The following is a 115,343-nucleotide window of genomic DNA, read 5'->3' on the forward strand; positions in this document are numbered from 1 at the left end:
GCGAAGAAATCGCTGCTGTAGCCAATCGCTTAACAGCCAAGAAGACTTTCAACCTCGCTACTGCTCAAGAAATCCTAGCTGACTTACGAAAACAGGACAAGTAAAAAGGCCATTGATGGCCTTTTTTGTATGACTTTATGCTATTTATTGAATCTGTTCATGAGCTTCTTTTAGCCGACCGTAGAGTAGATAGGGTACACTCTTTAATTCTTGCAAGTTTCGGCAGGACAGGGCGCACATGATGAGGCGCAGATCTGATTTCCAGCCCTCTACAATATCAATAACCTCTTCCACAGAGTGATTTTCCACCAAGTCCAGCATGGCACGAGAGAGGCCAACCGACTTGGCTCCTAAGACCAGAGCTTTGATTATGTCTAAAGGATGGCGGACACCTCCACTAGCCAAGAGTTCAACCTCATCGCGAAGTGGTTGAAGAGCTAGCAGGCTTTGCAGAGTAGATTGTCCCCAATCATTGAGGTAGTCACGATTGCCACCCCGCTGATTTTCAATATAAGCAAAGCTAGTGCCGCCCCGGCCGGAAATATCAAAAGTCTGAATCCCCAAGGAGCGCGCTTCTTCGACAGTAGAGCGATCCATGCCAAAGCCAACTTCTTTAAGAATTAGGGGAATATCCAGTCGCTGACTATAATCAGTCAAGTGCTGGCGCCAAGAGCGAAACTCCCGCTCGCCCTCTGGCATCAGCAATTCCTGCATGAGATTGACATGGACCTGCAAAAAGAGGGGATGCAAATCAGCTACTGCCTGCTGGGCGGCTTGATAAGGCTTGTCCAAGCCGATATTGGTAGCCAGCAATAAATTAGGCCGACCAGTCGCCACCTGATAGGAAGGATCAGAAGGATTCTTCAAGGCCGCGCTGTAAGAGCCAGTCACAAAAAGAAGGCCACAACTTTCAGCTACTTGAGCCAACTTTTCATTAATCTGACCGCCTTTGTGGCTGCCGCCAGTCATGGCATTGATGTAAAAAGGAAACTCCCAGTCACGGCCTGCAAAGTGAGTAGATAGGTCAATCTCTGCCAAATCATACTTGGGCAGAGAACGGTGAACCAATTCCATTTCATCAAAACTGTTGTAACCCGGACGCTGCTCTAAAGCGTATTTGATATGGTCGTCCTTACGATTCTGGCTCATCATGACCCATCCTTTCTCTGTATAATAGCTCAATGCCAGCTTCTTGCCAGGCTTGAATTAGTTGCTTGCTAGATGCGGCATCAAAGCTGAGAGCAATCCCGCAGTCACCACCGCCGGCACCACTGCTCTTAGCCACACAGTTCAGTCCCTCTGCCGCTTCTTTTAAGACTTTCAGCCTGTCTGTATAAATAACCGGACTGAGTGTTTCTAATAGCTGACTAGCCTTTTCCAAACTGGACTGAATAACGGGCTGCTCTCCTGCTAATAAAGCTCTCTCCAAAGCATCAACCTGCGTCCTACTGCCTGTCAAAAAGGACTCTGAAATAGCTGACTTGACCTGATTGACCAAGTCCTTAGAGATAGCCGGCTGCTTGGTCCAACCAACTAGAAAATCCATGGCTAAGCAAGGCTTAATACTGCGAATTTCAAAACCCCAATCCTCTGCTAGTAATTGCTGTAAATCAACTTTGTCCATACGCTTGCGGACCAGCTCTCTATCAAAAGATCGGTAGTAAATCAGGTCTTCATAAGCAATGCAGGCTAGATCTCCCATGGAACCATTGTCCCCGCGCTTGAGGAGAACGTAAGAAGCCAGCTTAAAGAGTAGCTCTGGCTCTAAGTCCAGCTCATAAAGGGCTGCCATGGCCTTGATGGTCAGAATAACAACACTACCGCTGGAGCCAATCCCGAACTTCTTGCCTTTTCTCTCCATCTTGCCACTAATCTTTAGAGAAAAAGGCTGAAGTTGGAAGCCTAAGATCAATAAATAAGTGTTCATAACTCCTATCGTCTCCTGAATCAAGGCATAATCAGGATCTGGCTCTAGGTTAGAGCTGTGTTCAAACATATCTGATGTCAAGTGATAGTCAGGCGCTGTCTGGATTTCTCCCGTCATATAGATTGGGATGGCCTTGATAATGGCTGGCTGACCGGCCGTCAGCACTGCATATTCACCCGCCAGATAGAGCTTGCCGCAGGTTTGGACTCTTGCACTAGCCTTCATCTGACAAGTCCTTTGTTTTGGAGACGATAAGCCGGTAGTCCTTCTCAAAAATAGCCACCAGATGGTCTAGGTCTTCCTCCAAGCAGAGCACCTTGACATTTGGTCCCGCGTCCATGGTAAAGTAGCAACGCTCGCCCTGCTCCCGCAGCTTTCTGACAGCATCCATAGCTTGGTAAGACTCCTCTGTCAGATAAGAAAAGGGCGGATAAGCTTTCTCTGTCGTGGCATGCATCCGAAGAGCATTTTCTTCCGTCAGCTGGCCCACCTTGACAAAATCATTGTCCCGTAAATAACCCAGCATAGCCTGATAATCCAAGGCAGACTGGGTAATCCAATCTGGGAAAATCGTGGAAGTTTTAGCACAGAGCTCCATACCGTCGCGGCTGGAAATGGGCTTTTTCTCATCGTGCAGAACCAACATAATCATGGCTAGCTTCAAATCCGTCTTGACTGGATAAATGACCCCACTGTCCTTATCCCAGGCCGCTAGCGGACCAAAGAAAGACCGAGCAGAGGACCCTGAAGCAAACTTGGCCAACTGAGCCAGCTCTTGCGTCTGATAGCCCGTCTGAAAATAAGCATTGCAGGCCTTGACTAGAGCAGATAGACCGCTAGAGCTGGAAGACAGCCCTGCTGCAGTTGGCATATTATTGCTGGTATCAACGCGGACAAAACCATCTTCTGGAGAGCGGAAACGGTCAATAATCTTACTGATTTTGGCATGTTCTGCCGGGCTTTGCAGCTGACCGTCAATATAAAACTCATCTCCAGTCGCTGAATCCGGCAAAGGACTCAGCTGCGTCTCGGTATACATATTTTCCAGTGTCAGCGAGATACTGCTGGTAGACGGAATCATCTTTTCTGCATCTTTCTTCCCCCAATATTTGACAATTGCAATATTGGCATAGGATTTGACACTTACAGGCTTTCGATCCATGTGTTAATGGCCCCTTTCTCTCTCAGTAAGGCGGCTAAGGCCTCCGCCTGATTTTTTTCTCCTACAAGAGCAATGACACAGCCACCCAGACCGCCGCCACTCATTTTAGCACCCAAAGCTCCATTTTCAAGAGCTACCGCTACCAACTCATCCGCTTTCTGGCAAGACACTCCTAGCTTGTCTAACTTCTCATGAGCCTTGGTCATAGCTTGCCCCATTGTCATCAGGTCCTTGATAGAAATAGCCTTCTCAAGGATTTTCGTTAAATTCCCCAATTCCTGCAGCAAAGGCAAAGCCTTTTGACCCTGACTTTCTACAGCACGGATGGCTTCGCGGGTATGACCGTGAATACCAGTATCTGCAATGACTAAAAAGGCATCCAGATTTAGCTCAATCTCGCTGAAACCGAAATTGCGGATGAACTTAATAGCTACATCGCTAAGGCAGGTCTTGGCATCAAGCCCGCTGGGATTCATATGGGCAATCATCTCAGCCCGATTGGCTAGAATCTCCAGTGTCTGGTCATCCAGCTCTTCCTCAAAGTAGTCAAAGACCGCCCGAATAGCTGCAATACTAACCGCGGCTGAAGACCCCATTCCCCTCTTCTCAGGGACCATGGACTCCACCTGACAGCGAATCTTAGCCCCTTGCCGACCGAGATGTTCTAGACAGGCAAAAACAGCCATAGACAGCGTATCCTCAGCATAGAGGGTCCAGGCCCGCTCAGACGGAAAGACCTGACAGGTCACTTCAATGCGATTAAGAGGCAGGGAAATGGCCGGATAGCCGTAGACCACCGAATGCTCTCCCATTAAAATAATTTTACTATGTGCCTTGCCGACACCGATTTCTTTTGTCATATTCTTCTCTTGTCTGTAGATTCTCTCTATCTTATTTTAATATACTTTGGCAAAAAAAGCGATTTTTATTGAGAGAAAATCACTGGGGCTAAAGACCGATATTTATATAGGCAGACACGATAAAACTCCGGGGCTTGCAGCCGGAGTCTTTTAAAGTTCTCTTCTTATCAGGTCCATCAGCTGGTTACGGTCTAAGATCCATTGAGCCCGCTCGTCTTTTTCATAGGTCCGGTTGGATAGGAAAATAGCCGCCTTTTGCTCCTTACGATTATACATGATAAAGGTTCCTGTGTAGCCAGTGTGATCCAGCCAGCTGCCCTCCAGATTCCAAGCTAGACTGCGTCTTTTGCCAGGCTCTTTGGAAAAATTCTGGGTCAGATTGGCCGCAAAGTCATCCTGCAGATAATGTTCCAGAAATATTTCCAAATCCCTGAGACTTGAAAATAAGCCAGCACTACCAGAATGGATGCCTAGAACACGCGCCTTGGGATCATGAACCTGACCATCCTTGACACCGCGAACGGTCGGCACAGCTCCTGGAACTGGCCCAAAACCTGTCTCAGTCAAACCCCAAGGCTGGAAAATCTGACTTTGAAAAATCTGATCCAAGGCCTGACCGAAGATCTCTTCCAGCATAAAACCCAAGAGCAGAAAATTCACATCCGTATAGCGAAAGGTCTTATCTTCAAGCACTGTCAAATGATTGAGTGCTTCTTTCAACTTGGGAGCTGTCAGCTGTTCACGATTAGGAATAAAGGGATCTAGTCCTGATGTGTGGGTCAAGAGCTGACGCAAGGTCACATCTTCTTGATGAAAGGCCGGATAATAATGCTGTAAGGGCAAATCCAGTTCCAGCTTGCCCTGCTCATACAAAAAGGCTGCCAGAGTACCAACTCCGACCACCTTGCTGACGCTAGCCAGGTCATAGACCAAACCCGCTTGAGTGGCCTTTCCTTCTTGCGGATCAGCTAGACCAAAGTAGAATTCCTGCCACTGGCCAGCTTGATACAAGGCCAGACTAGCACCGGGATAGATACCGTCTTTTAGCTGTTCTTTGATTTTACTGATGATGTTTTCTAGAGTCATGCTTCAAACCACAATTCAATCTTACTAAAATCCTGACTCAGCAGGAACTTATCTGACTTAGGTACAAAGACCTCGTGTCCTTCAAAGATAGGACGCAGCGCAGCGGTTTCTAAACGATTGACTTGAGCTTTGAGCATAGTCAAGTCCCAAGTTAGGGCATTGTCTGCCTGCAAGTCTTGTCCCTCTGCTTCTGCAAAGGTCAGGAAATCCAGCGCATTTTCAATCTTGCTGTAAAATTCTTGGGCTGCATTGGCATCAGGCACACGAATTTCTACTGTCTCTATCTCAAATTGACTAAGACCGATGAAGTCCTCTTGCTTTTCAAATTCAGGCGCCTCCGCCACTTCTTGAAGATTTGTTCTATTCTCTTCTGCATGCAGGAGAACTAGGTCACCCTCTGGTGACAGAGCTTCAAAAGCATAGCCTTTCTCTCCTTGATACAGCTTAGTCCAAGCAGGCTTTTGGGCCAATAGAGACTCGATTTCTTTAGCATCTGCAACCTTGACAACGATTCTGGCTAATTTTTTAGGACCTTTTACTCGCCGCGACCGCATACTGGGTGATTCTTCCAACTGCAGTTTCTCTGTCTTAGTCTGATCACCCAAGGACAGAAAAGCAGCTTCCTCTAAAAGGGCCTTCATGCCCAGCTGATTTACGAAAAATTCTTGATTTAAATGACGATTATTGATCTTTAATACAGGGATAATTCTAATAATATGATTCGCGCTCATAATTCCTCCAAACCATTTTATTGTAATGGATTTTCATCTTTTTGACAAGAAATTATGCGCAAATAAACAATTTTTAAAACAAGAAGGCCTTGGATTTATTGGTAAACGGTCTGAGCAATGCCCCTTAGAGACAGTGAAATAAATATAAAATTGCCAAACTTGCATCTGCATCTTTACCTTCTCTGTCGTTCGAAAAAAGAGTTGAGGAAATCCCCCCAACTCTGATTTTATGTGCTTATCCGTAGATTGTTTTAAACAAGAGAACCGCTGTGATACCTGCAAGAATCGGTGCCACAACTGGAACCCAAGAATACCACCATTTTGAATCACCCTTGTGTTTGCCCAAAACAGATTCTGGCAGGATGAAGTGGAGGATACGAGGTCCGAGGTCACGAGCTGGGTTCAGTCCTGGTCCAGTAGGGCCTCCCAGTGAGGTTACCAAAGCCATTACCAAGAAACCAAGTGCCAAGTGAGCGACTGCTGATGAAGCATTGGTTGCTTGAGCAAAGGTATTATGCACCGCCTTATCCAAATCAGCTTCTGCTATTTTTTGACCAACTTGAGCCGCTTGTAAAGCTTGTTGCTGAACATTTGACTCAATAATTGATTTTAGCTCTGCACCAAAATGAAGTTTTGTCAAGCCTAGAGCAGCAAAGAAAAGAACAAAAGAACCAACAAATTCATTGATAAAACCATTGAACAAGGCTGCTTTGCGTGATTCAGGTGTGCCATGGTCTAAGCTAGAGATGGTAGAGAAAGTACCTAAGATATTGTTAGGATTTTCAGTTTTCAGATAGTAAGGACGGTGGGTCGCAACGACCAAGGCCTGTCCGAAGATAGCTCCCAAAATCTGCGCTGCAATGTATGGCGCAACCTGTGCCCAAGGGAAATAACCGCTGACAGCCAGTCCCAAAGTAAAGGCAGGGTTGATATGGTTACCGGACACATTACCAAACATCAAAGCTGGAATCATAACCCCCATGCCGTATCCGACAGCGATGACTAACCAACCGCTCTGATGTCCCTTAGTTCCTTTTAATTCAACGTTGGCAACAGCTCCGTTCCCCAAGACAATGAGGATAGCTGTTCCTAAAAATTCTGTGGCGTATTTAACGACCCATTCGAAATCCATTTAGTGATACTCCTTAAATATTTTTTAGACAAAGTCTATTTTATCAAGTATAATGGATAATGTAAAGGTCATTTTTTATAAAAATAAGAAAAAGAGGGAAGAATATGCGTTTTAATCAGTATAGTTATGCAAAAACGAAACGGGAAAATATGTTGATAGAATTAGCTGAATTAGGCTTTTTTTATGACAGCAATCGCTCTGATAAGGAAAATCTTGAAGATTTTCTCCGCACCAGCTTTTTCACTTATAAAAATACAGATTATCCCTTGAAATCCTGGGCTGCTGACAGCCAAACAGACCTGCTGAGCTTTTTCCAGTCTGACAGAGAACTGACGGCGTCTGTTTTTTACACTGTGGCCTTTCAGCTGCTTGAGTTCTCGCCCTTTATTGATTTTACAGATGTTGAGGCCTTTCGCAAAGAAACGGGCTTTCCCATTACATTTGGAGACTTGTTGGAAAATCTCTACCAGCTGCTCAACACTCGGACAAAAAATGGTAACCTCTTAGTTGATAAGCTAGTCAGCGAGGGGTTGATTCCTGAGGACAATACCCACCACTACTTCAACGGTAAGAGCCTGGCAACCTTTTCCAGCCACGACGCCATCCGAGAGGTGGTTTACGTAGAATCACGCGTGGATACTGATCAAGACGGTCGTCCGGACCTCATCAAGGTCAGCATTATCCGTCCTCGTTACCAAGGGAAAATTCCGGCCGTCATGACTGCCTCTCCTTATCATCAAGGAACCAACGACCCCGCCAGCAACAAGTCGCTTCACGATATGAATGTGGACTTAGCAAAAAAAGAACCCCATCAAATCACAGTACAAGATCCTGAGCTTAAATTGCTCCAACTGGATTCACCGGCTCCTGCCCAAGAAGTCTCTGAAGCCGAGGAAAAATTAGGTCATATCGGCACCTACACGCTCAATGATTACTTGCTGCCCCGTGGCTTTGCCAATCTCTATGTGTCTGGCGTAGGAACTAAAGACTCTGAAGGACTGATGACCAGCGGCGACTATCAGCAGATCGAAGCCTATAAGAACGTTATCGATTGGCTAAACGGCCGCTGCAGAGCCTTCACCGACCACACACGCCAGCGGGAAATCAAGGCTAGTTGGTCCAACGGAAAAGTGGCTACGACCGGTATCTCCTATCTAGGCACTATGTCCAACGGGCTGGCTACGACTGGCGTAGACGGATTGGAAGTCATCATCGCCGAAGCTGGGATTTCTTCTTGGTACAACTACTACCGCGAAAACGGCCTTGTCACAAGCCCTGGCGGCTATCCAGGAGAGGATTTTGAATCCCTGACCGAACTGACCTACTCCCGCAATCTGAGAGCTGGTGACTACCTGCGCAACAACGAGGCTTATCAGAGAAGCCTAGAGCAGCAGCGCAAAGACCTAGACCGGCAAACCGGAGATTACAATCAATTTTGGCATGACCGCAACTACCTGCTCCATGCAGATAAGGTCAAGGCTGAAGTCGTCTTCACCCATGGCTCTCAAGACTGGAATGTCAAGCCTCTCCATGTCTATAATATGTTTCGGGCCTTACCGCCCCACATCAAAAAGCATCTTTTCTTCCATAACGGTGCCCATGTTTACATGAACAACTGGCAGTCCATCGACTTCCGTGAGTCTATCAATGCTCTGCTGAGCAAAAAACTGCTGGGATATGAATCAAACTTCGAACTGCCAGCAGTCATCTGGCAGGACAACAGCCAAGCTCAAAACTGGCTGACCTTGGAAGACTTCGGTGGACAAGAGCAGAAACTTCATTTCCAACTAGGCCAAGACTGCCAATCTATCAAAAATCAATACCCAGAAGAAGACTATAATCGCTTTGCTAAAAATTACCAAAGCTTTAAGACTGAGCTTTTTGAAGGTAAGGTCAACCAGATTACTCTGGACTGGACCTTGGAAAAGGACCTCTTTCTCAACGGAGCGACCCAGCTCAATCTTCGCCTCAAATCCAGCACCGATAAGGGATTGATTTCTGCTCAATTGCTGGACTTCGGACTAGCTAAGCGACACACACCAATTCCTACGCCTATTGAACCTAGAGTCATGGACAACGGCCGCTACTATATGCTGGACAATCTGGTTGAACTGCCCTTTGCCGAAACGCCCCATCGCGTCATCACCAAAGGTTTTCTCAATTTGCAAAATCGAACCAATCTACTGAGCGTCGAAGAAGTCACTCCTGACCAATGGCTAGAATTTTCCTTTGAACTGCAACCAACCATCTATAAGATGAAAAAAGGCGACCAACTGCGCCTCGTCCTCTACACTACAGACTTTGAGCATACCGTTCGTGATAAGACTGACTATGAGCTGACGGTAGATTTGGAGAAGTCTAGTCTGGATTTGCCGACTATGACATCACATTAATAAAAGAAAAAGGCGCTGAAATTCAGCGCTTCAGATTGAAGACAAAGTCCTAAGAACAGAAGTTTCTAAGGGCTTTTCTCTTATTGTAGATTGAGATATTCCTCTGCATATTTTTTATAATCTGGCTTTTCCTTGCGGTTCATAGCAAAGAGCATACTGCCTGTGAGATAGTCATCGTCTGAGTCAGGAATTAGCATAATAGCAATGTTTTTATCTTTCTCAGGAAAGACGATAGAAAATGTTCCGCCATTATCTTTCCGAGTCAGGCCGTAATAACTCACTCCATTCTTAAAACCAACTGCATTTTGAGTATACTCATACTCTTCTTCGTTGACAATAATGGTCTTGTCTTTTATTTCAATGGTCTTTTGTTCACCGCTAGCATCCTGTACATTCCATTTTCCCTGAATTTTGGGACTGCCACTGCAGCCAATTAGGATGAAGAGGGATGAGAGCACTACTAACAGCAAAGCTTTTATCTTCTTGTTTTTCAAGTTTTCTTCTCCTTGGTATATAGATTCATGACCATTCTACTATAAAGGCTAAATTTTTGTCAAACCTCTTAGAAATCTTCTTCTTGCCACTTTTCCAAAAAATGATATAATTTGAAGAGTGAAGATTACCAAGGGCTTAGCCCTTGCGAGAGAAAGGAAAGAAAATCTTATGATGAACATGCAAAGCATGATGAAGCAAGCACAAAAGCTTCAAAAACAAATGGAAAAAGGACAGGCAGAACTAGCTGCAACAGAATTTACCGGCAAATCAGCTCAAGACTTAGTCGTTGCTAAACTGACAGGCGATAAAAAAGTAGTCAGCATTGACTTCAATCCAGCCGTTGTGGATCCTGAAGATTTGGAAACTCTGTCAGAAATGACTGCGCAGGCCCTGAATCACGCGCTGGCTCAGATTGATGAGGCCACTCAGAAGAAAATGGGCGCTTTTGCAGGTAAATTGCCATTTTAAGCAAGGTAAATAATCTCTCAACTTAACTAAACATAAGTTAAGAGATATTCGAACCAGCAAAAAGGACTGAGAATTCTCAGTCTTTTTTTGATTTATAGTCGTTTCCTCACCAGTCCACTACACAAAATTAAGTAAATCCGCTGCCTTACTCATCAAAAGTAGGGCATAATCGGGATTGTTTTGCAGTTCCTTGATAGAGCTCTGCACCAGCTCCAAATCGTCGGTAATCATGCCGTCAACACCCAAGCGGAAGGATTTGCCAATGCTGTCTGCATCATTGATGGTCCAGTCATAGAGTTGCTTATCCGTCGTCCAAAGCTTATCGACAAAGTTTTCATCGAGGGTCGAGTACTCCATCGTATAGCCAGAAGCCTGTGTCCGTGGGAAAATAGTATTGTAGGGCAGGATAAAGAAGGTCGGTATGCTCTCATCATACTGGACTGTCTTGTCAATAACCTGATAATCCAAAGACTGAATCTGATGGCCATAAACCTTGATGTTGGCTCCGTATTGGCTAAGGAAACGGTCCATCATATCGTCTGAGTCCAAGCTGCTGGTCTTGATTTCTATCAAGAGTCTCTGGCCCATCTGATTGGCTCGTTTGAGATAAGCATCAAAACTGGAAATTTTGGCAGTGTGTCCATTTTCTGAAATATCTAAAGCCGTCAGCTCTTGCAGAGTCAGCTCTTGCGGTCTGGCATCGACGCCGGCCAAGGCTTTTAGATTGGCATCGTGCATCATGACAAACTGGCCATCCTTGGTCTCCTGTACATCCATTTCGATATAATCTGGCTTGAGCAGGGCGGTTTTCTCTAGCGACTCAACCGTATTCTGGACACCATTTCCCTGCGAAACGCCACGATGCGAGATGGTCAGAGGGACGTTTTCCAAGGGCAGATTGAGATAGACAAATCCTTCAAGGGCAAAGACAGAACTAGTGACCAAAAGGATAAACCAGCGCATGAGAGGCAAGCCTTTCCTGTAGCGATACTCAGACAGTCTGCTGTCTGTCAGAAAAGCCACAAACTTAATCAGAAAGTAGGCTACCATGAAGTAATAAGCCAGCTTGATGAGGCAGTAATTGACAACCGCTGCTGTCAAGGCTATCTGATTGGACTGGCCATCCGCATACTGCTGCAACACTAAAATCGGAATGCTGCTTAAAAGAAAGAAGAGAAAGCTCTTGGCCAGTATCCAAAAGAGCTGCCAAGTATAGCGAATCAAGTGCCCCTTGGTCTTCTCCAAACTATACCGAATCGCGTCTCGTAGGCGGAAATGCTCAAAAAAGAGCTTGGGCAGGGCAAACATTAGTCGGACAGCTATCAAAAAAAGCAGAAAACCTAAAGCATAGATTGATAATTTCATCCATAAGGCCGTCTTGAGATAGGTCACGATAAATTCTGGAATCAGAATTTTATTTAAGTAGTAGATTTTGAGAATTTGCCGCAGAAAGGGAAAGATAAAGCCCATATACAGTGCAATAAAGAGGACCTTGCTGGGTCGGGCGTAGCGAATCAGCGAGCCGCTGTCTTTGAAACTTTTCTTAATAAACTGAAAGGCGCTGCGTTCTTCCTCGTCCAGAAGATTGCGGAGCCCCATAAATATCAGTCCAATCTGAAAATAAGCGATAAAGAGATTGGCCGCAAAAAGCGCTAGAAAGGCTAAGCCAACCCAGACATTTGAAGTCAGAACCTTTAGGGCATTCGTATAAGATAAGAAGAGGTATCCTGTCTGCTTGAGCAGAGTCTCTGCTACAAAGGAGTTGAAAGGCACCCAGGCCAGCTCCATGAGCATAAAGACTGTGAAAAAGAGCAACAGAATTTTATCAAGATTACGATAGAGACGTAAAAGTCCCAGTCTTTGTGATTTCATTTTCCTCCTTTATTTGTGAACGATACAAAACTTGCTAAAAAGCGATTCTTATTTAAAACAAGGTTGAGACAGATGTCCCAACCTTATTTTTATTTTCCAAATAAACGTGCCCAGAAGCCCTTGCTTTCCTGCTCCTGCACCTTTTCCTTGGCTTCATCCAACTCCAACAGCAAGGTTTCACGCTCATTCATAGCCTTAGCTGTCAGCTGCTGCTGCTGGTCCAGCTGCTTGTCCTTTTCAGCAATCTGGACATCCTTGATGCGCAACTGCTCATCTTTCTTAGCCAGCTGGCTATCCTTGGCTTTAAGCTGTTCATAGAGACGCACAATCTCAGCATTTTTTTCGTCCACCAAGATTTCCATCAGCTCGCGTTGCTTCACATCTTCGCTAACAGGTTCATCTTCAAAAATAGTTTTCTTATAAATCTCTTCCAGCTTAATCAAGCCGCTGCGGGTCACCACCGTGACTCCTTTTTCATTCTTTTCCGTATCTTCTGGCGGCAGTGCCTTGACACGATTGTTAATCGCCTGGCGGCTAACTCCAAGAATCTCGGCTAACTCGCTGACTGTCTTTTCAATTGCCATAATTTCCTCAAAAACTTTTTCTAGTTTGTAGATACCTAAATCTTATCATATCAAGCCTTAACTGTCAAATTTCACAATATTTTTTGAGCCTGACTCCTATCTTTTCACCCCCTTTTTGTGATACAATGAGACAGATTAAGTGACTTAAAAACGAATAAGATACCACAGCCAAAATAAACAGGTAAGCAATGGCTAACTCCTAGATAATAGTAGCTGATAAAAAACTCAACATAGTCTTAGCCAAACTTATCTCTGAAAGGAAATCACAAATGAAGCATTTCGACACAATCATCATCGGAGGAGGACCGGCTGGCATGATGGCTGCCATTTCCAGTTCTTTCTACGGACAGAAGACCCTGCTCCTTGAGAAAAATAAACGATTGGGCAAGAAACTAGCTGGTACAGGTGGTGGCCGCTGCAATGTGACCAATAATGGAAACCTAGATGACCTCATGGCCGGTATTCCTGGCAACGGGCGCTTTCTTTACAGTGTCTTTTCTCAGTTTGATAACCATGATATCATCAACTTTTTTACAGAGAACGGCGTCAAACTCAAGGTTGAAGACCACGGACGTGTTTTCCCTGCGACAGACAAGTCCCGCACCATCATCGAAGCTTTGGAAAAGAAAATTGCAGAGCTGGGTGGCACTGTCATCACCAATACCGAAATCGTCTCCGTCAAAAAAACTGATGAGCTTTTCACCGTCAGATCCAGCGACCAGACTTGGACCTGCCAGAAATTGATTGTGACGACTGGTGGTAAGTCCTACCCTTCAACAGGCTCGACAGGCTTTGGTCACGATATTGCCCGACACTTCAAGCACACGGTGACTGACCTGGAAGCTGCTGAAAGTCCTCTTCTGACTGACTTTCCTCACAAAGCGCTTCAGGGGATTTCGCTGGACGATGTGACCCTCAGCTATGGCAAGCATGTCATCACCCACGACTTGCTCTTTACCCACTTTGGCCTATCAGGTCCGGCAGCTCTGCGCTTGTCTAGCTTTATCAAGGGTGGAGAAACCATCTTTCTGGATGTCCTTCCTCAGATGAGTCAGCAGGATCTGGCGGACTTTTTAGAAGATCATCGGGAAAAATCTCTGAAGAACTGCCTGAAAATCCTCCTGCCCGAGCGAATGGCAGACTTTTTTGCCCAGCCCTTTCCTGAGAAAGTCAAACAACTCAATCTCAGTGAAAAAGAAGCCCTCATCAAACAAATCAAAGAACTGCCCATCCCTGTCACTGGCAAAATGTCCCTGGCCAAGTCCTTTGTAACCAAGGGCGGCGTCAGCCTCAAAGAAATCAATCCCAAAACTCTAGAAAGCAAACTCGTTCCCGGCCTCCACTTTGCTGGAGAGGTCCTAGACATCAATGCCCACACGGGCGGCTTCAACATCACATCTGCCCTCTGCACCGGCTGGGTGGCAGGAAGCTTGCATTATGAGTGATGACTCATATTTATCCATTCAGGTCAAACAAAAGGAATAAGCAAATGAATCGACTAGAAAATGTAGAATTCGTCAACATGTGCATGATTTATGACGGAGAAAAAGTTCTCGTACAAGAACGAGTCAAGTCTGACTGGCCCGGCATCACTTTTCCTGGCGGGCATGTAGAGCGCGGAGAATCTTTTACCGATGCAGTTATCAGAGAAATCAAAGAAGAAACTGGATTAACCATATTCAATCCTCAACTTTGTGGCATAAAGAATTGGTATGATGATAAAGATTTTCGTTATGTCGTCCTGCTCTACAAGACAAAGCACTATTCCGGTGTGCTGCAATCCTCAGACGAAGGAAAGGTCTGGTGGGAAGATTTTAAAAATCTGTCCCATTTAAAGCTGGCAACAAGTGACATGTCTGATATGCTGCGTATTTTTTTAGAAGACGATTTAAGTGAATTCTTTTACTATAAAGACGGTGATGACTGGCTTTATGACTTGAAGTAGAAATAAATAGGCTAGGAAATTCCTAGCCTATTTATTTCGCATTTGTCCGAACATAAGCAGCAATCACATCTGCTGTGTACTGGGCAGTTCCTGATCCAAATTGATCGATATTCTTCTTGAATTCTGGATTGTGGACATAGCCCTGACCGATTTGGGCAAAGACTTGCAGTGAGCAGTCAAAACCGTAAGTGCGAATGGCTTGTAAGAGACGCGCTGCCTGCTCTTGATTTTCTGCTGCTTCAATCGGCAAGCCTTGTTGCATATTCTCTGCCAGACTTTGAAAAACTTGATTGAAGGCTGCGGCAGATTCTTCTTCCCGTCCATTTTGACGAGCCAATGCTTCTGACATGACTTCTTGACCGTATTCTTCGACAGCACCTTGATGGTATTTGTGATTGTCTTCGTAGGTAAAACCTGCGAATTTTTCTTTCATTGTCATCTTTCTTTCTCCCTTTTCATCTTGGATGGTTTTTTGCAAGGTGGAAATCAAGGTATCCAAGCGGTCTCTTTCCTGCTGCAAATACTCTAACTGCCTAATCAGATGAGGCAATAAGGCCTGATCATCCTGAGTCAGCAGCTCTGCTATTTTCTCCAAAGAAAAACCCAGATACTTATAGTAAAGGATAACCTGCAACCGCTCTAAATCATCTTGGCTGTATGTCCGATAGCCATTTTCTGATTTGGCGGGTACTAAAAGTCCGATTTTGTCGTAATGATGCAGGGTTTTGACAGAGACTCCCGAAAGCTGCGCAGCTTCTTTGATATGGTACATGATAGACCTCCTTACCACTATAGTATAAGCCCTGACCTAAGGTCAGGGTCAAGCTTTTTTAGAAATTTTTTTAACCGCCTTAGAGTTTCCAAAGCGGCTAGTATTTATTTGCGAGAAACCATAGCAATAAAGCCCAGTTTTTCTTGATTCTTTTGGAACATCTTAAACATCTTCATAAACTGGCCGTAGTTTTCTTTTTTAAGGGCATTGAAGCAGATTTTCAGTGTGCCGCCCAGTCCTTCGTCATAAATCATACCTCGAAGACTCAACAAAGTCATTTCGCCGACAAAGGTGTCTACACGGTCAAAAGCATGAGAACGTGCCAGCTGAATCCAAGAACCTTCTGTCAGAGGCCCCACATTGACATTAATCGCACGAGATAGCTCTTCCCGGACATTCTCATCTCTTTGTTTGAGCATAACATCGTGGGTAAGGAGCACTCCGCCTGGCTTCAGCACCCGGTAGTACTCATTCATACATTTGGCTTTTCCCTTCTCCGTCTGCATGGTCAGCATGGCTTCATTGATAACAATATCAAAAGAATTGTCATCATAAGGCAGCTTCATGGCATTAGCCTGCTCAAATGTGACGAGCTCACCAACACCAGCCTTATCGCTGGCAAGTTTAGCTTGATTCAGCGCAGCCTTATCCAAATCAACCGCATTAATCTGGCAGCCATATGTTTTAGCCAGCTCGATTGTTGTGGTCCCCATATTGCAGGCAACCTCTAGAACTTTCTTATCGCTGGAAAACTGCCCCTGCTCAATCAGCCAGTCGGTTGCCAGCTTACCACCGGGACGAAGCCGTTTCTTTCCTAATTTTGCTAAAAATTTATGACCTGCTTCTGCCATTTCCGAACCTCCATAATTTTGATTGGTTCCATTATAGCATAAAATATTATATTTTCAGATAATTCTTGGAATTTAGCAAAAAAAAGACCGAGTCGACCGATTCAATCTGTCTTGTATCTTCTTTACAAGCCAAGAAATCCCGCCAGATAGCGCAGCAAGGCCACCAAGACTACACCAAATACAACAGTTGTAATTAAGTTCTTATACTTAAAAGCCACATAGCTAGTCGGAAAAACGGCCATTAAATCCAGCCATTTAAAGCTCGGCAACTGACTTATTTTAGCATTGGTGACACTGGATAAAATAAGGGCAAAGATAATGGAAACTGGCAGATATTTGAGGAAACGCTCTACCATGAGCGGAAGCCCCTTGTATTTGACTAGGATAAAGGACAAAACCCGCGGAATCCAAGTGACCAGGGCTGACAAAAGAATAGCTAGCAAAATATATTTACTTATCATCCAAAAGCACCCCCACTGTACAGCCTAGCAAGGTTGCAAAAAGCACCACCAGCGAATTTTGAAGCAGCATAGTTAGGACTAAGTAGGCAAGGCCCACCACGCCCAAGACGAAAAAGAGCTTCTTTATCTTGACCCGTCGCAGCATGATTGTAAACTGAGAAGAGAAAATGCCAATAAACATGGCGACTAGGGCAAAGTCCAGGCCGAAGCTCTCAGGATTGGGCAGAAGGGCACCGAGGGCAGTTCCCAAAATAGACCCCAAAATCCAAGCAGTATAACTCATGAAATTGTTACCCATCATCCAGCTAGCAGCGATTTCCTCTATATGTGCCCGCTCTCCCATCAAGACTCCATAAGATTCATCCGTCAAAAAAGAGCCAATGACAATATTCTGCATCAAGCTAGACTTACGAAAAAGAGTTGATGCATGCAGACAGAGCAAAAGATGCCGGATATTAATAAGAAAAACAGTCAGTGCGATGGCCAAGACCGGCGCCTGCTGGGCAAATAAACCAATCATGGCAAACTGGGCACTGCCTGCATAAACCAGAATACTCATCAGTCCCATCTCCAAGGGATTCATATAGGGCGCCGCCATGATGCCGCAGGCTAGACCAATCCCAATATAGCCCAGAGCCGTTGGCACCGCCGCTTGTGCCCCTTGTTTAAATGTCTGTCCTCGCATTCTTCTCCTTTACTCCATGGTTTCAAAAGCCAGACTTGGCTTAGCATTGAGGTCCAAACTGGCAAAATTCTCCTTGTTCCATTCACTGACACTAGCATAAGCAATCATACCAGCATTGTCACCGCAGAGGCGAAGAGGCGGAATAATCACCTTCACATCCTGAATCTCAGCTGCCAAGCGTTCTCTCAGGCCTTGATTAGCCGCAACACCGCCCGCCACGACTAGAGTCTTGACTGGATATTTTTCCAGGGCTTTTTTAGTCTTGGCCATGAGAATATCCATGACCGCTGCCTGAAAGCTTGCTGACAAGTCTTGATTAGACAAGACCTCTCCTTTTTGCTGGGCATTGTGATGCAAGTTGATAAAGGCCGACTTGAGACCGGAAAAAGAAAATTCCAGATTGTCTTCCTTAATCATGGCCCGCGGAAAATCATAAATATCCTGTCCCTCATGAGCCAGCTGATCAATCTCCCGGCCTGCTGGATAGGTCAGCCCCATGACTCGACCGACCTTATCATAGGCTTCACCGACCGCATCATCGCGAGTTTCCCCCACAATCTTATAGTCACCAGCCTGACTAACATAGACCAGCTCGGTATGGCCGCCACTGACCAAGAGAGCCAGCAAGGGAAACTCTAAAGGCTCCACGCTCTGTGCTGCCATCAGGTGTCCAGCCATGTGATTGACCGGAATCAAGGGAATATCATGAGCCCAAGCAAAAGACTTGGCTGCTGCCAAGCCGACCAAAAGCGCCCCAACCAGACCAGGACCATAGGTGACGGCCACCGCTGTGACCTGCTCCTCGCTAATCCCTGCTTCTGCCAAGGCCTCCTCAATGCAAACCGTAATGACCTCCACATGGTGGCGACTGGCAACTTCTGGTACCACTCCGCCAAAACGCTTGTGGCTCTCAATCTGGCTGGCAATGACATTGCTCAAAAGCTCCGTCTCATTCTTCAGAACCGCCACACTGGTCTCGTCACAAGACGTCTCAAAAGCTAAAATATATCTATCTTTCATGGATCTCTCTTTTCATGATAATCGCATCTTCCACCGGCGCATGGTAGTAGGACCTCCGCCGCGCGATTTCTTCAAATTTTTCTTTTTCGTAAAATAGCAGAGCTGGCCTGTTCGACTCTCTCACTTCGAGGAATATTTCCTTGTCGGCAGGCAAAAAGTCAAACAAGGCTGTCGCGATTTTCTGCCCCTGATAGTTAGGCAATACAGCAATCTGCAGAACTTCTGCTTCAAAGTCTGTATCCTGCCAGACTAAAAAGCCGACAAGCTGACTCCCATCTTCTGCCAGCGCACATCTATTCACATTCGAGAGCAGGACCTCTTCCAATTGACCCACAGTCCAAGGGCTGACCTCATAGACAGCAAGTAAGAGCTGTTCCAGCTCTTCTGCCAGAACTGCCGCGTCCACATCCGAGTTAGCGCTCCATTTTCTCATCTCAATCATAGGCGCTGAATGTAAGAATCACTGGATTCCTGATGGGTCTTGAGCCAATTTTCCTCAGCCTCTACCCGTTTGAGGTAGTTAGGAACAAAGTCATGAATGGACTGGGCTGGCAGGTCTAGACCGAGACGACCAACAGCTGCTGCGTCTGGTAAGGTCGGCTGAATGGCAGCCTGAGGAAGAGCCGCTTCAATCTGCTCCACAAAAGCTGTCGTTTCTCCGACAAAGGTGACCGGCTGGTTAGCAGCGACAGCTATTTCCAAAACCTCTGCCAAAGGTAGATGAGCTTCTGGCCGTACAGCCTGACCAGACTGGTAAAAGCCAGCATAGACATTATTGCGGCGGGCATCCATGACAGGAATGACCAAGCCTTCCGCCTGCTCTGGGACTAAAGCCAGCAGACTAGACACACCGACCAGCTCAATCTTGAGGGTATGAGCCAGAGTCTTGGCTGTCGCCACCGCAATTCTCAGACCTGTGTAGCTGCCCGGACCCTGAGCAACTACGATACGATCCAAATCCGTCGGCTTCATGTCCAGACTATTCATCAGAAAATCAATAGCCGGCATCAGGGTAATGCTGTGGTTTTTCTTTATATTTAAAGTCATCTGCGCCAGCAAGGTCTCGTCCTCTAAAATCGCGAGCGTCAGCGCCTTACTTGACGTATCAAAAGCTGCAATCTTCATGCTTATCCTCTATTTTTCCTCTTGCCGCCAAAGTGAGCGGCGTTTTAATTTGTCTTCGTAGAAACTATCTACCAAAAATTCCTCTAAAATCTGGCTAAAAGCCTCCAAATTAGGCACTTGCTGCGCCAAGTGTTTTCCAAAAATCGCTTCTTGCTCAGCAATCTTGGGCAGCAAATCCGCTCCAGCAGCAGTCAAGCTCAAGCGAGAACTGCGCTTGTCCTTGCTAGAAATTTCCTTCTTGACCAAGCCTTTTTTAATCAAAGCCTGCACCAAGCGACTAGGGCTTTTTTCCTCACAAATCAGGGATTCCCCCAAGCCCTTGAGAGACAGCGGAGCATGTTCGCCCAAAACGAGCAAGACCTCGCTTTGATTGGGCGTAATTCCCAAAGGCTCTAGCAACTTCCCATATTCTCTCGTCGCTAAGCTCTCTGCACTTCTAAACAAATAGCCAAATCGAATTCCTTCTGCTACCACGCTGCTCTCCTTTCAAAAATCACTTCTATACTATTTTACACTAGATTAGGTAAATTGTTGACAATTTTAGTTAAAAAATATAAAATCTTAAATAGATGATATATCATCTATTTGCAAAAGGAGGAAAAACGGATGACCCCAAACCCTACAAATCAAAAACCAGCTAGAACAATGACCCACGCTTTTGTGACTGGTGCGACCGGTCTTTTAGGAAATAATCTCGTGCGTGCTCTGCTAAAAGAAAACATTCAAGTGACCGCTCTCGTTCGCTCCGAGGAAAAAGCGCGCAAACAATTTGCCGACCTGCCTATCCAGATTGTCAAGGGGGATATTTTAGAGCCCGAAAGCTATCGTGACTATCTAGCAGGCTGCGACAGCCTCTTTCATACCGCTGCTTTTTTCCGCGATAATTATAAAGGCGGCAAGCACTGGCAGGAGCTCTACGACACTAATATTATAGGCACAAATAACCTCCTAGAAGCTGCTTACGAGGCTGGTATCCGCCAATTTGTCCATACTTCCTCCTGTGTCGTACTGGAAGGTGAGGCCAATCAGCTAATCGATGAAAGCATGTCTCGCTCAAAAGATACTCCTTTTGATTACTATCGCAGCAAGATTTTGAGTGAAGAGGCCGTTCGTGATTTCTTGGACAAGCATTCAGATGTTTTCGGTTGCTTTATCTTGCCGAGTGTAATGTTGGGTCCTAGAGACCTTGGTCCGACCTCCAGTGGGCAGCTGATTATCAATTTTGTAGAGCAAAAACTTCCAGGTATCTTAAAGGCTAGCTATAATATGGTGGATGCTAGAGATGTAGCAGATATTCATCTCCGCGCCATGAAATACGGACGCTCAAAGGAGCGCTATCTGGCAGTTGGACGGCAAGTGACCATGACAGAATTGTACCAAATACTGGAAAAAATCACTGGCGTTCCCGCCCCCAAGCGCAAGATCTCCCCTCTTTTCGTCAAAATCTATGCCCAAGCAAGTGAGCTCTACCACCGGCTCACCAAAAAACCAATTTTGGTTACCAATGAGCTCGCTCATCTCATGGCCGAAGAATATCTCAAAAGTAATTTTAGCTTTGCCAAAACCGAGAGCGAGCTAGGCGGACAGCATCGCCCTCTCGAAGAAAGCTTAGCTGACGTGGTAGATTGGTACCGCAAGCACGGCTATTTCGCCAAATAAGCAGCCCTCAAAATCAAGTGACCAAATGTTCAGCGCTTGATTTTTCTTTTTGTCAAGCCGCTTTGGCTGAAAAACCGTCTCTGAAATTCACCGTCCCGACTTGCTTCCTAAGCTCATTCTATGGTATAATTACAATAATAATTAAACATCAGGTCAATTTCATTACTCTTACTTTTCCATAAGATACAAGGCTAAAACAGCATTTTAGCCTCTTCATTTGAGTAAGCCCTATCAGAAGTCACAGCAATCGCTCACTTTCCATTTATCATTTTTAATTTATCATGTGAAGAAATGCGCTAACGCCTGCCTTCTTTTATTTTTTAGACCTTATCACAGAAAGGAATCTTATGATTTACAAAGTTTTTTATCAGGAAACAAAAGAGCGCAGCCCGCGCCGTGAAAAGACACGCGCCCTCTATTTGGATATTCAAGCTGACAGCGAGTTGGAAGGTCGCATTCAGGCTCGTAAGCTCATCGAAGAAAATACCCCTTACAATATTGAATTTATCGAGCTCTTGTCTGACAAACACCTCGAATACGAAAAAGAGTCAGGCACTTTTGAATTGACGGAGTTCTAACCCATGGCATATACCTTAAAACCCAAAGAAGTTGGCGTTTTTGCGATTGGTGGGTTAGGCGAAATCGGTAAAAACACCTACGGGATTGAATACCAAAATGAAATTATCATCGTAGACGCCGGCATCAAGTTCCCAGAAGACGACCTGCTAGGAATTGACTATGTCATTCCTGACTACTCTTATATCGTGGAAAATATTGACCGCGTAAAAGCTGTCCTCATCACCCACGGGCACGAGGACCATATCGGCGGTATTCCTTTCTTGCTCAAGCAAGCCAATGTTCCTATCTATGCTGGTCCTTTGGCTCTTGCTCTCATTCGCGGCAAGCTAGAAGAGCATGGTCTATTGCGCGATGCCAAGCTCTATGAAATCAATCAAAACACAGAACTGCAGTTCAAGCATCTGAAAGCTACTTTCTTCCGGACAACCCACTCTATTCCAGAGCCTTTGGGAATTGTCATCCATACGCCGCAAGGTAAGATTGTCTGTACCGGTGACTTCAAGTTTGACTTTACACCAGTCGGAGAGCCGGCCGACCTGCACCGTATGGCCGCTCTGGGCGAAGAAGGCGTTCTCTGTCTCCTATCTGACTCGACCAATGCTGAAGTTCCGACCTTTACCAATTCCGAAAAAGTGGTCGGGCAGTCTATCATGAAGATTATCGAAGGCATCCACGGACGGATTATTTTCGCCTCCTTTGCTTCAAACATCTTCCGACTCCAGCAGGCAGCAGATGCTGCTGTTAAGACCGGTCGTAAGATTGCGGTCTTTGGCCGCTCCATGGAAAAGGCTATTGTCAACGGGATTGAGCTGGGCTATATCAAGGTTCCCAAAGATACCTTCATCGAGCCAAATGAACTCAAGGACTATCCAGCTGGCGAAGTGCTGATTATGTGTACCGGAAGTCAGGGTGAGCCGATGGCAGCCCTGTCCCGGATTGCCAATGGTACCCACCGTCAGGTTCAGCTGCAGCCAGGAGATACAGTCATCTTCTCATCTAGCCCTATCCCTGGTAATACGACCAGCGTTAACAAGCTGATTAACATCATTTCCGAGGCTGGTGTAGAAGTGATTCACGGTAAGATTAACAACATCCACACCTCTGGACACGGTGGCCAGCAAGAGCAGAAACTCATGCTTCGCTTGATCAAGCCTAAATATTTCATGCCAGTCCATGGTGAATGCCGTATGCAAAAAGTCCATGCAGGTCTAGCCGTTGATACTGGAGTACCAAAAGACAATATCTTCATCATGAGCAATGGTGATGTGCTGGCTCTGACAGCTGACTCAGCTCGTATTGCCGGCAGCTTCAACGCTCAGGATATTTATGTTGATGGGAACCGCATTGGTGAAATCGGAGCTGCAGTCCTGCGCGACCGTAAAGACCTGTCAGAGGACGGCGTTGTCCTGGCTGTCGCGACGGTTGATTTTGAGTCCAAGATGATTTTAGCCGGTCCAGATATTCTCAGCCGTGGCTTTATCTACATGCGCGAATCAGGTGACCTCATTCGCCAAAGCCAGCGCATCCTCTTCAATGCCATTCGCATTGCACTCAAGAATAAAGATGCCAGCGTCCAATCTGTCAGCGGCGCTATCGTCAACGCCTTGCGTCCTTTCCTCTACGAAAGCACCGAGCGCGAACCGATTATCATTCCGATGGTGCTTACACCAGACGAAGACAACTAAAAAATAAGCTTTGCTAAATCTAGCAAAGCTTATTTTTCTGCTTTATTTTTTGTTCGCGAAGCATGCTTGATAATCCAAACGCAACTCGGACTCAATTCTTCCTTTTGCCAAGCTTGAATGATACACTCAAACTTTTCAGGATCTTCTTTGTATAAATCATTCAGATTATTAGCGACACTTTTTTGGATTGATTTATCCGCATCATCCTTTAGATTCCTTAAAATAGCGGTAAACTCATCAAAATAATCTAAGACCACAGTCTGCTTCTTAGCCCAAGGCAGTCGGATACGCATACACTCGCTGGCTAATCTGCGGACGCGCATATTCTCATCTCGGCTCCACTCTAGCAGTAAATCCATCGTAGCTTTAGGATAATTAGCCAGCAAGGGCCGCATGGAAAATTCTCCAGTAAATCGCTTGGTTAATTCCTTGCTGAAGGCTGCACTCAGCTCGAATTCCTGACTTCCGTAAAGTTCTACGTATTTGCCAATCGGCCACAACCAGTACCCTTCTGAGAACATACCCAAGCCGCCCTCTAACTCCGGACCAAGTATCTGCTCAAAAACCTTCAGAGAATCAGCATAAGAAAGCGGCAAGCATTCTTTGATACTCCTTGCCAGCAACTCTTGACGCTGAGTAAATTCCAAAGCCTCTAATTCGCTTTCAACTAGAGACATAAAATGCTGAGCATCAAATTTATCTGTTACTGTTTGCAAGCGACGGCCCAAATCCTCCGCATAAACCAAATCATAATAATCTTTAACCTTTTTCGCCATAATTTCTAAATCCCCTTAACAGACTTCTCACTGCTTTTCTAACTTCTGCTTCTTCCTCTTTCTCAGCTAGAAAAAGAGACAACTCATTCAAGGCACCTGAAATCATATGAGCCGCCATATCCAGATCAATAGAGATAAGTCTTCCTTCTTTAGATAAAATGTCTAATTGCTCTCTCAAATGAAAGAAAGAATTAGCCTCGTCCTGACGACGCCACTCTTTCCACTCAACGACATTGGGACCATCAAGCAGGAGAATACGTTTATTTTCCGTCAAGGTCGCAAAACGAACAAAAGCAACACAGCCTTCCACCAACTGCTCCCAAGAATCCTGTGCTTCCAGGGCGTTTTTTTCTACATAAGCCCCCAGTTCGGACTGAATTTGTGCTAGTACGGCGGTAAATAAAGTCTTCTTATTCCCGAAATGGTGATAAAGTGCACCTCTTGTCATTCCCAACTCATCTACAATTTCTTCCAAGGAAGTTTCTGAAAAACCCTTTAAAGAAAAATGTTTCCGGGCGATAGCTAATATTTTCTTGCTTGTCTCTAAGGAAGCCTGCTGTTTTTTATTCATCTTCACTCTCCAAATAATTTGCCGCAAACTCAGCACTAGGTGGAATGACTTGAATGACATCAACCAAAACAGAACCCGGCGCTTTCACAATGAAATGGCGCTGACCAAAATCTTCACTCTTAATGGGAAGAAGGAACTCCATTTCTTCTTGCTGACGCAATTCTTCATAAAGACAATCCACATTGTCAACTTCGATATTGATGATCAGGCCACTCGCCTTAGTCTGGTAGGCTTGTGGCACTGTCCCATGCTTACTATCAATAAAAGCAAGCTCAAAACCACTCTCGATATTCTTTAAACTAATATACCAATCTGAATGGAAGGTTTCCTGAAATTGGAAATGGTCAACGAAAAATTGTGCCGCTTGATTAAGGTCTTCACTCATTAAAACCGGATATAAACTGGTAATCATTTGTTCTCCTTTTCTTAAACTTTATTTTAACATACATACTGAATGTATGCAAATAAACATTAAAAAACAGAAGCCAAATTGACTTCCATCTATTGAGACTAGCTCAGCTCAATCGCTTGATAAAATGATACTTGGTAATGCCCTTTTGCGGGACATCTGTTAGACTGGCATAGATTTCATAGCCTTGCTTGATGTAAAAATCTCTGGCCTGATAAGATTTAGTGGACAAGGTAATACTAGTAGCTCCAACTTCTGCAGCCTTTTCTTCTAATTCTGCCAGCAGACTGGCTCCCAAACCTTTTTTCTGATGTTCTTTATCCACCACCAAAGCCTTGATATGAATGTTTCCCAGCACCTGTTGGGCATGGAGCAAGGCAATCAACCGGCCATCTTCCTCCCGCCTTAGATAATAATCTTGAGGTTCAAGTTTTTTAAGCATACCTGAACCAAAACTAGCCTCATATTGCTCATCAAAAACCCGCTTTATAAAATCATGAAATTTTTCCATCTTTCTCCTCCTCCACGAAAAAGCAGGGGATATACCAATCCTCCTGCTCTATGCTTAGTATAAATCTAGATAATTATCTACTTCCCATTGGGAGACAAAGGTTGCATAGCTAGCCCACTCGATGCGCTTGGCTTCTAAAAAGCTCGTATAGATATGCTCGCCAAGTGCTGCTTTAACGACTTCATCCTCTGTTAAGGCCTTCAAGGCATTGTGAAGAGTTGATGGCAGGTCTGTAATTCCTGCTTCCTTACGCTCCTCTGGAGTCATGATATAGATGTTTTCTTCGATTGGTGCTGGAGCTTCGATTTTATTCTCAACACCATGCAGGCCAACTTCCAAGAGAACAGCCATAGCAATATATGGATTGGCCATCGGATCAACGGAGCGCAACTCCAAGCGAGTACCCATACCACGAGAAGCCGGCACGCGCACCAACGGTGAACGATTGCGTCCTGCCCAAGCGATATAAACTGGTGCTTCATAGCCAGGAACCAGACGTTTGTATGAGTTAACCGTTGGGTTCATGATAGCTGTATAGTTATAGGCATGGTTAATCAATCCACCCAAGAAATGGTAGGCTGTTTCTGACAGCTGCATACCCTTTGGATCTTCTGGATCGAAGAAGGCATTATTTCCGTCTTGATCAAAGAGAGACATGTTACAGTGCATACCAGATCCCGCAATGCCAAACTTAGGCTTAGCCATAAAGGTTGCATACAGACCATGCTTACGAGCAATGGTCTTGACAACCAGCTTGAAAATCTGAATCTTATCACAAGCACGAAGCACTTCGTCATACTTAAAGTCAATCTCGTGCTGGCCGACCGCTACCTCATGGTGACTAGCTTCTACTTCAAAGCCCATCTTGGTCAGGACATTGACGATTTCCCGACGAGTATTATCTGCCAAGTCTGTCGGCGCCAAGTCAAAATAACCACCCTTGTCATTTACTTCCAGCGTCGGGTCCCCATTTTCATCCAGCTTAAAGAGGAAAAACTCTGGCTCTGGTCCGAGGTTAAAGGATTTGAAGCCCAGCTCTTCCATATGCTTGAGGGCGCGCTTGAGGTTGCTGCGAGGATCCCCTAGGAACGGTACATGATCTGTCGTATAAACATCACAAATCAGACCCGCTACACTGCCATTTTCATCTCCCCAGGGAAAGACTGTCCAAGTATCCAGATCAGGATAAAGATACATATCTGATTCATTGATACGGACAAAACCTTCAATGGAAGAACCATCAAACATGGCTTTATTGGATAAGACTTTGTCAAGCTGTTCATCCGTGGCAGGAATTTCTACATTCTTCATAGTTCCTAAAATATCAGAGAACATAAGACGAATAAAGGTGACATTTTTCTCTTTTACTTCGCGACGGATATCAGCTGCTGTAATAGACATTAAATTTCTCCTTGTAATTCAAACAAAATAGCTATGGTCGACGCATCTGACCAAAGGTTGGCAGAGAAGAAGCAAAACGGCCTTGCTGCAAGATGTCATGATGCAAAGCACGGCGGACATCTTTTTCACTAATGGTCTTGTGGGACTTGGCTTCACGCTCAGCATATTTCCTCTTAATTGCAGCGATATTATAACCTTCCGAAATATAATCTTTAATTTCTAAAAGGCGGTCCATATCATTCAAAGAATACATCCGACGGTTGCCCTCATTCCGAGCAGGGGTAATCAGATTCTGGTCTTCATAATAACGGATCTGACGGGCAGATAGGTCCGTCAGTTTCATAACACTGCCGATGGGAAAGACTGCCATGTTTCGGCGAAACTCTTTTTCCTTCATTCAAATTCCTCTCTACGCACTATTATAGGACGAAATAAATCTTATGTCAAGAAATAATGTCAGATTTTCTTACACGGATTTTATTTTTTCTTTTCAAAGATGGTTCGCAGCCGATCTATATCAGAATTTACCAGAATTGCAACAAAGACTCCCATAAAGGTTTCAAAGATTCTGGCAAAGACATACAAGATGGTATCTTCCGGCCGAATAGACAGGGTAATAATCAGCATAGCAGATACTCCGCCAATGACTCCCGCCTTGTTGTTCATAGCAACATTGGTCATGATTGTCAGCATAGTACAGACCGGTACCAAAAGGAGGGTGACCCAATACTGCTCCTTAAAGACACTATTGGCAATGAAAAATAGCAGAGCGTAAAAACCACCGATGCTGTTTCCTAAGATTCGCGATGTCCCGAAGTGGACACTCTTATCAAAATCCTCCCGAAGACTAAAGACTGCCGTCAAAGCACCGATTTGCAGGCCTTTCCAACCAAAAAGCCCAAAGAGCAATAGGATGATGAAGACAGCCAGACCGGTTTTAAAGGTACGCATGCCCAGACGAAATTTCGATTTATCAAACTTGTACTTATTGAAATAACTCATTAGTCTCCTTCCAGGAAATCCTCCCTCTCTTCATTTTAACATATTTCGTCTCAAAAAAACTCTTTCTGCTCAGGACTTTTCCCACACAAAGAAAAAGCCCTATCAGCTACCGCATCAAGAGCTATCGACTATTTAAAAGCTGAGACATTATCTGTCCCAGCCGCATTTTATTTTCTTTAGTTTGGATAAATGTAGGTAACTCCACCCATAAATTCATTCGGGTTAAAGTAGCCACGATAGTTGTTGATCTGCTTTTGGCGATTGTAGTTGGCTTCCAAGACTTGGATAGAGCTATCACTTTGAACATCTGTCACATAAGCAACATGTCCATATTCACCGCCATCCCAAACTGCAATAGCACCTGGTACTGGAACATTTCCTGTTGCATAACCCTGAGCACCAGCATTAATTGCCCAAGTATTAGCATTGCCCCACCAGTTACTTGCCCAAGGCGCCATTTCTTTCACACCCCATGTACATTGGCCGATTGGGTAAGAATTGCCATAGTCAGTTGGCGTATTTAAGACAACATCTTCAGTATCAGATACCAAAGCAGCATCACTTGTCGCTTCATAAGCTGGAGCGCTGTAAGGATTGTATGTCTGAGCCACAGCAGTGCCATTTACTTGCAACACATCTCCTGGGTTAATCGTATCAAAAATTGTCTTTCCATTATTGGCAGCAAGTTCGTAAGGATTCATTCCATTGGCGCTAGCAATGGCAAAAAAAGAGTCCCCATGCTGGACAACATAAGAATCTGCATTGACAGCTTGAGCGCCGATTGTCGCCAAAAAAGCTGTAGAAGTTAAACCAAGAGTTGCTTTAGCAAATGCTTTTTTCATAAATGTTTTTCTCCGTATAATTTGATGATAAAAAAATCATACCTCATTTACATGTCAGTTTTTTTAGAGTTATATTTTTGTCATGTTACAAATGATTTAGACTTTTGCTACATGAGATTTTCCAGTATTTTTAAAGATAAAAAGGCTAGGGATTCCCTAGCCTCATCTATTATCAGTCTTCTTTACGTCTCAATTTTCCTAGACCTAAAGCACCCATAATGGCTGCTAAACCTAGATATGGCAGATAGACTGTATCTTTTGCTCCCGTTTCTGGCAGAAGAGAAACAGGAATCTTTTTAGCTGCTGGAGTTTGATTAGCTCTTCTTGGATCGTTTACATCTGAAACAAGCAGATGCTGTGCCTTAGGAGTGACTGTTGTAACTGTATTTGAAGCATAGACCACACGATTGACGGTATTGATGTAGGTATTTTCAAAAGTACCCGCAGCAATCCGCTTCATCTGTAGATAGGTTTCAGCCTGAAAAGCTGAATCCAGAGAAATAGTCTCTAAAAATTCTTCCTTGAACCGAATAGAAATCAAGCCTTTCTCAGAATCAATATTCGCAACTGTATACTCAGTCAAGTCTGTACCAGCCTTTATCACCTTACCATCTTTGAGCGTGATGTCTACTTTGGCAAAGGTTTTGTAAGCACCCGTGTACTCATCTCCTCGTTGGTCATAATCATCCACAAAGCTATAGTCTGTCAAAACTTCAGAGTGGTTAGCAGGGATCAAGCCTCCGATGAGACGATAGTTAAAATGCCGTCCCAAAGTCAGTTCCTTGCCATCCAAGTTTTCTGCATTTGTTGGATCAAGACTCAATGTAATATCTTTTTCAGGACTGATTTTAGGAACATTGTTGACGACTAAGTCTGTCGCATAACCATTTCCAAAGTCAATTTGATAAGCCCGGTTCTCGAATTTACCGCCTGTGCGACCCATTCCTTCTTTGACTGCCATAGGGCTTGTTATCGTCAAAGACTTACCTGTTACGACATATTGGTCATAAAAGGCTTGGGCATCGTCTGCTGCAAAGAGTTGGAAAGAACCTTTAACAGTGATATTCACCTTTTGAAGGAGGTCTCGAACTGCTGCAGGTGCTGTTTCAAGGCTCTCGTAGTGGGTCACTGTCACACCTGCCACAGCCTTGCCATCTGCATCTACTAGCTTGACTAATTCCGGACGAAGTTCAAGTGCTTCTTCCGGATAGTCATCTACATAGTAGAAACCTTTTTGAATCGTGCTCTTAGATGACTTGTCACCCTTATACTGATCCAAATCCCAAGTCAGCTCGTAGTAATTGGTCGAACCAGCCAAGACTTCCTTACCATCAATCACCAATCCTGCCTTGTTTTTATTGACCTTGGTTGGTTTGATGTAATTATTGCTTGGATTGTCTGAATCATCAGGCTTGCCTGGTGTAGTCACGCGTACTACGTTTGAGCGGACACCATAGGCATCATTGACTGTCAGGGTGAAATTATTAGTATAGGTTGCGCCATCGTTGAGCACTCGGCCAACCACTGTCGGAAAGAGCGTAGCAACTTCTTTGGTCCTATCAGCGTTATAAGCAGCTAGCGTTGCTGCAGTTGCCTTGAATGTCACTGCGTGACTAGCCTTGTCATAGCTGACGTCAAAACCTGCGCTAGCAGCTTTTGTTGCTGCTAAGTCAACTTCATAACCACTTGGCAACGGATCAGTAATGACAAATGAAGTCGTCTCACTGCGTCCAGCTGGAAGAGCTTCTGTCTTTAGAGCAAACTGAACGACGGACTGCTTAGCCACCAGAGTCTTATCAATATTGGTGCCTTGGTCATTTTGAATCTCTTTATTAATCTGCGGTTGAGATTGCAAGAGATGATAATGATAATGCACAGTCGGAGCTACGGGCGCTGCTGGCTCTTTTTGATAAACAGGCTCTGCTGGTAAGGTTGGCAGCGGGCTATAAGTTGGTTCTACCGGCTTATTAGGCTCCGGTGTATCTGGTGTAGGAGTTGGCGCTGCCGGCTCCTTCTCATAAGTCGGTGCTGCCGGAGGTGTTGGCTCCTTTTCATAGGTCGGTTCTACCACTGCTGGCCGGACAGCTTTTTCTACTTCATAGCTTGGCTCAGAAGGCTTACTAGGCTCTGGGGTATCCGGTGTACGCGTCGGTGGCGTCGGTTCTTTTTCATAAGTCGGTGCTGCCGGAGGTGTTGGAAGAGCCTTCGGTGTTGGTGCAGTTGGAGCTGGATCCAAAGGCTTAAGCGCTTCTTCACTTGGCACTGCAGGAGCTGTAGGAGCTACGGGCGCTTCCGGTTCTTCTACTGTGATGATTGGCAGATCAGTCGCTCGGATATCACCATTAATCGCAAACCAAATATTTGGTTTCTTAGGAGCTAGTTTGTCAGCCCTACGTGGATCAGTTGCTGCTGGCTGGCCTAACACTTCAGAAGACGAAATTGTTCCAATCGTCATGCTGTTGGTAGTGCCAGAAATTTCTACCGCCCCTGCTCCATACCATGAATTCGGAGCATCTGTAGTATCCCAGCCAGGCACACCGCGGCGTGTATACATTGTAAAACGAGAACCGCCCTCTCCTTCTCGGAAGTTTTCAGACTCGGTCGCATAGATTTGACCGTTCTTTTCACCAATAGATGAACCCGAAATCTTGTTGAAAGTTCCGGTATAATCTTTGGCCATTTCGATAGAATTAGCTTCACGGTTGAGGGAAGCCACGGACATCAAAGCCTGATCAAAATTAATAGGTTGGCCTTTATCATCATAAAAGACAAATTCCGTCTTCACAAAGAGAGAGGTTGCATCTTCAAAATTTCCTGTATAAGCTGAAGCAAAAACTCCCATTGTCGGGTCTTTAAAAATACCTAACCAGGCCTTATCATTGCGGAATTGAGAGCTTGGATCAAGGGTATAAGTATAGACAATTTTAGAAACTTTTTTCCCTCGATAATAAGTCCCCTGGAGATTTGTATAGGTTGCTGTAGCAGACTCACCGCGACGCAACAAGACAGAAGACCATTCAGTTGGCCCTTTACCACTTGTTACGTTAGAACTATAGTCTGCATACTTACCAACCGTACCAAAGCTTTCCTGCTGATTGGTCTGATAGTTAGCATTTTGAATATCTGTTACTTTGAAGTTGTCCAACTGGAAGAGTTTCTTAGAAAACTCTGCAGTGTTCTTTACAGCGGCTTCCATGCCAGCATAGCTGACGAACTCACCATTTGTAGTCAGTGACAGATCAGCATTAGGTTCTGATTTGAAAACCAGACTTTGCGCAATTGGACGGCTCAAATGCCCGTCTTCAGTCTTCTTTGTTTCTGCGAGAGCCAGACCAGCCTTAATCTTGGCCTGTTCAGCATCATATTTAGCCTTATCTTGCTGATACTTGGCTAATTTTGTGTTATAGACAGCCAAATCAGCATTATACTGGGCCAACTGAGCTTGATAGTTTGCTTGGGCTTGAGCATTACGCTTCTTGATTTCTTCATTTTCAGCTGCTATAGTGGCATTCTTAGCTTGATTCTCTGCTAGCTTTTGCTCATATTCTTTTTGAGCTGCTGCATTTTCAGCTTCAATTTGAGTCTTTTTAGATTCATAAGCTGCTAAATCTGCTTCATATTGAGCTTTTTTATCTTGATTTTCCTTTTGGATACGGGCTAATTCTGCCTGATAATTTGCCTGAGCCGCTTGATATGCCGCTTCATTATCAGCATTGGTTTTTCGGACAGTTGCTAAATCTGTTTGATATTGGGCAAGTGCTGCCTCGTAGGCCGCTTTTGCAGCCGCATTCCTCTGTTTAATAGCTTCATTATCAGCAGCAATCTTAGCATTAGCAGCTTCAGTGTCAGCCAAAGCTTTTTCATACCGGGCCTTAGCTGCCGCATTCGCCTTTTGAACACGGTCCAGCTCACTAGCATAAGCCGCCAGAGCCGTATCATAATTAGCCTTTGTTTCTGCATTCAGTTTTTGAACACGGGCTAATTCTGCATCATAGGCCGCTTTTGCAGCTTGGTAAGCAGCCGCATTATCTGCGTTGGTCTTTTGAATCGTTGCTAAATCTGTTTTGTATTTACTTAGGGCAGCTTCATAATCTGCTTTCAACTGAGCATTTTCTGCTGTGATCCGAGCTACTTCTGCTTGATGAGCAGCCAAATCTTTAGCGTATTGCTCCGTTATCGCTTTGTTTTCTGCTGTAATCCGAGCTACTTCCGCCTCGTAGGTTGATACTTTTTCTTTGTACTCCTTGACCTTGGCGTCAATCTCGGTTACTTGCGCTTCATAATCTGCTGCAATCTCCGCTTTTTTGTCTGCAGTTTCTTGAGCAGTCTGAGCGACTCCTTTGTCAACAGCTGGGTCTTTGACCACTGTCAGTCCAGCTTCTTGAGCCTTTTTAACGCTTTCATCTAAACCAGCTGTTGGAACAGTCACTGTCACACCGCCATCTGCCTGACCTTCTCGCGCCTGACTCTCTTTAGATGCCTGACTGGCTGGTCCTTGAGCTTGAGGTAGATTGGTCGCTGCATTCCAGTGCCCACCATTTCAGTATTGACAGGACCATTGGTATCAGATACTACTTCATCTGCTCTTGCTTGTATCGTTGACGTTAAAAAAGCCGCACCTAGAACAGCACCGCATAAAGTTTTAACAGCCTTGTTTTTCCGAAAACCAAAAACTTCTTTTTTCTTCATTTTTCTCCTCCCTCTGCTAACTTTTACAGTCTGCAGTTTTCTAATGCCCTCAGAAAATCAAAAAGTAATGGAAACCACCAATCAGAAGTTTCTTTCTCATTTTGACCCTCTTTAAGCATCAGAATAAATATATATATCTTAATCCTAACAAGTTTTTCTCAGTTTTGCAAGCATTTTATGCTCGTTTTATTTACCTTTATGCAGATTTAGACATCCAAGGAAAAACGTATTTTTTATTGTAGGACTTTTCCCTACAGCTGGACAATGAGAATACAAGAAAAAGACCAGCTTACGCTAGTCTTTCCTTATTACAGTTTTGTACTTGTTATCTACAAAATCAAAGTTTCTAAGCTTACTGCTTATTTCTCAGTCAGTGCTGCAAGTCCTGGTAATACCTTACCTTCAAGGAGTTCCATTGATGCACCACCACCAGTAGAAATCCATGAGAACTTGTCTGCACGGCCAAGGTTGATGGCTGCGGCAGCTGAGTCACCACCACCGATGATTGATTTTACGCCAGGTTGCTTCACGATAGCGTCCATAACACCGATTGTGCCAGCTTGGAAGTCTGGGTTTTCAAATACACCCATAGGGCCATTCCAGACAACAGTTTTCGCACCAGTCAAGGCTTCATCAAATTTAGCGATAGATTTAGGACCGATATCCAAACCAAGGAAGCCTGGATCCACTGCTTCACCTTCAGTGTCTTTCACTTCAGTGTAGTCAGCAAATGCGTTTGCTTCTTTAGAGTCAACTGGCAAGATCAATTTTCCGTTTGCTTTTTCAAGAAGAGCTTTCGCAACATCCAATTTATCTTCTTCTACAAGTGAGTTACCGATTTCGATACCTTGTGCTTTGTAGAATGTGTAAGTCATACCACCACCGATAAGGACTTTATCAGCTTTTTCAAGCAAGTTTTCGATAACACCGATCTTGTCAGATACTTTTGAACCACCAAGAATAGCTACGAATGGACGTTCTGGAGTTTCAACTGCTTCTTGGATGTAGGCAATTTCATTTTCAAGAAGGAAGCCAGCAACAGCTTTTTCAACGTTTGCAGAGATACCGACGTTAGATGCGTGTGCACGGTGAGCTGTACCAAATGCATCATTTACAAAGATACCATCTCCAAGAGATGCCCAGTATTTACCAAGTTCAGGATCGTTTTTAGATTCTTTCTTGCCGTCAACATCTTCAAAACGAGTGTTTTCGACCAAAAGAACTTGTCCATCTTCAAGAGCATTAATAGCTGCTTCCAATTCAGCACCACGAGTAACACCTGGGAAAACAACATCTTGACCCAGTTTAGCAGCCAAGTCTGCAGCTACTGGTGCAAGTGATTTACCTTCTTTGTCCGCTTCTTCTTTGACACGTCCAAGGTGAGAGAAGAGAATTGCGCGACCGCCTTGCTCAATGATGTATTTAATAGTTGGAAGTGCAGCAGTGATACGGTTGTCATTCGTAATCACTCCGTCTTTCAATGGTACGTTAAAGTCTACCCGAACGAGGACTTTTTTACCTTTCAAATCAACGTCTTTAACAGTAAGTTTTGCCATGTTACAAAAACTCCTTTTCATATTTTATACGCAACTATTATATCATATTTTCCAAAAGTTTTCTTGATATAAGGAAAATTTTCACAAAAAAGAAGTGCCACGCACTTCTTTCTCTCGAACTTTGGAATTAGAGAATGGGAAGAAGGGCTCTGAACTCATTCAGACAATAGTTAAAGCTGGATTTTTCTCTAGATTTGACAACTCAAAAAGCCAGTAAAACTACTGACTTTAACTCTTCTCATTACTAAATCGCAAAAGCCTGTCCTACTGCATAAGTGACCGCCATGGTTAGAAGACCGATCACAAGATTTCGAAGCATAGCATTTTTGAGCGGTGCTTTGCCCAATCTAGCGCTGGTGTAACCTGTTCCCAAAAGGGCCAAGGCCACGATTAGAACGGTTGCCCAGATACGGACGCTGGCAGGAAGCAGGATAATGGTAATCATAGGAAAAAGTGCACCAACAGCAAAGGCTAAAAAGCTTGATACGGCAGCATGCCAGGGATTAGTGAACTCCTCAATCTCGATTCCATATTTTTCCTGTACCAAAGCCTCCAACGGATCTTGGAGAAAAGCTCGGTTGGTCATGAGTTGAGCAGAAGTCTCACACTCGCCATTTTGAACATAGGCAGCATAGAGAGACTGCCTAGCGATATCCGGATTTTTCTCTAAAAGCTCCCGCTCTCTGGCAACAGCAGCTTCCTCTGTATCCTTTTGAGTAGAAACTGATACATACTCTCCGCCAGCCATAGAAAAGGCGCCCGCAAAGACTGCCGCCAAACCAGACAGAAAGATAATCCAGACATCGTCCGTCGCACTAGCTACCCCGATAACCACACCTGCAATGGAAATAATACCATCATTAGCTCCTAAAACACCAGCCCGCAAGATATTCAGCCGACCACTAAAGTTCGTATCAATTTTATGTTCTTCCACTATTTAAATTTTCTCTTTCCTTTTATTTATAATGATTATAAATAAAACCTAGAACTAATACAAGAGAAAATCGAAAAATGAGAAAAGTTCTACTATTTAAGAGAAAGAAAGGCATTGAAAAAAGAGCCGTTTTAAACGACTCCTTTCTTTATCATCACTATAATGCTGTAACAAACTAATTATTTCACCACGATATTAACCAGTTTATTCGGCACACTAATCACTTTGACGATTTCTTTGCCAGCGATTTCGGACTTGATTTTTTCATCTGCCAGAGCGATTTCCTGCAGTTCCTCACGGCTCAAGTCCTTAGCTACGACTAGCTTAGCACGAACTTTACCCTTGATTTGAACTACGATTTCGACCTCTGCTTCGACCAGTTTGCTTTCGTCATAAGTTGGCCAAGCTACATAGGAAATGCTCTCGCCAGTTTGAGCGACTGCCTGCCAGAGTTCTTCAGCCAAGTGCGGTGCAAAAGGTGCCAGCAATTGGATAAAGCCTTTGGCATATTCGACATAGAGCTTTTCTTCCTTGTTGGCTGCATTGACAAAAATCATGAGCTGGGCAATGGCTGTGTTAAACTTGAGCTCCTCAATCTGCTCTGTGACAGACTTGACTGTTTCATGGTAGACCTTGTCCAAAGCTCCGCTATTTTCAGAGACCAGCTCCTTAGAGTTAAGGAGACGATAAACCCGATCCAGGAACTTGCGACTGCCTTCCAGACCTTCCTCGCTCCAAGCGATAGATGCATCCAGCGGTCCCATGAACATTTCATACACACGAAGCGTATCGGCACCGTATTGCTCCACTACATCATCTGGATTTACTACATTCTTCAGAGACTTAGACATCTTAGCAGGCGCCTGCTCCAGCTCTTCTCCCGTTTCGATGTTGAAGAATGAACCATCACGTTTTTCCACCTTGTCAGTCGCCACAAGTGCTCCACGGTGATCACGGTAGCTAGTCCCCAGAATCATCCCTTGGTTAAAGAGTTTTTGGAAAGGCTCTTTGGTCGGAACCACTCCAAGATCATAGAGGAATTTGTGCCAGAAGCGAGCGTAGAGAAGATGGAGCACAGCGTGCTCTGCGCCACCGATATAAATATCAACTGGCAGCCAAGCCTTGAGCAGCTCTTCGTCTGCTAATTTCTCATTGTTGTGTGGGTCAATGTAACGCAGGTAATACCAGCTGGAACCAGCCCATTGAGGCATAGTGTTGGTTTCACGGCGTCCTTTGACACCATCTTCCCGAGTAACTTCCAGCCAGTCAGTCAGATTGGCCAGAGGGCTTTCACCGGTACCAGAAGGACGGATATCCTTGGTTACAGGCAAGACTAGCGGCAGTTCATTTTCAGGGACAGCTGTTGAAGTCCCATCTTCCCAATGAATGATTGGAATCGGCTCACCCCAGTAGCGTTGACGACTAAAGAGCCAGTCGCGCAGGCGATAGGTGACTTTTTCATTTCCGACACCTTCCGCTTCCAGCCAAGCAACCATCTTTTCAATAGCGGCAGCCTTGTCCAAGCCATCTAAGAAGCCAGAGTTAATATGCGGACCGTCTTCTGTGTAAGCAGCGTCAGCAACATTGCCACCCTCTAGAACAGGAATAATCTCCAGGTTAAACTGCTTAGCAAACTCCCAGTCGCGCTCGTCGTGGGCAGGAACAGCCATGATGGCTCCTGTTCCGTAGCTTGCAAGCACATAGTCGGCAATCCAGATGGGGATTTCCTTGCCATTGACAGGATTAATGGCATAAGCTCCTGTCCAGACACCAGTCTTATCCTTAGCCAAATCAGTACGAGCGAGGTCGGATTTGAGGCTGGCTGCGTGTTTGTAGTCTGCTACTGCTTGGGCTTGCTCGGCACTTGTAATGGCATCAACGAGAGCATGCTCTGGAGCCAAAACAGCATAGGTCGCTCCAAAAAGGGTGTCCGGACGAGTCGTAAAGACGGTGAAGTCCTTGTCTGTGTCCTTAATCTTGAAGGTTACATTGGCACCGGTTGACTTGCCGATCCAGTTGCGCTGCATATCCTTGATAGACTCAGGCCAATCCAGCTCCTCCAAGTCATTGAGCAAACGTTCTGCATAGGCTGTGATTTTCAGCATCCACTGACGCATAGGCTTGCGGACAACTGGATAGCCACCGCGCTCAGATGTGCCATCTGGCAGAACTTCCTCATTGGCAATAGCCGTTCCCAGTTCTTCAACCCAGTTTACTGGCACTTCTGCTTCATAAGCTAGGCCTTTTTCGTAAAGCTTTGTGAAAATCCACTGGGTCCACTTGTAGTAATTAGGGTCAGTTGTATTGATTTCTCGGTCCCAGTCATAGGAGAAGCCAAGAGCGTTGATTTGACGCTTAAAGTTGGCAATGTTTTCCGCTGTAAAGTCAGCTGGGTCATTGCCTGTATCCATGGCATATTGCTCAGCCGGCAGACCAAAGGCATCCCAGCCCATAGGATGCAGGACATTATAGCCCTGAGCCCGCTTATAGCGGCTGAGGATATCTGTCGCCGTGTAGCCCTCCGGATGCCCTACATGGAGTCCCGCTCCTGATGGATAAGGAAACATGTCCAGCGCATAAAAGTTAGGCTTGTCCTTGTCCGTACCTGTCTTAAATGTATGGTGCTCTGCCCAATATTTCTGCCACTTGGGTTCGATTTCTTTGTGATTATAATAAGCCATTCTTTTCTCCATTTTTTGTACTGTTTCTATTATACCATTTTCAAGGGATTTTGAAAGACGGAATTTCATGACTGCCAGACACATCAGCCAAAGGATCTCTCCACCAAAAAACAAGCCACCCTGTCAGTCCTACAGTTGAAAGGTAGCTTGTTTTGTATCTTACTTTTATTTATCCAAATCCCTGACATATTGGTCGACTGCTAGGATGGCACCTGCAATGTCAGAAGCTGAAATCTCAAATGGCATCTGATGAATGGTTTCGCCCTCAATCGTCGCTTGCTGACCAACTTTGAGCAAATCTTCATAGCTGGCATTTTCCAAATGCATTTCTTTCAGAGTTGTCGGCATACCAATCTTTTGATAGAAGCGAATATATTTTTCCAATTCTTCTTTAGGTCTGTTTTCTAAGAAGAGCTGGGTCAAGGTTCCATAGGCAACTTTTTCGCCGTGGGTCAGGTGATGAATATCGCCTGTGAGAGCTGTAAAGCCGTTGTGGATAGCATGGGCTGCTGCTAAACCTCCGCTCTCAAAGCCGACGCCGCTGAGAAGGGTATTGGCTTCAATGATATTTTCCAGAGCTGGAGTTACAACTTTTGCTTCGCAAGCTGCAATAGCCTGCAGGCCATCTGAAAACAGTGTTTCTTCACACTTCTTCGCAATTGCCACACCAGCTAGACTCTGTCTTTGTCCCAACATGGTAGTGCCATTTTTCTGCTGGACAGCACGCGCTTCTACCCAAGTCGCTAAACCATCTGCAATCCCAGAAGCCAAAAGCCGTTTTGGCGCTCCAGCAATCACTTTCGTATCCACCAAGACAAGTTCTGGGTTTTTACTATAGAAAATGTATTTTTCAAAGGCGCCATCTTCTGTATAGATAACAGAAAGTGCTGAAGTTGGGGCATCCGTAGAGGCAATGGTTGGCGCAATGACTACGGGACGACCTAGTATGTCTGCAATCGCCTTCGCACTGTCAATCGTTTTTCCACCGCCTAGACCAATAACCAAGTCTGCTCCGTCTTTTTCAGCCAGAGCAACGACCCGATCAATTTCAGCATCTGAAGCTTCTCCGTTAAAAGCGACATGCAGCACATGAAAACCATAACGAGTAAGGTAGTCATTGAATTTTTCCCCAACAATCTGGTAAACCACATCATCACAAAGCAAGACTGGATGGCTTCCTAATTGAAGAATCTGTTTTGCATTTTCAAACAGAGCGTTTTCTCCCTGAATATAACGAGACGGACTTGCAAAAATTCTCATAGAACACCTCTTTCATTTATTCATAAATAGAGCATTAAATATGCCTTTTAAATGTATTCCTGATTGTGAATTGCTGACCAGTCAGCAGCAAAGTCATCCACTGCCTTAGAGATAGACGGCATGGCAAAGGCTGCTGCAAAGATATCTGGTCCTGCTGTAATGGCTTGGGCCCCATCAGCAAAAGCACGATTGATTTGTCCAACATTCTTAAAGGAAGCTGCCAATATTTTGCTGGCGGAATGATCCCGCTCAATCGCCTGAGCCAACTGGCTGATGACAGCATCTGAATCAATATTGAGATTTTCCATGCGGTTATAGTAAGGAGCAAGGTAATCAGCCCCCGCTTCAATAGCTAATAGCCCTTGAAAGGTTGTATAAATGGCTGTCGCTGTAATCTTGTAACCTTCTGGTTTAAGAGTTTTGATAGCTGCCAGCCCAGCCGGTGTGACCGGAACTTTAATGTAGACAGCATCGTCGCATTTTTTTCGAATTTCAGTAGCATCTTTCAAGATTCCCTCATAATCCTTGGCAACAACCTGCACATGGATAGATGGACCTTCTCCTATGATTTCCCGAACAGCGCGAATCCGTTCGAAGAAATCTATTTTCCCTTCTTTTTTTGCGATGGTCGGATTAGAAGTCACTCCCGCCAAGGGGAGGACTTCCGACCATTTTTTTATCTCCTCTAAATTTAAGGTATCAAGCATGAATTCCATAAATTGGACCTCTTTTACAACGTGTGCTCCGTACGTCCGATAATATCATCTTGCGTCGCCTTGGAAAGCACATTGAAGAAAGCAGAGTAGCCTGCAACGCGAACAATCAAATCGCGGTGTTTTTCAGGATGCTTCTGAGCATCAATCAAGGTTTCCCGAGAAACGACATTGTATTGGATATGATAGCCATGCAGACGGTTAAAGAATGTACGAAGCAAGGCAATTAGTTTCACTTTATCTTCTTCCTTAGACAGGGTCTGAGGATTCACTTTTTGATTGAGCAGAACGCCTCCTACGATTTCATCTGTCGGCAATTTAGAAACAGATTTCAATACAGAGGTCGGTCCGTTCTTGTCCATATTGTGGGATGGAGAGCAGCCTTCAGCGAGCGGTGTTCCAGCATTGCGGCCATCTGGTGTCGCCAAGGTACCGCGACCTTGACCGACATTGGCTGAAATAGAAGATGTTCCAGAGTAGCGGATACCGCCAATTGGACCGCGGCCATAGCGGGTATTTGGATATTTAGCGATTTCATCCACATAAATATCGTAAGCATCTGTCACTAGCTTATCTGCGTAATCATCATCATTACCATATTTTGGTGCATCATGAATCAGCATCTCTTGAATTTCTTTACCACGCTCACCTGCATAGTCCGTTTCAAGTGCATGCCAGAGTTCAGCCGGAGTCAACCTGCCTTCTTCAAAGACTAGCTTCTTGACGGCCGCTAATGAGTCTGATAGATTGGCAATACCGACTTGAAGGCCAGAAATATAGTCATAGACAGCTCCGCCCTCTTTCAAATGCTTACCGCGCCCGATACAGTCATCTGTCAAAGCTGAGCAGAGGATATCCGGCACTTCTCTCTCAAGAGACAGATCAATAGAATTTTCCACGATGACACTCATGCGGGTCAAATGACGCAAGGTCTTGTCCCAAGCCGTTTGCAGCTCAGCAAAGCTCTTCATATCTTTAAAATGACCGAAGCTTGGCGCAAAGCGCTTGCCAGATGCTGGATCAATACCATCGTTCATAGTAATCAGGAGCACCTTAGGGAAGTTCATGTAGCTCATACCTGTACAACGGTAGCCCCATTTACCAGGCACAGCTGTTTCCACACAGCCGATAGCACTGTAGTCGTAAGCATCTTCTTCTAAAACGCCTTTTGCGATAAAGGACGGAATGATGATTTCATCATTATTGAAGGCTGGCATACCGAAACCAAGCTTCATGACTTCGATACACTCATTCATAAAGCGAGCATCCAAGCCTGCATGATAACGAACGGTCAGATTCGGCTGAGGAAGATGAGTTTGAGCTACAGATTTCAACACAAGGTAGGAAAGTGGGTTGACTGCATCTCTCTTATCTCTCGTTTGGCCACCGATTGTCACATTTTGATAAAGGGGACTGCCCGCAGATGAGAATGTGTGGGCCTGACTGCGCACTTTATTAATGGTAATCGTTTTAATCCAGAGATTGGTTAAGCGTTCCACAATACTAGCCTCTGTCTCACGTCCAGCTTCCAAATCTGCCTTAACATAAGGATACATGTACTGGTCAAAGCGTCCATAAGAGAGTGAATGTCCGTTGGACTCGATCTGAAGAATACACTGGATAAACCAAACAGACTGAACAGCTTCAGCAAAGGTTGATGCTGGCTCGTACGGCACTTTAGAACAAATTCTAGCGATTTCTAAGAGCTCTTGACGGCGCTTAGGCTCTGCTTTTTCTGCCAGCTGATTGGCCAAGGCCACAAAACGCTCTGCATAAGCTTTCACAGCATCCACAACGATGAAAATGGAATCATAGAAGTGGTATTTGTCAATACTAGCCGGATCGGTCAAATCCAAAGCTTCCTTAGCTGCGCGGGCTTTTTCTTCAAAACCTTTCAGCCCATAGGCCAAGAGTTTTTGATAGTTGACCGCCAAGTGGGCGTCCCCAGAGTTCATCTTTCCTTCCATACCAAAGAAGCCAGTTTCCATATAAACCTGAACTTCCTCTGGAAGTAAAGCTCCAGCTCTCGCACGGAGGTTATTGTTTTCCCAGAAAGGAGCGATGCTGCGGAGCTGCTCTTTGGTTTCCTCTGTGATGTAGAAGACGTCTCCGTCCCGCTTCTCAAAAAGATCTAGTTCATTGAGTACAAACTCTAAAGTATACTCTGGAAAAATAGGCGCATCTTTATTAGATGAAGCCTGATTACCGACAATCATCGTTTCATCTTCGATATAGAGCGTCATATTTTCCAAAATCTCTTTGAGCATGTAAGCACGTTTCAACACATTTGGTTTTTCCTTATGCTTATCATAGGCCTTAGTAGCTAGGACAGCACGCTCTGCGTCAATATAGGGCTTTTTATTTAAAACATCTTCCCGATATTTATTCATCCGCTCTGTTAAGCTGCCAAAATAGTCTGTTTTTATTGTTGTTCTTTCTACTTCTTTTACTTGGATCATTTGGTCACGGCCTTTCTTATGAAATTTAATTTATTTCTTTCGTAACTATTGTAACATGCAAAATCTTAGAATTCAATCATTTATAGGCGATTACTGAATTAAAGATTTTTTGCACATTTGTGCCATCTGAGCCAAGAAACTTTTGTGTTTTTATCCATCAAAATCAGATTATTCTTCATTCTTCATTTTTCAATTCGTTATTGTAGGCAATCTTATCCTGAAACTTCACAAATGGGAAATAGACAAAGGCGGACATGGCTAAGATGACAATTTGAATGACTGCCCCTTGCCAGCCAGCGACCATAAAGCCAGAAATGATAGCCGGCGTACTCCAAGGCAAAGTCACACCTGCGAATGGTTGCATAAAGCCAACCGCAATCGCCATGTAGACAATCAAAGCGGCCAGAACTGGAACCAAAACGAAGGGCAGGAACATGACCGGATTCATCACAATCGGAAAACCAAAGACAACTGGCTCATTGACATTAAAGATTGCCGGGAAAGCTGCAACTTTCCCCAGAGCCTTATACTGCTTAGACTTGGCAGCAAAGAGCATGGCCACGACCACTCCGAAAGTAATACCGGAGCCCGACAAGATAAGAAAACTATCCAAAAATTGCTGGGTCACAATATGAGCACCTTGACTGACAGACAGCTTATCTGCAGCAAGCAGGGCCTTATTAGCATCCAGATTTGACAGCAGCAAGGCTGTTACGACACCATTGACAACAGACTGGCCGTGGACACCGAACCACCACAGGAAAGAAATGAAGAAAGCAATACCGATAGCTCCATACAGAGAGCCCGTCAGACCTTGCAGAGGCACCTGAATGACATCGTAAATCATCTCAATAAAGGTACCGCCACCAGTCGCTATCTTGGCAATAATATAAACAAGCATTGACAGCAAGAAAATAACGAAAGCCGGAATCATGGCTTCAAACTGCTTGGCAATCGCTTGAGGAACCTGCTCTGGCATTTTGATGACAATATGCTTTTGAATGAAAATCGTATAGATACTGCCAACTGCCAGACCAATCAGAATGGCCCCAATGATTCCTTGACCTCCAAACCAGACCTTGGCAATCGCATCTGCAATCGCTTCACCCTTTTCTGGTATGTAGGAGGATTTCAAAAGGATAAAGAAAGAAGAAAGAGACAGCACTCCTGCCGGCAGAGGCTCTACACCGCTGTTCTTGGCATAAGAATAGCCGATTGAAAAACAAGAAATCAGCCCCATAATGGCAAAGGTTCCTGAATAAACCTGCATGAACGGTTCTGTCCAGTCAGCCCCAAACATACCAGCAATGGCTTGATTTAGACCTTCAAACGGCAATTGCCCTACAATCAAGAATAGACTTCCCACAACTGTAAGAGGCAAAATTGCCAACATACCGTCTTTTAAGGCGATAATCCCGCGCATATTGACAAACTTCATAATCGGCGCAATGATTTTTTGAGTATCCACTTTAGACATAACGAAGCTCCTTGATTTTAATGTTTATCCAACAAACTCAAAGCGAGATTTAACACTTTTTCGCCATCTAGCATACCGTAATCAGCCATCGGAATAACTGCAATCGGAGTATGGCAACTGTCGCAAATAGCTTTAGACTTGTCCAGAGTATAAGCTACCTGCGGGCCCAATAAAGCGACATCCAAATCCGCTGCATAATCAGCCAGCTTAGCCTGAGAGTAGGCTTCGATCTCAGCTTCCAGCCCTTTTTCAGCTGCAGCTATCTTCATGTTGTTGACCAACATTCCTGTTGAAAAACCTGCCGCGCAAAACAAACCAATCTTAACCATCTTTTCATCCTCCTGATGATTCATTTTTCCCTTGTAATTCTCTTCTCAAGTCGATGATTTCCTTGATGAGATTAATCTCTGTAATGCTGGTCATCAAATGATCTTGAGAATGGACAAACAGCGCTGTGATCTCTGTTTTCGTTCCTCCAGCTTCCTGAGCTAGGAACTTGGTCTGCAAGTTATGGGCCTCTAACAGCGCCTTATCTGCAAGCTCAATCTGCTCATCGCATTCTGAAAACTTACCATCTTTAGCTAGTGATAAAGCTTGATAAATATGCTGCTTAGCATCACCGGCGTCTAAGATAAGGCCCATGATAATTTGATCTGCTACAATCATTTCCATATGTTACAACCGCTCCTATCTTTATGATTAACAAAAACCTGTTCTTTTGTTTGAAAGTAATTTATTTTTGTTTGTAACTAGAATGTATCACCTTTATCTCAGTCCGTCAATACATTATAGAACAAATTAGCTTATTTAAATTTTTTCGCACATTTGTGCAAAAAAATAAAAACTCCCCCCATAAAGGACAATTCTGTACAGCTTTATGCAACTGCGAATCAAAGGCACTCTATTAGATAAGAACGATAAGCAGATTCGGCACAAAAAAAGAAGCAGCAGCTATTCGCTTCTACTTCCTCATATATGCTATTTTAAGAAACCGAAACTTATCTTTTTAAATGGCTTTCTCAATTTCCTTTGCTATTTTACTTTTCCGCAATTTCCTCTGGAGAATGTATTTCAATAAAACAGCAGGATTCAGACTGTAGGATAATTGTAATTTAAAATAATTCATCCACTCGATGACAGCAAAAAACAAAATTGCTACTGGGATTATAAATGTGGGAAATCCACTGTAATTTAACATAATTATCAGGGCTCCCACACCCAGCAAAATAAGGTCTAAGATCTTTAGTACCTTATAAATCTTGCCTGTATATCTTTCAGCAAATCCTGGATTGGAAATCCTTTTTATCAAAATCCACCAAAAAACAGAGCCCTGTATCAGAATAAAACTCAGTACAAACAAGGAGAAAGAAATAGAAATCAAAGCTCTAGTAGTAAGAATCCATTTTTTGAGCAGGAAAAAATTCATCCAAAATACTAGCACAGCGACTAGCTCCCCTGTGGCTAAACTAGTCAATTTTTGTTTCATAAGCTTTTTCAAATCAACAATCCACCTCCATACATAAGTGCTAATCCACTATTAAAAAATAGGATTCCTGAATTCCGTCTTGGAAATCTATTGCACCTGAAATTCTACTACCATCAAGAAGTGAGGAAGCTACTATCTCCATCTAGTTCTAGCATTTTTAAAATAGTCGCTTCATCTGTGACCAAGTGATTGACATAGCCAGCTCGCAACACCGCTAAGATAGCAGCAGATTTTTGACTGCCATAAGCAAAGGCTAGACTAAGCGGCACTTTTTTCAAATTTTCCAAAGAGATGGCAATCGTTCGATTTTGCAAATGCTGGTAGACCATGTCCCCTTTTTTATTAAAGAAGCGACAGCAGATTTCTCCAACAGCATCCTGACTCTCTAGAGCAAGAAAATCCTCTGAGGTCAGCATGTCCAGCCATTGACGATTTCTGGTGTCAACCTGCCCGCCAATACCAACCACAGCTACATCCAGCTCCTGCCAGCTGCTTTTTAGATCTTCAAAATATTTAGAAGCTAAAATTCCATTTGCTAGTTGCTCATCTTCCTGAATAATCGTAGAATTTATAAAACGGCAGTCCCCATGGTATTTCCCAGCCATGCTATAGATGAGGGTGTTCACATGGTAACGTTCATGGATATGACTAGGTCCACCTGCCAAAGGAAAGAAATGAACATTTGTCAAATGCTTGTTGCTGGAGTGCTCTACTAAAAGGCTCAAGCTCTTGCCCCAAGAAAATCCCACTTTATCATTGTCTTTAATCAGGCTGCGTAGCATACCCGCAGCAGCTTGGGCAAGCCTTTCTTCCAAGTCCGCTGGAGATTCATCCACTAAATTACTGACAATTTCGATTCCCTTGAGCCCGTATTTTTCTTTTACATAGTTTTCCAAATGGAACAAGCGGGTATCAAAGTCTTCAATCTCAATCTTTACAATGCCCTCTTTTTTCGCTTCTGCCAGCATTCGGCTGATAGTGGTACGATAAATCCCTGTCTCAGCCGCAATGTCAGACTGGCTTCTTTCTTCGATATAGTAGAGATAAGCAATTTTTGCCAATAGTTTTTTTCTTTCATTTTTCATCTTATCTCCTTCTCTGCTAGATCAGAGTCAGCTTGATATCGGCAGCTTTCAAGCGCTCAACAGCCTCTTTAGGAATCGCCTTGTCAGTCACCACTTGAGCAATCTGCTTGAAGCCGAATCTCTTAACTATTCCTTTTCTGGTAAACTTACTTGAGTCCGTCAAGACAATCATCTGGTCAGATGCCTCTGACATATACTGCACAACCTCACTCCGCATCAGGTCCTTGCCTGTAAAGCCTAGATTTTCATCATAGCCATCTGTTCCGACAAAGGCATGTTCTACGTGAAAAAAGCGGATCATTTCCTTGAGAAGAGGCCCTACTGTCACTTGAGAATCTTTCTGAAATTCTCCGCCCAGTAAGATAATTTTACAAGAATCAGTTTGTTTTATATAATCCGCAATAAAATAAGAATTGGTAATAATCTTGACATTCTTCTTCGTTCGGCAGATTTCCTCAGCTAGCAAGGCGCAGGTCGAGCCTGATTCGATCATAATGGTTTCATTATCCTGAACAATTTTTGCTGCTTCCTGGGCAATTCGGCGCTTGGTATCATAATGAAAGGAAAGTCTGACATTCAGATCATCGCCGCTATTTAAAACAGCATAGCCATGCTCTCTGCGCAGCAGACCTTTGGTTTCCAGCTTATCCAAGTCCTTGCGAATCGTTACTTTGGACACTTTTAAGCGGTCAGACAAAGTATTGACATCGATTCGTTCAAATTCAGATACTAATTTAACAATTTCATCTAAACGTTCCATTCTTTCACCTCTGCTATTATTGTAACAAAAGACGCCTTAAAAATAAAATAAAAATAACTTTCATTCGTAATTGTTTTTCTTTCTAAAATAAGTTATAATAATTGTATCCAAAGGAGGCCTGAGTATGGAAACAACAAAAGGAATTATTTTCAACATCCAACATTTCAGTATTCATGATGGACCAGGGATTCGTACAACGGTTTTCCTCAAGGGCTGTCCTCTGCGCTGCCCTTGGTGCTCTAACCCAGAATCACAGCAATTCAGACCCGAGCCTATGCTGGATGCTACTACCAAAAAAAGCATCACTATGGGGGAGGAAAGAAGTGTCGAGGAGATTATCAACGAAGTCCTAAAGGACAGAGATTTTTATGAAGAATCTGGCGGTGGCCTAACCTTATCTGGCGGAGAGATTTTCGCCCAGTTTGAATTTGCCAAGGCCATTCTCAAAGCGGCTAAGGAAAAAGGGATTCATACCGCTATTGAAACAACTGCCTTTGTAGAACATGAAAAATTCGTGGATCTCATCCAGTACGTTGATTTCATCTATACCGATCTGAAACATTATAACTCTGTCAACCACCGCAAGGTGACTGGAGTAAAAAACGAATTAATTGTTCAGAATATCCACTACGCCTTTACTCATCAAAAGACGATTGTTCTCCGCATTCCTGTCATTCCAGATTTTAACGACTCCTTAGAAGATGCAGAGCGGTTTGCGACTTTGTTTAATGAACTATCCATCGATCAAGTCCAGCTGCTGCCTTTCCATCAATTTGGCGAAAATAAATACAAATTACTTGGCCGAAAGTATGCCATGGAAGATGTCAAGGCCTTGCACCCTGAAGACTTATTTGAATACCAAGATGTTTTTTTGAAGCATGACATTAATTGTTATTTTTAGTCTTTAATTTTCAAACACTAAAAAACAAGCTACGCTTTCAGCCCTATGGATGAAAGGTGGCTTGTTTTGTTTATTCTCCAAATAGTTGGAGTTTACTTTCAATTTCCTGATAGACCAGACTGGACTGCATACCGACGGCTGCAGCGCTGTCGCGACAATACTGGAGCAGGAAAGTGTAGTATTTGTAGTAGAAGCTCAGGTCATAGCCCAGCTTACCCAAAATGGCTAGCTGCTCCTCAAAACCTACAATCAAGTCTCGGAACCACTGCTCATTCCAAGTCATGGAGATGCTATTTGGCCGCAAGCGATAGTAATAGAGCGGTTCATTGAGGTAGATAATCTTCTCTGACTGAAGATACAGCTTATAAGTTGTAAAGGCATCTTCGGCCACTCGGCCGACTGGATAGCGCACTGTATCAAAGAGCTTACGCTTATAGAGCTTGGCCCAGGCACAGAGAAAGACACCGTCTAGCATGCGCCGTCTAGGATACTCCTCGATTATCTCTTCTCGCGTATAAAGGGTTTCAAAATGCTCTGTCGAATAGTAGAGGAAGGCTGAATCCTCTGCACGGAAGCTACAGTGGTGACCAATGGCAATATCCGCATCGTACTCCTTGAGCTTTTCATAAAGACGGGCAACATGTTGCTCAGGCAGCCAGTCATCCGAATCCACAAAAATCAAATAGTCTGCACTAGAGTGCTCAATCCCTGTGTTGCGGGCACCGGACAAGCCTTGATTGTCCTGATGAATAAGACGAATCCTCGCATCTTGGTCAGCCAGCTCTTGGCAAATCTGGCCAGAAGCATCTGTTGAACCATCATTGACTAGAATAATTTCCAGATTTTGATAGGTCTGACGACAGACGCTGTTCACACATTCTGCTAAATACTGCTCAACATTGTAAACAGGGATGATAACACTGATTAATTCCTGAGACATGATAACTCCTATTCTTTTCCTGTCTTTTTATTATACATGATTTTTTAGGTTTGTGAGGTGTTTTTGGAAAAATAAGTTTTTAAAGGATAGCTTTCTATTTTTAGACATATTTTAACCTATTGTTCAATTGTTGTGTTTTTACACTTATAAAAATCTTTCGTCCTTTATTTTGTGCTATACTCAAAATAGGGATTTTAAGGGAGATTAGGAAATGTTTGGATTCTTTTTCGTCGCATTTGTGGCTGTCTTTGGCATCGTCTTTTTTATCAGTTATAAGCTACTCGAAGACAGGGAAGATACGGACTCGGATTGGTCGTCCAGCCAAAGCCCAGAGCCTGACTATTTCCAGCAAACCCAGACTGCCCCTTGGGAACTCAAATATAACAAGGGAAAACAAGGAGAGTACCAGCTTGGTCAGGTCCTGAACCAGCTCTATAGCTATAAAAAGATTTTGTACAATCTCTATATCTTCAAAGAAGATGGCACTACCACTGAGATTGATGCCCTGCTGATTCATCCATCTGGAATTTACATTTTTGAGTCAAAAAACTACAAGGGCTGGATCTTCGGCTCAGAAAACCAGCAATACTGGACTCAGGTTCTTTCCGGTGGCCGCGGAAAATCTTACAAGCATTCTTTTTTCAATCCCATTATTCAAAATAAAGTTCATCTCAAATGGCTCAACTACTATCTCAACCAATACACGCCAAATCTATATTCCTATATCGTCTTTGGCAATGACTGTCAGCTTAAGGAAATCCATCTAAACAGTGACAGGCATAAGGTTATTCAGACCTGGCAAGTGATTGGGACAATTGACCGGCAGGCCTGCCAAAGTCAAGTCTACCTGTCGCCTGATCAGATTGACGACCTCTATCGTATGCTCCTGCCCTTGACCAAGCGAAAGCAGGTCATCAAAGAGCGCCATATTAACCACATTGCTCAGAATAAGCAGCGTAGAGAAGCAGAAAAGATCTGCCCTCGCTGCCAACATGGATTGGTGCTCCGTACAGCAGGCAAAGGTTCTAAGGCCGGTCAGAAATTTTGGGGCTGCTCCAACTTCCCTAGATGCCGCTTTACTCAAAAATACCAGGAGCCAGTCTGCAGTCCGCCCGCTGCGCAAATACCTAATTTTGGACAGCCTGTCGTGCAAAACCTAAATCAAACACAAAGCAACAGCTAGAATCTGCTGTTGCTTTTTTATAGATTATTTTTCCCTCTAGCTTGCAAAACTAAGATTTTTTCTTCAAGCCAAGGAAGCCAGCACCCAGTCCTAAGAGCCCGAGTCCAAGCAGATTGGTCAATAGGCTGCTTTGGCTGCCGGTCTTAGGCAATTGTTTGGAAGAAGCTTGTTGAAGAGTTGACTCTTGAGACGCTTCTTGAGGATCCGTCTGGCCGCTTGTTTTGTAGGTCAGATTTTCTGCTTGGCTACTCTTTGGATCAGGGCTTGCAGGAGTTTGCTGCTGGGCTTGATTTTGAGAGGCCTGCTCCATATCGGCCAACGGCACGACGCTCTTCATAAACTCATCTTGTGAAATGGCCCTTTCTTCAACTGCATCTTGAATACCAGTGAGACTGACAAAATAGTAACGAGCCCAATCCTTGGTCAGTCGCTGAATACCAGCTAGACCAGCTCCTGGATACCAGAGCGGCTTACTCACTTCTTCAGCAAACTTCCAGTCACCGCCAACTTGAATACCAAGCTTGGCATCAGGGTCAGATTTTTCAGAAATACGAGCTTCTACGGAAACTAAAACAGCCCGAATGTTTTGAGGATTCGGAATATCACGGGCTTGATCAGAGCCCCAGTGGGTAACCCGATCCTGCTTAGGTAATACCTCAATAGCTGTTCCACCGCCAGCCAAGGCTTCCTGCCGTGCATCTTCTACATAGCTGGACATATTGCCCTTGAATTGAGCCACCCATTGAACCCCTTGAGGGTGATCCACAATTTTCTCCCAGACATTGGAGTCCTTCCGGAGCACAAAAGCCTGCATGTTCCGAATATCCGCCCAAGCATTGCCAGCCTTATTGTCCGTCATTTCCATCACAACGCCCCAAGGATCAAATTCGTTCATCCATTTGCCGCGTTCCTTGTCAAAGACAGCCTTCGCTTCTTCGTCGGTCATCCCTTCGCCTTTATAAGCAAGGTAGTACCAATCCGCCGCTGGGTCATATGTCGGACGGCCGCCTAACACGACAGCTCCGCCATTAAATTGGCCAGGACCGCCATTAGGACCGCGCTTTTGACGCTCCCCATTTTCTTCAACGACATTTTCCTCCGACCAAACCCAGACATCCCCTTGATTGGCTCCCATCTGAGCAATGGCGCGCTGCTTCTGCTCATCGGACATGACCTGACTGGCTGGCAACTCGCTAGCGGCTGCAGCTGATTCGGCCTGATTTGCAGGAGCTGCTTGGGGTTCAGCTACAGCTGGATTTTCAGCCTCGGGGCTTGCTTGCGCTGCTGGAGAAGCCGGCGTTTCAGCTACTGCGGCAGGGGCAACATCTTCTGCTTCAACTCTTGAGACAGCTGTCAAAGCTGCTAAGGACAAGAGGGAAGCACATAGCAGCAAGCTGCTCCCATACTTAGCAGCAGAAGTAGATTTTGCTAGGGCTTGCCAAGAAAACTTATTATTCATATCATTCTCCTTTCATAAGGTGCAGAGTCGAGCTTAATCAATAAAGCAAGCAGACTGATTCACTGCTCTTAACCTTCATTGATTCTGAATAACAAATAATCTCCCTGCAAAAACAAGCTTAGGGCAGAGGATTCCCCGCGCTCTTGTAAATCTTATACCAATCAGCCCTAGAGAGTTCAATATCAAAAGCAGCCACCATTGAGCGAATTCGCTGTGGATTCATGGAGCCAACAATCGGCTGCATTTGTGCTGGATGACGCAAAATCCAGGCGAGAACTAAGGCTTCAAAAGAAACTTGATAGTCTGACGCAAAGGCATGCAGAGTTTCTGTAAGCTGAGCATATTTAGGATGCTTCATAAAAAGTCCTTGGTTCAAGTCAACCTGAAATGGTGACCAAGGCTGAATCGTGATATGATGCAATCGACAATAGTCCAGCACACTACCGTCCCGAACAATTGCTAAAGGATTGAGCATATTGGCATTAAGCCCAGCATCCAGCATCGGAGTGTGGGCTGGACCAAACTGCAGTTGGTTGGCAATCAAGGGCTGCTCCACACTCTTTTGCAGCAGCTCAATTTGATAAGGATTTTGATTGCTGACTCCGAAATAGCGAACCTTCCCGGCTTGGTGCAGCTGTGAGAAAGCTTCAGCCACCTCTTCCGGCTCTACAAGAGCATCTGGCCGGTGCAGGAGGAGCACATCCAGATAGTCTGTCTGCAAGCGCTCCAAGCTGCCTTCAACCGAGCTGATGATATAATCCTTAGAAAAGTCAAAATGGTAGTTAGTGTGAACATCTCGCAGTCCGCACTTGGACTGGATGAGAACTCGATCCCGGGGAATCTTAGCCGAGCGAAGAGCCTGCGCAAACTTAGCTTCAGACTGGCCGCCAGCATAGACATCTGAGTGGTCAAAGAAATTAATTCCCACTTCTAATGCTGTTTCAAGAACGGAAACAACCTCTTTAGGATCATGCTCTGCCAGTCGCATGCAACCCAAAATCAGCTGACTGGCTCTTTCCAGTTCATTCCCGACTGTCATATATTTCATCGCAACACCTCATTTCTTATAGACTGGATGGTCAAGTAAAGTCAACTCTTCAATCTTGACATTTTCAGTTTCAAAGACGATAAATTCATTCTTTTCCTTAAGCAGGCCAGACGGCACATAGAGATAGTGAATCGGTCCTTCATTCCAGTAGCGGCCTAAGTTGAAGCCGTTGACCGAAATACAGCCTTTCCCATACTTGGAGCAATCAATGAAGGTATCAGCGATATCATCCAACTCCGCTTCAAAGCGATAGAAGGTCGGTGCTTTGACTCTTTCCGGTGGAGCTGAGTAGCAGTCTAGCTTGGCCAGCATTTCCTGGTCAAACTTGAGCGCATAATGCTTCCAGCCCTTACGGAACTGGTGGTTAATCATGATACCGCCCTTGACTCCCTTGGATTGACTGGGTGCGCCCAGCTTGTAACCATAGTTGACCCGCCCCATATTTTCCACCAGCACATCAATCTGAATCCGCTCGGTATCAGCTGAGAAGAGCATTTCATCACCGATTTCTTCACGATACTGAGTAGCCAGGTGCTCCTGATTGACATAGAAATGACAGCGGTCATGAGTCTCCAAGGCCTTGAGCCTTTCCTCATGGTATTGATTTTTGATATCGGAACGGTAGAGGATATAGCCATGATTCTGCCCAATCTGCTCCATAGGCTGCGGATAATCCAGCAGAATTTCCTCTGTGATATCCGCTGCCACATCCAGCAGGTTTGCAGTACCAAGCAGTGGAAAACTGCCATAGGCCTTAGCCTGTCGGCTAATAGGCTCCATCTGCTCAAGCTCTGGAAAGACCTCGTGGGTCACCCGCTGAACAGCGTAGTATTTCTCGGTCGGCTGCCCCCACTCAGTAATGGGTGCGTCAAAATCATAGGAGGTAATCTGTGGCAAATCCTTGGTCTTTCGAGCTGAACAGCCACTGATAAAGCCAAAGTTTGTCCCACCTCTCAAGAGGAAGAGGTTCATGCTGCCCAGCTGCAGCATTTCTTTGACATCCTGGGCCAAATCTTCTGCCTCTCGCCGAACGATTTCCTCGCTCCAGCGGCTGAACCAACCATCCCAAAACTCTGTACACATAAGTGGCCATTTCTTGCCATAGCGTTCCATGAAAGCTCGCAGATTGTCTGTATTTTCCTTGGGCTGAGATCCGAAATTCCCCGTCACAAAAATATCATCCTCAATCAAGGTCCCAGATTCCAAAGCCTCTATCCATGTCCCATCAGAAGTAAAGAGGGGAACCGAAACTCCACGTACCTTCATCATCTGGGCAATGCTGCGCATGTAGGCCTTGTCCTCGGCGTAAGAACCGTATTCATTTTCCACCTGCATCATGAGGATAGGGCCGCCTTGATCACTCTGATAGGGCAAAAGCTTGGGAAAGAGCCAGTCATAGAAATGACTGACCTTTTCCAGAAAAAGCGGATGATTGACCCTCAGGCGCATCGAAGGATATCTCAAGAGCCAAGCCGGCAGGCCGCCAAAGTCAAACTCTGCACAGATGTAGGGCGTCGGACGGACAATGAGATAAAGCCCCATCTCCTCAACCAACTTGAAGTATGCTTCAAAATCCAGCATGCCCTCTGCCTGAAACTGTCCTTCCTGAGGCTCATGCAATGCCCAAGGAATATAGGTTTCTACCGTATTAAAGCCTAGAGCTTTGAGATTGTAAAGGGTATCTCGCCACTGGTCTGGATGAAGCCGGAAATACTGAATAGCTCCCGATAAAATCTTAAAAGGCTTGCCATCCAGGTAAAATTCTTCTTTAATTTCAAATTTTGCCATCTATCCAAGCTCCTCCTGTTTATCTGCCATCTTGACAAAGGGCAGATATATAGCGGTCGAAATAGCGATGTTAACCAGCGAAAGAATAATTGCCCGCCAGTCGAAGGCTGTCGCAAAGAAACCGTAGAGAATCGGCGGCATTACCCAAGTAACGTTTTGAGTAACCGGCGCAACCAAGCCCATAGAGGTTGCAAAGTAGGCTACTGTTACCATGACCATTGGCGTCAGGACGTATGGAATAAACATAATTGGATTCAAAACGATTGGCAGACCGTACATGACTGGCTCACCGATGTTGAAAACCATTGGGAAAATTCCCAACTTGGCAACTTCGCGATAGTGCTTGTTCCGAGATTGCCAGAGAATGGCAATGGCAACCCCAATCGCATCAAACCAGACAAAAGCACCGAAAGAATTATCCGTCCACATGTAAGGAATCGCATACCCAGCCTGATAAGCTTCCAGATTGGCCAGCATGGTCACACCAAAGAGACTAGCCATAACTGGCGCCAGCACATTACCGCCGTGCAGTCCGAAGAACCAGAAAATCTTATTGAGAAAGACAATGAGCAGCACAGCCCAGAAGCTTTGAGACAAGCTGAGAAGCGGCGCCTGAAGAATCTTGTAAATCCAGTCAATCAAGAGCTCGCCTGTCACCAGATTAAAGAGATAGGTCGCAATTCCCACGACATACATGGCAATTGCAGCCGGAATGATAGACAGGAACGGCTTCATGATAGCTGGAGGAACAGAATCCGGAAGTTTGATAGTCCAGTTACGATTCATGACCTTACAGAAGATGATGACAGACACAAAACCAATCAGAATGGCAGTAAAATAACCACGCGCACTAATCTGGTCACCGGGAATGACACTGTTAATCGTCACAGACAAGTTACTGCCGTCAAGTTTTAGCTCTGGAAGTTTTGAAATCGCCTTGCTCAGCCCTGGTGTTTTGCCAGCCAACTCAAAGGTTTTAGTAACTGATCCACCAATGGTAATGATATAGGAAGCAACAGCTACCAGACCGGCAGACACCTTATCAGTATTGTAAATCTTAGCGATATTGACCCCGAAGGTAAAGAGGAACAAGAGGGTAACGATAGGAATACTGCCCTTAAATACCAGCCAGTTAATATCAATCAGCCACTGGAAGGTAGAGGAAATCCAAGTCCAGCCGAACTGTCCTGGCAAGTCAGATAGAAAGGCATTTACCATGAGGGCGAAAGAGCCCGTCATAATCACAGGCATGGTCCCAATAAAGGAATCCCGCAGGGCAACCAGAAATTTTTGGTTGCCGATTTTATTGGCAATAGGCATGAGACGCGCTTGCCATTTATCAACCAAACTACTCATCTGCATTTCTCCTATTCATCAAATTTTTTATGTAAATCAACAATCTCCTTTGCCAAATCAACAAAGGCGATACTGGTCATGAGATGATCCTGCCCATGCACCATAAATAAACTAAGTTCTGTCTTCTCTCCTTGTGCCTCCTTGGTCAGCATTTCAGCTTGAGCGTGATGGGCTTGCAGCAGGGCCTTCTGAGCCTGACTCAGCCTCTCCTGCGCCCGGTCAAAGTCCTGCTTTTTTGCTGCTGCAATGGCTTCGATAGCACAAGACTTGGCCTCTCCGCCATACATAATGAGGGTCATAGCGACCTCTAAGGAATCTTTATTTTCCATAGGAGTACCTACTTCATGAGCGACTCTGCCAGATCCAGGACCTTATCCCCCTTCATCATTCCGTAGTCCGTCATAGGGATAACATCCACCGGAATGCCTTTTGAAGTTAGTTTTTCCTGTAAATCCTCCAATAGATAGCGGACCTGAGGTCCCAGCAAAAGGACATCAACCTTTTTCTCGCTCAGATAGTCTTCTGCTTCTGACACTGGCACCGCAAATATCGTCGCAGCTAAGCCTCGCTCCTCTGCAGCTTTCTGCATTTTATTGACCATGAGACTGGTGCTCATCCCAGCCGCACAGACTAACATAATCTGTTTTGTTTCCATCGACATCCTCCTTTATAAATCTGACCTAACCTGCAACGACGCTTGCTATTTATTTTTAATATATAAACAAAAATCCAAAAATAGAATATTTTTCACTATGTTATTAATATTCTATAAACATTATAACTATTTTTCTGTACTATGTCAACGCTTACATTTGAGATTTCTAGCTTTTTTTGATAGTATAGCAGCAGAGGAAACAAGATGACACGAACTAGAAAACAAAACGAGCTAAGGGCAACTGTTCTGGATCAGCTCTACGCCAAACGACCGATTTCCCGGATTGATATTTCAAAAGAAACTCAGATTACACCAGCCACGACCGGCAGCATCATCAATGAATTGATCAAGGAAGGCTTGGTTCTGGAGCTGGGTGAGCTCAATGACGAGAGCGTAGGCCGCAAGAAAACCCTGCTAGATATTGCGCCTCGTAGCCGCTACTATCTGGGCTTTGAGATTTCTGAAAAACAGCTGGCCATAGTCATCGCTGACAATACCGGTGAGATTGCAGAAAGCAGCATTCGGACTTATCAGGTCGAGGTGACAGGTGGCCCGTCTGACCAGGGAATCATCCAGCTCATTCAAGATTTTCTGAAAAAGAACAGCCAATACCCCATCTCAGCGATTGCCCTCGGGCTGCCGGGGCATGTGAATCTCTCTGAGAGTGATTTTATTATTTCTAAAAACCCCCACTGGGGACAGATTAACCTGCGGACTATTCAAGAGGCCTTTGACCTCCCTGTCTACTTTGCCAATAAGTCCCACTGTTTGACACTGGCTGAACGTCTCTTTAGCTATCATCCGACAGACAGTAATTTTATCGTCTATCATGTCGCCAGAGGTATTCATTGCTCTTACATGTACAAGGGCAGTATTTACAGTCAGGAAAATTATCTTATCGGGGAGGTGGGACATACCGTCATCAATCCTGAAGGCGAGCGCTGTCCTTGCGGTAAGCACGGCTGCCTGCAGGTTTATGCCAGTGAGAGCGCTCTGATTGATAAAGCAGCTATCCTGTATCGGGCTTCCCAGACCTCGCTCTTAAAGACCCTTGTAGAGGACGTCAATGACATTGATTTGACAAGTCTGATGACAGCCTATCGCTTAGGAGACTTGGGCAGCATTGAGTTGATTCATACTGCCTGCCGCTATCTGGCCATTTCCATTTCCAATCTCTGCCAGCTTATTGATAGCGAAAGGATTTATCTGGACGGCCAGCTCTTCTCCTATCCGGTGATTGCCGAGCAGGTTCTGGCTCAATTAGAGCAGGAAGTGCCTCTCTTTCCAAAACAAAAACAAGCAGAGATTGTTATTATCCCCTACTCTAAATACAGCATTGCCCGCTCTGCAGTCAGCCTCTGTGTCTATCATGAATTTTTAGATAAAAAAGGAAACCTATAAAGGCCGAGACAACAATCTCGGTCTTTTTTATAAAAAATAGAGACAGGCTTTCTAGGAGCTTCCCCAAAAAAGTCTGTCTCATTTTACTATCTATTAATCGAACGTGAAATCATGGAAATGGTGTGGCGCTGTCCTCTGAGAGCCTTGCTCATGGCAAAGATATTTTCCACCGGAGCCAGACAGCCGTAGCCGGAGTCTCCGATATGCTGGATATCTACACCGCAGATTTTGTTGCGGATGGCCATTTGCTTGACAATATCCTCATCAGCACTCTCCTGGCTGGTACCGATAGCACTCATAACCAGTGCCCCCTTTTGATGAGCCAGTCGGACAATCTGCTTTAAGTCCTGCTCATCAAAGCCTGGCACACTGCCGACTGCCGGTGCTAGGACAATATCAACACCAGCTTCGATAAATTGAGCGATTGCTTCTAGGTCTGCTACCGGCTCATCCACACCCGAAGCATGCATTTTGCCTGCAATCAGGAGGCCTGAAAAATTCTCCTTGACCACTCGAATGGTGTCAATAATGGCTTGATTGGTGACACCAGTTCCCGGATTACCCGTCAGGCAGATAAAGTCAACGCCCAACTCTTCTGCTCGCTGAATGGTCGCTAGACTAGCCTGACGCCCCTCATCAATAATCAGGCGTTCTCCTGCCATCTGGGCCTGACTGTCCACCGGCTCTAGATTGATACCGATAGGACGGCCAACCAAGCGGTGCAGCTCCTCAACAAAATCTTCCTTGGCGTCCAGACCAGCCACAAAAGGCTGGAAGATATCAATCCCATTCAGCAAAATCAAGTCAGCACCAAAAGACCGAGCAATCTCTGCATTGGTCACATCACCGATATAAGATTCTTTAAAAGCCACGTTTTCAGACAGGATAACGCGGCCCTCACTGGCCTTGATGCTCTGTTTCAGCTCCGGCGCAGTCATATTTAAAATTTCTGAAGCATTTGAACTAATGAATCGTTTTACCATAAGAACATCTCTTTTCTTTATTATTCATTAATAAACACTTTGAAATCTATTCTATTTGGATATTTTGTTTGTTTTTTGTTATCAACTACAGTATAGCACAAGGCCATAGAAATGTAAACGCTTTATATTTTCTTTGACAAAATAGTCTGCTTTCACAACCAAAAGCAGACTATTGAAATGAACTCGATTATTTTTGAACTGAGCAGGATTCGATAAGCGTCTTATCTCTGCATCACCAGATGACCACCCGCTCTTCTGGGCTCCGCCACATGCCGTCTCCCTCTTGCACATCAAAGGTCGTAAAGAAATCGTCAAAGTTAGGCAGCTGTACATTGGTCCGAAGCTTGGCTGGCGCATGGACATCCACGCTTGCCAGGAGCTTCATATATTCCTCCCGGCCCTTCATCCGCCAGATACGGGCAAAGTTGGTAAAGAATTCCTCAGCAGAAAAATCTGCTTCTTTCTTGGCTGCTTCTAGGGCTGCTGCAATGCCGCCCAAATCTGCCACGTTTTCTGAAACGGTCAGCTTGCCATTGACCTTAGCACCATAGGAATCCTGTCCTTCGAACTGGTCAATGACCTTTTGAGTCCGCTCGGTAAAGGCTTGATAGTCGTGCTCCGTCCACCAATTATTAAGACTGCCATTTTCATCAAAGGAAGCGCCGTTGGTATCAAAAGCATGAGAAATCTCATGGGCGATGACCGCTCCGATACCACCGTAATTGGCTGACGAGGATTGATGCAGGTCATAGAAAGGTGCCTGCAGGATAGCCGCTGGAAAGACAATCAGGTTTTTCTGTGGATTATAGTAGGCATTGACCATATGGGCTGGCATTCCCCATTCCTTGTAATCTACTGGTTGATTCCACTTGCTCCAGCTGTAAGCAATATCAATCTGGCTCAGCTTCTGAGCATTTTCAAAGAGAGTCAGCTTTTCATCCACAACCTTTCGAGTGTAGCGCTCAGGCAGCTCGTCAGGATAGCCAATATAAGGCTTGATGGCATTGAGTTTGACAATAGCCTTGTCCCGAGTTTCTGGTGTCAGCCAGTCATTCTGGGCTAGGCGGTTTTTGTAAACTTCAATCATTGTCGCCACTTTTTGCTCCACATCAGCCTTGGCTTCAGGTGAGAACTTTTGACCAGCATACCAAAGACCGACAGCTTGATTGAAGGGACCTTGGGCCAGGTAAAAGGCTGCTTTTTTCTTGTCCTGAGCCTGAGGAGTCCCTGATAGAGCACGATGATAAGCTCCTGCTAAGACACGGATGTCATCCGTTAGATAAGGGGTCGTATTGCGGACAGCAGAGAGAATCAGCAAAGCATGGAGCTTATCCCAGTTAGTGGCTGTATAGATATCCTTAGCCACCTGCCAAAAACGCTCTTCTGGCACAATGACTTGGTCGGGTTCTTGACCGATTAACTTGGTGAAAATACCCGCCAGAGGCAATTCTGGTACCAAGGCTTTGAAATCGTCCCACTTATAAGGATGGTAGAGTTTAGCATACTCAGAGCTTTCTTCATTAGACAGAACATACTGAGCAAAAACAGCATCCAACTCCAAGACCTTATCCAAAAGATCCTTGATTTCCTCTTCTGCAAAGTCAAATGTTGCCAGCAAATCTTCCTGAGCCTTGCGCCATTTCGCGAGCAGGTCTGCCTTCTGCGGATGATCCTCCGCATAGTAGGTCGTGTCTGGCAAAATCGTTCCCGGTCCGTCTGCCCAAAGGACATTGATACGAGCATCCATAAAGTCAGGCGCCACACCAAAGGGGAAATAAGTCGGCTTGCCAGCCAGCTCAAAATCAGCAATCTTAGAAGCATAGTCTTCAAAAGACGCTAGGTTGCGAATCTCATCAATGTAGGCACGCGCAGGCTCAATCCCTGCCGCTTCCCGCTTGTCATAATCCGCTGCTAGTCGATGGTAAGCAACAAAGTTCTGCAGAATGGCATCTTCTGGCACTCCATCGCCAGCCAGCCATTTGTCGGTCGTAGAAAGCATAAGTTCCTCAATCTCATCTGCCAGATCCATGAAGCCGCCCGTCACTGGCTTATCATCAGGAATAACCGCCGTCTTGGCCCACTCACCATTAATCGCATCATAGAAATCATCTTGTAGTCGTGTCATCTTCTTCTCGCTTTCATGCTTTTGATATAACCTTATCAAAATCTACTTGTTTTTTCAAACGTTTCTCATATTAATTTTAGAGATTTATTAAAAATTAACTTGACTTAATTTTTGTTTTAATGTATATTAAAACCATAGAGGTGTATGAGATGATTACGATTAAAGATTTGACTGTCAGCTATCAGGATACGCTGGCTCTTGAGCCCCTTTCATTAACCATTAAGGAGCCAACCATTACTGGGATTATTGGTCCTAACGGAGCTGGAAAATCCACCCTGCTCAAGGGCATGCTAGGGATTATCGACCACCAAGGCCAGACTCTGCTGGATCAAAAGCCACTGCAGAACTCTCTCCAACGGGTTGCCTATGTGGAACAAAAGATTAATATTGATTATCATTTTCCTATCAAAGTCAAAGAGTGTGTCTCTTTGGGGCTTTACCCTCAACTTAAACTTTTTCAGGGGCTAAAGAGTTCCCATTGGAACAAGGTGGCTGAGGCCTTGAAAATTGTCGGTTTAGAAGACTTGGCAGAGCGTCAAATTAGCCAGCTGTCTGGCGGGCAATTCCAGCGAGTCTTGATTGCTCGCTGCTTGGTTCAAGAGGCGGATTGTATCTTTTTGGACGAACCCTTCGTCGGGATTGACTCTGTCAGTGAAGAGATTATCATGTCTACACTGCGCAGTCTCAAAGCCGCAGGCAAGATCATCCTGATTGTCCATCATGACCTGAGCAAGGTTGTTGATTATTTCGACCAAGTTATCCTGCTCAATCGTAAGCTGATTGCCTTTGGTCCTACCGAGACCAGCTTTACCAAGGACAATATGAAAAAGACTTACGGCTCCCAGCTCTTTATGAATGGAGGTGCCTAGAATGATTTTAGAATTTTTCCAAGGGCTGCGGGACTTTCACTTTCTGCAAAATGCCCTCATCACAGCCATCGTCATTGGGATTGTTGCTGGAGCTGTCGGCTGCTTTATCATTCTGCGCGGCATGTCGCTCATGGGGGATGCTATCTCTCATGCGGTTCTGCCCGGTGTGGCCCTGTCCTACATTTTAGGGATTAATTTCTTTATCGGAGCCATCACCTTCGGACTTTTGGCCTCGATTATTATCACTTACATCAAGGGCAACTCCATTATTAAAAGCGATACGGCCATTGGGATTACCTTTTCTTCCTTCCTAGCTCTGGGTGTGATCCTAATCGGCGTTGCCAATAGCTCCACTGACCTCTTTCATATTCTCTTCGGGAATATCTTGGCCGTACAGGATATTGATATGTGGATTAGTATTGGAGTCGGAATAGCTGTGCTCTTAATCATCACCCTCTTTTTCAAACAGCTATTGATTACTTCCTTTGACCCCTTGCTGGCTCAAGCAATGGGCATGCCAGTCAGCTTCTACCACTATCTGCTGATGATTCTCTTGACCTTGGTCTCTGTGACAGCTATGCAGAGCGTGGGAACCATTCTCATCGTCGCTCTCTTGATAACGCCAGCAGCAACGGCCTACCTCTATGCCAACAGTCTGAAAACCATGATCCTGCTGTCCTCAGGACTGGGAGCTCTGGCTTCTGTACTTGGCCTCTTTATCGGCTATAGCTTTAATGTCGCTGCAGGATCCAGCATTGTCCTGACCTCTGCCCTCATCTTTCTCATCTCTTTCTTTATTGCACCTAAGCAACGCTATTTAAAACTTAAAAACCGACCTAAACTAAAATAAAAATCAATGGAGGAATCCCATGAAAAAATTAGGTTTTTTATCCCTGCTTTTGCTAGCAGTCTGCACTCTCTTTGCCTGCTCCGATCAGAAGAACGCGTCCAGTGACTCGTCCAAGCTCAAGGTTGTTGCAACCAACTCAATTATCGCTGATATTACCAAAAATATAGCTGGCGATAAGATTGACCTGCACAGCATTGTACCAGTCGGCAAAGACCCCCACGAATATGAGCCCCTACCTGAAGATGTCAAAAAGACTTCTCAAGCGGATCTCATCTTCTACAACGGTATCAATCTGGAAACTGGCGGTAATGCTTGGTTTACCAAGTTGGTCAAAAATGCCAATAAGGAAGAAAACAAGGACTACTATGCTGTCAGCGATGGCGTTGACGTCATTTACCTTGAAGGTCAAAGTGAAAAGGGTAAGGAAGACCCCCATGCTTGGCTCAACTTGGAAAACGGCATTATCTATGCGCAAAACATTGCCAAGCGTTTGATTGAAAAAGACCCTGACAATAAGGCTACTTACGAGAAAAATCTTAAAGCCTATGTGGAAAAGCTAACCGCTTTGGATAAGGAGGCCAAGGAGAAATTCAACAATATCCCAGAAGAAAAGAAAATGATTGTGACCAGCGAAGGCTGCTTCAAGTACTTCTCTAAGGCCTACAACGTGCCGTCGGCCTACATCTGGGAAATCAACACCGAAGAAGAAGGAACTCCAGACCAAATCAAAAGCTTAGTTGAAAAACTACGCAAGACCAAAGTGCCGTCTCTCTTTGTCGAATCAAGTGTAGACGACCGTCCGATGAAGACCGTTTCTAAGGACACCAACATCCCAATCCACGCTAAAATCTTTACTGACTCAATCGCTGATCAAGGCGAAGAAGGCGACAGCTACTACAGCATGATGAAATACAATCTAGATAAAATTTCTGAAGGATTGGCCAAATAATGATAAAAGGTTAGGAAGACAAAATCCTAACCTCTTTATTTTTGGAGAAGGAGCTTCACATGGAGTCGATTTCAAATTTCCGGTCAAATTATTCGAAAAAAATCACTATTCGCTGTACAATGAAGCTATCAAACATGAATGGAGACTTCCTATGACAACTTTTCTCGGAAACCCTGTAACCTTTACTGGAAAGCAACTGCAAGTCGGCGACACTGCCCACGATTTTAGCCTGACAGCAACTGACCTTTCAAAGAAAACTCTGGCTGACTTTGCTGGCAAAAAGAAAGTCCTAAGCATCATCCCATCTATCGATACTGGTGTCTGCTCAACTCAGACCCGCCGTTTCAATCAAGAACTCTCTGACTTGGACAATACCGTTGTTATCACGGTTTCAGTTGATTTGCCTTTTGCTCAAGGCAAGTGGTGTGCTGCTGAAGGCATTGAGAATGCTGTCATGCTCTCTGACTACTTCGACCATTCTTTCGGCCATGACTATGCTGTCCTCATCAATGAATGGCACCTTTTGGCTCGTGCAGTTCTTGTCTTGGACGAAAACAACACTGTGACCTACGCTGAATATGTTGACAATATCAATACCGAGCCTGACTATGATGCGGCGATTGCAGCAGTTAAGAGTTTATAAGAGATAAAAATACGGACCTGCTAGTCCGTATTTTTTTGTGCGAAAAACTTCTGCCAAAACTGACGGAACCAAGCCCAGGAACGCAAGAGGATGGATGGCCGATTCAGCAATTTCTTGAACCGAGCAATCTCTGCCTTTACCTGTTTATAAGCACTCCGCCCCTTTCGAGCATAAGGGCTCTTAGCCGAACGATAGCCCAATGGCCCACGATTGTTCTGAGGTGACTTGAACTTGCGGTCACCATTTTCAATGGCAAGCCTGCGAAAGCGAGGATCCCAGACCGCAGGCGTTTTGACATCGTAGCGGGTATGAGAAGCCTGATTGACCGGACGATTGCGCTCACCATAGTTAAAGCTAGCGCCATTCACAATACCATTTTGGCTAGCCCCCTCTGGATCGATAATATTGAGAAAACGACCTGTCTGATCCAAAATAAACTCTGTATGAAAATCAATCAGGATTTTTATATTGGCCTGACTTGCTTGACCATCCGGATAGACAGCCTGACCATACATCTTATCAATATAGGCTTTATTATGCAAGCGAGAGGATTCTTGAAAGCTATAAGACAGCGCTGGCCAATCCTTTAGATAGGAGGCCAAGGCTTCCACATCAGTCATGCCAGCCTGACGATAGTGATCTCTGACCCACCGGGACTGCTGGCAGGAAATGACATAGCGAAACTGATGTAGCTGCCTTTTGAGCTTTTGATTGCCATCCCTTTGGCTGAAATCATCTGCTGGAAAAGCCTGGCGCAAGGTCCTTGAGAAAATTTTCCAAAAGTCATCATGAGGTGTTAGGTTTGGAGCAATCCGAGCCAGTAAAAGATCTGTCTCTGACTTGTCTCCGCTCAGCTCCTCAGGCATATTAACAAGATTCATAGCCAAAACCAGCAGCTCCTGAGCTCCTAACCTGCTGATTTGAGTCTCCTCAGCCTGCCAGAGCTCTTGAAAGAAAGGACTGCCAAAAAGCTGAGCCTCCTGCAAGTAATCTCCTTCTTCTGTCAATGTCTTCCCTTGCACACTAATCTCTGCAAAAACTCGTTCCAGTGCTGCCCGAGACCAACCAATTGATTGCAATTGCTGAAAGAGCTGCTCTTTTACCACTTTAGGATACACGCCCCCCTCCTTTCAGTTAGCTCTAATAGTTTAAAACTGTTAAGATTATAATAAAAAATCTAATCTACATAGAACAATTAGATTTTATCACAAACTCAGATGATAGCAAAGAACAAAAAATGAATCCTTGGAGTACTAACAATAAAGATGTTCTTAACAAATCACTCAATAAATAAAGAGAAGACCAAACCGGCCCTCTCTCAGTATGAGTTTTATTGAAATGAGTCGTCCAACTTTTCACAATTGGACAATTCATCTAGAATTCGACCTTGTCAACGACTTCACTTAAGCTTTACGGCGTTTTGCAAAAGCCAGTCCCAGCATAGAGAGCAATCCCATACCTACTAGCGCTAGAGATGATTCAGCAGAACCTGTTTTTGGAAGAGCTGCTGGAGCCTGATAGGTCTGAACTGGTTTCTTTCCGTTCTTCACTCCCGTTGTAGTGACTTTCAGAACCTTTCGCTCATTCTTAGAAACGAGGTTGGTTGGGTCGTCTGTTTCAAGGGCTGCAAGAGCTGCTTTCAAAGCCTCAAGTTTGGCATTTTCGACTCTATACGTTTCTTCCTTACTTGCCAAGTTTGCTTTAGCATCATTGAGAGCCGCTTCTGCTTCTTTTAGAAGAGTAGGGGCATTTTGCAAGCGAGAAACGTAGTCTTTAGCAGCTTGAACAGCACGTTGAGCCTCTTCCAGAGCTGTAGCCGCAGCAGTTGCCTTTTCTTGAGCGGTCGCTGTAGCTGCTTTCAATTCGGCAAGCTTGGCATTAGCTTCCTCAGCTGTTTTTTGCGCACTTGCTTGGGCTGCTTCTTTTTCTTTCAAGCTTGCTTGAGCTTTAGCTAAAACTGCAAGCTTAGCCTTGGTTTCTTCAGAAGCCGAATTCTTGCTATTTTCGAGTTCAGCTTGGTAAGTACGTTCCGCCTTAGCCAACTTGTCCTTAGCAGTTTTCACAACCTCACGCAGTAATGGGGCTGTCTCCTGCTTGTTTTGAAGCATTGTCAACGTACGTTGAGCAGCGTCCAGCTTAGCTTGCGAAGCTGCTAAATCTTTACGAGCAGCGTCTGCCTCTTGATTATTGGCATTTGGATTGATCAAGGCTGGTGTGATTTTGGAAGGGTCTTTAATATCACCGTCATTATTTGGGAAAAGAAGGAAGTTAATTCGGTTAATAATGCCGTTGTTGCTAAAGTTAACAGCAACATATGCACCTTTCTTCTGATTATCAAGATGCCCCACTACCTTTTGGGCATAGATAGTCCCTCTCTCCCTATACGCACTGCTATCTCCTAAATCAAACAGTTGGAATTTGATATCATCGTAAATTGCCTTTTTTAAATAGTCAACAGAGACATTCTCTTGGCTAGCAAGAATAGGATAAGGGCCGAGTTCGTTAGTTCCTGATACTCTATGACCAAACTGATCCAGTCCAAATTTAGCAACCACACTTCTTGGAACATCTACTTGTGAAGTTATAGGTTCTTTTGATTGGTATTTATATTTTTGTTCACGGGCTGCTTGGCTTAGAGCTGCTGCATAGTCAATACTATTTTGTGTTAATGTTACTGGTGCTGTTCCTGCTTGCTTACGGATTTGATTAATCAAATCTTGTGCATAATAATTCAATTCCATCAGAACATCATTTGGAATAGCATTAATGTTAACCATGCGTTGCGCATCTTTTTGACTACCAATATAATTGTTGCTAGATTTTAGGGTAGCTGCTTCTTTAGCAAGTGTTTCTTGTGCCTCAGATGTTAATTTAGCTGTACCGTTGATATTGTTACTTTTAATTGCATTTATATAAGCTTGCGATAGGGTAAAAGTATTGTGAACCTGATCTTGAGACGAAAGTTTCGCTTCTTTTTCCTTGATTTCTGCTTGTGCTGCTTTGATATCAGCCTGGGCTTTATCAATCACTGCTTGACGTTTGGCATCTTCCGCTTCAGCTGTCTTCAACTGATCTTCGTAAGAAGCTAAGTTATTTTTAGCCTTGTCAAGCTCAGCCTTTGCCTTCGTGACCTCTTCACTTACCAGTTTGCTATCCACAGCTTTTTGGGCTGCATTCACAGCATCCTGAGCAGCTTGAGTCTCGTTTTGTGCCTTAGCTGCTTGAGCTTGAGCATCCTGAGCTACAGCTGCCTGCGTGTCTTCTGCTTTTTTAGCTGTATCAAGAGCTGCTTGGGCTTGTTTGGCTGTGTTTTCTGCTGGGGCAACTTTTTTCTCAGCTTCTGTCACAGCTGCCTGAGCCTCTGCAATTTTTTCTGCACTTGTATCAGCATTATCTTTCTTAGCTGTTTCAACCTTAGTCTCAGCAGTCGCAACCTGTTCTTTGGATTGGTCAACAGCCGCTTTCGCTTGATTAACCTGCTCAGTTTGCTGTTTAAGAGCTTCTGAACTTGCAGATAGAGACTTATCTTGGTCTGCAGGTGCATTTGCATCCACTGGAGTTGTATCTGCAGCCACAGTTTGAGCAAAGCCAGCACTAGCAAGAACTGCTGCACCTAGAATGACATGTTTTTGGATTTTTTTCATGGGTTTCCTCCTGATATGTTAATAGTATAATGAGAAAAGCTTTGTTTGTCAAACTATTTACATGTTTTTTTGAGAACACTTATCATAAATATGTCCAAAAATAGAATCCCGTCCCCATCGCTTCCAAAAAACCGTGTGTCTAGCTATAATTGTATAATGAATTTTACGCTTACTGACCTTGCCAAGGATGAAGTCTTAACAGATTACAAACATATTAGTCATAGAATGCAGAAAACCGCCCGTCAAGCAACGAGCGGTCTTCTTATTCACGAATTTCTTATCCTTTGATGGCAATAAAGGGGGATCCTTCTGTATTATCCGTCGGATCTACGCTCTTGACTCCAAAGAGATAATCTACTAGATACCAGCCATTATTAGCTGCATTATAAGGGTCACGGACATAGGTTTTTCCATTGTCATAGCCTTTAAGAACCAGCTCATGAGTGACTGGATAATGGGCAAAGATGCTGGTACCAACGGCACCTAGGACATGATGCCCCTGCGAAAGCACTTCTTTGACTGCAGAAGCTGTAAACAGAGTCTCAGTCGTCAGATCCCAGTGCTGGGCAGCTCGGACAATACCACGGCTGCTGGTGCCAAATCCATCTTTATTAAATTCATTAGTATGGTTATATAGGTAATCCGCAACAGTTGTCGGAAGCACTTCTGTCCCAGTAATTCCAGAAATAACCATGGCTAGCGTTGTCGGCACGCATCCTGTCGCATCCATGCTGTAAGGACCATACTTCCTGCCGCCCCAGCGACCATCACAATGAAGAAAATCTAAACATCAAAGAAAGGCTTAGACACTGTATTCTTGCAGCGATTTTTGTTATACTAATGATAGAGAGTTCAGCGAGGATGCAAGATGACCCCAAATAAAGAAGACTATCTCAAGTGTATCTATGAGATTGGCAGCCGCCACAAAAAAATCACCAATAAAGAAATCGCCCAGCTCATGCAGGTTTCACCTCCGGCTGTGACGGAAATGATGAAAAAAATGCTGGCGGAAGAACTTCTGGTCAAGGATAAAAAAGCTGGCTACCTGCTGACTGATTTGGGGCTAAGGCTAGTTTCTGACCTCTATCGCAAGCACCGGCTGATTGAAGTCTTTCTGGTCAATCATCTCGGCTACTCGACTGATGAAATCCATGAGGAAGCCGAAGTCCTAGAGCACACTGTTTCTGAGCGTTTCGTTGAGCGTCTGGATGCCATGCTCCAGTACCCCAAGACCTGTCCTCACGGAGGCACCATCCCATCCAAGGGAGAGCTTCTGGACGAAGAAAACCAACTGACTCTGGAAGAGGCTTCTGCCCCTGGTGACTATATCATCAAACGCGTACACGACGACTTTGACTTGCTCAAATACTTGGAAAAATATAACCTGCAAATCGGCCAAACCATCACCTTCATCCAATACGATTCTTTCGCTCAGGCTTATCTCCTCAAGACAGAAACCCAAGAAATCCAAATCAATCCTATGATTGCCCAGCAGATTTATGTGGAAAAACTATAAACAGAACCCAGTTCGGACTTTTTAGTCTAAACTGGGTTTTTATTGACAAAAATAAGATGTCAGAATATAATAAGTGTACTTATAAAAATCTAGAGGGGAAGCTAATGGAAAAATCGCAATTTAACTCCATCTACAAGGATGAATACAAAAAATCAACCGGTCTGCTCTTTATCCGTGCCTACCACAAGTGGCATGGGCTGATAAAAAACAAACTGAGAACGATTGATTTGACCCATCCTCAGTTTGTCGTTCTGACCACTCTTGCTGCACTCCTGCGTCAGCAAGAATGGGTGAGTCAGACCCATATTGCCCAATTTTCTGACATGGATGTTATGACCGTATCCCAAATCATCCGCCTCTTGGTCAAGAAAGAATTGATAATGCGGGAAGCCCATCCCAAAGACAGCCGCGCCAACATCATACTTCTAACGGATACGGGGCTTCAAAAGGTCAACCAAGCCCTTCCTCTAGTAGAAGGCATTGATCAGGCATTCTTTGGAAAATTAGGAAATAAAACAGAAATATTAAACCAACTCTTAATAAAACTGGAGGCAGAAAATGACTAGATTTTGGATTGGTGTCGTATCAAAAGAACATGTACTAAGAGGTGTAGAGGGTGGATTTTGTCAAGTCTGCCATGGAAAGAAAGCACCATTGAACCGAATGAAAAAGGGGGACTATCTTCTGTACTACAGCCCCAAATATCAGCTGAATGGTCAGGAAAAGCTGCAGGCCTTTACAGCAGTTGGCAAGATTCTAGATGACACTGCCTACCAAGTAGAGATGTTTGAAGGCTTTGTTCCATTTCGGCGAGATGTCAGCTACTACCAGCCGGTCAAAGACTGCCCCATTGACCAAGTCCGACAGCATCCTCAGTGGCGCCAATATGCTTCTCAGATAAGATACGGACATTTCGAAGTTTTGAAAGACTTCTTCCTTTATGTTTTTGAGCAAATGAAACTGGACAACCCTACAAATCAGTAGAAGCAGCTTCGTTTGACTTACACCTAAACCTTTGCTCACCTGTCATCAAATCAGCATAAATGCCGATAAACTACCCGTAATCACATTTACTAAAGCATGTATAATCCAGCTAGCTAAAATGGAGCCATCAGATTTCTTTTCATTGACAAAGCCCATATAAGCCGCGATGCCACCCGTACACAAAATGATGAGCAGGGTTTGCTGCCAAGAGAGCACTGTTATAGACATTAAGCCATGGAGCAGACCAAAAAGAGCAGCTTGTATGGTGTTGGCTACCACAAAGGATAAGCGACTAGCCAATCTCTTTAAAAGAAAACCTCTGAATAGCAGTTCTTCCGACAGAGAAGTTTGAAAAATACCATAAATCAGAACAGCTGGCAAGGCTTGGAAGCCTAGGCCTGAGAAATTCGAAGTCGCTGTATCCAGATTTTTTACAGCAGGATATACTAGCAAAAACGAAAGAAGCAAGAAAGATAGCGAACCCAACAAAATCCACAGCCAGATCTTTCGGCTGCCAGCATCTTTTAGTGGTTTTAAGCCAAGCCATTCTAAAAATGGACTTTTTCTTCTAGCACTTATCAACCACCAAACAAAAGGAAGAAAAGCAAACAAAGCAATTTGAATCAGAGCATTCAGCATCTGTTGAACTAGATTTTCCATGATAAGAGACTCCTTTCTTTTCTTTAATATGATTATACAAGACAAACTTCAAGAATTTATAAAGTAATTCTAAAATATTTCTAAAGAATAAAAGAAATCATAAACATAAACAAATCAAGGATTATCGCCACTTCAACTTGCTTACTATGCTTCTCATTTTTGGACTAAATGATGCCAAAAACTCTTTAAAGATCTATCTCAAAAATCTAATAAAAGTTGCAGATAAAAATAAGGCGATGAGTTCAAGGAAGGAAAAAACCTAAAACTTTATAACACAAAGTAAAAGTTTCAGCCTATCTATCCTAGATAATTTTCTTTTTAGTCAAATACTTCCAACTCCTGCTTATCCATTTCCTATCCCTCGGGGTCTCAATTTTGCAGGCTTAGTGCCATGCCAAAAGCTGTTTTTCCCTTCTTGCCAACCCGCTTACATTTTGCTAAAATGATGTCAAAAATCAGTAAGGAAAAATTATGCCACAACAACTTTTTAAAGAATTTGCCCAGCTAGATCAAGTGGAAGCTATTGTTCTCGGTGGCTCTCGTGCTGGACAGCATTTTGACAAAGACTCAGACTATGATGTTTATATCTACTTGACAGATTCCATCGCTCCCCTGACTCGACGCGATATCCTCAGCAAGTACTGCTCCTACATGGAAATCGGCAATCAATTTTGGGAACTAGAGGATGACTGTGTGCTAAAGAGCAAGATCGAAATTGAGCTCATTTACCGTACACTAGATAGCTTCGATAAAGACCTACAGACTGTCGTCCTAGACCACCAAGCCCAGAATGCCTATACCACCTGTATGTGGCACAATCTGCTCCACAGCAAAATCATCTACGACCGAAATGGTCGCTATGAAGCACTTCAAAACAAGTACAGACTGCCTTATCCAGCTGAGCTGAAAAAGAATATTATTAAGAAGCAGCTCCTCTTACTTGATCAAGCCATGCCAGCTTTCTCCAAACAAATAGAAAAAGCGCTCAAGCGTCAGGACCTGCTCAGTATCAATCACCGTAGCAGTGAATTTTTTGCTTCCTATTTTGACTTGCTCTTCGCCCTAAACGAACAGACGCACCCTGGAGAAAAGAGAATGCTGGAGTTTGCAAAAACCAACTGCTCGCTATTGCCTCAGCATTTCGAAGAAAATATACAGACCTATTTTCAAAAACTCTATACTGAGCCCGCTGAAGCGATAAAGCTTATCAATCAGCTAGTGACGACCATCAAACAAGTCATTCCTCAAGAAATGATTGATGGTTTTTAGAAATGTTGTAGGAAATTATACATTCATTGCTACAGAAGCAAAAAAATTAGGAGTTTGAACACTAGTGTTCAAACTCCTTTTCATACTTCTTCTCAGCGATTCTTCGTATCCAGAATAATGGTCACTGGGCCATCATTGATTAGCTCTACCTGCATGTCTGCCCCAAAAATCCCCGTCCGAGTTGGCACCTCCTGCTGCAAGGAAAGATTGAAGGTATCATAAAAATTGCTAGCCATCTCTGGCGGAGCAGCCTTGACAAAGGCTGGCCGATTACCCTTTTTGGTATCTGCATGCAGGGTGAACTGGGAAATTGACAAAATCTCTCCAGCAATGTCCTTGATAGATAGGTTCATCTTGCCCTCAGCATCGGAAAAAATCCGCATATTGACAATCTTCCTGACTGCATAATCCATATCCTCCTGACTATCGTCAGGCCCTACGCCTACTAGGAGCAGGAGACCTTGTCCAATACTGCTGCGCAGCTGTTGGTCAATGCTGACCTGAGCACGTTTCACGCGCTGAATCACTATTTTCATATCTTTTCCTTTGATTTAAGCAAGTCACCAAGGGTAACTTACAGCTAGATAATGATTTCCGAAATGGATCAACCATTGGTCCGCTTGACCGAGTAGACCTCCGGCACGCTCTTGATCTTATCCACCACCGTCGTCAGCATAGACAGATTAGCAATACCAAAAGAAACGTGGATATTAGCAAATTTCATATCCTTGGTCGGCTGAGCATTTACCGTTGAAATATTTTTGGTGGTATTAGACAGAACCTGCAACACATCGTTGAGGAGACCAGACCGGTTGAGACCGTATATATCAATGTGAGCCGTGTACTCTTTGGTCGTGTTATTGTCTTCCCATTCCACATCAATCAGCCGCTGCTCGTAATTTTCCTGGGCCTTGAGATTCATGCAGTCCTGCCGGTGAATGGCTACACCACGTCCTTTGGTAATATAGCCAACAATATCATCACCCGGTACAGGGTTACAGCATTTGGCAATCCGGATGAGGAGACCAGACGCCCCCTGAATAACCACACCGCCTTCGTGCTTAACCTTGAGGGTGTCTTTTTTGTTTTCGACCTTGACCTCACCGCCCTTGACCAATTCCTCCGCTTCTGCTCTGGCCTTGGCTCGCTCTTCCTCACGGCGCTCTTTTTCTGTCAAACGATTGAAAATACTAATGGCACCAATCTCACCGAAGCCAATCGCCGCAAAAAGCGCCTCTTCAGTCTTATAACTTGTCTTCTGCAGCACTTCTTCCATGTGCTTCTTATCCATGTACTTATTAGCTACATAGCCATGCTCCTGAAATTGAGCCTGCAAGAGCTCCCGCCCTTTGGAGATAGACAGCTCCTTGTCTTGATTTTTAAAGAACTGACGGATTTTATTTCTGGCCTTGCTGGTCTTGACAATATTGAGCCAGTCGCGGCTCGGTCCGAAGGAGTTAGCATTGGTGATGATTTCCACCTGATCCCCTGTCCTAAGCTTGGTTGTCAGAGGAACCATGCGGCCATTGACCTTGGCTCCTGTGGCTTTCTCACCGACCTTAGTGTGGATCTCATAGGCAAAGTCAATGGGACCCGAGTCCTTAGGCAGAGAGCGCACTGCTCCATCCGGTGTGAATACGTAAATTTCCTCAGCTAGATAGCTCTCCTTGACCGAGTCAACGAAATCCTTGGCATCGTTAGACTGGTCCTGCAGCTCCATCAGCTCTTTAATCCAGTTCATCCCGATGGCTGATTCTCTGCTGTCTACCTGTCCCTTGACACCTTTCTTGTAAGCCCAATGAGCCGCAACCCCATACTCAGCGACCTCATGCATTTCCTTGGTCCGAATCTGAAACTCAATCGGACCTTTGGGGCCATAAACGGTCGTATGAATAGACTGGTAACCATTGGCCTTGCGGTTGGCAATATAATCCTTGAACCGCCCCGGCATCGGCCGCCAAAGCTCATGAATGTAGCCCAGCATGGCATAAACATCACTTTGAGTATCCAAGATGCAGCGAATGGCAATCAGATCATAAATCTCATCAAAACGCTTCTTCTTGTCCTGCATCTTGCGATAGATCGAGTAGATATGCTTGGGCCGGCCATAAATCTTACCATGCAGATTGCGCTCGCCAGCATAGGTCTCAATCTTCTGAACCACCTCTTCTACCAGTTCTTCACGCTCCCGACGCTTCTCCTTCATCATGTGGGAAATTTTGTAAAATTCCACTTCATTGAGATAACGGAAGGACAAATCTTCCAGCTCCCACTTGACACTGGAAATTCCCAGGCGATGAGCCAAGGGTGCGTAGATTTCCATTGTTTCTCGGGAAATCCGCTCCTGCTTATCCTTGCGCAGATGCTTCAGCGTCCGCATATTGTGGAGACGGTCTGCCAATTTGACCAAAATAACCCGAATATCCTCCGACATGGCCATCAGCATCTTGCGATGGTTTTCCGCCAACTGCTCCTCGTGGGATTTGTACTTGACCTTGCCCAGCTTGGTAACCCCATCCACAATCACGCGCACATCCGTCCCAAACTCTCTTTCCAAATCATCCAACGTCGCACGGGTATCCTCAACCACATCATGCAGGAAGCCGCAGGCAACCGTTACCGCATCTAGCTTGAGCGTGGCCAAAATTCCTGCCACCTGAATAGGATGCACAATATAAGGCTCACCTGACCTGCGAAACTGCCCGCTGTGACAGTCAATCGCATAAATCAAAGCTTTCTGTATAAAGGCCACATCCTCCGCAGCCAGATATTTTCTCGTAAGGGCCAATACCTGATCGCCCGTCAAATTCACTTCTTTTGGCATCTCGTCTCTCCAATTCCTGCCTACTATTTTATCACTTTTAACCCGATATGAAAACCTAGAAGACGGTTCTGTGTTTGTTTTAGTACAAAAAAGTGGAATCAATAATAGGTAGTAAGCTCTAAACTGAAGTTAGCCTCCTAAAACTTAAAAAACATCTATATGTTATACTAATTGTTGACCAAAACCCAAGCAAAGAAACATAGAGATACAAAACTACTCCGCTCTAAAATCTTGAAATAGACACTTGAGGCAAAAAGGGAAATTGATCTCAAAATTTGAAAGGGAAACAGCCTTCTGTACAAAATCTATACGAAATATTTATTTAGTCCACCTACTTAATATTCCAAGCAGCAGATTTCTCAAACAATTTTAATAAATTTTTTGAGAAATCATTAAAGTCAGCTATTTGAGCCTCAATTCCCGTTTTTTATGTTGTCACTTTAATCTTAAGATTAGATTTCTATACTTTTACTTATCTATTTAAAATAAGGCTGTGACATTTCTATCACAGCCTTATCCAATAATTCAAGAACTACTTGAATAAACGAAGCTAAGTATAGATGATATACACAAGTTTCATCATTACTTTCTACACCTTCCAGTAGCATTTCTATTGCTAAGATTCTACCTATTCAAATTGTTCCTCTTCTTCTTTTTCAACCATCTTCTCTTTCTTTCTATGAGCGTACTCTCTAATTGTCAGACCCGTAGCAATGTTGGTTAAAAGTAAGATTACGAGTAAGTAAACCCATATTGGAGTATTTGATAAAACACCAGATTGGCTTGTTTTTTCAGTTACAACAGGATTGGATAAGAAATTCAAAACAGCTTGGTTATCTGTTCCGTTTGAACGAGCATTCGATAATACTCCTTGAAAGTTCTTATTAAACTCAGTACTATCTTCAATATTTTTGGCCTGATTCTTAATAAGCGACTCTGTTTGTTGGTGAACTTCCTTCACTTCTCCTTGGACCCTTTTAGCTTGCTCTGCTAAAGTGTTAAATTGCGTATCCATAGATCCGATTGCATTTCCATTAGAGGCGATTGTATCAGATGTATTTCGAGTACTAGATGCAAGCTTTGTAACAATATCTAGCAAACTATTACTACTATCATCAGTTGTATAAAGTCTATTATTAGATAAACTGTCACTAGAACTTGTTGGAGAAACTTCCAGAAGTTCTGGACTATTTTTCTTCCACTCTTCATACTGTTTATTTAAATCGTCAACGGCTTGTTGATGCCAATCAGATAGTTCTCCAACAATTGCAGCAAAATAATCATTCGGTAATTCTTCTTTTGTCAGTTGTGGAAGAGAAGCGGTATTTTTCTGAAGTCGATTTATCTCTGCACTTAACTTAACATATAGTTCAATCCCTGACTGTCGATATTGGTCCACATCTTCTGGTTGTAGCTTATCCGCTACAGACGATGGCGAAATGTTCCCATACATCTTTGCAACTGAGTTACTTGCTGGATTAGCAATATCAATATCGTAGGACGAAGATGGGCTTCCATATAGGTTCTTAATCGTAGCTGCCGCGGTATCAATTCTAGATAGTTGTTCAAAAATATTAGACAAATCTGTCTTAATTAATGCATCATTTCCCTTATTGTTATCATAAAAGAAACTGTATTGTAAAGGTATTCTCTCACTACCAATCTCAAGATCAAATGCAACCGTATTGAGACCATAATTAGGAGAAAGCTGAATTTGCAGTTGAAGGCTAGTAGGTTCAGAAATACTATCAACACTTGGAACTACCGTAGCTCCCTGAGCCCCTTGAACCTGTATATTCGTCACACGGATAGTAGTTGCAGTATATTTATTACCCCCATTTCCTTCAGAAGTCATCTCAGGGTAAACATGCTCCATTGTAACTGTTTTTGCATCTGTTGACGGCAAAGAATCATTAGCTACAGTTATAAAAGTATAGCCTGGCATTGAGCCAGTAGTAGCACCTTTAACACTAGCATAGCTAGCCAACAAGTTTAATTTTGCATAATAAGAAGCAATTTGGTCATCTGTTAAAGCCCCAAACTCTTTTAGTTTATTAAATAAGGTCGCGTAATCTCCAGAATTAACACTAATAGAAGCAATTGTACTATTTACATAATTAGTATAATCTCCAGGCAACTCATCTGAATCTGATAAAGTATTAACAACCTGTTTGGCCAGCGCCTGCCTCACATTATCTTTATCCACACCATCACTAACAGCTTTTAAAATCGCATCTTTATCATCTCCCAAAGAACTTGTATCAACCTGCACCCCATTAAAATAATTCTGGGAAATTTGGTCACGAGAACCCTCAAGAGAGTTTCTAATGGACTCCAGTTCCTTTTGAGATTGCTCAATCTGCTCTTGAGAATGATTTATTTTATCATTATAACTTTCTATGTGCTTAGCTAAACGAAGCAAATAAGAATCTGGTTCATTTGGCTCAGTAGGTGATTCTGTATTCCCAAAAAGATGTAAATAACTTATTGAATTTTTATAAAGGTCAAGATATAATTTGTTATCTTTATCATACTGATTCTTAACAGAGTTTCCCGCCACCTGAGCATTATGATTAGCAACTTGTGATTGAACTTGCTTATACTTTAAAATTGGATCTGTTTGGCCCATTAAAGATTCGGCATTTCTTTTTAATAAATCAGCAGTTGAAGTTTTGAAAGTTGATGTCGCTTGCTCAAATGATCTATTAGAGGACTGAACACTCTCTGCAATTGAAGGGATCGAATCTATTGATTTGATACTCCTATCAGCAGGTTGAACAATTGAAGTAAATAAAGAATCATAGATATCAGACTCGTCACCAACAATTGTATTCATCTGAAGTTTAGCATCATCAAGGTTATTAATGACACTTGTAAAGTACAGACGAATTGTTTTCTGATTCAAACTATTAACATAATCTCCAACCTGCTGGGCCATCTCAAGCGACTGTTCTTTTTTTACAGAATCTTTTACTTTATATGTAATTTTGGCCTTTTCAGGATTAAAACTAGATAGCTGCAATATATTGTGTGAAAAATCTTTAGGAATGTAAATAATCGCTTCGAGGGAATTGTCTTTGTACTGACTCTCCGCCTGATCCCTAGACATGACTTTCCAACTTGCTTTTTTTCTCTCATCTTTTGCTAGTAATTTTGTAAAATCATCTCCAAAATTATATTGAGCGCTATTTAACTGTTCGCCTTCGTCTTGATTTACAATCCCAATACGAAGATGTGTCTTCTCTTTAGTCCCTAGAACAAAAGAAAGGCTATCTGACTGTCCCATATAGATAAGAAGTCCTGCAGTAATTACTATACATAAAATAGCCAAGCCTTTCCTAAGCAAGTGATTTTTTCCTTTTTTTATACCCATTATGGATTTTTCTCCTAAATTGATTTTAACATTATCATCAAAATATTTATAATTTATTTATGATAATATACATCCTACAATCATTATAATTATTACAAATAGTAGGATTTCTTCTATTATAGCATATTCAGAAATTATTATGGAAGCTTTATGTACCTATTTTTCTTGCGGAATTCTCAAACGATGAACACTTCTACCAACGAAGAACTGTGTTTCATTAAGTTCAACCAACGGTTCATTGTATTGAGTACGACCAGGCACAACTTTCTGTTCGTTAAAGATGGTACCAAACGTTCCCATTGGAACATTTTGGCGAAGCCGTTTGAAGAACGGTGTGAATTTGCTAACTATGCCACTTTGATAACCATGGAAAATCAAATGAATGTTGACCGACGAAGATTTTGTGAACAAAGTATTTACATCTTTATCCATCAGTACAATCTTATCACCAGCTAAGTTTATATCTGGAAGATAAACAAACATTGGTTGCTCTCTACGTTTACCAGACTGAATAATTCCTAATAGTTCACCAAGGAATTGGCTAATATTCGCCTCCTCAATTCTAGTATCAAAATATTCATTCATACCAACAAAACGTCCATCAGTATCAACCACTACGCGATCAACTTTCCCAGAAAACTCTGAAAAAGCAGATAATATCGTACGCTCAATACTATATGTTTGAGAAGGAGTATCATCCATGAGAAGAATAAATTCATAGTTCATTGGTTCGATAGAGCGAACCAACGTTGTTTCCTTATCATAACCAATTGGAATATTGTATTTTTGCCGTTCCTCTTGGACAACTACATCATTTTCAAATTGCTCAAAAGTAATTTCATTAGCCAGCATTGGAACGGCTTCTGGTCTAGGGCCATCCCATAACTTATCCATTACCTCAATAGCGTTTTCTAAACTCTGTAGTCTTTCAAGATTGGAACTTCCTTCTGTTGCAAGGTATACTTGAAAACGAATAGGTTCTTCAAATCTAATCTGACCACGACCAGGAATTACTTGATCAGCTAGAGCATCAAAACCAATAAGATCTTTTTTAGAATCCTTGTCGACTAAATACAAAACAAACTGTGTAGCAAAATTACTTCGCATACTTAACTTCATAGTAGTGTTCCGAAGAACTGTTGCTATCAAATAGATACCTAAGCTTGCGCCCTCACGTAACACCTGATGAAAAGCGGATTCAACAGAACTTTCGAGTGGATGATCACGTACAGTATCATAAGAGTCAACAATATTTAAAATGAATGGTAAATACTGACCTGTCTTCTGCTCATACTGTTCAATAGAAGTAACTCCATATTCCGCCAATAAATCACGGCGTTTTTGTATTTCTTTTTGTAAACTCTTAAGGAGCTTCAATAGCTTTTCGGCATCATCTAGAGTAGCAATATCTGCCACATGCGGCAAACCTTTCAGAGGAAACAGTCCATTCGTTCCGAAATCAAATAAGTTAAATTGCATTTGATCTGGTCTATTAAGCCGAGCAAAATTCATAACTAGCGTCTGAAGTGCTTGAGATTTCCCAAACCCTGGGGAAGCATAAATGATACTGTGACTAAACTCTTCTAAATCAAACTCTAGCATCCGCTGATCCTGCTCTGAAGGAATATCCATTAGAGCAAAAGGAGCTTTGTGAAGTTTCTTCTCTGTCCATTTCGTAGTTAAAACCGGTGACGTAATATCTTCATCAAGCGGAGGTAACCATGGCTTAGCTGGTATACAAAGGTCTACATTCTTTGCGTGTTGAGCAATATACTCCACAACAGCATCTAGTTCAGTCTCATCAGTATTAGCATCTGTGCTGACCGTCTCTTCCAAGTAAGACAAATCTGTAGTAGCGAGTTCATACTGCCCCAGTTCATTGATTATCCAAAGCCGACTGTCAACTTCTTCACTACGTGCTTTCACTGTTGGCGCATATCGTGCTCCACTCCATGCTGATTGAAAAAGTTCATATATTTCATTATTCCCAACTTGTAAATAGGCACGACCTGGCTGAGTAATACTTGCAGCATCTGGTGTTTTTATAATCTCATTTGAATCCGCTTTTTCCGCCACTTTGAGTGCCAACTTAAATCGAGAATTAGACCAAATTTGATCATTAACAACTCCTGAAGGCTTTTGAGTAGCTAGAATCAAATGAATCCCTAGGGAACGTCCAATACGCGCTGTTGTTACAAGTTCTGTCATAAACTCAGGTTCATTTTGCTTCAACTCAGCAAACTCATCCGAGATCAAAAATAGATGTGGAAGCGGCTCAGTAGGGAAATCTCCCTCTATTCCAGAGCGACCTTCCTTGTATAATTTTGTATATCCATTAATATGATTGACCCCAAATCTACCAAATAGGCGTTGACGCTTTTGCAACTCTGCTCTAATGGAAGCTAACGCGCGCTGGATTCCTGCTCCATCTAAGTTTGTGATAACGCCCATCAAATGTGGCAAATCTTTAAATAAATTTGCCATCCCTCCACCTTTAAAGTCTATTGGGAGAAAACCAATATCTTCTGGACTAAAGTTTAATGCTAGCGATAAAATGTAAGATTGTAATATCTCCGACTTACCCGATCCTGTTGTCCCGGCAACAAGACCGTGGGGACCATGAGCACGCTCATGTAAGTTCAAGTAGACAATATCATCTTTTCCTCGAACCCCAAGTGGAACAGCAAGGCTCTTCGATGTATCTCCTCGAGCCCATCGGCTAGAAATATTTAAGTCATCAACCTGTTCCACATTATACAATTCTAAGAATGTAATTGCATCAGGAAGTGCATTTTTTTGAGTTTCCTCATGAACTAGATTACTTAAACTACGAACAGCACCTTCATAATCATCTATCAACGGATACGGAGTAAAAACTTGGTTTACATATATTCCTCTATTATTGATTAAAGTAGCTGTATCTCCATTCTTTAAATCAATAAGCGTGGTTACCGTTTCAGGTAATTGACGACGACTTTCTTTTACCCAAATAACAGTTACTCCAAAAGAAGCCAAATCTGCTCGTGAAAGGCTTTCGTTGATAGCATGACCAGACAACAAGCGATCATCTGAAATGACTATCACAATCTGAGGTAAAAAGGTTCTTTCCTTCTGTTCCTTGTCTTGAATGCGAGACTGTAATACTTGATAAAGACTTGTAAGTACAGCATCTTTCGTACGATCATCATGTACAAAACCACGAACATTAATCATTGGTAACAGAAAATGAGGTAAAAACCGCCATTTCTTCCAAATTTGATCATAATCTTCCTGCGAAGTCAAATTAACAAATATTACATCGTGATAAGAATGAAAAGCTGCAACTTGCAATAAAAGTTGCTGGATAAACAACTGACCTATGTCATGTTGAGCAACCAGCCCAACAATATTCTGAGCAAGTGTTGTCGTAACAGGAACACCTTTTTGTTTCTCATAAGTCTTTAACAAATCTTGAGAAAAAATTGTCAGCTTGTCTTTGGTTAAAAAGTCCGTTTGATAATCAATTTGAAGCTGACTATCAATATCTCCCAAGCCAAGCGAGACAGTCATAAAATCCTCATTAAAAGGTAAGCGTTCATAGAGACGTTCATCATAACGCATAATCATATCAATTAACGTATTGATATTTGGTTGCTGATAAAATAGAATATTCTTTTCCTCTGCATAATGCTTATGTAGAGTGGATAATTGTTTTAATAAATACGCCTCGTAATCTTCTACCCTTGTTATCTTCTTTTGTTTATACTCTTTTTTATCAGTAAAATAACTCGTAATTGAAAATGCAGCTGTAAGAACACTCATTCCCCCCATACTCAACATCATAATGGCATTTCGTCCCATTAGAACAACTACCAAGCCAGAAAGAGCAACCATACCTAGAGGCGGAACAATTGCTCGCCAAATAGCATTTTTAGGTTTTGTTGGGGGATTTTTAGGTTTTTCTATTCTCTGACGTTTATCGTATATCGTGGGGAGTACTCGAGGACTACGACGATAAACTGGGAAATTAGATTGATAAATTGACTTTTTCTCTTCCAACAGGACACTTTGACTATTGAAATTTGCTTTCTCAAAGAACGATGAAATTTGCCATTGATTTTCTAAAAACTCTATAAAATAGTTCTCTACAAAAATACTATCTCCTTTTTTAAATTCAGAAATAATATCAGAAGAAATCAATTGCTCGTTCAAATAGAAGACACTGCCATTGGGATAGAGATAAACTTTACCATTGGAAAACAAAACATAGGCTTTCGAGTGAATGAGGAGATCTGCTTCTTTCTCTTTTGAAATAATAAAATCTTGATTTGGAGGAGAAATGTAACTAACAGAAATGTCACTCTCTTCTTCAAGGACAAAAACAGTCTTATTTTCAATAGTATTTTTTCCTCTGGTTAATTCTTTTCCATTAGAGAACACCTTACTATCAGTCACGTTGAAAAAAAGTCCTTGCACTTCAGCACTGTCGCCTTCCATAAAAGTGAGTAAAGAAAGTCGATTGCCAAATATAACCACTTTGATTTGCTCAGAAATTTTATTAGAAATCAGTTCTTTTTCTGTATTGTGAAAAAATTTTTTGTCTTCCCTACTCATCTTTTTCTTCACCTACTTTTACACCTAGTTTTTTAGAAAGCTCCTCTATTTCCTTGCGATATTCACTTAATTTTTTTTGTTTATTAGCACCCTTCATATTCTTATCTTCACGGGTTTGTTCATATAAATTAGTATAAGCGTGCAGGGTCAACTGATCATCCCCAATATTCTGAGCTAAATCTAGAGATTTTTTATAGTCTCCCCTTCCAAGATAAATCCAATAATCTAAAAGATTTTCCTCGCTGGATGGAGTGATTGTGTTTAAAACGCTTGATTTCTGCTCCTCTGATAAGTTATCTAAATGAACATAAGAAGACGCTAAAACATATTTTGCTTCTTTACCTAAGCGATTTACTTGAAATTTTTGTAAATCGTCGGCAACATCGTCATAATGCTTAGAAATAAAATGGCTCTGTGCATCCACTGTCGCACGCTGAACAGGGATAGACCAAAAATAAAAATATGCTGCAAAAGCTCCTAAAGCAACAGTTGTAACGCTAAAAATTCCCATTCCAATAGAAAAAATACGCCAACTCCGTTTTGAAACCACTATCTTTTTTTTCTTTTCTTCCTGATAAGCTTTGTCGTAAGCTTCATTAACATATTTTATTACTTCTTCATATGTCTTACATGCAGCTATATCCTGTACCAATGAATCTCTTATTGCAGCTATACCATCTATTAGTAATTCAAAATCAAGTTTTGGTCGCAGAATAGAGACAACCAAAGCCTTGTAGCTCATTAGAAATGTTTCTGAAGTATAAGGTATAGGACTCATAATTCCTTCTAAACCAAAATGTAGAATCTTAACAACACTTCCTTGTAGAAATATATTTTTCGGATGGATATAAGAAACCTTAAAATTATGCTCAGAGAATGTCAAAGACTCCATTTTCTGAGCCAACTCCAAACGCTTTACTTCTGTCATCTCTTCCGCAATAAGATCTTTAAGACTATAAGAATATTTTGGCTTATCATAAATTAGTGATAAAAAACCATTATCTTCTAATGTCACGGCAGCATCCACATAATTTTCAATTGTAGATAACTTTTGACGAGAAAAATGGCTGGCTGGCAGAATAACCTTGACCTTTTCCTTACTGTATTTAATTTCAATTTTATCACTCATTTATAATTACCTCCAATACATCTCCATCCCCTAATGGATATTCCTTTAAAGCTCTATGCTGTTCTATTCTTAGAAGCTTTCCTCGAACCTCTAAATGCCAATTATTTTGATGAATAGATAATGTTTTATCTAGATTGTTTGAACACATTAACATCTTTACTCCCTGTAAAGATAATAATTTAGAAAAGCGAATATCTATTTCCTTATCTTCATATCTAATTGTTGCGTTTAAATATTTTTCCCCCATGAAAAATCCTTCCTAAATAAATTCCAATTAAAATCATTGCTACAATAAATAATACTGCACCAAGAATTGACCATATCATTGTGGCCCCTGATTCCTCTGTGTCTACAATAATACTGTCAGAAACCTGATAGTTCTGAAAAAGAGCATGTCGATAAACTTGGAGGTCGAGTCCATCACCACTCCGAACTTCTTTCTTACTGAAATTAGCTTGGTTTGCAGTCTTAAGCATTTCCTGAGCATCAGTTTTAGATTTCGTCGCTTCTTGCTCTATTCTATCCATAAATAAGTTGGGCGCATAAATATGCTCAATTTCATTACCTTGGGAACGCTGCTTTTTTTGTGTTATCGAATCTGTTTTTAAATCTAATTCGCCGTCCTTAGCATAAACAGTACTTCCAGTAAACAATAACAATAAAAATATCACTAAAACTCGACTTGATTTTTTCAACATTTCATCTCTGCTTTCTAGCTTAAAAGACTAAAAAAATATTTAGCATCCATAAGTACGTTATAAATATTCTTAAACAACATTTACCTATCATAAAAAGCTGTAATAAATTTTATATTGACTAGTCTCATTCAAAGATTAGTCTTATTTTATCACGAATTGTATTAATATTCAAACTTTCAAACAGTTATTCACAAGCAGATTATGCTGTTGTGACAAAAAATAACACCTAAATTATTTTAGATACTATGATATATAATTCTAAATCTAAATATACCGTCCCGATTTAATTGCAGTAGTTCTTACTTCCCTAAGGTACTTCTGATTTATCACCGATTAATATTCAAATATTATTGCTCAGAGTATTATCTATTACCTTTATTTAACGATATTTTTTTCTAACTTGCGCTACTCAAAACATCTCTAAATATCTTTCCCATAATCTTTTCATCAGAAAGGACATTTCGACTGCGATTATATCACAAACGAAGTGATCTCAAAAAAAATCGCTATAATATAGCGATTCTTCTTATATCATTATTTAAATAGAACCTTTTGGAACTTCTGCTGACTTCATCCAAGTATCGTAATGCTCTTCAAAAGCCTTCTCATCTTCGTTTCTATATCCCTCAAATAAAACTTCTTTGACATTTTCTCTATTGAAAAAGAACAAATTGTCTGGTGTCTGCATCCCGTTCGGAATAACTACTGAACCGTAGTCAAAATAGACACTCTTAGTCCCTCCTTGACCATCTTCCACTTCGATTACACTAGCTCGTGAAACAATCATCACTTCACTACCATCACCATTTTTGAGGGTTACAACTGAACCCAAAGGTAAAATTTTATCTGTCATTTTACTCTCCTTGTTTTTCCAATTTTTCTGCATTGCTTAACGCAATAAAGTTCAACAATATTCTTAGAAGTCAAAAAATCACTATTGCATCTCTTGACATTAAAAAAATTAATCTCTACATCTTAAAACATCAAAAGTCCATTAATGTTATTTATGTAATTCTTTTGCCACAATAGCTCTATCTGGTCCGACACTCACTTCTAAATATAGTTCAGGATTGTCGTCATCTCTACATACTACACTCAGTTTTCCAGATTCAAATTTCTCCGTTATGTCTAAAATACTAGGAATATTATTCTGATTATATATAACAAAAGCAACTCCAAGTAAAAGCCCTGCAAACATTATCTTAAAAATCTCTCCTCCAATCTGTTGCCCTAAAAAACTGTTGAAGTGGAAAATAAAATCATAGATATAGTAGAAACCCACTGCAGGAATAGTAAACAACAAAGCATTAAATAAAAAAGTATTATTGCGCTTCTCTTTTTCGCTCAAGTTCTTTTCTTTTAAATCCTCTGAATTACAAATAGTAAAAAGGCAGACCTTTTGAGTAGTCACTTGAGCAATATTGACATTTCTGTACAGAGCCCGTTCTACAAGGATAGTGATAAAAGCAAACTCTGCTATCCAGACAAGAATAACACTCCAAAAAGTTGTCATGCTATATGTTCCTTGTACAAATATACTAAAGAAAGAAGTAAGTCCGCCGCCGCTAAACATAAAGAAAACAACTAATAAAGGAATATGCCTGTTCATTTTACTTGATTTCTCTGTGTCTAATAATTTGCTTTTTGGCGCTTCTAATACTTCGTGGGTCTTACGATCATAATAAATGGCTTTGTCATAATATTGATTCAAATACATACGCCGTCTTCTAAAAAACATATATTTCTTCTTTCTAATGCTTATCCGACTTCCGTCACCACAGCTTGGGTAGCTTCCACTCTCCATGTGAAAACTTATCCCATACATGGTTGATACCTTTTCCTACTGCATCTCCGATAATCGTTCCCGCTACTGTTCCTATTACTGTTCCTACTACAGGGATTGGAATAGCAGAGCCAATCACTGCTCCAACTTGAGCTCCGACTACTGCTCCACTAAAGGTACCTGCTGCATGGGCAACTCCGTCAGCGGCTGCATGAACATCACCATATTTCCCCCTATTCTTTTGGAATGTATCCCAACCATCTTTCAATGCTAATACTGTACCGATAGCACCTACTTGCTTTACTGCTCCGAACCCCTTTTGAGAAACAGATGATTTCATATTTCTGATAACGTCATCTTTAACAAAGGTCCAATTAATTTTTCCAGCATTTCTTACGACTCGAACATCATCTACATGGCCTCCGATGAATTTACCAAATTTGGTAGCCCAACCAGCAATCTTTTCCCCTCTTGCAAGAGATTTAGCTGCTCGTGCAAGAGCCTGAGTCCCAGTACGAGTGCCAGAATTAATCATAACAAAATTAGCTCCTCTAACACCGTATTGAAGTAATTTACGGCCTACCGATTTTCTAATTAAGGAATTTACCATTGCTCCAGCCTTAGTTGAAGCTGCTTTAAGGCCTTCTGTCCCTAAAGCTTCTATAATAGATTGCTTTTCTTCTTCTAAGTATTTAAGAATAGGATCGATATTTTTAGCTATGTAAGCCAACAACTTTATTGGTGTCGAATTTGAGACAGAATTGGTAACTTCCTCGACTCCATCCATAAAGGCAGTGTCTTTATAAAATGCCTGTGCTTCTTTTGAAGTAAAGGAACTCTTACCTGCTCCTTCCAGTCCCTTCAGAGCAGTCGCCTGAACTTGTAACAGCTTGCTATACTCATCTCCCCGCTTCCAACCATTGAAGCTGGCCATATTGGTTTTAGTATCAGTCAAAATGGTCTTTCCTTCTGACAAAGGAGTGGTAATTGCGCTGGCATCTGGATTAGTCAAACTGAGAATATCAGAGATGGAACTATAAATATTTGCAGTTGCTTGATTCACCGTACTAATATTGGTCTCTATACTCGAAAAGCCATCTAAAAGCCCTTGTAAATAATCCGTATCAATAATCGCATCTGCCGCTGTCTCTGAGACTGTTGATTTAAACTGTTCGATAGTCTTATCGTATTGAGCAGAAAGAACGGCTAAAGCATTAGAAAAATTCGTCAATAAGGGAACCTGATGATTGCTAATCTTGGCATCAATTGCTCCCTTGACATCTCCTTTGAGGCTTTCCGAATTTACCAAACTTACAAAAGAGGTCTTAGCTGTCTCAAGCTGAGTAGTAATCGAGGTCTGCGAGGCAGACAATGCTGTCTTCTGGTTATGAACCTCTGTCAATCTGCCTTCTATCTGTAATAAAGCAGAAAAAAACAAAGTCATCCATTCTGAATTAAACTATGAATCCAGAAGCTGATAAATGAAAAATCGCTCTAGTATAGCGATTCTTCCCATATTATCAAATCATGAAAGAGCGAAATAAAATTCAGTCTTCAACTTTCATCTTCTCTATATCCAAGCTTTTTTCCCAATCTTCATAGACTTCCATATACCGAACTTCTTCTTCATCCTCAAAGCCTTTGAATACAACCTTCTCAATACTTTCATGGTTGAAAAAAGCAGCGTCCTCTGGGTTAATTCCTTTTGGATAAATAACTCCTACATAATCGGAATAAACGTTGGCGCCACCTTGTTCCAGAACGGCTCCACGTCCAACAACCATCAGTTTAACCGTGCCGCCCTCCAAATAAACAATACTTCCTAAAGGTAATAATTTTTTACTCATTTTCTTCTCCATTCTCTTGTGTTGTTTCTTCTTCTAGCTTGCCGCTTTTGACCAGCTTTTTATAATATCGTTTGCTATACCATTCTCGGTCTGAAATCTTTAAGTAGGATTTATACTCTTCCGGGTACTTGTGGATATAGTAGGCTTGAAAAATGTGTACATTCATAAGAAAAGCCGAATAATAACCGCCAATGACAAACCAAACCACCAAAAATAATCCCAAAATATAAAAATACCAATGGACCGGTAGTTGATTCATTAGATGATAGACCAGTGATACCGGAAAGAGAACTACCATCGTTCCGACTGTAATCGTCATAACTTTCTTAAGAATTGACTTTTCTTCTTCATCGTTCAGTCTCCTTTTCAGATTCTGGATACTATTCATAATAATCCAGAAAAAGAGAACGATTCCTAAGACGAACTGAAACCAGAATCCCACCAATGTATAAGCATCGTAAGCTACCGCACTGGCAAAGTAAAGTATCGATATAAAAGCACAAGTTAACCCAGCTGTATAGAAAGGAAAGTAGGTCCATAACTGGCTGCTCAAGCGTTTCTTGGGCCAAAAAACAGGAATCATCCCCACAAGAAATAGTAAATAAATACTAAGATTGAAGGGCTTTAAAAAGGAACTTATGTTATGAATTAACATTCCTGCCTCAACCGAAATATAATGAATATCACTATCTGCACCTATCAACTCAGGCATCCCCATTAAAACACCATAAGTTAGAATCCCAAAAAAGAAAAATCCAGCAATAATAACTGTAAAGAGGCGATTGATGATCCCCATATGAATAGGATTTGGCATACCGGCTGTTAAGGCAAACTTTCCATTCGTTACGATTTTCTTACTTCGTTCAAAGTCTGCACCGAAAATACTGATTCTTTTCATCACCTAACCTCCAAACCAAGATGTCATGGTCTTCCAACCGCTCGAGACAGCCTTCCCAACATCTCCTACTGCCTTGGCTGCCCCATCATAGGCATCAAAAGCAGCGTTTTCAATACCTTCATAAAATTTATCTTTTCCGCTAGGATTAATTACACCAAAAATTGCATTTGCAGTTCCTAGTAAAAAACCTGCTGCAGCCACATGAGGTCCGAATTTGGCTCCAATTGCTGTCGCTTCCAATGGTCCTGCATTCTTCATGGTCTCTACCCCAGCATGAATCACAGACTTACCAACGCTCTTATAAGCGCGACTATCTTTGTCGTTATAGGCACTAACTCCATGATAGGTAGCTTCTGCTGCCATCATCGTCCAACCGGCAATGTTTAAGCCTTTTCCAAATACTTTTATTCCATTCTTAAGTGGACCATCAATTACATTAACCGTATCTTTAAACTTACTTGCAAACTTCCACACTTTGGAATTATTAATAGAGGTTAATGTCGACTTAAACTTAGAACCTAATCTAGAATTATAGAGAACATCTCGAAGCGTCTTCCCGTCTTTACTATATTTCTGCCAAAACTTAGATAAAGCATTAAAACCTGACTTCTCCATACTATTTGGAGATAGATGACTTCGTGCACCGGTAACAAACAAATCATAGTATCCTTCAATTAAATCCATACCATTGTTGAAACGATTAAAATTCTCATCAGCCGCTGCTTTTTTCACAAAAAGGTAACCCTCAACTGTCATTGACACCGATTTCGAAACAAGATTTAACAATTCCACCGGAGTTGAATTATTCACTCCTTCTACCATTCCAAGTACGCCACTTAGAAAATCATTGTTTCCATAAAACGCCTTTGCTTCTTTTGAAGTAAAGGAACTCTTACCTGCTCCTTCTAGACCTTTCAGAGCAGTCGCCTGAACTTGTAAAAGCTTACTATACTCATCTCCCCGCTTCCAACCATTGAAGCTAGCCATATTGGTTTTAGTATCAGTCAAAATGGTCTTTCCTTCTGACAAAGGAGTGGTAATTGCGCTGGCATCTGGATTCGTCAGACTGAGAATATCAGAGATGGAACTATAAATATTTGCCGTTGCTTGATTCACCGTACTAATATTGGTCTCTATACTCGAAAAGCCATCTAAAAGCCCCTGCAGATAATCCGTATCAATAATCGCATCTGCTGCTGTCTCTGAAACTGTTGATTTAAATTGTTCGATGGTCTTATCGTATTGAGCAGAAAGAACGGCTAAAGCATTAGAAAAATTCATCAATAAGGGAACCTGATGATTACTAATCTTGGCATCAATTGCTCCCTTGACATCTCCTTTGAGACTTTCCGAATTGACCAAATTTACAAAAGAGGTCTTAGCTGTCTCAAGCTGAGTTGTAATCGAGGTTTGTGAGTTAGACAATGCTGTCTTCTGGTTATGAACCTCTGTCATATCTATTTTCATCTATCTTCTCCTTCAATACTATGTGTCATGGAAAAAACCCTATGTCGAAAATAATCCCTACGATACTGCTGATCTACATAGGTTCTATCCAAAGTATCGCTATAACCTTCTTGGATAACCTGAGAAATCAAATAACTTGGAATAAACAAAGGTTCAACATCTAGCCTCAAACCATAGGGATAGATGCTAGCTAGATAATCTATATATTCCCGGTCGTCTGGTTCAGAAAGCAATCTCCGCCCCATAATCATAGCCATGAAGGGAACCTTTGCCTTCTCCATCTCGGATACTAGTCCCTCTGGAAGAAGCTCGCGATCTAACTCTACCAAACTGCCCAAGGGGAGGATTGGAGCCAACAGTAAATCAGTACAAGATAACCAAATCCTAAAGTCTTTCATAGACAAAACGAGCTCCGAGCCTAAATAAGCCAGAGTTACTCTCTCCTGTTCCCAATCAAACTTCATCGTAACAGATGTGCCAAGCAAGCTACTGTAACTATAAAAGGACTCTTTCTTGACAATTGCCAACTGAAGTCTACGAAATGCATCTCCTTGACTAATTAAAGATTGACCCACTTGCTCCAAAATGGCTCTTTCACCCTCATCAACTCCTAATTCAAGCAAGGAGTTTTGATAAAGGTCACTTATCTCATTCATCTATCTTGTTCCTTTCTGCAAAGTTACTTATTTAGCATTTGCTTGATTTTGATCATCAGTCACTTTATTTTCGGCCGCTTGATTCATACGAGTTACATCCGTAGTCGTAAAAGTCTTGAGACTGCTAATCGCTGTATTAAATGACTTAATCTCGTCATTAAAAGATGTAAAAGGAGTCATTGTTGTTGCTGAAAAAGTTAACTCTGCCATATCTGAAATGCCAGAGATGCTTGTACTAACTGAATTGGTCAGTCCAGTCCAAACACCATAATCCGTTCCTGTATTTGCCATTTATCTTTCCATCCTTTATTCTGAACTAGCTGAATTTGCCAAAGACTGATAATTAAGCATGTTATTATACGCCGTATTTGCTGCTGTCTGTAAGCTGGCCGACTCTGCTTGAAGCTCCCCAATCTTAGCATCTATACTACTCAAATTTGTGTCGTGACTCGTTTTATTGTTTGTAGCAGCGGTATTAGCAGAATTGTACTTTTCTGCGTATTTATTCTTCCGATCTCCCTTAAACTGAGATGCATCTTCCCCTTTTATTTTCGTTAAGGCATCTATAATACCAGTCTGAAAATTATTTATCTGAGTGGACAAGTCAGATTTGGCAGTTTCTAAGCGAGAAATCTTTTCATCTACAGCTGCTTTTTGAGAAATTGCATTATCATGATTTTGAGATTCTTGATTAGCTAATCCTTGGTAATAAGATGCATCTGACATTTTTATTTTCCTCTTTCTGAATTTTAACTAAAATAGAGTGGTAAACACTTTTAGTCTTTTTTAATTACAATCTATAGATATCACTATAATATTACTCTCAAAATAGTTTATCATTGGTTTCAGTCATTACAAGCCTATTAATCTCAGCACATAACCACATACTCTTCTGATAAAACACCATAAGTATATTAGCATCTACATAGATTCACATAATATGTTATTTCAATGAAAAAATCAAGATTTTTAACATACTTATACTACTTTAAAAACACTACTTAGAGGTATTCCGCTTCTTAGTATAACACAATAATCAGAGAATGAAAATAAAATAATGGTTCATAGGGAAAATTTTTACATAAATCTTTTATATTAAAAATATAGCTAAGAGTTTACTGTGCTTTTGGAATATACTATAAGTTATGTGATTACTTTTTAATGAAAGTAGTGCAACATTCATCAGGAACACTTTTGATTATTATATGTTCAATCTTCTCTTAACTCCAATAGAAGCAACGCTCAATCATCAAAGTCTAACGATTATTATACCTTGGATAAACTTCTCTTTTACCACACCAAAAGAGAAGACCAGATTGGTCTTCTCTGCGTACAATCGGAACCTTTTCTCTCACTGTTGTTAAAAAGGATTCACTTAGAGAGTATTAGATATTCCAATTCTTCAAAAATACTATTGAGAGTATTTTTTTGAATACTCAGAATAATTTGGTTGTTCCTTTTTATTCATTGCATAAAGCATCGTTCCATTTAAGTCGTCCTTTGACGAATATGGCTGAATCATAACTGCAATATTTTTATCTTTATCTGGGAAAATAACGGTATAGTTCTCACCGTTTTGCTCAATTTTATAGTATGTTATATCACCTTTTTTCTCAACAGACTTTTGCTTATAGTCATATTCTTTCCCATCTACTGTAACTTTATCCTTATCAAATTTAAGAACAACATTTTTCTGGGCACCTGTTTGGGCTTTCCACTCCCCCTGAAGTGCATCTGAAGAATTTCCACAGGCTGTCAAGATCACTAAAAAGACTGGGAGGGTAATATAAGTTAATATTTTTTTCATTTTATTCATCTATTTTCACACTCCTAAAAATATTTTGAATTTCTATATAATCTGGATTATGAGTTTGATCTTTTATACCTACAGTTCCAGTAAAGCTAACCATTATTTTCACTGCTTCTTTCTCTATGAAAGTTGCAGCTAGGAACTGAGCTAGTGGGCCGGAGTCTTCGTCAATGTATGCATACTCTACCACTTCCCACTGACAACCGTTCACATCATGTAACCCCTCAGAAACAAACTTAATATTAGCGAGATTTTTCGCATATCCTTGAATTTCAGCCTTATACGCATCAAAACCATAATCTAAACTAACTGTTCTGACATTTATTAAAACATTAGAAGTGAAACTTCCTTTTTTTACTTTTTTCAGAGAGAGTACTGAACCTGGTAAATTCCAGTTATCCCATTCTACCCCAGCATCTATTTGTATATTAGGAAAAGCAGGAAATGCTTCACTAGGAAATTCTCTTAAAGTCATATCATTATACTCCTTTTGCAATATATTTTAATTTGTCAATTCTATCATGAATCGTTTCTACATTCAAATTTTCTCGAAGGTATTCACAGAGCATTCCATTTTCATAAAACATTTGCTCTGAAAGCTGACCTTTTGGTTCATCCGGGCACTGAATCATAACAATGCTGAAAACACCACCGGGACCAGAATTCTCAATTGCATTTCCCTCAAAATGATAGGTGAAAGCCCGAAATTGAGAACCATTGTAGTTACCTGAAATTACATAGGCAACTTTTACCATATTTCCACGACCAAATGGATAATGATTAAAATTCGCGTATTTTTCTACATACGGATTCTGGAAAAGTTTTAGTGTGAGGTCGTTACTTGTTTTTTGCTTGGAATATTCTCTGTAATAGTCGTTACCTTGTGCTTTATCAAATTGATAGCCGTGCTCGGAAGCGAAGGCTTGGTATACTTTATTCTTTTTGGCGGAATGACTAATCGCCCAATAAACTATCCAACCTACGAAAGCAAAAATTGCTAGCATTAAGACAATAAAAATTATTAAAAAGTCCACATGATCCTCCTATTATTTAAATGGGTTGATCCAATTAGCAAAATCTTTAACATCCTTAATTGCTGAATCGTAATCAAAATCAACTTTAACTTTCCCACCTAGACCCACTCCAAGAGCAGCACCTATATCTAGGTCAAGTTTAATGTGACCCTCGCCAGCCTTAAATCCAGCACTTGCTTCTGCACCAACGCCAGCTTTTGCACTACCACCTATACTAAATGTAGTATAGGCCGCTTTAGCATGAACCTCGCCTTCAGCTTGTGCACCAGCAAACGCTCCAGCTTGTGCATTAGCTTCTACGCCACCAGTTGAATGTGCTTTAAAGCTGGCACTAGCATCGGCTTTTGCACCTGCGAATGCCTCACCAGAAGCACCAGCATTTATCTGAGTAATTCCATGACTTGTATCACCAAAGGTAAGATCAACATTTCCCTTGGCTTCAGCTCCAGCTTTAGCAGAGGCTGAAGCACTTGCCATCAATCCTTTTTCATCAAAAGTAACACTACCATCAGCATTGACCCAAGCTCCAGCCATTGCCTCTACCTTAGCTTCCCCTTTCGCTGACAGAATTCCTGAACCAACTGCAAAGCCTCCGCTAGCAGAGGCAGAGACACCAATCATAGCTTCAGCATGCGCAGATATGTCAATTCCATCTTTTGTTAAATTAGCTTTTATATCTGCAGCAGCTTTTGCTCCAACAAACGCCTTACCTTCAGCATTGAATTTGACGCCTGCAATTTCAAAGCCGCCACTAGTTTCCAAATCAACCAGAAACGCCGCAGCTTCAGCACTGCCATCAGCATGAAGTTGTCCTTGATCATCAACCCAAATTTTCCCTGAAGCCATAGCTCGTTTACCTCGGGTATCCGTGATAAACTTCGACCACCAAGATGAACCTGATTTAGAAAAGCTGTTTAATGTTTCAGATATATTCTTCAAAAGTTCTAATGGAGTCGAATTCGTAACAGTCTCAGCAATTTTAACTACTCCCTGTAGAAATTCTGAATTACTATAAAAACTCTTAGCTTCCGCAGAAGTAAACGAACTACCAGCTATATTAGATAGACTTTCAAGAATTTTAGTTTGAGATAATAATAAATCTGCGTACTCAGTTCCCCTTGTCCAGCCATCAAACGTTTCCATATTCGCCTTTGTTTCAGTTAATATTGTCTTAGCTTCTGATAATGGCGTTGTAATTAAACTGGCATCTGGATTAGTCAGACTGATAATATCAGCAATAGAACTATATATAGTTGAAGTCTGCTGATTCACTGTGCTAATATTGGTCTCCAAATCTGAAAAACCATCTAACAGTCCTTGTAGATAATCCGTATCAATTATCGCATCTGACGCATTCTCTGATACTGTTGATTGGAACTGTTCAATAGTCTTATCATACTGAGCTGACAGAACGTTTAGAGCATTACTAAAGTTGGTTAAGAGAGGAAGTTGATAATTATTTATTTTGCCATCAATAGCTGACTTTACATCTCCTGATAGACTATTTGAAGCCGTTAGGCTAGAAAAAGAGTTCTTTGATGTATCAATCTGATTATTGAGATTTGTAACGGAATTGGTCAGCGCAGATTTCTGGTTGTTAACCTCCGTCATATCTATTTTCATACTCGTTCTCCTTTATTCATGATATATTTCAGAAACTAAATTTTGTTTAAAATAATCTACCCGATATTGCCTTTTAACATAGTCTTTATCAAAATCATCACTATGACCCTCCTGAAGAACCTCTCTGATATAATAAGCAGGTATATATATCGGTTCCACATCTGGCCTTAGACCATATGGATAAAGACTCACAAGATAATCTATATAACCTCTGCTTTCAGGACCCAAAAGCACTCTTCTACCTAAGATAACTGCTCTACAGGGAATCTGTGCTTCCTTCATCATTTCTACCAATTTAGGAGATAATTTCTCTAGGCGCAACTCTACCAAGGTTCCCAATGGTAAAACTGGAGAAAGAAGTAAGTCTGTATATGCTAACCAAGAATTAAACTGAGACATAGTCATTGTTACTTTTGATCCCATATACATAATTGTTAGTTCCCTAACCGCCCAATCAAATTGGAATTCCACAGGATCTCCTAACATACTTTTGTATATGTAGGACATTTTATGATTAAAGAAAGCAAACTGGAGCTCCCGAAAAGCTCCCCCCTGTTGAGTAATAGAATAACCAACTTGTTTCAATATTTCACCATTAGTTTCTAAAAGTGAGAGTCGGTTTAAAGAAATTTCATAAAGCGCAGCTACTTCGTCCATTTCCTAACATTCCTTTCTGCTAACTTACCTATTTAGCATTTGCTTGATTTTGGTCATCAGTCACTTTATTTTCAGCCGCTTGATTCATACGAGTTACATCTGTTGTCGTGAAAGTTTTGAGACTGCTAATCGCTGTATTAAATGACTTAATCTCGTCATTAAAAGATGTAAAAGGAGTCATTGTTGTTGCTGAAAAAGTTAACTCTGCCATATCTGAAATGCCAGAGATACTTGTACTAACTGTAGAAGTAAGTCCCGTCCAAGCACCATAATCTGTTCCTGTATTTGCCATCTATCTTCCCATCCTCTATTCTGAACTAGCTGAATTTGCCAAAGACTGATAATTAAGCATATTATTATAAGCTGTATCTGCTGCTGTCTGTAAGTTGGCTGACTCTGCTTGAAGCTCCCCAATCTTAGCATCTATACTACTCAAATTTGTGTCGTGGCTTGTTTTATTAGTCGTAGCAGCAGTATTAGCAGAATCGTACTTCTCTGCATATTTATTCTTCCGATCCCCTTTAAAACTGGATTCATCTTCCCCTTTTATTTTCGTTAAGGCATCTATAATACCTGTCTGAAAATTATTTATCTGAGTGGATAAGTCTGATTTGGCCGTTTCTAAGCGAGAAATTTTTGCATCTACGGCTGCTTTTTGAGAAATTGCATTATCATGATTTTGAGATTCTTGATTAGCTAGTCCTTGGTAATAAGATGCATCTGACATTTTTATTCTCCTCTAACTACTTTCGACTAAAATGAAAGAGAGATAGGAAGCAATCCCATCCCTCCATTCCAGAGTTTTCTTATCCTTTGAAACCAAAGCTATTTGCATCCGCTGTATCACGTTCCGATACAGTATTAGCATAACTAACCAATTGTTGATTGATAGAACTCAACAATTCTTGGAATTTAACCACATCACCATGCAATTGTTGATATTGGTCAAGATAAGATTTGAAAGCACTACCTTTCCAGTGTACTTGCATTTCGCCGTTAGCACTATTTACTGCCTGAATAGCTGATTCAATTTGATCGCGTGCATTAGAATAAACTGCTGCTTGCGAGGTGAGTTCTTCTGGGGATAATGAAATTTCTGCCATAATTGGACTCCTTATTCATAATTTATTTGTTCTTAATAGAACAGGTTACGTTAGTAATTTTAACTCTTTTGTTAATGATTGTCAAGTATTCACCTATTATTTTTTTATATTCTTATTATGTTATGGTCTATATTTAGACTTTTAGTACGTAGTGCTATAGATATCAAGAAACTTCTTCCCCAAAAATTATTGCCGATAGCGCTTTAATATAGTATAATAAAAGTCTGAAATTCATTTTAACAAAGGAGATATTATGTCCAAATCATCCCTTCAAAAAACGGTTGTGCTTTTGAGCGCAGCGGCTCTTGCGGCAGCTGTAAATACTGTTCAGGCTGATGAGAATACTGCACCAGTCACTGCTAATCCTGCTCCAGTAGAAAGCAGCGTGGCGGAAGCAAAACCAACGACTGCTGCAAGTCCTACTGAAGCTACTGCGACACCAGAGAGCACGGAGCCTAGCTCTGCTATTTCCCCAGAAAATACCAGTGGAAATACTGATGCTCTGATGGCTATGGCTCGCAATGTCGCGGCTACTGAGGATACTAAGCCCGTGGAGGGACAGACTGTTGATGTTCGTATCTTGGCAACGACCGACCTCCATACCAACTTGGTCAACTACGACTACTATCAGGACAAGCCAGTAGAGACCTTGGGACTGGCTAAGACTGCCGTGCTGATCGAGAAGGCCAAAAAAGAAAATCCAAACGTCCTCTTGGTGGATAATGGCGATACCATCCAGGGAACGCCGCTTGGAACCTATAAGGCCATTGTGGATCCTGTGGAGAAGGGCGAGCAGCATCCTATGTACGCTGCTCTGCAAGCTCTGGGCTTTGAAGCTGGTACGCTAGGGAACCATGAGTTCAACTACGGTTTGGACTATCTGAACCGTGTCATTGAGACAGCTGGCATGCCTCTTGTCAATGCCAATGTGCTGGATCCAGCGACTGGTAAATTCATCTATCAGCCTTACAAAATCATCGAAAAGACCTTTACAGATACTCAGGGCCGCTTGACGACCGTCAAGATTGGTGTGACCGGGATTGTACCGCCGCAGATTCTAAACTGGGATAAGGCAAACCTAGAAGGAAAAGTGGTCGTTCGCGATTCTGTTGAGGCTATTCGAGACATTATTCCTGAGATGCGCAAGGCAGGTGCAGACATCACTTTGGTACTTTCTCACTCTGGTATCGGAGATGACAAGTATGAAAAAGGCGAGGAAAATGAAGGCTATCAAATCGCTAGCCTGCCAGGTGTGCATGCTGTTGTAACGGGCCACTCTCACGCAGAATTTCCAAGCGGAAACGGAACTGGCTTCTACGAAAAATACCCTGGCGTAGACGGTGTCAACGGTAAAATCAACGGCACTCCAGTGACCATGGCTGGAAAATACGGCGATCATCTGGGCGTTATCGACCTCAAGCTAAACTATACCGACGGCAAATGGAAAGTCACTAACAGCAAAGGCTCCATCCGCAAGGTAGATACCAAGTCTAATGTAGCAGATCAGCGCGTCGTTGACATTGCCAAAGAATCCCACCAAGGAACTATCAACTATGTCCGCCAGCAAGTCGGCACCACGACTGCACCGATTACTAGTTACTTCGCTCTGGTCAAAGACGATCCATCTGTGCAAATCGTCAATAATGCTCAGCTTTGGTATGCTAAGCAAGAACTGGCTGGCACGCCTGAAGCCAATCTTCCTATCCTATCTGCAGCAGCTCCTTTCAAGGCAGGAACTCGTGGGGATGCAACGGCCTACACAGACATTCCAGCTGGTCCTATTGCCATCAAGAACGTAGCAGACCTCTATCTCTATGATAATGTCACAGCTATCCTCAAGGTCAACGGTGCCCAGCTCAAAGAATGGTTGGAAATGTCAGCTGGCCAGTTCAATACCATTGACCCAAACAATAGCCAACCGCAAAATCTGGTCAATACTGACTACCGGACTTATAACTTTGATGTTATTGACGGTGTTACCTATGAGTTTGACATTACCCAGCCTAATAAATACGACCGCGAAGGCAAACTGGCCAACCCAAATGCCAGCCGGGTCCGTAATCTGAAATACCAAGGCAAAGAGATTGACCCCAATCAGGAATTTATCGTCGTGACCAACAACTACCGGTCTAACGGTAATTTCCCTGGTGTTCGAGAAGCCAGCCTCAACCGTCTGCTCAATCTGGAAAACCGCCAAGCTATCATCAACTATATCTTAGCTGTCAAAAATATCAATCCAAGTGCAGATCAGAACTGGCATTTCGCTGATACCATCAAGGGACTGGACCTGCGCTTCCTGACAGCTGATAAGGCCAAGAACTTGATTGGTACTGACGGAGACATCGTCTATCTAGCGGCATCTGCCCAAGAAGGATTCGGCGAATACAAATTCGTCTACGTCGCACCGAAAACTGAACCGGTTCCTATTGAGCAACCAAGCTCTCCGACTATCGCAGTCGAAGCAGCCAATCTGCAGCATAGCAGAGTAGACTTCCCTGTCTTGACTGCTGTTGACTCTAGCACAAACAAGCAAGCATCCCACAGACAGGCAGGAACAGAAAGCCTCCCAGCAACCGGAGAAAAGACATCCTCGCTCGGACTCTTGGGACTTGTCATGACCGGACTTGCAGGAATCTTCGCCTTCAAAAAACGTGAAAGACAATAATGATTAAAAAATCAGCAGCCAAGATGGTTGCTGATTTTGCTTTTTAGAGACTGTCATTGCTTAATTCCAACAAAACACTAACTGCCGTCAAGGCATAAAGCGGAGCTGTTTCAGCCCGCAGGATACGTGGACCTAGACCAGCGGAGATAGCACCTGCTTGGCCAAAGGCGTCTATTTCATCTGGCGATAGACCGCCCTCCGGTCCGAAGATAAAGAGAACTTTTGCGCCAGCTTCCAAGCCAGACAGAGCTCGGACTAGAGCTGCAGATTCTCCTTCTTTGGCCGATTCCTCATAGGCCACGATGATGCGGTCAAAGTCTGTCAAGGCTGCCAGAAAGTCTACCTTTTTATCAAAGAACCGAATCTCAGGAATCAGATTGCGCTTGCTCTGCTCTGCTGCTCCCTGAGCAATTTTCTCTAGCTTTTCACTCTTTTTAGCCAGCTTTTTACCATCCCACTTGGCCACCGACCAGTCCGCTGGGAAAGCCCAGATAGCACTGGCTCCTAGCTCCGTTACCTTCTGAGTGATGAATTCCAACTTATCGCCCTTAGGAAAGCCTGAAGCAATGGTCACTTGAACTGGCAACTCTGTATTGTCTGCCAGCTCCTCCAAGATTTCCAAGCTCTGCTGGCCGGGGTCTAACACCCGAGCCAGCCGTTTCATGCCATCATCAAAAATCAGTGTGACTTGGTCACCCTCTTTGAGCCGCATGACTGAAAACATATGTTTGGCCGTATCCTTATCCGTGACCACCAGAGGGGACTGAGGACTTCCTTTTATAAAATACTGCTGCATCTAACCACCTATCACGCCTGAAATGTCCTGCGTTTTCTTAAAGACACAGGCATTCCATTCGCCCTGAATCATATGCGTTTCCAGGAAAAATCCTGCCGCTTCCGCTGACTCGCGCACCATTTCCCACTTCTCAGAAATAATCCCACTCATAATCAGATAGCCCTCATCCTTGACCAGACGGTAGGCATCCTCTGTCAGATGGATGAGAATATCGGCCAAAATGTTGGCAACAATGACATCCGCCGCAATTTCTACGCCTCGGAGAAGATCACCTGGTGCCACATGGATGTTCTCCATACCTGGATTGAGCTCAATATTTTCCTGAGCCACGCGCACTGCCACCTCGTCCAAATCATAGGCGTAGATGTCCTTAGCGCCTAAGAGTGAGCTGGCAATGGAGAGAACGCCGCTGCCCGTGCCTACATCCAACACCGTTTCACCGCCCCGCAGGACCTGCTCCAGCGCAAAGAGGCTCATCTTGGTCGTCGGGTGAGTGCCCGTACCGAAGGCCATGCCAGGATCCAGCGTGATAATCTTCTCACCAGCTGTCGCCTCATACTCCGTCCATGACGGCACAATAGTCAAGTCGTGGGTGATCCGAGCCGGCTCAAAGTACTTCTTCCAGTTGTCCGCCCAGTCTTCCTCAGCCAGTTCCTGCCGAGTCAGCTGAATATTTCCCGTCTCCAAGCCGAAGCCATCCAGCTCAGCCAGACGCTCATTGGCCTGAGCCGCAACAGCCTCTATATCCACCGAATCCGGGTAGTAGCCGGTAATCTTGACCCGATCGCTCTGCTCCACTTCTGGAAAAAGCTCACCATACTGGTCAACCTGCCCCAGATAATCTGCGCTGTCATCGATAGCCACGCCCTGACTGCCCAGCTCAATCAGAATATTAGAGGTTGCTTCTTCCGCCTCACGCTTCACTTCAATCGTTAATTCCTGCCAAGTGTCCATTATTAAATACCAGGCCCGTAAAACACAGAGCCAAAATAGGAAATTCTCTGATGACGCTTGCGTCTATGAGAACCTTATCTTTTTGGCACAATGTTTAGGGCAGATTCAGTTTAAAAATTTAACTGAACAATCCTTTCTTTGTTTATTTCATTGTCTTCGTCATGTAGACCATATCCATGCCCTCTTTTTCGGGCTCAGTATGGGTCTGATGATAGCCATTTTTCTCATAAAAAGCCACCATGCCTTTATCCTGGAAAACCGTACACAAATCCCATCTGATAACGGTGGAGAATTTCTCCTCAATCAGACCAAGGCCTTCAGAACCATATCCTTTATTCTGGTACTCTGGCAAAATCGCTACGGTTCCAATCCAGCCTGCTGTCTGTTCGTCATTTGTATTCAAGCGAATAAAGCCAAGAATCTTCTCGTCGTCTTTGACAAAATAATAAAAACTATTGGGCCGCTCAACCAGCTTCCAGCGAATCCGCTCTCGCTCCTCCAGATAGGGGTCGTATTGATCCTGATATTTTTCATAAACGGCCTTAAAACTCGCTCGCTGAATGGCAATAATGGTCTCTAAATCCTCAGCTCCCGCCCGCTCAATATGAATCATGCTCGCACCTCCAAATAATCTCTCAACCTGTCCTGTAGCTGCGGAATAACCTTTTTATCTGCTAAAAACTGGCGAATATCCATCATCTGATAAGCCTGCCCCTCATCGCCAAAGACGATGCTGGCACATTCTTCCTGAGTGATGGTTCCCACCATAAAAATCGAGGTTTTGGCTGGATCAAGCATGCCTTGATATTCCTTAGCCCAGACAATAGCTACTTCTTCAAGCTTCAAACCAAGCTCTTCGAAAACTTCTCTTTGAACACATTCAAAGGGGGTCTCCTCGTTCTCTCGGCCACCGCCTGGCAGCTCCCACATATTGGGCCAAGGAATAGTTGAAATATCGTCTCGCAAGATAGTCAGTAGCTTATCATCACAGAGCAAGGCAATCTTGCAGCCAGAAAACTCCATCTGTTTGTGCAGCAAATCTAGTCCTTCTTCATCTGCCATCAGCTCCTCCTAATACCTCGGATAAGGATAAAAGGTCGTCTCAGTCAAGTCAGCTCTGCCATTTTCAAAAGCCTCAGCATTCCAAGCCATCTCAAACTCTGCCGCCTCTGAATCTGCTAAAAAGTCCATGAGCGCATCAAGGCCGGACTCAGCTGTTTGGGTTAGGAAATCCACGAAATAAGCTAGAAACTCCCGTGACAGCCCCTTTTTAGGCTCATAGGGCAGGGTAACCAGATAGTCCTCGGCCTCAAAACGATACTTGACAGGATTATAGAAAAGCACGGCTTCCTCAAAGTAAATATCTTCAGCCGAGGCATTGCCCTCAGCATCAACCGTCTCAATACCGCCTGGATTTTGCACCTCAAGGAGAAAGGCCACTTCCACTGCGTGATTCTTCTTGTCCCAGTTTATCTCATAGTCAAAAGGAAAGCTCTTCCCCATTTCCTCGTCCAATATCTCCAAAAAACCGTACTTAGCCATGATTTCCTCTTTTCATTGTGATAAAATATTACTATCTACAATAGTAACACAAAAAGCCAAGAAAAACACTTGCAGAAAGGAAATCTTATGCCAGAAAACCTAGCCCTGCGCATGCGGCCGACCGACATTGATCAGATTATCGGCCAGCAACATCTGGTCGGACCTGGAAAAATCATCCGCCGCATGGTTGAAGCCAACCGCCTGTCCTCGATGATTCTGTATGGGCCACCCGGCATCGGCAAGACCTCCATCGCCTCGGCTATTGCCGGCACAACCAAGTTCGCCTTTCGGACCTTTAACGCCACCGTAGATAGCAAGAAGCGCCTGCAAGAAATCGCTGAGGAGGCTAAGTTTTCCGGCGGACTGGTGCTCCTGCTAGATGAAATTCACCGCTTGGACAAGACCAAGCAAGACTTCCTGCTACCGCTATTAGAAAGCGGTCTAGTCATCATGATTGGAGCGACGACAGAAAATCCTTTCTTTTCTGTCACCCCTGCTATTCGAAGCCGAGTTCAGATATTTGAGCTAGAGCCCCTCAGCAATGACGACATCCGAACGGCCATTCAGCTAGCCTTGACGGATAAGGAACGAGGATTTGATTTCCCAGTGGAACTAGATGATGAAGCTCTGGATTTTATTGCCATCTCTACTAACGGAGACTTGCGCTCCGCTTATAATTCACTGGACCTAGCCGTACTCTCTACCCCAGAAAATGGCAAGGGTATTCGCCACATCACGCTCGATGTGATGGAAAACAGCCTGCAAAAGAGCTATATCACCATGGATAAGGATGGAGACGGCCATTACGATGTTCTCTCTGCCCTGCAGAAGTCCATCCGCGGCTCCGATGTCAATGCCAGTCTCCACTACGCAGCCCGCCTCGTTGAGGCAGGAGACCTGCCTAGCCTAGCTCGACGCTTGACCGTTATCGCTTACGAAGATATTGGTCTGGCAAATCCTAACGCTCAAGTCCATACCGTCACAGCTCTAGAAGCAGCTCAGCGGATCGGCTTTCCTGAAGCTCGCATCCTTATTGCCAATATTGTTATTGATCTGGCTCTATCGCCCAAGTCCAACTCAGCCTACCTAGCCATGGACAAGGCCTTAGCTGACTTACGAAAGAATGGAAACCTCCCCATTCCCCGCCACTTACGCGACGGACACTATGCCGGCAGCAAGGAATTGGGCAACGCACAGGACTATCTCTACCCTCACTCCTATCCTGGCAATTGGGTCAAGCAGGACTATCTGCCCGACAAGATAAAAGACGCCAATTATTTCACTTATACTGAGAATGGCAAATACGAGCGAGCCCTTGGAATGACTAAGGATAAGATTGATGACTTAAAAAAATGATGACATCGTTTGCAAAAAATCACATTTTTCTCTTGAATTTTTCAAAATTTATGGTATCATAATTATAGAAACGCTGTGGTGTACGACTTCACACTTAAGTGTTGACCGACTATTTTTTGTATTATTAGGGAAACAAAAGACTTCTAACAGCATGCAAGCCGTGTCACGCGGAAGCAGCTTCAGTTAGAGCGAGTTGCCCACCTGCTTAATTGCGCGGGTTCAATACAAATCGTGAAGGTCCGGCACCAATACAGCTTTTTCTATTGCCTCCTTAGCTCAGCTGGCAGAGCAGCGGACTCTTAATCCGTGGGTCGCAGGTTCGATCCCTGCAGGGGGCACTAGACTAGATTATTAAAAAGCCTATTCCAATAGGCTTTTTTCTTGTCCACTTTTACTTTGCCCGAAGCTTTGCCCGAAGCTTTTTCCTTTCTCTATTTCTGCCCACTCATCTTTAGTTTCCTGTAACAAATGAATATAAGTCTCTCGTAGCATAGTTGTATCCTTATGACCAAACCATTTGGCTAAAACTTCTAATGGCACCCCCTCCCGAACTTTTATACTCCCGTAAGTATGACGTGCTCCATAGGAGGTAATTATAGGATCAATTTCCAATTTTTTTAATATTTTCTTCAATGCTTTATTCAAAGTTGACTCATCTGGAACTGGCCACTTCGAACCATATTGAAAAAAGACAAAATCCTGTTCATTTTTTATATTTAGAGTTTTGAGAATTTTTTCTTGTAACTCCTTTAAATCTTTTAAAACTTTAATTGCTTGACTATTAACTGGTACCTTTCTTACAGATGGATTTCTATAATTGATTCTCCGATAATGATAGTCGTTTTTGGGAGGAACGATAACATGTTTATGAGACGACCAACGACTATGTGTATAAACCTCCTGATTTTCAAAGTCAACATCAGCCCACTTTAAAGCCAAAGTCTCTCCTGGTCTTAAACCTATCGCAAATTGAAAATATAAAACATGAGGAACAACAGATTTTCTATAATCCATAAACAACAATAAATATTCCACCACTCGTTCATAATCAGCCTGACTATGCAAGAATTTTCTATCCGGATGCTTCCTCTCCCTCTTAGAATTGAGTTTAATATTCTTCAAAAAACTATCATCAATAGGAATTTTATCCGCTTTTGCAAATTCAACTGCTTTTACAATATTAGCATTCATACGCCCCAGTTCGTTCAATTCATAATGTTCGCCATAAAAATTAAGAAACTTTTGATATTTCGAACGTACCATATCCGAAACAAGGGTATCTCCAAAATATTGCTCAATTATATCTCGACGGCGCAAATAACGTTTTTTTGTCTCGATATCAATATTTTGGGGCATAATTTCAACTTCTAACCAACTATTATATAACTCAACCACTGTCAACGGGGTATCATATACTGATATTTGGCCATTTGCTAACTGCAATTCGATTTCCTTCGCTTTTTCAGAAGCTTCTTTTTTTGTCCTAAAACCACTACCATGATAAGACTTTCGGTTGCTTCCTTTACGCTCAATTTCAAAACTCCAAGTCTTACCACGTTTACGAATTCTAGCCATTTTGAATTTTCCTTCCTAAAATTCGATAGATATACTCTTGTGGAATCTCTACCTTCCGTTGATTTCTGTAAAAAGAAAAACCATCCTGCACCAACAAATCAATCGCCTGCTTTAATACCTTACGAGCCTTATAGTCACTCATCTCATTAAGCAAATCTTGCTTATTAACCGTATCTCTCATTTTAATTACCTCCTTATGTAAAAAGTAAAAACAAATCTCTTTTTTTAGACTTCCTCTAAGATACTCAATACATAAATTATTTTAGTTCCTTCAATTTCAAATCACTATCATAAATAAAATTTAGAATTAATATAGTTTATTATACCTTAACTTTGTTGTTCCCATTCGAAAAATTAATGTCCATCCACATACCAGAGCTGTTTAGCTGTATTGGTATCAATCACCCTATAGGCTACAGTCATTGCGGGTACGCCTATTACATTCATTTCTGAAATCAAGATAGAGCCATCACTCTTAACTTCCTCACAGAAAGCCACATGACCATAGGTTGGATCAGAGCCTGCCTGACCTTGTACAAAGGAGACCGCCGTATGTTTCTTGGGCGTATGACTGACACTATAGCCAGATTTCTGCGCCCACTGACCACCGTTCCCCATATAGGAATCAAACTGAATGCCAAGCTGTTTGGCTCGATTATATACATACCAAGTACACTGACCAGCTGGGTACGAGTTGCTACCCTCGTAAGCATGACCATCATACTGGCTGATATACCCCCAGCCCTCTGGGATAGCAGTTAAACTTGCTCCTGTGTTATTATCCTGATTAAAGGTCGCCTGACCGTCTTTCAGAATATCATAGATAATCTCTGCCCATTGTTCAATATCACTGACTTTGGTTTGAGAATCGCTAATAGCCACCCCCTCATAATACTGAGACCAATCACGAGCTGCCTGTTTGGGATCCATACTGGAAGCTACTTTCTCAGTTACCTGAGCATAGGAGCTGGTCAACTCTGTACTCATAAGATCTAGTTGGATGCTTTTCTCTAGCTTCTTTTCCTTAGCCTGAGCCCAGCGGTCGCCATTAATAGTAGAACTCCATCCAGACCACTGATAGAAACCAGCAACGCCTCCACTGGGATTCACCGCCTTGTAATCAAAGCCGCATTCCCGATAGGCTACCGCTAGGCTGCCACTAGCCCCCTGGAGGGTGAAGTGGTGCTGATTCATCAACCGGCTTGCAAAGTCAAGAGCGGTCTGAGCCTTTTCCTCACTCAACTGGTGACCAGTCTTTTCTGTAAATCTCTGTGCAAAACTTGCAGCAGAAATTGAAATTCCCCCAGAGGTGGCTGAATAAGTCTTAGATGAAACCGTACCGCCTCCTACCATTACTAGCAACATGAAAGAAAGAAAAAGAGCCGACAGAGTTCCCGCTCCAATCAGCCCTCGTTTAAGTGCTTTCATTTATTAATTGTTCCCCTTTCTAAACAAATCGTCAGCTGGATTCATATCTTTCAATCGCTCCTTTCGAAATTCTCTTTTCAAGCCTCTTACAGCTAAGCGATTTTTCAAGATGTTTTGGAATGAAAGTTTGGTTCCTTTTTGCTTTTCTTCCCGGAACCGTTCAAATTCTGACATTTCCTTCTGGCGTTGTTCCTTTCGTTCCAAGCGCTCCAGGCGACGGCTTTCCCGCATTTCAAATCTCTGCTGGACTGGCGTATCTGTGTCCCCAGCCAAATCATGGATTTTAGAACGTAGGCGCTCTGCTTTTGGTATCGTAAAGAAATGGCTAAGGTTGTCTTTACTGTCCTTTAGACGTTGTTTAAAGTCTTCTCTGGACTGTTGAGCTGCTTCCTTATCCAGACTCGGTCCAACCCCATAACGTAAACGGTCATAAAGACCTACAGCGCCGTTTTTACCTACTTTCAATAGTGTCCGAATAGATTTTCCAGCCATGGCTAACCGAGCCGCGGGAATAGATTTTGCGGTTGCTACACCCGCTCCTCCCCGTTGCAACATTCGAGTAGGAAATAAAGGGCCATTCTTTCCAAACATATGTGGTATAGAGAAGCTCTCAAAGCCAGATTGAGCTTTCTGAGCCAGCTCTTTAGCAGACAGGGTTCCTCTGACAAAAAGATTGCCTAAGAGATAGCGCAGTTTAAAGATAATAATCCAGACTAAGCCTTGGATAATAGCCACCCAAAAGTACACCTTGGTCATTCCGCCAGATACTCCCTCAATCAAGCTATTAACAAAGAGGAAGGCCCGGATAAAGAATAGACCGAGTGAGCCCACAAGCACAAACTGAAAGAGTTTCTTCCCCGCATTGCTTAAGACCTGCTCACAGCTTGGAATCATGGCGATAAAGAGCAGGAGCACCAGGAAAACGAGAAGAAAAATCGCTAAGTAACGGAAAACAAAGGAAATCAACCCAATCACAATTAAGGCAAAACCTACCACAACCGCCTTCACTAGAGAAGCTAGAGCCGTGAAAAACTTAATCCCCATGGCATCAAAAGATAATTGTTCAATATCTTTATTCTTTTGAGCAAACTTCTCAACCTTTCCTTGTTCTCCTTTAGATTCAAATAAGTCTATTACCTTATCTTCCGGAATATTGGTAATCTCTTGATCTTTTAACTTATCGGCTTTAAAGTTCATCGCTAGGAAAGGACGATAGACCAACTGGTCGAAAATTGCTTCCTTAATCTTTGTTAGATTATCACCAGATTTTCCCTGAATGCTCTTACTTGCCTCACTATCATCCAGCTGATCAAAGCCTTGAATCGCTATCCTAGTGATGTCCTGACCCATGCCGTCTACGGCTTTGACAATCTTAGAAAGGTTATAAGTGGCTGTCACCTGACTATTCCCATAGTTCAGAGGTAAACCGTTCTGTTGATAGAGGAAGAGGGCAAAGAACCAAACCAAGATAAAGCGAAAGGCTCGAATAGGGAATTTTCTGGTCTTGAAAAATTCCATGATTCCCCACATTACAGCCACTCCATAAACCAAATAGCGGAACTCTACCATAAAGGTATTAAAGAAGTTGGCCGAAAAATTCACCACCTTATCCAACTCCCTATACGTATTGGCCGAGAAGACCTGCTCCAGTACAATAATCGTTAGGCAGTAAATAGCCTTGGTCAAGAAAAAAATCCCCTGACTGATGGCATTAACAGCCTTGGGCCAAATATCATCCGCATTGAAGAAGCCACCCTCCACATAAATATAAGAAGTCAATTTGGACATATCTCCCGGATTCTGACTTTCTCTTGCCTTTTGTAGGTAGGCCTGCACTTCCTCTCGATTCTTAGCCTCTTCCAATTTAGCAGTTGCTTGCTCATTGTAGTTATTCTGAGTTGTTTTCAACCCCTGAATCTGCTGCGTATTCTCCTCAGATTGGTGTTCCTGAACATACTGATTGATTTCCTGAGTATCTTTACCAGCTTGCTTCAGTTCTTTTGTTGTTGGGCTTTCCTTTTCCAAAACTGCATCAACTTTCTTAGCCTTCTCCTCGATGGACTGATATTCTTTATCTTTAGAAAGTTTCTTCTCGTCTTTCTTTTTCTTATCCTGTTTTTCTTTTTTATACTGTGCTTCCCTAGATTTTGCTTCTTGAACATTAGGAGGAGTATAACCAGAACTCTCTTTTGGAGAGAGATCCTGAATTGTGTTAGCAGCTGTATTATAACCATTGGCTCCTGGTTGAGGTGCCCCAGTGTTTGCACTAGAGGCTGGGGGATTTGTATTGTAACCATTGGCTCCCGGCTGAGGAACTGTTGAATCTGCTACAACAGCAACTGGCAGCCAACTAAATAGAAATAAACTGAGCAAAATCAACCGTTTCAGAAATTTCAACATTAAGTACCTTCCTTTTGTTTTTCTTGTTTGCGAACCGTCTCAAACAGCTTACTCATTTCTGGGAAGTACAGCCCATCTACTGTGATTCGCTCCACACGGCCAGAAGTGTCTTTCATAAGACACTGGCCTTTGGTCATGTTATCAAACCAGGCCTTGCTGTCATCAGTCACTTCCACTTTCAAACGACTTAGAATCTTCTCTGCAGAACCTTCTGCATCATTATGGAAACACAGATAAGTCCCAAAAGCAGAAGCTTCTCCATCCGACCGATTAGAATCCTCCGGCAGCTGGGAGGTAAAGACGAAAAAGCAGTTTTGAGAGCGGCCCATCCGCTTAATACGGTCCTGTAGGCCACGACCAGAAGCTGTAACACTAAGGACCCAAGCCTCATCCTGGCCGATAACAGTTTTTGTGCCATAGTCCTGCTCACCGAATTTCAAACAGTAGTCGCCCAAAGCATACATCACTGCCATAGCTTTCCTATTTTGAAGGGTCAGTTCTGCGTGTTCATCCGCTGGCAAATCCAGATAGGCAATTTCAAGAATGGTATTGCGAGCAGTCAAATCAACAGCAGGATTGGTACCATCTGAAAAGACTAGACTCAAAACAGAAGCTGTCACTTTTTCTAATAAGTTTTCAGCTGTCTCCCGGACCTTATCAAATTCTGACTTCATCAGTTCCTGAATAACAGATAGAGTTCCGACTTTTTCTCCATTGGCTCGTTTGGTCGCATAAATCCGAATCATCTTGGATAGTTCCGTTTCAAACTTATCCTTGCCGTCCAGGGGCATAAATTCATTAATCATGGAGAGAATTAAATCTTTTGCTTGCTCACCACTCAAAAAGACCAGCGGATCCAACACACCATGATTTTCAGACTTTGTATAGTCCAAAGTAACAAAATGGATACTACGGATATAATCCTGTAATTCTGAACAACTATCCTTTTCTTCCAGTTCACGGAGAAGTTTATTGTACCAATATCGCTTCTCCATTTTGGGATCGATGTAAAGCGTCTGGCAGTTCAAGAGACTTGCATAGAAAAAGATTTTAGAAATCGCAAAAGTTTTACCAATCCCTGTATCACCAGTTACAGAAATATGAGGATTGTCTGTATTCTTTCCTTCCACCTTTTCATTAGCTTGTAGAATATCGACCAAAACTGGTTTATCACAGGCTGCCAAAGCTTTCTCAAATCTTGAATTCCAGCTTAAAATCTGGTTATCAATCATCCCAAAATAGAAACCAACTTCCTGACCGACCTTTTGACTGACAAAAAAGAGGTCTTCTGCAAAAGCAGCCACCTCTGATGTTTGGATAAAGTTTTTATCTTCCAGTTCTAATGTTTCACCAAAACGATTTTTAGCAAACAGGTAGAGCTGATAGGGAGTAGCACGTGAAAGGCTGACTTTATCCCCTTTCATCTTCTCCATCAGGAGATTAATTTTTTGTTTAAGTACTTGCGGATCAGCATCTGATACAACCATGGTCTGCAAATAGTTGAGGATAGGAGTTCCTTCATCTATTTTCTGTTCAATATCTTCCACAAGATATTTACTTTGGGCCACAGACTTTTTTTGGACGCTGTCTGCTTCTAGGGATTCTGTCTGAGCCCCTTTGAGTTTCAACCGGGTATTCCTAGCCTTGGTTCGAACATTATTAAAAGGCAGGCCTTTGACTCTGGCAAACTTTGACTTAGTCCAGACCTCCACCGGAAAGCCTAAAGACTGTACCCGTTCAATCAAATGCAGATAGCTTGCATTTTCTGGCTTATAGGCTACCGGAAGAAACGCCACATACTGCGAACCTTCTTCATTGAGTAGTTCCAAGGCATTGATTTTTTCAAAATCAATCGTCTTATCCCCCAAATTGTCCATCCAGTTCTCAACCAGATTGATTTCATATTCCTGATCCACATTCAAAGAATGCAGGTAGGAATAACGATTGACAAAAATTGTCTCTCTGGTCGTCAGTCGGCGACAATCTAACAGAGACAGGTCTTCCTCCAGTTTTTCTCGCTGGCGCTCATACTTCTTTTCCCACCCCTCCAGGACATCTTTTTGAAATCCAAATCCCTCTGCTAATTTTTCAGCTGTATGATTAATGGAATCCTGGATTACCTCTTTCAAGTCCACAGAGATATTGAAAGATTTTAGAGGCAGGGAAATGAAATAGTGATAATCGCATAGTTCCCGATTCATCAAGTAATTATAGGACTTTTCAAGGACTGAGAAAGCCATCTCCTCTGTGTCCTCCGCAAACCTTTCAGACAGTTCCCGAAATTTTCCAAGCAGGTCCTTTGGAAACGGTAGCATAGCAATATCAAAATCACCGTAGGGCTTTATATCACCTAACCAGCTTTCTACAGTCGCTTTAAATTTCTCTTTTTTCGTAAAAGCAACCGGATTCATCACCTCCGGCTCTACTTCATAAAGCGCAAAAACCGAGCCATCTTTTTTCAAAATCAGGTTGTCTACAATGTCCACAATTTGATTATCTAATTTCACTTTTTTTCTTCCCCTCTTTCCTTAAAATACATGATGGCTTGTAGTAAAGCAAACCATCATTAATCACTTGTTTTTTCGTTTCCTACCGTAACTCCAGTAAAAGCAAATATAATCCTTTAAAAATCGATAAACTCCCTGCTGCTCAATCGTAAAATCAGCCATCAGAATTCCTAGCAACCACAGGGGCATTACCCCAACTCCTAGCCAAAAAAGTAAAGGAATGGGAATAATCTTCATGACAATTTCTGTTATCAACCAATAGTAAAGCAAAAATAAAGAAGCAGTCCAGCCAAAGGTAGCCAATTTAACGGCATTAGGAAGAGAATATTTATCAGAAATTTTCTGAATCCAGGTCGGCTGCATAAAAGCAGATCTGTAGTGATAAACTCGTTTATCTTTCTTTTCCTCGGCCATACTCTAACCTCCCGGTGTCCACAGATTGAACACGAATTGGAAGAATTGGCTAACTTTCGTTAATACTAATTCCGAGTTTAAGCAACAGAAAGAAATAGCCAATCCAGTTACGATAACTCCAAGGATTTTCCCCGCTGAACGTGAAGTAAAAAAGATAACAATTGCAACCCCCACGGCAATCCCTATAGCAAGCCACGCTCCATACTCTGTCAACATATATTGAATTGGTGTTTTCATGTAGTTATACTCCTTATTTAATTTGTTTTCGATACTTTTCAGCAATCCCATGCTCTATGCTCTGAACGCGATAAGAATCCGTTTCTTTATCTGCTTTCAAAGACACAACAAAGTTTTCCTGATGTGCCAATTCAAAGGCGTCCGTCATTGTCACTTGCACAACAGCAACCAGTTTTGTTTCATCCTTATCATCTTGGATAAAATATACATAATCCATACTTTTCAGCAGATAGCCTTGAACTGGCTGAATTTCCTTAGAGAAAGGAGACATCTGGGTTTTATCCCCACTAGTATAAGCTTTGAAAAAGGCCTCCACATATTGTTTAGCTTTCTCAAATTCTTTCTTGTCATCCTGCTGATCTTTCAGCCGCAAACCCGATTTCACACCTCTTGCCACATAAGAAGACTCATTGGTAAAATATGGTAAATCGGACACATAAAAGCGACCATCTTTCACACCATAGGGAATAGAAATCAAGCCAACGTTTTTTTGCCATTCTTCCCCGACCTTAACCTCATACTCTACCCGGTAAGTAGCAAGATTTTCCGTGACCTCAAACAAAGTTGCATTTGTTAGACGACTGTCTGCATTAGCCATTTCACTAGACTTCTCATCCAGTCCTGCAGCATAAAACTTCGTCAAAGCA

The 115,343-nt window shown here is 42.9% G+C and carries 111 protein-coding genes and 1 tRNA gene (2 of these 112 running past the window's edge); 22 read left to right on the plus strand and 90 right to left on the minus strand.

Annotation, left to right across the window (positions count from 1 at the left end):
- Positions 1-104: the 3' end of a hydroxymethylglutaryl-CoA reductase, degradative gene (locus tag J1C81_RS10050; RefSeq protein WP_002916042.1), read on the plus strand. It extends 1,171 nt beyond the left edge of the window; 104 of the gene's 1,275 nt are visible here — the last part of the coding sequence; its start codon lies off the left edge, out of view; its stop codon occupies positions 102-104.
- 40 nt (positions 105-144) lie between these two features.
- Here J1C81_RS10050 and fni read toward each other — a convergent pair whose 3' ends face one another.
- The 7 genes from fni to gla all read right to left on the minus strand — a co-directional run bounded on the left by fni (position 145) and on the right by gla (position 6,898).
- On the minus strand, positions 145-1,152 hold the full coding sequence (fni, locus tag J1C81_RS10055) for a type 2 isopentenyl-diphosphate Delta-isomerase (RefSeq protein ID WP_002916043.1): 1,008 nt from the start codon (positions 1,150-1,152) through the stop codon (positions 145-147).
- On the minus strand, positions 1,133-2,152 hold the full coding sequence (locus J1C81_RS10060) for a phosphomevalonate kinase (RefSeq protein ID WP_002916044.1): 1,020 nt from the start codon (positions 2,150-2,152) through the stop codon (positions 1,133-1,135). The genes fni and J1C81_RS10060 overlap by 20 nt, the downstream gene beginning before the upstream one ends.
- Positions 2,142-3,089, minus strand: a complete 948-nt coding sequence (gene mvaD, locus J1C81_RS10065; RefSeq protein ID WP_002916045.1) for a diphosphomevalonate decarboxylase — start codon at positions 3,087-3,089, stop codon at positions 2,142-2,144. The genes J1C81_RS10060 and mvaD overlap by 11 nt, the downstream gene beginning before the upstream one ends.
- The gene (gene mvk / locus J1C81_RS10070; protein WP_002916046.1) at positions 3,071-3,949 is read right to left on the minus strand and encodes a mevalonate kinase; all 879 of its coding nucleotides are present in this window, start codon (positions 3,947-3,949) and stop codon (positions 3,071-3,073) included. The genes mvaD and mvk overlap by 19 nt, the downstream gene beginning before the upstream one ends.
- A 150-nt stretch (positions 3,950-4,099) precedes the next feature.
- Entirely contained in the window at positions 4,100-5,035 is a 936-nt protein-coding gene (locus J1C81_RS10075; protein WP_002916049.1) for a serine hydrolase domain-containing protein, read from the minus strand.
- Positions 5,032-5,766: a CppA N-terminal domain-containing protein gene (locus J1C81_RS10080; protein WP_002916051.1), complete on the minus strand. Its 735-nt coding sequence runs from the start codon at positions 5,764-5,766 to the stop codon at positions 5,032-5,034. The genes J1C81_RS10075 and J1C81_RS10080 overlap by 4 nt, the downstream gene beginning before the upstream one ends.
- 235 nt (positions 5,767-6,001) lie before the next feature.
- Positions 6,002-6,898 carry an aquaglyceroporin Gla gene (gla, locus tag J1C81_RS10085; protein ID WP_002916053.1) on the minus strand — a complete coding sequence of 299 codons (897 nt, stop codon included), beginning with the start codon at positions 6,896-6,898 and terminating at the stop codon, positions 6,002-6,004.
- 104 nt (positions 6,899-7,002) lie between these two features.
- Here gla and J1C81_RS10090 point away from each other — a divergent pair, with 104 nt between their 5' ends.
- Positions 7,003-9,291, plus strand: a complete 2,289-nt coding sequence (locus J1C81_RS10090) for a Xaa-Pro dipeptidyl-peptidase (RefSeq protein ID WP_002916054.1) — start codon at positions 7,003-7,005, stop codon at positions 9,289-9,291.
- An 80-nt stretch (positions 9,292-9,371) separates the two neighbouring features.
- On the opposite strand, the gene J1C81_RS10095 is transcribed toward J1C81_RS10090, so the two are convergent.
- A complete protein-coding gene (locus J1C81_RS10095) occupies positions 9,372-9,785 on the minus strand; it encodes a hypothetical protein (RefSeq protein WP_002896620.1) in 414 nt (137 codons plus the stop codon).
- Between the two features lie 169 nt (positions 9,786-9,954).
- On the opposite strand from J1C81_RS10095, the gene J1C81_RS10100 reads away from it, so the two are divergent.
- Positions 9,955-10,254 (plus strand): YbaB/EbfC family nucleoid-associated protein, encoded by a 300-nt coding sequence (locus J1C81_RS10100; RefSeq protein WP_032906355.1) that lies wholly within the window; start codon positions 9,955-9,957, stop codon positions 10,252-10,254.
- A gap of 117 nt (positions 10,255-10,371) precedes the next feature.
- Here the strand turns inward: J1C81_RS10100 and J1C81_RS10105 are convergent, their stop codons facing one another.
- Positions 10,372-12,126, minus strand: a complete 1,755-nt coding sequence (locus J1C81_RS10105) for a glycerophosphoryl diester phosphodiesterase membrane domain-containing protein (RefSeq protein ID WP_002916059.1) — start codon at positions 12,124-12,126, stop codon at positions 10,372-10,374.
- An 89-nt stretch (positions 12,127-12,215) separates the two neighbouring features.
- Positions 12,216-12,710, minus strand: coding sequence for a DUF536 domain-containing protein (locus J1C81_RS10110; protein ID WP_002896624.1), 495 nt, complete (start codon positions 12,708-12,710; stop codon positions 12,216-12,218).
- A gap of 269 nt (positions 12,711-12,979) precedes the next feature.
- On the opposite strand from J1C81_RS10110, the gene J1C81_RS10115 reads away from it, so the two are divergent.
- Entirely contained in the window at positions 12,980-14,155 is a 1,176-nt protein-coding gene (locus J1C81_RS10115) for an NAD(P)/FAD-dependent oxidoreductase (protein WP_002916062.1), read from the plus strand.
- 44 nt (positions 14,156-14,199) lie between these two features.
- Positions 14,200-14,655 (plus strand): 8-oxo-dGTP diphosphatase, encoded by a 456-nt coding sequence (locus J1C81_RS10120; protein WP_032909774.1) that lies wholly within the window; start codon positions 14,200-14,202, stop codon positions 14,653-14,655.
- A gap of 31 nt (positions 14,656-14,686) precedes the next feature.
- On the opposite strand, the gene J1C81_RS10125 is transcribed toward J1C81_RS10120, so the two are convergent.
- From J1C81_RS10125 to J1C81_RS10160, 8 genes are all read right to left on the minus strand, one after another.
- Positions 14,687-15,427: a MerR family transcriptional regulator gene (locus J1C81_RS10125; protein WP_002916066.1), complete on the minus strand. Its 741-nt coding sequence runs from the start codon at positions 15,425-15,427 to the stop codon at positions 14,687-14,689.
- A 104-nt stretch (positions 15,428-15,531) separates the two neighbouring features.
- Positions 15,532-16,278, minus strand: a complete 747-nt coding sequence (locus J1C81_RS10130; RefSeq protein ID WP_002916067.1) for a class I SAM-dependent methyltransferase — start codon at positions 16,276-16,278, stop codon at positions 15,532-15,534.
- A 122-nt stretch (positions 16,279-16,400) separates the two neighbouring features.
- Complete coding sequence (locus J1C81_RS10135; RefSeq protein WP_002916068.1) at positions 16,401-16,739, minus strand: AzlD domain-containing protein; 339 nt, start codon at positions 16,737-16,739, stop codon at positions 16,401-16,403.
- Complete coding sequence (locus tag J1C81_RS10140) at positions 16,729-17,424, minus strand: AzlC family ABC transporter permease (RefSeq protein ID WP_002916069.1); 696 nt, start codon at positions 17,422-17,424, stop codon at positions 16,729-16,731. The genes J1C81_RS10135 and J1C81_RS10140 overlap by 11 nt, the downstream gene beginning before the upstream one ends.
- A 9-nt stretch (positions 17,425-17,433) precedes the next feature.
- Positions 17,434-18,444: a tRNA (adenosine(37)-N6)-threonylcarbamoyltransferase complex transferase subunit TsaD gene (gene tsaD, locus J1C81_RS10145; protein ID WP_002916071.1), complete on the minus strand. Its 1,011-nt coding sequence runs from the start codon at positions 18,442-18,444 to the stop codon at positions 17,434-17,436.
- Positions 18,434-18,886 (minus strand): ribosomal protein S18-alanine N-acetyltransferase, encoded by a 453-nt coding sequence (gene rimI, locus J1C81_RS10150; protein ID WP_002916072.1) that lies wholly within the window; start codon positions 18,884-18,886, stop codon positions 18,434-18,436. The genes tsaD and rimI overlap by 11 nt, the downstream gene beginning before the upstream one ends.
- A complete protein-coding gene (gene tsaB / locus J1C81_RS10155) occupies positions 18,883-19,569 on the minus strand; it encodes a tRNA (adenosine(37)-N6)-threonylcarbamoyltransferase complex dimerization subunit type 1 TsaB (RefSeq protein ID WP_002916074.1) in 687 nt (228 codons plus the stop codon). Before tsaB ends, rimI begins: the two co-directional genes overlap by 4 nt.
- Before the next feature lie 9 nt (positions 19,570-19,578).
- Positions 19,579-20,043 carry a MarR family winged helix-turn-helix transcriptional regulator gene (locus J1C81_RS10160; protein WP_000225125.1) on the minus strand — a complete coding sequence of 155 codons (465 nt, stop codon included), beginning with the start codon at positions 20,041-20,043 and terminating at the stop codon, positions 19,579-19,581.
- Positions 20,044-20,175: 132 nt separating this feature from the next.
- Between J1C81_RS10160 and J1C81_RS10165 the strand changes: the two genes are divergently transcribed.
- The 3 genes from J1C81_RS10165 (at position 20,176) to rnjA (ending at position 23,492) form a co-directional block, all read left to right on the plus strand.
- Positions 20,176-21,228, plus strand: coding sequence for an SDR family oxidoreductase (locus J1C81_RS10165; protein ID WP_002903702.1), 1,053 nt, complete (start codon positions 20,176-20,178; stop codon positions 21,226-21,228).
- Positions 21,229-21,575: 347 nt separating this feature from the next.
- Complete coding sequence (locus tag J1C81_RS10170) at positions 21,576-21,806, plus strand: DNA-dependent RNA polymerase subunit epsilon (RefSeq protein ID WP_002896634.1); 231 nt, start codon at positions 21,576-21,578, stop codon at positions 21,804-21,806.
- A gap of 3 nt (positions 21,807-21,809) precedes the next feature.
- On the plus strand, positions 21,810-23,492 hold the full coding sequence (gene rnjA, locus J1C81_RS10175) for a ribonuclease J1 (RefSeq protein ID WP_002916075.1): 1,683 nt from the start codon (positions 21,810-21,812) through the stop codon (positions 23,490-23,492).
- Positions 23,493-23,521: 29 nt separating this feature from the next.
- Here rnjA and J1C81_RS10180 read toward each other — a convergent pair whose 3' ends face one another.
- The 22 genes from J1C81_RS10180 to J1C81_RS10285 all read right to left on the minus strand — a co-directional run bounded on the left by J1C81_RS10180 (position 23,522) and on the right by J1C81_RS10285 (position 48,104).
- Positions 23,522-24,268, minus strand: a complete 747-nt coding sequence (locus J1C81_RS10180; RefSeq protein WP_002916078.1) for a DNA alkylation repair protein — start codon at positions 24,266-24,268, stop codon at positions 23,522-23,524.
- Positions 24,252-24,839: a TetR/AcrR family transcriptional regulator gene (locus J1C81_RS10185; protein WP_002916080.1), complete on the minus strand. Its 588-nt coding sequence runs from the start codon at positions 24,837-24,839 to the stop codon at positions 24,252-24,254. The genes J1C81_RS10180 and J1C81_RS10185 overlap by 17 nt, the downstream gene beginning before the upstream one ends.
- Positions 24,832-25,251 (minus strand): VOC family protein, encoded by a 420-nt coding sequence (locus J1C81_RS10190; RefSeq protein ID WP_002916082.1) that lies wholly within the window; start codon positions 25,249-25,251, stop codon positions 24,832-24,834. The genes J1C81_RS10185 and J1C81_RS10190 overlap by 8 nt, the downstream gene beginning before the upstream one ends.
- A gap of 103 nt (positions 25,252-25,354) precedes the next feature.
- Positions 25,355-25,759 carry a GNAT family N-acetyltransferase gene (locus tag J1C81_RS10195; protein ID WP_002916084.1) on the minus strand — a complete coding sequence of 135 codons (405 nt, stop codon included), beginning with the start codon at positions 25,757-25,759 and terminating at the stop codon, positions 25,355-25,357.
- A 54-nt stretch (positions 25,760-25,813) separates the two neighbouring features.
- Complete coding sequence (glnA, locus tag J1C81_RS10200; protein WP_002896640.1) at positions 25,814-27,160, minus strand: type I glutamate--ammonia ligase; 1,347 nt, start codon at positions 27,158-27,160, stop codon at positions 25,814-25,816.
- A gap of 31 nt (positions 27,161-27,191) precedes the next feature.
- Complete coding sequence (locus tag J1C81_RS10205) at positions 27,192-27,557, minus strand: MerR family transcriptional regulator (RefSeq protein WP_002898467.1); 366 nt, start codon at positions 27,555-27,557, stop codon at positions 27,192-27,194.
- Between the two features lie 80 nt (positions 27,558-27,637).
- Entirely contained in the window at positions 27,638-28,162 is a 525-nt protein-coding gene (locus tag J1C81_RS10210; protein WP_002896642.1) for an FUSC family protein, read from the minus strand.
- A 176-nt stretch (positions 28,163-28,338) separates the two neighbouring features.
- Entirely contained in the window at positions 28,339-29,004 is a 666-nt protein-coding gene (locus J1C81_RS10215; RefSeq protein ID WP_002916087.1) for a COG3942 and LysM peptidoglycan-binding domain-containing protein, read from the minus strand.
- A 172-nt stretch (positions 29,005-29,176) separates the two neighbouring features.
- The gene (locus J1C81_RS10220; protein ID WP_002916089.1) at positions 29,177-33,439 is read right to left on the minus strand and encodes an antigen I/II family LPXTG-anchored adhesin; all 4,263 of its coding nucleotides are present in this window, start codon (positions 33,437-33,439) and stop codon (positions 29,177-29,179) included.
- Complete coding sequence (locus J1C81_RS10225; protein WP_002916091.1) at positions 33,436-33,693, minus strand: putative cross-wall-targeting lipoprotein signal domain-containing proteiin; 258 nt, start codon at positions 33,691-33,693, stop codon at positions 33,436-33,438. Before J1C81_RS10225 ends, J1C81_RS10220 begins: the two co-directional genes overlap by 4 nt.
- 359 nt (positions 33,694-34,052) lie before the next feature.
- A complete protein-coding gene (locus J1C81_RS10230; protein ID WP_002910741.1) occupies positions 34,053-35,249 on the minus strand; it encodes a phosphoglycerate kinase in 1,197 nt (398 codons plus the stop codon).
- Positions 35,250-35,493: 244 nt separating this feature from the next.
- The gene (locus J1C81_RS10235) at positions 35,494-36,183 is read right to left on the minus strand and encodes a VIT1/CCC1 transporter family protein (RefSeq protein WP_002916094.1); all 690 of its coding nucleotides are present in this window, start codon (positions 36,181-36,183) and stop codon (positions 35,494-35,496) included.
- A 179-nt stretch (positions 36,184-36,362) separates the two neighbouring features.
- Positions 36,363-38,864 (minus strand): leucine--tRNA ligase, encoded by a 2,502-nt coding sequence (gene leuS / locus J1C81_RS10240; protein WP_032909775.1) that lies wholly within the window; start codon positions 38,862-38,864, stop codon positions 36,363-36,365.
- A gap of 165 nt (positions 38,865-39,029) precedes the next feature.
- Positions 39,030-40,124 (minus strand): glycerol dehydrogenase, encoded by a 1,095-nt coding sequence (locus J1C81_RS10245; RefSeq protein WP_002916098.1) that lies wholly within the window; start codon positions 40,122-40,124, stop codon positions 39,030-39,032.
- Between the two features lie 47 nt (positions 40,125-40,171).
- On the minus strand, positions 40,172-40,840 hold the full coding sequence (locus tag J1C81_RS10250; RefSeq protein WP_002916099.1) for a fructose-6-phosphate aldolase: 669 nt from the start codon (positions 40,838-40,840) through the stop codon (positions 40,172-40,174).
- 14 nt (positions 40,841-40,854) lie between these two features.
- Positions 40,855-43,296, minus strand: coding sequence for a glycyl radical protein (locus J1C81_RS10255; protein WP_002916101.1), 2,442 nt, complete (start codon positions 43,294-43,296; stop codon positions 40,855-40,857).
- Positions 43,297-43,471: 175 nt separating this feature from the next.
- A complete protein-coding gene (locus tag J1C81_RS10260; RefSeq protein WP_002916103.1) occupies positions 43,472-44,773 on the minus strand; it encodes a PTS sugar transporter subunit IIC in 1,302 nt (433 codons plus the stop codon).
- 17 nt (positions 44,774-44,790) lie between these two features.
- On the minus strand, positions 44,791-45,102 hold the full coding sequence (locus tag J1C81_RS10265) for a PTS sugar transporter subunit IIB (protein ID WP_032909248.1): 312 nt from the start codon (positions 45,100-45,102) through the stop codon (positions 44,791-44,793).
- Between the two features lie 4 nt (positions 45,103-45,106).
- Positions 45,107-45,445 carry a PTS lactose/cellobiose transporter subunit IIA gene (locus tag J1C81_RS10270; protein WP_002916106.1) on the minus strand — a complete coding sequence of 113 codons (339 nt, stop codon included), beginning with the start codon at positions 45,443-45,445 and terminating at the stop codon, positions 45,107-45,109.
- Positions 45,446-45,779: 334 nt separating this feature from the next.
- Positions 45,780-46,271 (minus strand): hypothetical protein, encoded by a 492-nt coding sequence (locus J1C81_RS10275; protein WP_002916107.1) that lies wholly within the window; start codon positions 46,269-46,271, stop codon positions 45,780-45,782.
- A gap of 101 nt (positions 46,272-46,372) precedes the next feature.
- Positions 46,373-47,344, minus strand: coding sequence for a sugar-binding transcriptional regulator (locus J1C81_RS10280; RefSeq protein WP_002916108.1), 972 nt, complete (start codon positions 47,342-47,344; stop codon positions 46,373-46,375).
- Positions 47,345-47,360: 16 nt separating this feature from the next.
- Positions 47,361-48,104, minus strand: coding sequence for a DeoR/GlpR family DNA-binding transcription regulator (locus J1C81_RS10285; protein WP_002916109.1), 744 nt, complete (start codon positions 48,102-48,104; stop codon positions 47,361-47,363).
- A gap of 124 nt (positions 48,105-48,228) precedes the next feature.
- Here J1C81_RS10285 and J1C81_RS10290 point away from each other — a divergent pair, with 124 nt between their 5' ends.
- Entirely contained in the window at positions 48,229-49,005 is a 777-nt protein-coding gene (locus J1C81_RS10290) for a glycyl-radical enzyme activating protein (RefSeq protein ID WP_002901594.1), read from the plus strand.
- A gap of 70 nt (positions 49,006-49,075) precedes the next feature.
- Here the strand turns inward: J1C81_RS10290 and J1C81_RS10295 are convergent, their stop codons facing one another.
- The gene (locus tag J1C81_RS10295; protein WP_002898511.1) at positions 49,076-49,945 is read right to left on the minus strand and encodes a glycosyltransferase family 2 protein; all 870 of its coding nucleotides are present in this window, start codon (positions 49,943-49,945) and stop codon (positions 49,076-49,078) included.
- 211 nt (positions 49,946-50,156) lie between these two features.
- Here J1C81_RS10295 and J1C81_RS10300 point away from each other — a divergent pair, with 211 nt between their 5' ends.
- Positions 50,157-51,128, plus strand: a complete 972-nt coding sequence (locus J1C81_RS10300) for a nuclease-related domain-containing protein (RefSeq protein ID WP_002898513.1) — start codon at positions 50,157-50,159, stop codon at positions 51,126-51,128.
- Between the two features lie 49 nt (positions 51,129-51,177).
- On the opposite strand, the gene J1C81_RS10305 is transcribed toward J1C81_RS10300, so the two are convergent.
- The 6 genes from J1C81_RS10305 to J1C81_RS10330 form a co-directional block, all read right to left on the minus strand.
- A complete protein-coding gene (locus J1C81_RS10305) occupies positions 51,178-52,587 on the minus strand; it encodes an LPXTG cell wall anchor domain-containing protein (RefSeq protein WP_002916110.1) in 1,410 nt (469 codons plus the stop codon).
- A gap of 118 nt (positions 52,588-52,705) precedes the next feature.
- Positions 52,706-53,635 carry an aldo/keto reductase gene (locus J1C81_RS10310; protein WP_002916111.1) on the minus strand — a complete coding sequence of 310 codons (930 nt, stop codon included), beginning with the start codon at positions 53,633-53,635 and terminating at the stop codon, positions 52,706-52,708.
- 9 nt (positions 53,636-53,644) lie between these two features.
- Complete coding sequence (locus tag J1C81_RS10315) at positions 53,645-55,423, minus strand: glycoside hydrolase family 35 protein (RefSeq protein WP_002916112.1); 1,779 nt, start codon at positions 55,421-55,423, stop codon at positions 53,645-53,647.
- Positions 55,424-56,785, minus strand: coding sequence for a PTS sugar transporter subunit IIC (locus J1C81_RS10320; RefSeq protein ID WP_002916113.1), 1,362 nt, complete (start codon positions 56,783-56,785; stop codon positions 55,424-55,426). It lies immediately after the preceding gene.
- A gap of 5 nt (positions 56,786-56,790) precedes the next feature.
- Positions 56,791-57,108 (minus strand): PTS lactose/cellobiose transporter subunit IIA, encoded by a 318-nt coding sequence (locus J1C81_RS10325; RefSeq protein ID WP_002914454.1) that lies wholly within the window; start codon positions 57,106-57,108, stop codon positions 56,791-56,793.
- 8 nt (positions 57,109-57,116) lie between these two features.
- Positions 57,117-57,434, minus strand: coding sequence for a PTS sugar transporter subunit IIB (locus J1C81_RS10330; RefSeq protein WP_002916114.1), 318 nt, complete (start codon positions 57,432-57,434; stop codon positions 57,117-57,119).
- A gap of 204 nt (positions 57,435-57,638) precedes the next feature.
- Between J1C81_RS10330 and J1C81_RS10335 the strand changes: the two genes are divergently transcribed.
- Positions 57,639-58,835, plus strand: coding sequence for an ROK family protein (locus J1C81_RS10335; protein ID WP_002916115.1), 1,197 nt, complete (start codon positions 57,639-57,641; stop codon positions 58,833-58,835).
- Between the two features lie 86 nt (positions 58,836-58,921).
- On the opposite strand, the gene J1C81_RS10340 is transcribed toward J1C81_RS10335, so the two are convergent.
- Complete coding sequence (locus tag J1C81_RS10340) at positions 58,922-59,818, minus strand: hypothetical protein (RefSeq protein WP_002910768.1); 897 nt, start codon at positions 59,816-59,818, stop codon at positions 58,922-58,924.
- Positions 59,819-60,050: 232 nt separating this feature from the next.
- Positions 60,051-61,943 (minus strand): M13 family metallopeptidase, encoded by a 1,893-nt coding sequence (locus J1C81_RS10345; RefSeq protein WP_002916117.1) that lies wholly within the window; start codon positions 61,941-61,943, stop codon positions 60,051-60,053.
- Positions 61,944-62,092: 149 nt separating this feature from the next.
- Between J1C81_RS10345 and J1C81_RS10350 the strand changes: the two genes are divergently transcribed.
- The 4 genes from J1C81_RS10350 to tpx all read left to right on the plus strand — a co-directional run bounded on the left by J1C81_RS10350 (position 62,093) and on the right by tpx (position 65,254).
- Positions 62,093-62,812 (plus strand): metal ABC transporter ATP-binding protein, encoded by a 720-nt coding sequence (locus J1C81_RS10350; RefSeq protein WP_032909778.1) that lies wholly within the window; start codon positions 62,093-62,095, stop codon positions 62,810-62,812.
- A gap of 1 nt (position 62,813) precedes the next feature.
- Positions 62,814-63,662 carry a metal ABC transporter permease gene (locus J1C81_RS10355; protein ID WP_032909779.1) on the plus strand — a complete coding sequence of 283 codons (849 nt, stop codon included), beginning with the start codon at positions 62,814-62,816 and terminating at the stop codon, positions 63,660-63,662.
- 19 nt (positions 63,663-63,681) lie between these two features.
- Complete coding sequence (ssaB, locus tag J1C81_RS10360) at positions 63,682-64,611, plus strand: metal ABC transporter substrate-binding lipoprotein/adhesin SsaB (RefSeq protein WP_002916124.1); 930 nt, start codon at positions 63,682-63,684, stop codon at positions 64,609-64,611.
- Positions 64,612-64,762: 151 nt separating this feature from the next.
- A complete protein-coding gene (gene tpx, locus J1C81_RS10365) occupies positions 64,763-65,254 on the plus strand; it encodes a thiol peroxidase (protein WP_002916125.1) in 492 nt (163 codons plus the stop codon).
- A 20-nt stretch (positions 65,255-65,274) separates the two neighbouring features.
- Here tpx and J1C81_RS10370 read toward each other — a convergent pair whose 3' ends face one another.
- The 3 genes from J1C81_RS10370 to J1C81_RS10380 all read right to left on the minus strand — a co-directional run bounded on the left by J1C81_RS10370 (position 65,275) and on the right by J1C81_RS10380 (position 69,628).
- On the minus strand, positions 65,275-66,372 hold the full coding sequence (locus J1C81_RS10370; protein ID WP_002916127.1) for a DUF3114 domain-containing protein: 1,098 nt from the start codon (positions 66,370-66,372) through the stop codon (positions 65,275-65,277).
- Between the two features lie 285 nt (positions 66,373-66,657).
- Positions 66,658-68,898 (minus strand): SEC10/PgrA surface exclusion domain-containing protein, encoded by a 2,241-nt coding sequence (locus tag J1C81_RS10375; RefSeq protein ID WP_002916129.1) that lies wholly within the window; start codon positions 68,896-68,898, stop codon positions 66,658-66,660.
- Positions 68,899-69,175: 277 nt separating this feature from the next.
- The gene (locus J1C81_RS10380; RefSeq protein ID WP_002916130.1) at positions 69,176-69,628 is read right to left on the minus strand and encodes a C39 family peptidase; all 453 of its coding nucleotides are present in this window, start codon (positions 69,626-69,628) and stop codon (positions 69,176-69,178) included.
- Positions 69,629-69,766: 138 nt separating this feature from the next.
- Here J1C81_RS10380 and J1C81_RS10385 point away from each other — a divergent pair, with 138 nt between their 5' ends.
- The 3 genes from J1C81_RS10385 (at position 69,767) to J1C81_RS10395 (ending at position 71,398) form a co-directional block, all read left to right on the plus strand.
- Entirely contained in the window at positions 69,767-70,414 is a 648-nt protein-coding gene (locus J1C81_RS10385; protein WP_002916133.1) for a metal-dependent transcriptional regulator, read from the plus strand.
- Between the two features lie 104 nt (positions 70,415-70,518).
- The gene (locus J1C81_RS10390; RefSeq protein WP_032909780.1) at positions 70,519-70,980 is read left to right on the plus strand and encodes a MarR family winged helix-turn-helix transcriptional regulator; all 462 of its coding nucleotides are present in this window, start codon (positions 70,519-70,521) and stop codon (positions 70,978-70,980) included.
- Positions 70,973-71,398 (plus strand): EVE domain-containing protein, encoded by a 426-nt coding sequence (locus J1C81_RS10395; protein WP_002916136.1) that lies wholly within the window; start codon positions 70,973-70,975, stop codon positions 71,396-71,398. The genes J1C81_RS10390 and J1C81_RS10395 overlap by 8 nt, the downstream gene beginning before the upstream one ends.
- Positions 71,399-71,443: 45 nt before the next feature.
- On the opposite strand, the gene J1C81_RS10400 is transcribed toward J1C81_RS10395, so the two are convergent.
- Positions 71,444-72,058, minus strand: coding sequence for a CPBP family intramembrane glutamic endopeptidase (locus J1C81_RS10400; RefSeq protein WP_002916138.1), 615 nt, complete (start codon positions 72,056-72,058; stop codon positions 71,444-71,446).
- A 471-nt stretch (positions 72,059-72,529) separates the two neighbouring features.
- Here J1C81_RS10400 and J1C81_RS10405 point away from each other — a divergent pair, with 471 nt between their 5' ends.
- On the plus strand, positions 72,530-73,327 hold the full coding sequence (locus J1C81_RS10405; protein ID WP_002916140.1) for a nucleotidyltransferase domain-containing protein: 798 nt from the start codon (positions 72,530-72,532) through the stop codon (positions 73,325-73,327).
- 92 nt (positions 73,328-73,419) lie between these two features.
- Here J1C81_RS10405 and dtd read toward each other — a convergent pair whose 3' ends face one another.
- The 24 genes from dtd to J1C81_RS10525 all read right to left on the minus strand — a co-directional run bounded on the left by dtd (position 73,420) and on the right by J1C81_RS10525 (position 98,822).
- The gene (dtd, locus tag J1C81_RS10410) at positions 73,420-73,863 is read right to left on the minus strand and encodes a D-aminoacyl-tRNA deacylase (protein ID WP_002916141.1); all 444 of its coding nucleotides are present in this window, start codon (positions 73,861-73,863) and stop codon (positions 73,420-73,422) included.
- Positions 73,864-73,931: 68 nt separating this feature from the next.
- Positions 73,932-76,151, minus strand: coding sequence for a RelA/SpoT family protein (locus J1C81_RS10415; RefSeq protein ID WP_002910788.1), 2,220 nt, complete (start codon positions 76,149-76,151; stop codon positions 73,932-73,934).
- A 628-nt stretch (positions 76,152-76,779) separates the two neighbouring features.
- Complete coding sequence (gene esaA, locus J1C81_RS10420; RefSeq protein ID WP_002916145.1) at positions 76,780-79,524, minus strand: type VII secretion protein EsaA; 2,745 nt, start codon at positions 79,522-79,524, stop codon at positions 76,780-76,782.
- A gap of 156 nt (positions 79,525-79,680) precedes the next feature.
- Positions 79,681-84,117 carry a type VII secretion protein EssC gene (gene essC, locus J1C81_RS10425; RefSeq protein ID WP_002916148.1) on the minus strand — a complete coding sequence of 1,479 codons (4,437 nt, stop codon included), beginning with the start codon at positions 84,115-84,117 and terminating at the stop codon, positions 79,681-79,683.
- Positions 84,110-85,246 (minus strand): type VII secretion protein EssB, encoded by a 1,137-nt coding sequence (gene essB, locus J1C81_RS10430; RefSeq protein WP_002916150.1) that lies wholly within the window; start codon positions 85,244-85,246, stop codon positions 84,110-84,112. The genes essC and essB overlap by 8 nt, the downstream gene beginning before the upstream one ends.
- Positions 85,239-85,493, minus strand: a complete 255-nt coding sequence (locus tag J1C81_RS10435; RefSeq protein WP_002916152.1) for a hypothetical protein — start codon at positions 85,491-85,493, stop codon at positions 85,239-85,241. The genes essB and J1C81_RS10435 overlap by 8 nt, the downstream gene beginning before the upstream one ends.
- On the minus strand, positions 85,462-85,944 hold the full coding sequence (locus tag J1C81_RS10440) for a type VII secretion EssA family protein (RefSeq protein WP_002916155.1): 483 nt from the start codon (positions 85,942-85,944) through the stop codon (positions 85,462-85,464). Before J1C81_RS10440 ends, J1C81_RS10435 begins: the two co-directional genes overlap by 32 nt.
- Positions 85,945-86,482: 538 nt before the next feature.
- Complete coding sequence (locus J1C81_RS10445) at positions 86,483-86,797, minus strand: DUF4176 domain-containing protein (RefSeq protein ID WP_032909781.1); 315 nt, start codon at positions 86,795-86,797, stop codon at positions 86,483-86,485.
- Positions 86,798-86,944: 147 nt separating this feature from the next.
- Positions 86,945-87,661, minus strand: coding sequence for a hypothetical protein (locus J1C81_RS10450; protein WP_002916157.1), 717 nt, complete (start codon positions 87,659-87,661; stop codon positions 86,945-86,947).
- 55 nt (positions 87,662-87,716) lie between these two features.
- Positions 87,717-89,171: a T7SS effector LXG polymorphic toxin gene (locus J1C81_RS10455; protein WP_002916158.1), complete on the minus strand. Its 1,455-nt coding sequence runs from the start codon at positions 89,169-89,171 to the stop codon at positions 87,717-87,719.
- Positions 89,172-89,274: 103 nt separating this feature from the next.
- Complete coding sequence (locus J1C81_RS10460) at positions 89,275-89,574, minus strand: DUF4176 domain-containing protein (protein WP_032909782.1); 300 nt, start codon at positions 89,572-89,574, stop codon at positions 89,275-89,277.
- Positions 89,567-90,472 (minus strand): hypothetical protein, encoded by a 906-nt coding sequence (locus J1C81_RS10465; protein WP_032909783.1) that lies wholly within the window; start codon positions 90,470-90,472, stop codon positions 89,567-89,569. The genes J1C81_RS10460 and J1C81_RS10465 overlap by 8 nt, the downstream gene beginning before the upstream one ends.
- A 3-nt stretch (positions 90,473-90,475) precedes the next feature.
- Positions 90,476-91,939, minus strand: a complete 1,464-nt coding sequence (locus J1C81_RS10470) for a T7SS effector LXG polymorphic toxin (protein WP_002916163.1) — start codon at positions 91,937-91,939, stop codon at positions 90,476-90,478.
- On the minus strand, positions 91,936-92,595 hold the full coding sequence (locus tag J1C81_RS10475; RefSeq protein WP_002916164.1) for a DUF4176 domain-containing protein: 660 nt from the start codon (positions 92,593-92,595) through the stop codon (positions 91,936-91,938). The genes J1C81_RS10470 and J1C81_RS10475 overlap by 4 nt, the downstream gene beginning before the upstream one ends.
- 27 nt (positions 92,596-92,622) lie before the next feature.
- Positions 92,623-92,886, minus strand: coding sequence for a hypothetical protein (locus J1C81_RS10480; protein ID WP_002916165.1), 264 nt, complete (start codon positions 92,884-92,886; stop codon positions 92,623-92,625).
- A 15-nt stretch (positions 92,887-92,901) separates the two neighbouring features.
- Positions 92,902-93,321, minus strand: coding sequence for a DUF5082 family protein (locus J1C81_RS10485; protein ID WP_002916166.1), 420 nt, complete (start codon positions 93,319-93,321; stop codon positions 92,902-92,904).
- A 685-nt stretch (positions 93,322-94,006) separates the two neighbouring features.
- Positions 94,007-94,411 carry a hypothetical protein gene (locus J1C81_RS10490; RefSeq protein ID WP_002916167.1) on the minus strand — a complete coding sequence of 135 codons (405 nt, stop codon included), beginning with the start codon at positions 94,409-94,411 and terminating at the stop codon, positions 94,007-94,009.
- Positions 94,404-94,880: a hypothetical protein gene (locus J1C81_RS10495; RefSeq protein ID WP_223337938.1), complete on the minus strand. Its 477-nt coding sequence runs from the start codon at positions 94,878-94,880 to the stop codon at positions 94,404-94,406. The genes J1C81_RS10490 and J1C81_RS10495 overlap by 8 nt, the downstream gene beginning before the upstream one ends.
- Positions 94,881-94,884: 4 nt before the next feature.
- Positions 94,885-95,409 (minus strand): hypothetical protein, encoded by a 525-nt coding sequence (locus J1C81_RS10500; RefSeq protein WP_002916169.1) that lies wholly within the window; start codon positions 95,407-95,409, stop codon positions 94,885-94,887.
- Positions 95,410-95,451: 42 nt separating this feature from the next.
- Positions 95,452-97,062 (minus strand): T7SS effector LXG polymorphic toxin, encoded by a 1,611-nt coding sequence (locus J1C81_RS10505; RefSeq protein WP_002916171.1) that lies wholly within the window; start codon positions 97,060-97,062, stop codon positions 95,452-95,454.
- A gap of 12 nt (positions 97,063-97,074) precedes the next feature.
- A complete protein-coding gene (locus J1C81_RS10510; protein ID WP_002916172.1) occupies positions 97,075-97,719 on the minus strand; it encodes a DUF4176 domain-containing protein in 645 nt (214 codons plus the stop codon).
- Positions 97,720-97,747: 28 nt separating this feature from the next.
- On the minus strand, positions 97,748-98,011 hold the full coding sequence (locus J1C81_RS10515) for a hypothetical protein (protein WP_002916174.1): 264 nt from the start codon (positions 98,009-98,011) through the stop codon (positions 97,748-97,750).
- A 15-nt stretch (positions 98,012-98,026) separates the two neighbouring features.
- Positions 98,027-98,446: a DUF5082 family protein gene (locus tag J1C81_RS10520; protein WP_002916175.1), complete on the minus strand. Its 420-nt coding sequence runs from the start codon at positions 98,444-98,446 to the stop codon at positions 98,027-98,029.
- Positions 98,447-98,525: 79 nt separating this feature from the next.
- A complete protein-coding gene (locus tag J1C81_RS10525; RefSeq protein WP_002916176.1) occupies positions 98,526-98,822 on the minus strand; it encodes a WXG100 family type VII secretion target in 297 nt (98 codons plus the stop codon).
- Between the two features lie 253 nt (positions 98,823-99,075).
- On the opposite strand from J1C81_RS10525, the gene J1C81_RS10530 reads away from it, so the two are divergent.
- Positions 99,076-101,487: a bifunctional 2',3'-cyclic-nucleotide 2'-phosphodiesterase/3'-nucleotidase gene (locus tag J1C81_RS10530; protein ID WP_002916177.1), complete on the plus strand. Its 2,412-nt coding sequence runs from the start codon at positions 99,076-99,078 to the stop codon at positions 101,485-101,487.
- Between the two features lie 43 nt (positions 101,488-101,530).
- Here J1C81_RS10530 and J1C81_RS10535 read toward each other — a convergent pair whose 3' ends face one another.
- From J1C81_RS10535 to J1C81_RS10555, 5 genes are all read right to left on the minus strand, one after another.
- Positions 101,531-102,283 carry a 16S rRNA (uracil(1498)-N(3))-methyltransferase gene (locus tag J1C81_RS10535; RefSeq protein WP_002916178.1) on the minus strand — a complete coding sequence of 251 codons (753 nt, stop codon included), beginning with the start codon at positions 102,281-102,283 and terminating at the stop codon, positions 101,531-101,533.
- A complete protein-coding gene (prmA, locus tag J1C81_RS10540; protein ID WP_002916179.1) occupies positions 102,284-103,237 on the minus strand; it encodes a 50S ribosomal protein L11 methyltransferase in 954 nt (317 codons plus the stop codon).
- A gap of 142 nt (positions 103,238-103,379) precedes the next feature.
- Positions 103,380-103,850, minus strand: a complete 471-nt coding sequence (locus J1C81_RS10545; protein WP_002916180.1) for a GNAT family N-acetyltransferase — start codon at positions 103,848-103,850, stop codon at positions 103,380-103,382.
- The gene (locus J1C81_RS10550; protein WP_002916181.1) at positions 103,847-104,299 is read right to left on the minus strand and encodes an NUDIX hydrolase; all 453 of its coding nucleotides are present in this window, start codon (positions 104,297-104,299) and stop codon (positions 103,847-103,849) included. Before J1C81_RS10550 ends, J1C81_RS10545 begins: the two co-directional genes overlap by 4 nt.
- 9 nt (positions 104,300-104,308) lie before the next feature.
- Positions 104,309-104,779, minus strand: a complete 471-nt coding sequence (locus tag J1C81_RS10555) for a DUF3013 family protein (protein ID WP_002916182.1) — start codon at positions 104,777-104,779, stop codon at positions 104,309-104,311.
- Between the two features lie 87 nt (positions 104,780-104,866).
- Here J1C81_RS10555 and J1C81_RS10560 point away from each other — a divergent pair, with 87 nt between their 5' ends.
- Positions 104,867-106,135: a replication-associated recombination protein A gene (locus J1C81_RS10560; protein ID WP_002910802.1), complete on the plus strand. Its 1,269-nt coding sequence runs from the start codon at positions 104,867-104,869 to the stop codon at positions 106,133-106,135.
- Between the two features lie 265 nt (positions 106,136-106,400).
- A tRNA-Lys gene (locus J1C81_RS10565) sits at positions 106,401-106,473 on the plus strand.
- Positions 106,474-106,495: 22 nt separating this feature from the next.
- Here the strand turns inward: J1C81_RS10565 and J1C81_RS10570 are convergent.
- From J1C81_RS10570 to J1C81_RS10605, 8 genes are all read right to left on the minus strand, one after another.
- Positions 106,496-107,710 carry a site-specific integrase gene (locus J1C81_RS10570; protein ID WP_002916207.1) on the minus strand — a complete coding sequence of 405 codons (1,215 nt, stop codon included), beginning with the start codon at positions 107,708-107,710 and terminating at the stop codon, positions 106,496-106,498.
- Positions 107,703-107,891 (minus strand): DUF3173 family protein, encoded by a 189-nt coding sequence (locus J1C81_RS10575; RefSeq protein ID WP_002916208.1) that lies wholly within the window; start codon positions 107,889-107,891, stop codon positions 107,703-107,705. Before J1C81_RS10575 ends, J1C81_RS10570 begins: the two co-directional genes overlap by 8 nt.
- 173 nt (positions 107,892-108,064) lie before the next feature.
- Entirely contained in the window at positions 108,065-109,138 is a 1,074-nt protein-coding gene (locus J1C81_RS10580) for a phage tail tip lysozyme (RefSeq protein WP_002916210.1), read from the minus strand.
- 3 nt (positions 109,139-109,141) lie between these two features.
- Entirely contained in the window at positions 109,142-111,538 is a 2,397-nt protein-coding gene (locus J1C81_RS10585) for a hypothetical protein (protein WP_002916212.1), read from the minus strand.
- A complete protein-coding gene (locus J1C81_RS10590; RefSeq protein ID WP_002916213.1) occupies positions 111,538-114,045 on the minus strand; it encodes an ATP-binding protein in 2,508 nt (835 codons plus the stop codon). Before J1C81_RS10590 ends, J1C81_RS10585 begins: the two co-directional genes overlap by 1 nt.
- Positions 114,046-114,108: 63 nt before the next feature.
- A complete protein-coding gene (locus tag J1C81_RS10595; protein WP_002916214.1) occupies positions 114,109-114,459 on the minus strand; it encodes a TcpE family conjugal transfer membrane protein in 351 nt (116 codons plus the stop codon).
- A gap of 3 nt (positions 114,460-114,462) precedes the next feature.
- Positions 114,463-114,696: a TcpD family membrane protein gene (locus J1C81_RS10600; protein WP_235787713.1), complete on the minus strand. Its 234-nt coding sequence runs from the start codon at positions 114,694-114,696 to the stop codon at positions 114,463-114,465.
- A gap of 13 nt (positions 114,697-114,709) precedes the next feature.
- On the minus strand, positions 114,710-115,343 hold the 3' portion of the coding sequence (locus tag J1C81_RS10605) for a conjugal transfer protein (RefSeq protein ID WP_235787744.1). Its footprint extends 245 nt past the window's final position; only the last 634 of its 879 coding nucleotides appear in the window; its start codon lies off the right edge, out of view; its stop codon occupies positions 114,710-114,712.

This window comes from Streptococcus sanguinis (assembly GCF_050225395.1).
Taxonomy (GTDB): domain Bacteria; phylum Bacillota; class Bacilli; order Lactobacillales; family Streptococcaceae; genus Streptococcus.

Coding starts and splice junctions, on each gene's coding strand:
- rimI (WP_002916072.1), bottom strand. CDS start 18,886: ATGATTGAGATGAGAAAATGGAGCGCTAACTCGGATGTGGACGCGGCA.
- gla (WP_002916053.1), bottom strand. CDS start 6,898: ATGGATTTCGAATGGGTCGTTAAATACGCCACAGAATTTTTAGGAACA.
- J1C81_RS10455 (WP_002916158.1), bottom strand. CDS start 89,171: ATGACTTTGTTTTTTTCTGCTTTATTACAGATAGAAGGCAGATTGACA.
- tpx (WP_002916125.1), top strand. CDS start 64,763: ATGACAACTTTTCTCGGAAACCCTGTAACCTTTACTGGAAAGCAACTG.
- prmA (WP_002916179.1), bottom strand. CDS start 103,237: ATGGACACTTGGCAGGAATTAACGATTGAAGTGAAGCGTGAGGCGGAA.
- dtd (WP_002916141.1), bottom strand. CDS start 73,863: ATGAAAATAGTGATTCAGCGCGTGAAACGTGCTCAGGTCAGCATTGAC.
- J1C81_RS10555 (WP_002916182.1), bottom strand. CDS start 104,779: ATGGCTAAGTACGGTTTTTTGGAGATATTGGACGAGGAAATGGGGAAG.
- J1C81_RS10515 (WP_002916174.1), bottom strand. CDS start 98,011: ATGGCAAATACAGGAACAGATTATGGTGCTTGGACGGGACTTACTTCT.
- J1C81_RS10350 (WP_032909778.1), top strand. CDS start 62,093: ATGATTACGATTAAAGATTTGACTGTCAGCTATCAGGATACGCTGGCT.
- J1C81_RS10075 (WP_002916049.1), bottom strand. CDS start 5,035: ATGACTCTAGAAAACATCATCAGTAAAATCAAAGAACAGCTAAAAGAC.
- fni (WP_002916043.1), bottom strand. CDS start 1,152: ATGATGAGCCAGAATCGTAAGGACGACCATATCAAATACGCTTTAGAG.
- J1C81_RS10205 (WP_002898467.1), bottom strand. CDS start 27,557: ATGAAGGAAAAAGAGTTTCGCCGAAACATGGCAGTCTTTCCCATCGGC.
- leuS (WP_032909775.1), bottom strand. CDS start 38,864: ATGGCTTATTATAATCACAAAGAAATCGAACCCAAGTGGCAGAAATAT.
- J1C81_RS10130 (WP_002916067.1), bottom strand. CDS start 16,278: ATGGCAGAAGCAGGTCATAAATTTTTAGCAAAATTAGGAAAGAAACGG.
- J1C81_RS10210 (WP_002896642.1), bottom strand. CDS start 28,162: ATGAGTTATTTCAATAAGTACAAGTTTGATAAATCGAAATTTCGTCTG.
- J1C81_RS10550 (WP_002916181.1), bottom strand. CDS start 104,299: ATGGCAGATGAAGAAGGACTAGATTTGCTGCACAAACAGATGGAGTTT.
- J1C81_RS10090 (WP_002916054.1), top strand. CDS start 7,003: ATGCGTTTTAATCAGTATAGTTATGCAAAAACGAAACGGGAAAATATG.
- J1C81_RS10340 (WP_002910768.1), bottom strand. CDS start 59,818: ATGGTAAAACGATTCATTAGTTCAAATGCTTCAGAAATTTTAAATATG.
- J1C81_RS10560 (WP_002910802.1), top strand. CDS start 104,867: ATGCCAGAAAACCTAGCCCTGCGCATGCGGCCGACCGACATTGATCAG.
- J1C81_RS10060 (WP_002916044.1), bottom strand. CDS start 2,152: ATGAAGGCTAGTGCAAGAGTCCAAACCTGCGGCAAGCTCTATCTGGCG.
- J1C81_RS10250 (WP_002916099.1), bottom strand. CDS start 40,840: ATGGAATTCATGCTTGATACCTTAAATTTAGAGGAGATAAAAAAATGG.
- J1C81_RS10270 (WP_002916106.1), bottom strand. CDS start 45,445: ATGGAAATGATTGTAGCAGATCAAATTATCATGGGCCTTATCTTAGAC.
- J1C81_RS10375 (WP_002916129.1), bottom strand. CDS start 68,898: ATGAAAAAAATCCAAAAACATGTCATTCTAGGTGCAGCAGTTCTTGCT.
- J1C81_RS10290 (WP_002901594.1), top strand. CDS start 48,229: ATGGAAACAACAAAAGGAATTATTTTCAACATCCAACATTTCAGTATT.
- essB (WP_002916150.1), bottom strand. CDS start 85,246: ATGAGTGATAAAATTGAAATTAAATACAGTAAGGAAAAGGTCAAGGTT.
- J1C81_RS10470 (WP_002916163.1), bottom strand. CDS start 91,939: ATGAAAATAGATATGACAGAGGTTCATAACCAGAAGACAGCATTGTCT.
- ssaB (WP_002916124.1), top strand. CDS start 63,682: ATGAAAAAATTAGGTTTTTTATCCCTGCTTTTGCTAGCAGTCTGCACT.
- J1C81_RS10105 (WP_002916059.1), bottom strand. CDS start 12,126: ATGAAATCACAAAGACTGGGACTTTTACGTCTCTATCGTAATCTTGAT.
- J1C81_RS10260 (WP_002916103.1), bottom strand. CDS start 44,773: ATGTCTAAAGTGGATACTCAAAAAATCATTGCGCCGATTATGAAGTTT.
- J1C81_RS10465 (WP_032909783.1), bottom strand. CDS start 90,472: ATGAAAAGAATCAGTATTTTCGGTGCAGACTTTGAACGAAGTAAGAAA.
- J1C81_RS10295 (WP_002898511.1), bottom strand. CDS start 49,945: ATGTCTCAGGAATTAATCAGTGTTATCATCCCTGTTTACAATGTTGAG.
- J1C81_RS10120 (WP_032909774.1), top strand. CDS start 14,200: ATGAATCGACTAGAAAATGTAGAATTCGTCAACATGTGCATGATTTAT.
- J1C81_RS10135 (WP_002916068.1), bottom strand. CDS start 16,739: ATGATAAGTAAATATATTTTGCTAGCTATTCTTTTGTCAGCCCTGGTC.
- J1C81_RS10570 (WP_002916207.1), bottom strand. CDS start 107,710: ATGGCTAGAATTCGTAAACGTGGTAAGACTTGGAGTTTTGAAATTGAG.
- J1C81_RS10440 (WP_002916155.1), bottom strand. CDS start 85,944: ATGTTGAAAAAATCAAGTCGAGTTTTAGTGATATTTTTATTGTTATTG.
- J1C81_RS10575 (WP_002916208.1), bottom strand. CDS start 107,891: ATGAGAGATACGGTTAATAAGCAAGATTTGCTTAATGAGATGAGTGAC.
- J1C81_RS10545 (WP_002916180.1), bottom strand. CDS start 103,850: ATGATTCATATTGAGCGGGCGGGAGCTGAGGATTTAGAGACCATTATT.
- rnjA (WP_002916075.1), top strand. CDS start 21,810: ATGGCATATACCTTAAAACCCAAAGAAGTTGGCGTTTTTGCGATTGGT.
- esaA (WP_002916145.1), bottom strand. CDS start 79,524: ATGGGTATAAAAAAAGGAAAAAATCACTTGCTTAGGAAAGGCTTGGCT.
- J1C81_RS10115 (WP_002916062.1), top strand. CDS start 12,980: ATGAAGCATTTCGACACAATCATCATCGGAGGAGGACCGGCTGGCATG.
- J1C81_RS10125 (WP_002916066.1), bottom strand. CDS start 15,427: ATGTACCATATCAAAGAAGCTGCGCAGCTTTCGGGAGTCTCTGTCAAA.
- J1C81_RS10585 (WP_002916212.1), bottom strand. CDS start 111,538: ATGTTGAAATTTCTGAAACGGTTGATTTTGCTCAGTTTATTTCTATTT.
- J1C81_RS10445 (WP_032909781.1), bottom strand. CDS start 86,797: ATGACAGATAAAATTTTACCTTTGGGTTCAGTTGTAACCCTCAAAAAT.
- J1C81_RS10195 (WP_002916084.1), bottom strand. CDS start 25,759: ATGGAAAAATTTCATGATTTTATAAAGCGGGTTTTTGATGAGCAATAT.
- glnA (WP_002896640.1), bottom strand. CDS start 27,160: ATGTCTATTACAGCAGCTGATATCCGTCGCGAAGTAAAAGAGAAAAAT.
- J1C81_RS10305 (WP_002916110.1), bottom strand. CDS start 52,587: ATGAATAATAAGTTTTCTTGGCAAGCCCTAGCAAAATCTACTTCTGCT.
- J1C81_RS10190 (WP_002916082.1), bottom strand. CDS start 25,251: ATGATTACCAGTTTATATCCGGTTTTAATGAGTGAAGACCTTAATCAA.
- J1C81_RS10265 (WP_032909248.1), bottom strand. CDS start 45,102: ATGGTTAAGATTGGTTTGTTTTGCGCGGCAGGTTTTTCAACAGGAATG.
- J1C81_RS10460 (WP_032909782.1), bottom strand. CDS start 89,574: ATGAGTAAAAAATTATTACCTTTAGGAAGTATTGTTTATTTGGAGGGC.
- J1C81_RS10180 (WP_002916078.1), bottom strand. CDS start 24,268: ATGGCGAAAAAGGTTAAAGATTATTATGATTTGGTTTATGCGGAGGAT.
- J1C81_RS10100 (WP_032906355.1), top strand. CDS start 9,955: ATGATGAACATGCAAAGCATGATGAAGCAAGCACAAAAGCTTCAAAAA.
- J1C81_RS10600 (WP_235787713.1), bottom strand. CDS start 114,696: ATGAAAACACCAATTCAATATATGTTGACAGAGTATGGAGCGTGGCTT.
- J1C81_RS10140 (WP_002916069.1), bottom strand. CDS start 17,424: ATGCGAGGACAGACATTTAAACAAGGGGCACAAGCGGCGGTGCCAACG.
- J1C81_RS10520 (WP_002916175.1), bottom strand. CDS start 98,446: ATGTCAGATGCATCTTATTACCAAGGACTAGCTAATCAAGAATCTCAA.
- J1C81_RS10450 (WP_002916157.1), bottom strand. CDS start 87,661: ATGTATTTGAATCAATATTATGACAAAGCCATTTATTATGATCGTAAG.
- J1C81_RS10385 (WP_002916133.1), top strand. CDS start 69,767: ATGACCCCAAATAAAGAAGACTATCTCAAGTGTATCTATGAGATTGGC.
- J1C81_RS10405 (WP_002916140.1), top strand. CDS start 72,530: ATGCCACAACAACTTTTTAAAGAATTTGCCCAGCTAGATCAAGTGGAA.
- J1C81_RS10315 (WP_002916112.1), bottom strand. CDS start 55,423: ATGGCAAAATTTGAAATTAAAGAAGAATTTTACCTGGATGGCAAGCCT.
- J1C81_RS10245 (WP_002916098.1), bottom strand. CDS start 40,124: ATGAGAATTTTTGCAAGTCCGTCTCGTTATATTCAGGGAGAAAACGCT.
- J1C81_RS10310 (WP_002916111.1), bottom strand. CDS start 53,635: ATGAAATATATGACAGTCGGGAATGAACTGGAAAGAGCCAGTCAGCTG.
- J1C81_RS10325 (WP_002914454.1), bottom strand. CDS start 57,108: ATGGAAAATAAAGATTCCTTAGAGGTCGCTATGACCCTCATTATGTAT.
- J1C81_RS10080 (WP_002916051.1), bottom strand. CDS start 5,766: ATGAGCGCGAATCATATTATTAGAATTATCCCTGTATTAAAGATCAAT.
- J1C81_RS10510 (WP_002916172.1), bottom strand. CDS start 97,719: ATGGACGAAGTAGCTGCGCTTTATGAAATTTCTTTAAACCGACTCTCA.
- tsaD (WP_002916071.1), bottom strand. CDS start 18,444: ATGAAAGATAGATATATTTTAGCTTTTGAGACGTCTTGTGACGAGACC.
- J1C81_RS10330 (WP_002916114.1), bottom strand. CDS start 57,434: ATGGAAACAAAACAGATTATGTTAGTCTGTGCGGCTGGGATGAGCACC.
- J1C81_RS10170 (WP_002896634.1), top strand. CDS start 21,576: ATGATTTACAAAGTTTTTTATCAGGAAACAAAAGAGCGCAGCCCGCGC.
- J1C81_RS10300 (WP_002898513.1), top strand. CDS start 50,157: ATGTTTGGATTCTTTTTCGTCGCATTTGTGGCTGTCTTTGGCATCGTC.
- J1C81_RS10530 (WP_002916177.1), top strand. CDS start 99,076: ATGTCCAAATCATCCCTTCAAAAAACGGTTGTGCTTTTGAGCGCAGCG.
- J1C81_RS10230 (WP_002910741.1), bottom strand. CDS start 35,249: ATGGCAAAACTTACTGTTAAAGACGTTGATTTGAAAGGTAAAAAAGTC.
- J1C81_RS10415 (WP_002910788.1), bottom strand. CDS start 76,151: ATGCCAAAAGAAGTGAATTTGACGGGCGATCAGGTATTGGCCCTTACG.
- J1C81_RS10355 (WP_032909779.1), top strand. CDS start 62,814: ATGATTTTAGAATTTTTCCAAGGGCTGCGGGACTTTCACTTTCTGCAA.
- J1C81_RS10380 (WP_002916130.1), bottom strand. CDS start 69,628: ATGGATGCGACAGGATGCGTGCCGACAACGCTAGCCATGGTTATTTCT.
- essC (WP_002916148.1), bottom strand. CDS start 84,117: ATGAGTAGGGAAGACAAAAAATTTTTTCACAATACAGAAAAAGAACTG.
- mvaD (WP_002916045.1), bottom strand. CDS start 3,089: ATGGATCGAAAGCCTGTAAGTGTCAAATCCTATGCCAATATTGCAATT.
- J1C81_RS10535 (WP_002916178.1), bottom strand. CDS start 102,283: ATGCAGCAGTATTTTATAAAAGGAAGTCCTCAGTCCCCTCTGGTGGTC.
- J1C81_RS10525 (WP_002916176.1), bottom strand. CDS start 98,822: ATGGCAGAAATTTCATTATCCCCAGAAGAACTCACCTCGCAAGCAGCA.
- J1C81_RS10400 (WP_002916138.1), bottom strand. CDS start 72,058: ATGGAAAATCTAGTTCAACAGATGCTGAATGCTCTGATTCAAATTGCT.
- tsaB (WP_002916074.1), bottom strand. CDS start 19,569: ATGAAGATTGCAGCTTTTGATACGTCAAGTAAGGCGCTGACGCTCGCG.
- J1C81_RS10185 (WP_002916080.1), bottom strand. CDS start 24,839: ATGAATAAAAAACAGCAGGCTTCCTTAGAGACAAGCAAGAAAATATTA.
- J1C81_RS10500 (WP_002916169.1), bottom strand. CDS start 95,409: ATGCTAGCAATTTTTGCTTTCGTAGGTTGGATAGTTTATTGGGCGATT.
- J1C81_RS10280 (WP_002916108.1), bottom strand. CDS start 47,344: ATGAAAAATGAAAGAAAAAAACTATTGGCAAAAATTGCTTATCTCTAC.
- J1C81_RS10285 (WP_002916109.1), bottom strand. CDS start 48,104: ATGGAACGTTTAGATGAAATTGTTAAATTAGTATCTGAATTTGAACGA.
- J1C81_RS10345 (WP_002916117.1), bottom strand. CDS start 61,943: ATGACACGACTACAAGATGATTTCTATGATGCGATTAATGGTGAGTGG.
- J1C81_RS10480 (WP_002916165.1), bottom strand. CDS start 92,886: ATGGCAAATACAGGAACGGATTATGGTGTTTGGACTGGACTGACCAAT.
- J1C81_RS10110 (WP_002896624.1), bottom strand. CDS start 12,710: ATGGCAATTGAAAAGACAGTCAGCGAGTTAGCCGAGATTCTTGGAGTT.
- mvk (WP_002916046.1), bottom strand. CDS start 3,949: ATGACAAAAGAAATCGGTGTCGGCAAGGCACATAGTAAAATTATTTTA.
- J1C81_RS10475 (WP_002916164.1), bottom strand. CDS start 92,595: ATGAATGAGATAAGTGACCTTTATCAAAACTCCTTGCTTGAATTAGGA.
- J1C81_RS10580 (WP_002916210.1), bottom strand. CDS start 109,138: ATGAAAGCACTTAAACGAGGGCTGATTGGAGCGGGAACTCTGTCGGCT.
- J1C81_RS10225 (WP_002916091.1), bottom strand. CDS start 33,693: ATGAAGAAAAAAGAAGTTTTTGGTTTTCGGAAAAACAAGGCTGTTAAA.
- J1C81_RS10485 (WP_002916166.1), bottom strand. CDS start 93,321: ATGTCAGATGCATCTTATTACCAAGGATTAGCTAATCAAGAATCTCAA.
- J1C81_RS10495 (WP_223337938.1), bottom strand. CDS start 94,880: ATGACTTTAAGAGAATTTCCTAGTGAAGCATTTCCTGCTTTTCCTAAT.
- J1C81_RS10395 (WP_002916136.1), top strand. CDS start 70,973: ATGACTAGATTTTGGATTGGTGTCGTATCAAAAGAACATGTACTAAGA.
- J1C81_RS10505 (WP_002916171.1), bottom strand. CDS start 97,062: ATGAAAATAGATATGACGGAGGTTAACAACCAGAAATCTGCGCTGACC.
- J1C81_RS10390 (WP_032909780.1), top strand. CDS start 70,519: ATGGAAAAATCGCAATTTAACTCCATCTACAAGGATGAATACAAAAAA.
- J1C81_RS10255 (WP_002916101.1), bottom strand. CDS start 43,296: ATGATCCAAGTAAAAGAAGTAGAAAGAACAACAATAAAAACAGACTAT.
- J1C81_RS10165 (WP_002903702.1), top strand. CDS start 20,176: ATGACCCCAAACCCTACAAATCAAAAACCAGCTAGAACAATGACCCAC.
- J1C81_RS10335 (WP_002916115.1), top strand. CDS start 57,639: ATGACACGAACTAGAAAACAAAACGAGCTAAGGGCAACTGTTCTGGAT.
- J1C81_RS10320 (WP_002916113.1), bottom strand. CDS start 56,785: ATGCAGATGAGTAGTTTGGTTGATAAATGGCAAGCGCGTCTCATGCCT.
- J1C81_RS10595 (WP_002916214.1), bottom strand. CDS start 114,459: ATGGCCGAGGAAAAGAAAGATAAACGAGTTTATCACTACAGATCTGCT.
- J1C81_RS10490 (WP_002916167.1), bottom strand. CDS start 94,411: ATGAATAAAATGAAAAAAATATTAACTTATATTACCCTCCCAGTCTTT.
- J1C81_RS10435 (WP_002916152.1), bottom strand. CDS start 85,493: ATGGGGGAAAAATATTTAAACGCAACAATTAGATATGAAGATAAGGAA.
- J1C81_RS10215 (WP_002916087.1), bottom strand. CDS start 29,004: ATGAAAAAAGCATTTGCTAAAGCAACTCTTGGTTTAACTTCTACAGCT.